General features: G+C 43.9%; 95 protein-coding genes (1 of these 95 only partly in view). 39 read left to right on the top strand and 56 right to left on the bottom strand.

The features are described 5' to 3' along the window. Positions 1–152: 152 nt before the first annotated feature. Genes ACYQ2C_RS05795 through ACYQ2C_RS05780 form a run of 4 tightly spaced genes read left to right on the top strand, consistent with a single transcriptional unit; the run spans position 153 to position 3,974 of the window. Positions 153–1,550: an ethanolamine ammonia-lyase subunit EutB gene (locus ACYQ2C_RS05795; RefSeq protein WP_460100391.1), complete on the top strand. Its 1,398-nt coding sequence runs from the start codon at positions 153–155 to the stop codon at positions 1,548–1,550. A 9-nt stretch (positions 1,551–1,559) separates the two neighbouring features. Then, positions 1,560–2,405: an ethanolamine ammonia-lyase subunit EutC gene (gene eutC, locus ACYQ2C_RS05790; protein WP_460100394.1), complete on the top strand. Its 846-nt coding sequence runs from the start codon at positions 1,560–1,562 to the stop codon at positions 2,403–2,405. Between the two features lie 31 nt (positions 2,406–2,436). Beyond that, positions 2,437–3,807: an ammonium transporter gene (locus ACYQ2C_RS05785; RefSeq protein WP_460100397.1), complete on the top strand. Its 1,371-nt coding sequence runs from the start codon at positions 2,437–2,439 to the stop codon at positions 3,805–3,807. Positions 3,808–3,809: 2 nt separating this feature from the next. Beyond that, positions 3,810–3,974 (top strand): hypothetical protein, encoded by a 165-nt coding sequence (locus ACYQ2C_RS05780; RefSeq protein WP_460047212.1) that lies wholly within the window; start codon positions 3,810–3,812, stop codon positions 3,972–3,974. Positions 3,975–4,282: 308 nt separating this feature from the next. Here ACYQ2C_RS05780 and ACYQ2C_RS05775 read toward each other — a convergent pair whose 3' ends face one another. Next, a complete protein-coding gene (locus tag ACYQ2C_RS05775) occupies positions 4,283–4,660 on the bottom strand; it encodes a hypothetical protein (RefSeq protein WP_460100401.1) in 378 nt (125 codons plus the stop codon). 596 nt (positions 4,661–5,256) lie between these two features. On the opposite strand from ACYQ2C_RS05775, the gene ACYQ2C_RS05770 reads away from it, so the two are divergent. Next, positions 5,257–5,805, top strand: coding sequence for a hypothetical protein (locus tag ACYQ2C_RS05770; RefSeq protein ID WP_460100403.1), 549 nt, complete (start codon positions 5,257–5,259; stop codon positions 5,803–5,805). Between the two features lie 88 nt (positions 5,806–5,893). Here ACYQ2C_RS05770 and ACYQ2C_RS05765 read toward each other — a convergent pair whose 3' ends face one another. The 15 genes from ACYQ2C_RS05765 to ACYQ2C_RS05695 form a co-directional block, all read right to left on the bottom strand. Next, a complete protein-coding gene (locus ACYQ2C_RS05765; protein ID WP_460100406.1) occupies positions 5,894–6,178 on the bottom strand; it encodes a hypothetical protein in 285 nt (94 codons plus the stop codon). Between the two features lie 18 nt (positions 6,179–6,196). Next, positions 6,197–6,853 carry a hypothetical protein gene (locus ACYQ2C_RS05760; RefSeq protein WP_460100409.1) on the bottom strand — a complete coding sequence of 219 codons (657 nt, stop codon included), beginning with the start codon at positions 6,851–6,853 and terminating at the stop codon, positions 6,197–6,199. A 312-nt stretch (positions 6,854–7,165) separates the two neighbouring features. After that, complete coding sequence (locus ACYQ2C_RS05755) at positions 7,166–7,591, bottom strand: cupin domain-containing protein (protein WP_460100412.1); 426 nt, start codon at positions 7,589–7,591, stop codon at positions 7,166–7,168. A gap of 249 nt (positions 7,592–7,840) precedes the next feature. Beyond that, positions 7,841–8,287 carry a thiol-disulfide oxidoreductase DCC family protein gene (locus tag ACYQ2C_RS05750; RefSeq protein WP_460047218.1) on the bottom strand — a complete coding sequence of 149 codons (447 nt, stop codon included), beginning with the start codon at positions 8,285–8,287 and terminating at the stop codon, positions 7,841–7,843. Beyond that, positions 8,271–8,933 (bottom strand): MOSC domain-containing protein, encoded by a 663-nt coding sequence (locus tag ACYQ2C_RS05745; protein ID WP_460100415.1) that lies wholly within the window; start codon positions 8,931–8,933, stop codon positions 8,271–8,273. The genes ACYQ2C_RS05750 and ACYQ2C_RS05745 overlap by 17 nt, the downstream gene beginning before the upstream one ends. A 27-nt stretch (positions 8,934–8,960) precedes the next feature. Continuing rightward, the gene (locus ACYQ2C_RS05740) at positions 8,961–9,848 is read right to left on the bottom strand and encodes a transglutaminase family protein (RefSeq protein WP_460047220.1); all 888 of its coding nucleotides are present in this window, start codon (positions 9,846–9,848) and stop codon (positions 8,961–8,963) included. Between the two features lie 6 nt (positions 9,849–9,854). After that, positions 9,855–12,425 (bottom strand): circularly permuted type 2 ATP-grasp protein, encoded by a 2,571-nt coding sequence (locus tag ACYQ2C_RS05735; protein ID WP_460100655.1) that lies wholly within the window; start codon positions 12,423–12,425, stop codon positions 9,855–9,857. Positions 12,426–12,786: 361 nt separating this feature from the next. Further along, entirely contained in the window at positions 12,787–16,215 is a 3,429-nt protein-coding gene (locus tag ACYQ2C_RS05730; protein WP_460047221.1) for a transglutaminase family protein, read from the bottom strand. 72 nt (positions 16,216–16,287) lie between these two features. Beyond that, positions 16,288–17,220, bottom strand: coding sequence for an alpha-E domain-containing protein (locus ACYQ2C_RS05725; protein WP_460047222.1), 933 nt, complete (start codon positions 17,218–17,220; stop codon positions 16,288–16,290). A gap of 1 nt (position 17,221) precedes the next feature. Next, positions 17,222–18,676, bottom strand: a complete 1,455-nt coding sequence (locus ACYQ2C_RS05720; RefSeq protein WP_460047223.1) for a circularly permuted type 2 ATP-grasp protein — start codon at positions 18,674–18,676, stop codon at positions 17,222–17,224. Between the two features lie 776 nt (positions 18,677–19,452). After that, positions 19,453–20,175 (bottom strand): peptidase, encoded by a 723-nt coding sequence (locus ACYQ2C_RS05715; protein ID WP_460100420.1) that lies wholly within the window; start codon positions 20,173–20,175, stop codon positions 19,453–19,455. Between the two features lie 300 nt (positions 20,176–20,475). Next, positions 20,476–21,327 carry a substrate-binding periplasmic protein gene (locus ACYQ2C_RS05710; RefSeq protein ID WP_460100423.1) on the bottom strand — a complete coding sequence of 284 codons (852 nt, stop codon included), beginning with the start codon at positions 21,325–21,327 and terminating at the stop codon, positions 20,476–20,478. A 34-nt stretch (positions 21,328–21,361) separates the two neighbouring features. Then, positions 21,362–21,823, bottom strand: a complete 462-nt coding sequence (locus ACYQ2C_RS05705) for a DUF6795 domain-containing protein (protein WP_460100426.1) — start codon at positions 21,821–21,823, stop codon at positions 21,362–21,364. A 609-nt stretch (positions 21,824–22,432) separates the two neighbouring features. Then, positions 22,433–24,520, bottom strand: coding sequence for a TonB-dependent receptor (locus tag ACYQ2C_RS05700; RefSeq protein ID WP_460100429.1), 2,088 nt, complete (start codon positions 24,518–24,520; stop codon positions 22,433–22,435). A 90-nt stretch (positions 24,521–24,610) separates the two neighbouring features. Next, complete coding sequence (locus tag ACYQ2C_RS05695) at positions 24,611–24,916, bottom strand: hypothetical protein (protein WP_460100432.1); 306 nt, start codon at positions 24,914–24,916, stop codon at positions 24,611–24,613. A 2,079-nt stretch (positions 24,917–26,995) separates the two neighbouring features. On the opposite strand from ACYQ2C_RS05695, the gene ACYQ2C_RS05690 reads away from it, so the two are divergent. From ACYQ2C_RS05690 to hisF, 7 genes are all read left to right on the top strand, one after another. Then, positions 26,996–28,609 carry a di-heme oxidoredictase family protein gene (locus ACYQ2C_RS05690; RefSeq protein ID WP_460100435.1) on the top strand — a complete coding sequence of 538 codons (1,614 nt, stop codon included), beginning with the start codon at positions 26,996–26,998 and terminating at the stop codon, positions 28,607–28,609. Positions 28,610–29,270: 661 nt separating this feature from the next. Then, positions 29,271–30,248, top strand: coding sequence for a glutathione S-transferase family protein (locus ACYQ2C_RS05685; RefSeq protein ID WP_460100438.1), 978 nt, complete (start codon positions 29,271–29,273; stop codon positions 30,246–30,248). Between the two features lie 225 nt (positions 30,249–30,473). Continuing rightward, entirely contained in the window at positions 30,474–31,310 is an 837-nt protein-coding gene (locus ACYQ2C_RS05680; protein WP_460100441.1) for a pirin family protein, read from the top strand. Between the two features lie 379 nt (positions 31,311–31,689). Continuing rightward, positions 31,690–32,283, top strand: a complete 594-nt coding sequence (gene hisB, locus ACYQ2C_RS05675; RefSeq protein WP_460047232.1) for an imidazoleglycerol-phosphate dehydratase HisB — start codon at positions 31,690–31,692, stop codon at positions 32,281–32,283. 82 nt (positions 32,284–32,365) lie between these two features. Beyond that, on the top strand, positions 32,366–33,013 hold the full coding sequence (hisH, locus tag ACYQ2C_RS05670; RefSeq protein ID WP_460100445.1) for an imidazole glycerol phosphate synthase subunit HisH: 648 nt from the start codon (positions 32,366–32,368) through the stop codon (positions 33,011–33,013). 726 nt (positions 33,014–33,739) lie between these two features. Then, complete coding sequence (locus tag ACYQ2C_RS05665) at positions 33,740–34,699, top strand: GGDEF domain-containing protein (RefSeq protein ID WP_460115644.1); 960 nt, start codon at positions 33,740–33,742, stop codon at positions 34,697–34,699. A 257-nt stretch (positions 34,700–34,956) separates the two neighbouring features. After that, the gene (gene hisF / locus ACYQ2C_RS05660) at positions 34,957–35,730 is read left to right on the top strand and encodes an imidazole glycerol phosphate synthase subunit HisF (protein ID WP_460100449.1); all 774 of its coding nucleotides are present in this window, start codon (positions 34,957–34,959) and stop codon (positions 35,728–35,730) included. A gap of 126 nt (positions 35,731–35,856) precedes the next feature. On the opposite strand, the gene ACYQ2C_RS05655 is transcribed toward hisF, so the two are convergent. The 4 genes from ACYQ2C_RS05655 to ACYQ2C_RS05640 form a co-directional block, all read right to left on the bottom strand. Continuing rightward, positions 35,857–36,081 (bottom strand): DUF6316 family protein, encoded by a 225-nt coding sequence (locus tag ACYQ2C_RS05655; protein WP_460047236.1) that lies wholly within the window; start codon positions 36,079–36,081, stop codon positions 35,857–35,859. Positions 36,082–36,408: 327 nt separating this feature from the next. Continuing rightward, positions 36,409–37,188: a divergent polysaccharide deacetylase family protein gene (locus ACYQ2C_RS05650; RefSeq protein ID WP_460100452.1), complete on the bottom strand. Its 780-nt coding sequence runs from the start codon at positions 37,186–37,188 to the stop codon at positions 36,409–36,411. Positions 37,189–37,441: 253 nt separating this feature from the next. Further along, entirely contained in the window at positions 37,442–38,770 is a 1,329-nt protein-coding gene (locus tag ACYQ2C_RS05645) for a S41 family peptidase (protein ID WP_460100454.1), read from the bottom strand. 255 nt (positions 38,771–39,025) lie between these two features. Continuing rightward, the gene (locus ACYQ2C_RS05640) at positions 39,026–40,183 is read right to left on the bottom strand and encodes a murein hydrolase activator EnvC family protein (protein WP_460100457.1); all 1,158 of its coding nucleotides are present in this window, start codon (positions 40,181–40,183) and stop codon (positions 39,026–39,028) included. 342 nt (positions 40,184–40,525) lie between these two features. Here ACYQ2C_RS05640 and ACYQ2C_RS05635 point away from each other — a divergent pair, with 342 nt between their 5' ends. From ACYQ2C_RS05635 to ACYQ2C_RS05620, 4 genes are all read left to right on the top strand, one after another. Then, positions 40,526–40,933 carry a rhodanese-like domain-containing protein gene (locus ACYQ2C_RS05635; RefSeq protein WP_460047240.1) on the top strand — a complete coding sequence of 136 codons (408 nt, stop codon included), beginning with the start codon at positions 40,526–40,528 and terminating at the stop codon, positions 40,931–40,933. A gap of 12 nt (positions 40,934–40,945) precedes the next feature. Further along, complete coding sequence (grxC, locus tag ACYQ2C_RS05630) at positions 40,946–41,206, top strand: glutaredoxin 3 (RefSeq protein WP_460047241.1); 261 nt, start codon at positions 40,946–40,948, stop codon at positions 41,204–41,206. Between the two features lie 144 nt (positions 41,207–41,350). Then, positions 41,351–41,869 (top strand): protein-export chaperone SecB, encoded by a 519-nt coding sequence (gene secB, locus ACYQ2C_RS05625; protein WP_460100461.1) that lies wholly within the window; start codon positions 41,351–41,353, stop codon positions 41,867–41,869. Positions 41,870–42,052: 183 nt separating this feature from the next. Continuing rightward, the gene (locus tag ACYQ2C_RS05620; RefSeq protein ID WP_460100464.1) at positions 42,053–42,307 is read left to right on the top strand and encodes a hypothetical protein; all 255 of its coding nucleotides are present in this window, start codon (positions 42,053–42,055) and stop codon (positions 42,305–42,307) included. Positions 42,308–42,379: 72 nt separating this feature from the next. Here the strand turns inward: ACYQ2C_RS05620 and glnG are convergent, their stop codons facing one another. The 4 genes from glnG to glnA all read right to left on the bottom strand — a co-directional run bounded on the left by glnG (position 42,380) and on the right by glnA (position 47,171). Beyond that, positions 42,380–43,822 (bottom strand): nitrogen regulation protein NR(I), encoded by a 1,443-nt coding sequence (gene glnG / locus ACYQ2C_RS05615; protein ID WP_460047244.1) that lies wholly within the window; start codon positions 43,820–43,822, stop codon positions 42,380–42,382. Beyond that, the gene (gene glnL / locus ACYQ2C_RS05610) at positions 43,806–44,882 is read right to left on the bottom strand and encodes a nitrogen regulation protein NR(II) (protein ID WP_460047245.1); all 1,077 of its coding nucleotides are present in this window, start codon (positions 44,880–44,882) and stop codon (positions 43,806–43,808) included. The genes glnG and glnL overlap by 17 nt, the downstream gene beginning before the upstream one ends. A gap of 145 nt (positions 44,883–45,027) precedes the next feature. Then, positions 45,028–45,558 (bottom strand): DUF4124 domain-containing protein, encoded by a 531-nt coding sequence (locus ACYQ2C_RS05605; protein WP_460100469.1) that lies wholly within the window; start codon positions 45,556–45,558, stop codon positions 45,028–45,030. Between the two features lie 206 nt (positions 45,559–45,764). Further along, positions 45,765–47,171 carry a glutamate--ammonia ligase gene (gene glnA / locus ACYQ2C_RS05600; RefSeq protein WP_460047247.1) on the bottom strand — a complete coding sequence of 469 codons (1,407 nt, stop codon included), beginning with the start codon at positions 47,169–47,171 and terminating at the stop codon, positions 45,765–45,767. Between the two features lie 411 nt (positions 47,172–47,582). Here glnA and thiI point away from each other — a divergent pair, with 411 nt between their 5' ends. Together thiI and ACYQ2C_RS05590 are read left to right on the top strand one after the other, a co-directional pair. Then, positions 47,583–49,037, top strand: coding sequence for a tRNA uracil 4-sulfurtransferase ThiI (gene thiI / locus ACYQ2C_RS05595; RefSeq protein ID WP_460100473.1), 1,455 nt, complete (start codon positions 47,583–47,585; stop codon positions 49,035–49,037). A gap of 165 nt (positions 49,038–49,202) precedes the next feature. After that, the gene (locus ACYQ2C_RS05590; protein ID WP_460100476.1) at positions 49,203–49,634 is read left to right on the top strand and encodes a hypothetical protein; all 432 of its coding nucleotides are present in this window, start codon (positions 49,203–49,205) and stop codon (positions 49,632–49,634) included. Between the two features lie 21 nt (positions 49,635–49,655). Here ACYQ2C_RS05590 and ACYQ2C_RS05585 read toward each other — a convergent pair whose 3' ends face one another. From ACYQ2C_RS05585 to ACYQ2C_RS05575, 3 genes are all read right to left on the bottom strand, one after another. Beyond that, positions 49,656–51,149, bottom strand: a complete 1,494-nt coding sequence (locus ACYQ2C_RS05585) for a YifB family Mg chelatase-like AAA ATPase (RefSeq protein ID WP_460100479.1) — start codon at positions 51,147–51,149, stop codon at positions 49,656–49,658. A gap of 214 nt (positions 51,150–51,363) precedes the next feature. Then, positions 51,364–52,449 carry a methyl-accepting chemotaxis protein gene (locus ACYQ2C_RS05580; RefSeq protein ID WP_460100481.1) on the bottom strand — a complete coding sequence of 362 codons (1,086 nt, stop codon included), beginning with the start codon at positions 52,447–52,449 and terminating at the stop codon, positions 51,364–51,366. Between the two features lie 282 nt (positions 52,450–52,731). After that, positions 52,732–52,950: an accessory factor UbiK family protein gene (locus tag ACYQ2C_RS05575; RefSeq protein ID WP_460047252.1), complete on the bottom strand. Its 219-nt coding sequence runs from the start codon at positions 52,948–52,950 to the stop codon at positions 52,732–52,734. 829 nt (positions 52,951–53,779) lie between these two features. Here ACYQ2C_RS05575 and ACYQ2C_RS05570 point away from each other — a divergent pair. The 5 genes from ACYQ2C_RS05570 (at position 53,780) to ACYQ2C_RS05550 (ending at position 57,820) form a co-directional block, all read left to right on the top strand. Then, complete coding sequence (locus ACYQ2C_RS05570) at positions 53,780–54,469, top strand: TorF family putative porin (RefSeq protein ID WP_460047253.1); 690 nt, start codon at positions 53,780–53,782, stop codon at positions 54,467–54,469. A gap of 256 nt (positions 54,470–54,725) precedes the next feature. Further along, on the top strand, positions 54,726–55,064 hold the full coding sequence (glnK, locus tag ACYQ2C_RS05565; protein ID WP_460047254.1) for a P-II family nitrogen regulator: 339 nt from the start codon (positions 54,726–54,728) through the stop codon (positions 55,062–55,064). Between the two features lie 63 nt (positions 55,065–55,127). Continuing rightward, a complete protein-coding gene (locus ACYQ2C_RS05560) occupies positions 55,128–56,405 on the top strand; it encodes an ammonium transporter (protein ID WP_460100485.1) in 1,278 nt (425 codons plus the stop codon). 459 nt (positions 56,406–56,864) lie between these two features. After that, positions 56,865–57,203 (top strand): P-II family nitrogen regulator, encoded by a 339-nt coding sequence (locus tag ACYQ2C_RS05555; protein WP_460047256.1) that lies wholly within the window; start codon positions 56,865–56,867, stop codon positions 57,201–57,203. A 332-nt stretch (positions 57,204–57,535) separates the two neighbouring features. Then, positions 57,536–57,820: a hypothetical protein gene (locus ACYQ2C_RS05550; protein WP_460100488.1), complete on the top strand. Its 285-nt coding sequence runs from the start codon at positions 57,536–57,538 to the stop codon at positions 57,818–57,820. A 43-nt stretch (positions 57,821–57,863) separates the two neighbouring features. Here ACYQ2C_RS05550 and ACYQ2C_RS05545 read toward each other — a convergent pair whose 3' ends face one another. The 6 genes from ACYQ2C_RS05545 to argH all read right to left on the bottom strand — a co-directional run bounded on the left by ACYQ2C_RS05545 (position 57,864) and on the right by argH (position 65,393). After that, positions 57,864–58,550 (bottom strand): DUF484 family protein, encoded by a 687-nt coding sequence (locus tag ACYQ2C_RS05545; RefSeq protein WP_460100490.1) that lies wholly within the window; start codon positions 58,548–58,550, stop codon positions 57,864–57,866. Further along, the gene (gene dapF, locus ACYQ2C_RS05540) at positions 58,547–59,377 is read right to left on the bottom strand and encodes a diaminopimelate epimerase (RefSeq protein ID WP_460100493.1); all 831 of its coding nucleotides are present in this window, start codon (positions 59,375–59,377) and stop codon (positions 58,547–58,549) included. The genes ACYQ2C_RS05545 and dapF overlap by 4 nt, the downstream gene beginning before the upstream one ends. Positions 59,378–59,379: 2 nt before the next feature. Beyond that, positions 59,380–60,627 carry a diaminopimelate decarboxylase gene (lysA, locus tag ACYQ2C_RS05535; protein WP_460100495.1) on the bottom strand — a complete coding sequence of 416 codons (1,248 nt, stop codon included), beginning with the start codon at positions 60,625–60,627 and terminating at the stop codon, positions 59,380–59,382. Between the two features lie 52 nt (positions 60,628–60,679). After that, the gene (gene lptM, locus ACYQ2C_RS05530) at positions 60,680–60,853 is read right to left on the bottom strand and encodes an LPS translocon maturation chaperone LptM (protein ID WP_460047261.1); all 174 of its coding nucleotides are present in this window, start codon (positions 60,851–60,853) and stop codon (positions 60,680–60,682) included. Between the two features lie 244 nt (positions 60,854–61,097). Beyond that, entirely contained in the window at positions 61,098–63,947 is a 2,850-nt protein-coding gene (locus tag ACYQ2C_RS05525) for a class I adenylate cyclase (protein ID WP_460100498.1), read from the bottom strand. 48 nt (positions 63,948–63,995) lie between these two features. Continuing rightward, positions 63,996–65,393, bottom strand: coding sequence for an argininosuccinate lyase (gene argH / locus ACYQ2C_RS05520; RefSeq protein WP_460100501.1), 1,398 nt, complete (start codon positions 65,391–65,393; stop codon positions 63,996–63,998). 544 nt (positions 65,394–65,937) lie between these two features. Between argH and ACYQ2C_RS05515 the strand changes: the two genes are divergently transcribed. The 6 genes from ACYQ2C_RS05515 (at position 65,938) to ACYQ2C_RS05490 (ending at position 72,656) form a co-directional block, all read left to right on the top strand. Next, positions 65,938–67,023 carry a sensor histidine kinase gene (locus ACYQ2C_RS05515; protein ID WP_460047264.1) on the top strand — a complete coding sequence of 362 codons (1,086 nt, stop codon included), beginning with the start codon at positions 65,938–65,940 and terminating at the stop codon, positions 67,021–67,023. Between the two features lie 67 nt (positions 67,024–67,090). Beyond that, positions 67,091–67,825, top strand: coding sequence for a LytR/AlgR family response regulator transcription factor (locus ACYQ2C_RS05510; RefSeq protein ID WP_460047265.1), 735 nt, complete (start codon positions 67,091–67,093; stop codon positions 67,823–67,825). Positions 67,826–67,960: 135 nt separating this feature from the next. Further along, positions 67,961–68,938: a hydroxymethylbilane synthase gene (gene hemC, locus ACYQ2C_RS05505; protein WP_460100658.1), complete on the top strand. Its 978-nt coding sequence runs from the start codon at positions 67,961–67,963 to the stop codon at positions 68,936–68,938. Between the two features lie 101 nt (positions 68,939–69,039). Then, on the top strand, positions 69,040–69,813 hold the full coding sequence (locus ACYQ2C_RS05500; RefSeq protein ID WP_460100505.1) for a uroporphyrinogen-III synthase: 774 nt from the start codon (positions 69,040–69,042) through the stop codon (positions 69,811–69,813). A gap of 228 nt (positions 69,814–70,041) precedes the next feature. After that, a complete protein-coding gene (locus tag ACYQ2C_RS05495) occupies positions 70,042–71,427 on the top strand; it encodes a uroporphyrinogen-III C-methyltransferase (protein WP_460100508.1) in 1,386 nt (461 codons plus the stop codon). Continuing rightward, complete coding sequence (locus tag ACYQ2C_RS05490; RefSeq protein WP_460047268.1) at positions 71,424–72,656, top strand: heme biosynthesis HemY N-terminal domain-containing protein; 1,233 nt, start codon at positions 71,424–71,426, stop codon at positions 72,654–72,656. The genes ACYQ2C_RS05495 and ACYQ2C_RS05490 overlap by 4 nt, the downstream gene beginning before the upstream one ends. A 567-nt stretch (positions 72,657–73,223) precedes the next feature. Here the strand turns inward: ACYQ2C_RS05490 and ACYQ2C_RS05485 are convergent. Continuing rightward, positions 73,224–73,859: a TetR/AcrR family transcriptional regulator gene (locus ACYQ2C_RS05485; RefSeq protein ID WP_460047269.1), complete on the bottom strand. Its 636-nt coding sequence runs from the start codon at positions 73,857–73,859 to the stop codon at positions 73,224–73,226. A gap of 2,288 nt (positions 73,860–76,147) precedes the next feature. Between ACYQ2C_RS05485 and ACYQ2C_RS05480 the strand changes: the two genes are divergently transcribed. The 6 genes from ACYQ2C_RS05480 (at position 76,148) to fabI (ending at position 84,706) form a co-directional block, all read left to right on the top strand. Beyond that, positions 76,148–76,855: a TetR/AcrR family transcriptional regulator gene (locus ACYQ2C_RS05480; protein WP_460047270.1), complete on the top strand. Its 708-nt coding sequence runs from the start codon at positions 76,148–76,150 to the stop codon at positions 76,853–76,855. A 575-nt stretch (positions 76,856–77,430) separates the two neighbouring features. After that, the gene (locus ACYQ2C_RS05475) at positions 77,431–78,579 is read left to right on the top strand and encodes a cation:proton antiporter (RefSeq protein WP_460047271.1); all 1,149 of its coding nucleotides are present in this window, start codon (positions 77,431–77,433) and stop codon (positions 78,577–78,579) included. Positions 78,580–79,257: 678 nt separating this feature from the next. Next, positions 79,258–81,183, top strand: coding sequence for a PHA/PHB synthase family protein (locus ACYQ2C_RS05470; RefSeq protein ID WP_460100514.1), 1,926 nt, complete (start codon positions 79,258–79,260; stop codon positions 81,181–81,183). 212 nt (positions 81,184–81,395) lie between these two features. After that, positions 81,396–82,802 carry a bifunctional enoyl-CoA hydratase/phosphate acetyltransferase gene (locus tag ACYQ2C_RS05465; protein WP_460100516.1) on the top strand — a complete coding sequence of 469 codons (1,407 nt, stop codon included), beginning with the start codon at positions 81,396–81,398 and terminating at the stop codon, positions 82,800–82,802. Positions 82,803–82,810: 8 nt separating this feature from the next. After that, positions 82,811–83,926, top strand: coding sequence for an acetate/propionate family kinase (locus tag ACYQ2C_RS05460; protein WP_460047274.1), 1,116 nt, complete (start codon positions 82,811–82,813; stop codon positions 83,924–83,926). A gap of 9 nt (positions 83,927–83,935) precedes the next feature. Further along, on the top strand, positions 83,936–84,706 hold the full coding sequence (fabI, locus tag ACYQ2C_RS05455; protein WP_460047275.1) for an enoyl-ACP reductase FabI: 771 nt from the start codon (positions 83,936–83,938) through the stop codon (positions 84,704–84,706). 153 nt (positions 84,707–84,859) lie between these two features. Here fabI and ACYQ2C_RS05450 read toward each other — a convergent pair whose 3' ends face one another. Together ACYQ2C_RS05450 and ACYQ2C_RS05445 are read right to left on the bottom strand one after the other, a co-directional pair. Beyond that, entirely contained in the window at positions 84,860–85,336 is a 477-nt protein-coding gene (locus tag ACYQ2C_RS05450) for a hypothetical protein (protein WP_460047276.1), read from the bottom strand. Between the two features lie 36 nt (positions 85,337–85,372). Then, positions 85,373–90,472 (bottom strand): tetratricopeptide repeat protein, encoded by a 5,100-nt coding sequence (locus tag ACYQ2C_RS05445; protein ID WP_460047277.1) that lies wholly within the window; start codon positions 90,470–90,472, stop codon positions 85,373–85,375. A 530-nt stretch (positions 90,473–91,002) separates the two neighbouring features. On the opposite strand from ACYQ2C_RS05445, the gene ACYQ2C_RS05440 reads away from it, so the two are divergent. Further along, complete coding sequence (locus ACYQ2C_RS05440; RefSeq protein WP_460047278.1) at positions 91,003–92,772, top strand: dipeptidase; 1,770 nt, start codon at positions 91,003–91,005, stop codon at positions 92,770–92,772. A gap of 223 nt (positions 92,773–92,995) precedes the next feature. On the opposite strand, the gene ACYQ2C_RS05435 is transcribed toward ACYQ2C_RS05440, so the two are convergent. Genes ACYQ2C_RS05435 through pspA form a run of 3 tightly spaced genes read right to left on the bottom strand, consistent with a single transcriptional unit; the run spans position 92,996 to position 94,398 of the window. Then, positions 92,996–93,454, bottom strand: coding sequence for a PspC domain-containing protein (locus tag ACYQ2C_RS05435; RefSeq protein ID WP_460047279.1), 459 nt, complete (start codon positions 93,452–93,454; stop codon positions 92,996–92,998). Further along, positions 93,451–93,705, bottom strand: a complete 255-nt coding sequence (gene pspB, locus ACYQ2C_RS05430; RefSeq protein WP_460047280.1) for an envelope stress response membrane protein PspB — start codon at positions 93,703–93,705, stop codon at positions 93,451–93,453. The genes ACYQ2C_RS05435 and pspB overlap by 4 nt, the downstream gene beginning before the upstream one ends. Positions 93,706–93,723: 18 nt before the next feature. Then, positions 93,724–94,398 carry a phage shock protein PspA gene (gene pspA, locus ACYQ2C_RS05425; RefSeq protein ID WP_460047281.1) on the bottom strand — a complete coding sequence of 225 codons (675 nt, stop codon included), beginning with the start codon at positions 94,396–94,398 and terminating at the stop codon, positions 93,724–93,726. A gap of 198 nt (positions 94,399–94,596) precedes the next feature. Between pspA and pspF the strand changes: the two genes are divergently transcribed. Next, on the top strand, positions 94,597–95,646 hold the full coding sequence (gene pspF, locus ACYQ2C_RS05420) for a phage shock protein operon transcriptional activator (protein ID WP_460100524.1): 1,050 nt from the start codon (positions 94,597–94,599) through the stop codon (positions 95,644–95,646). On the opposite strand, the gene ACYQ2C_RS05415 is transcribed toward pspF, so the two are convergent. From ACYQ2C_RS05415 to ACYQ2C_RS05385, 7 genes are all read right to left on the bottom strand, one after another. After that, positions 95,643–96,377, bottom strand: coding sequence for a hypothetical protein (locus ACYQ2C_RS05415; protein WP_460100527.1), 735 nt, complete (start codon positions 96,375–96,377; stop codon positions 95,643–95,645). The genes pspF and ACYQ2C_RS05415 overlap by 4 nt on opposite strands. A gap of 244 nt (positions 96,378–96,621) precedes the next feature. Then, the gene (locus ACYQ2C_RS05410) at positions 96,622–97,137 is read right to left on the bottom strand and encodes a TIGR00645 family protein (protein WP_460047284.1); all 516 of its coding nucleotides are present in this window, start codon (positions 97,135–97,137) and stop codon (positions 96,622–96,624) included. A gap of 323 nt (positions 97,138–97,460) precedes the next feature. Further along, complete coding sequence (gene sstT / locus ACYQ2C_RS05405) at positions 97,461–98,678, bottom strand: serine/threonine transporter SstT (RefSeq protein ID WP_460047285.1); 1,218 nt, start codon at positions 98,676–98,678, stop codon at positions 97,461–97,463. 42 nt (positions 98,679–98,720) lie between these two features. Next, a complete protein-coding gene (locus tag ACYQ2C_RS05400; protein ID WP_460100530.1) occupies positions 98,721–99,680 on the bottom strand; it encodes a hypothetical protein in 960 nt (319 codons plus the stop codon). Then, positions 99,677–100,552, bottom strand: a complete 876-nt coding sequence (locus ACYQ2C_RS05395; protein WP_460100533.1) for an ABC transporter ATP-binding protein — start codon at positions 100,550–100,552, stop codon at positions 99,677–99,679. The genes ACYQ2C_RS05400 and ACYQ2C_RS05395 overlap by 4 nt, the downstream gene beginning before the upstream one ends. Then, on the bottom strand, positions 100,549–100,911 hold the full coding sequence (locus ACYQ2C_RS05390; protein ID WP_460100536.1) for a GntR family transcriptional regulator: 363 nt from the start codon (positions 100,909–100,911) through the stop codon (positions 100,549–100,551). The genes ACYQ2C_RS05395 and ACYQ2C_RS05390 overlap by 4 nt, the downstream gene beginning before the upstream one ends. 15 nt (positions 100,912–100,926) lie before the next feature. Then, positions 100,927–101,805, bottom strand: coding sequence for a GIN domain-containing protein (locus ACYQ2C_RS05385; protein WP_460100539.1), 879 nt, complete (start codon positions 101,803–101,805; stop codon positions 100,927–100,929). 378 nt (positions 101,806–102,183) lie between these two features. Between ACYQ2C_RS05385 and ACYQ2C_RS05380 the strand changes: the two genes are divergently transcribed. Further along, complete coding sequence (locus ACYQ2C_RS05380; protein ID WP_460100542.1) at positions 102,184–102,438, top strand: type II toxin-antitoxin system Phd/YefM family antitoxin; 255 nt, start codon at positions 102,184–102,186, stop codon at positions 102,436–102,438. 79 nt (positions 102,439–102,517) lie between these two features. Continuing rightward, positions 102,518–102,694 carry a Txe/YoeB family addiction module toxin gene (locus tag ACYQ2C_RS05375; RefSeq protein WP_460115646.1) on the top strand — a complete coding sequence of 59 codons (177 nt, stop codon included), beginning with the start codon at positions 102,518–102,520 and terminating at the stop codon, positions 102,692–102,694. Between the two features lie 174 nt (positions 102,695–102,868). Here the strand turns inward: ACYQ2C_RS05375 and ubiD are convergent, their stop codons facing one another. From ubiD to metX, 10 genes are all read right to left on the bottom strand, one after another. Further along, positions 102,869–104,350, bottom strand: coding sequence for a 4-hydroxy-3-polyprenylbenzoate decarboxylase (gene ubiD, locus ACYQ2C_RS05370; protein ID WP_460100544.1), 1,482 nt, complete (start codon positions 104,348–104,350; stop codon positions 102,869–102,871). A 162-nt stretch (positions 104,351–104,512) separates the two neighbouring features. Beyond that, positions 104,513–105,772, bottom strand: a complete 1,260-nt coding sequence (gene rho / locus ACYQ2C_RS05365; protein WP_460047292.1) for a transcription termination factor Rho — start codon at positions 105,770–105,772, stop codon at positions 104,513–104,515. Positions 105,773–106,691: 919 nt separating this feature from the next. After that, a complete protein-coding gene (trxA, locus tag ACYQ2C_RS05360; protein WP_460047293.1) occupies positions 106,692–107,018 on the bottom strand; it encodes a thioredoxin TrxA in 327 nt (108 codons plus the stop codon). Between the two features lie 146 nt (positions 107,019–107,164). Continuing rightward, a complete protein-coding gene (gene ppk1 / locus ACYQ2C_RS05355) occupies positions 107,165–109,261 on the bottom strand; it encodes a polyphosphate kinase 1 (RefSeq protein WP_460100548.1) in 2,097 nt (698 codons plus the stop codon). Positions 109,262–109,634: 373 nt separating this feature from the next. Further along, positions 109,635–112,094, bottom strand: a complete 2,460-nt coding sequence (locus tag ACYQ2C_RS05350) for a hybrid sensor histidine kinase/response regulator (RefSeq protein WP_460100551.1) — start codon at positions 112,092–112,094, stop codon at positions 109,635–109,637. A gap of 137 nt (positions 112,095–112,231) precedes the next feature. Beyond that, the gene (gene hemW / locus ACYQ2C_RS05345) at positions 112,232–113,392 is read right to left on the bottom strand and encodes a radical SAM family heme chaperone HemW (RefSeq protein ID WP_460100554.1); all 1,161 of its coding nucleotides are present in this window, start codon (positions 113,390–113,392) and stop codon (positions 112,232–112,234) included. Between the two features lie 5 nt (positions 113,393–113,397). Next, a complete protein-coding gene (gene rdgB, locus ACYQ2C_RS05340; protein ID WP_460100556.1) occupies positions 113,398–113,991 on the bottom strand; it encodes an RdgB/HAM1 family non-canonical purine NTP pyrophosphatase in 594 nt (197 codons plus the stop codon). A gap of 5 nt (positions 113,992–113,996) precedes the next feature. Further along, entirely contained in the window at positions 113,997–114,476 is a 480-nt protein-coding gene (locus ACYQ2C_RS05335) for a DUF4426 domain-containing protein (RefSeq protein ID WP_460047298.1), read from the bottom strand. Between the two features lie 17 nt (positions 114,477–114,493). Beyond that, entirely contained in the window at positions 114,494–115,084 is a 591-nt protein-coding gene (metW, locus tag ACYQ2C_RS05330) for a methionine biosynthesis protein MetW (protein WP_460047299.1), read from the bottom strand. Between the two features lie 3 nt (positions 115,085–115,087). Then, positions 115,088–115,343 carry the 3' end of a homoserine O-succinyltransferase MetX gene (metX, locus tag ACYQ2C_RS05325; RefSeq protein ID WP_460100561.1) on the bottom strand. It continues 887 nt past the right edge of the window, so the window shows 256 of its 1,143 coding nt (coding positions 888–1,143); its start codon lies off the right edge, out of view; it ends in the stop codon at positions 115,088–115,090.

Here is a 115,343-nt window from a genome sequence, read left to right as displayed (position 1 = left end):
GCAATGTTAACGATTAGTCGTGTGCAATTTCTGCCCCAAAGTATGTGTTTGGTTGTTTAACCAAGTGTTGTGCGAATACTTCTGGGGGTAACGAGTTCACGGCGAACGCTATTATTTTTCGGGCATTTACGACACACATTTGGGTTTTTTGAATGACGTATCGATACACACTGGGATCAAAAACCTGGCAATTTAGAAATCTTGCCGAGCTTATGGCTAAGGCAACACCTGCGCGCTCCGGCGACCGCCTTGCTGGGGTTATTGCTGCCTGTGCAGAAGATCGAGTAATCGCACAGATGACGTTGGCAGATGTGCCATTGAAGCAATTTTTGAACGAAGCTTTGATTCCCTACGAGTTAGATGAGGTCACGCGATTAATTATTGATGAGCACGACGCTGAGGCTTTTAAAGAAATATCGCATTTAACCGTAGGCGATTTTAGAAATTGGCTACTTGCTGATGAAACCGATTCTGAAACGCTGGCGCGGGTTAGACAGGCTATTACACCGGAAATGGCGGCGGCGGTAAGCAAAATTATGCGCAACCAAGACCTGATTTTGGTTGCGCAAAAATGCCGAGTGGTGACGCGTTTTCGCAATACCGTAGGTTTGCCAAAAAGATTATCGACACGTTTGCAACCTAATCATCCCACCGATGATATGAATGGAATTGCGGCGAGCATTTTAGACGGTTTGTTGTACGGCAGTGGCGATGCGGTTATTGGCATTAATCCCGCCACCGATAACGTTGCCCAAGCAACACGTTTATTAAAGATGATGGCTGCGGTTATTGAGGAATACGAAATTCCTACGCAAAGCTGTGTGCTCACTCACGTAACTAACACGCTCGAATGTATCGAAAATAACGCACCCGTAGATTTGGTTTTTCAATCCATTGGCGGTACCGAGGCCACTAATTCCAGTTTTGGTTTTAATTTAGCAACGCTGCAAGAAGCACAGGACGCAGCGCTCAGTTTAAAACGTGGCACCGTCGGCAATAATGTTATGTATTTTGAAACCGGCCAAGGCAGTGCACTTTCTGCCGATGCTCATCACGGCTTGGATCAGCAAACCTGTGAAGCACGCGCCTATGCTGTGGCTCGAAAATTTAATCCGTTTCTGGTGAACACCGTTGTTGGCTTTATTGGTCCGGAATATTTGTTCGATGGCAAAGAAATTATCCGTGCGGGTTTAGAAGATCATTTTTGCGCGAAATTATTGGGTGTGCCCATGGGTTGTGATGTGTGTTACACCAATCACGCCGAAGCCGATCAAAATGATATGGATAATCTTTTAACGCTGTTAGCAACGGCTGGTTGCTCGTTTGTGATGGGAATTCCCGGTTCCGACGACATTATGTTGAATTACCAAACCACGTCTTTTCACGATGCCTTATACGCAAGACGTGTTTTGGGTTTAGGTGCCGCACCGGAATATGAGCAATGGTTAGAGAAAATGGCCATTATGAGTGACGCCCGAGGTGCACGTTTAAATAAACACTTACCCGCGGCGTTTTCGCAAACCTTAAAGTTAACCTCAACCGAACATTAAGAGCCTGCGATGACGAGTAATAAAAACAATTCTGTTATTGCTAATCCGTGGAAAACGCTGCGCCAATTTACCGATGCGCGTATCGGTTTAGGCAGAAGCGGCGTCAGTGTGCCAACCCAAGAATTATTGGAATTTCAGTTAGCCCATGCTCGTGCACGCGATGCTGTGCATTTACCGTTGAATTTCGATGCGCTAACCAACGAATTGGCAAAAACATCGGAACAGTTTTCGATATTAAATTCGGCTTCGCCCATTAAAGTTCACAGCCAAGCCATTGATCGCATGACCTATTTGCAACGGCCCGATTTAGGCAGAAAACTTGATGAAGAATCCAGGCTGGCTCTTCAAGGTAAGGAAGAAACCTTAAAACCCTACGATTTAGCACTGGTGGTTGCTGATGGATTATCGGCAACAGCAATCGAAAAAAACGCCAACGAATTTATTCAAGAATTAGCAGTATTGCTTTCAAGCACTAATGAGCCATGGCAACTTGCACCCATTGTTTTGGTGGAGCAAGGTCGCGTAGCCATCGCCGATGAAATTGGTGCTTTATTAAATGCGCGCGCAACGCTCATTATGATTGGCGAACGCCCCGGATTAAGTTCGCCCGACAGCTTAGGGTTGTATTTAACTTGGGCGCCGGAGCCGGGTTTAAAAGACGACCGCCGCAACTGTATTTCTAATGTACGTAAAGCCGGTCTCTCGCATCGAGACGCCGCGCAAAAAACTTTGTATCTACTCACTGAGGCAAAACGCTTGAATGTCTCGGGCGTGGCGATTAAAGACCGCAGTAATAATACCGATTCAATCATTGAAAAGTCCGAAGGCAGTTTTCTGCTGTTTTCTAAACAATAATTTTAAATATATGTAAATAAGAGGTAATTCTATGGCTGACGCTCCTACATTAGAATCCTTGCAAGCGGCATTGGATGCCCAGCAAGCGGTTTTTGAAATGCATCAATCGATGAATGTTGAAGTGTTCTACTGGTGGTGTACCGCCATTATGATCATGATTCACGCCGGATTTTTGGCCTATGAAATGGGTGCTTCGCGCAGTAAAAATGCTTTGGCCGCGGGTATCAAAAATATTTTGGCATTGGCCGTTATTATTCCGACCTTTTATTTGTTCGGTTGGTGGATCTATAACGCATTCCCAGGCGGTCTAATTCCCGCCGAAGCTTCAGCCGCTTTACCTTGGGCAAAAAGCATGGGGCCTGACGTTACCGATATGGGCACCGGTATTTTCTGGGCAGCATTTGCATTGTTTGGCGCTACAACCGGATCGATATTATCGGGCGCGGTTATTGAGCGGATTCGCGTTAGTGCGTTTTTAATTTTAACGGTTATTTTAGGCAGCGCCATTTGGATTTTGGCCGGCGCGTGGGGTTGGCATCCAGACGGTTGGCTGCTCACCGATTTAGGCTACCACGACGTTGGAGCTTCGGGTGTTGTGCACGCGGTTGCAGGCTCCTTTACCTTAGGCGTATTAATTAATTTAGGCGCTCGTAAAGGTAAATTTATTAACGGTGTTGCTCAAACCATCGCGCCACACAGCCTACCAATGACCCTAATTGGTTTGATGATGATTATTTTCGGCTTCTTCGGGTTCCTAGGTGGCTGCATTATTTTCAACGGCGGTGAAACCGGCTGGACAACCATCTACAACACGCCAACCAACCTATCAGCCTTTGCTTTTAACACGCTAATGGGTTTTGCTGGTGGTGTGATTGGTTGTTACATCGCAACCCGCGATCCATTCTGGACAATGTCTGGCGGTCTTGTCGGTATCATTTCGGTTGCCGCCGGTCTTGATTTATACGACCCAGGCTTGGCGTTTATTATCGCCACCGTAATGGGCGTTGTTGCTGTACAGTTTGCGAAATTCCTAGAAAACCTAGGTATTGATGACGCCGTAGGTGCGGTTGCCGTGCACGGTTTTACCGGTTTTGTGGCTGTGGTATTAGTCGGTGTATTTGCTGGTGGTATGCCAAACGTTGGTGAGGGCGTACCACCCATTACCTTCGTTGGCCAATTAATTGGTGCGGTTGTCATGGCAGTAGTAGGTTTTGTACCTGGCTATGTTATTTCTTACGCACTAAAAGCGGCGAACATGCTGCGTGTACCGGAAGAAGCCGAAGAAATTGGTATCGACGAAGTAGAAATTCTTGCCAAACCCTACCCAGAAGCGAGCGTACCTGCAATGACTCCTTCTGAAGTCCCTAATAAACTTGCTAACGTAGAACCACAAGGAGCTTAATAATGGGAACATCAATTACCAGCTGGGAAAACGTCAGTGCGTATTTCACCTTCGCAAACAACCCAGCCATGCTTGTACTATTTTCTGTTGGTGCCGCTGCAATTGTTGCTGGTTTAATTTACTCCATTAAAAAACACGAAGATAAAGCCTTTAAAAATATTAAATAATTGTTAGATGGAAAAAGAAAACCCGGCGTAAGCCGGGTTTTTTGTTTGCGCTCGATAAGTGCATAAGAAATACATAGAGTAATTAATCTAGAGTTTCTTTGTGACACAAGGATGTGTCAGTAATTTCAAGAACCATAAGTAATCAAACGTGTAAAGCAATTGAAAGTCATATTTTTAATTGCTTTTCTCTGGTTGAGTCATGAATGAGTTAATCAGAGGTTCCTATACAAATACCAAATTATCAAGAGACACCAATTAACCCGTCCCTGTGTTATTGATGGCTCTCGATTATTTAAATGTTCTAAAAATTAGTTGGCTTTTAAATAAACCATCCATTGTTCTGATTGCCAAGCATTTAAATTATTACCAATAGTTTGTACTTCTTCATTGTCGGCAATAATGGTTACCGAAACGCCGCCACCACCTTGGTAGTTGGCACCAACAACGGATAGAGGCACAGGTGCGTTGCCGATACTGCCTTGGATGGTGCGTGTAATTCCGGTAATGTCGATTATTGTATCTGAGCTGCCGCCGCCATAACCAACGCCATTTGCGATCATGTCGCAAACCTGAAAGAACTTACCGCCTTCTCCCACAGGGTTGTCAGCGTTTAATACCATGGTTAATCGGTTATCAACTTGATTGATTCTGATTTTTAAAGATTGTGTGTAATTAATCGTAGACATATTTTTCTCCAAAATACTTGCTTTGTGTTTGTGTGAAAAATAATACGAATAAATTTTTATTTTAAGAATTACAAAACATTACATATGTGGTTATGCGTTTTTATGTTTTCTGGAAAGCTGTTTTTCAGAAATTATTCGCTTGTCAAAAAATTCATTTATTAAGATTAGTTATTTTTAAAAGGTCGTAATTCTTCAATGTAATCACAATCATTTTTTTAATGCGTGTAATTACTCGGTTGTAAACTGCTGTTTAAAAGTCCATCGGGTTGAGATTTTTTTGATTCTTAGTGTGATTATCGTTACTGGTGTATAGGGTCACTATTCGTTGAGTCGATCGCAAATAAACTAAAGTGTTAGCTTTGCGTTGGTGTTTGACGAGTCTGGTTAAAATATCAAGTTAGAGGCGTTTTTGTACTTCAAGAGAACATGTTAAATGTGGTATATAAAATACCGTAAAGGAGCCTCTGATTAGGTCACAAAAGAGTTTATCAGAGGTTTCTAAAGTGTATTAAATGCGCTTTATGTTCTAAGTGAGTTTAGTCGCTGCTGGTAATAAAAAATAAAAATGTTTATTAATCTATCTAAGGAATGTGTCTGTGAAATTAGTTAAATTATTGGGTGTGGCGTTTCTTTGTACCTATTTGTGGGGTTGTGCAAGTGGTGCCAAGATGCAAAATATGGTTTACCAAGGCGATCAAAAAGAATATTCCGAAGAAATTCAAAATAACTTAAATTTGGGTGAGGTTGCCGGTGGTAAAAAAACCAATCCTGCCTGGACTTCTCAAATTGGTAATGAGTCTTTTGCCGGTGCTGTGAAAGAAAGTCTAAAATTACAGGGCTTATATTCTGAGACCGGTAAATACCGTTTGGAAGTACAAATGTTAAAAGTAGAGCAACCTTTTATTGGTATTGATTTTAAGGTGACAACTCACGTGCAATATAAATTAATCAATATTGCAACCGGTGATGTAGTTTTTGATGAAACCATTGTTGCGCCCTATACCGCAGGCTTTGGCGATGCCGTTATTGCTGCAACTAGACTACGTCTTGCCAATGAAGGTTCTGGTAAAGAAAATATTGCAGGATTGCTGAGTAAATTATCCGAATTAAATATTGGTTCTGAAGAAGTATCTCTGCACCAATAAATCGTCTTTGATAAAAAAGCCTCTGGTTAACAGATTTAATCAGAGGCTTTTTACGCGGGCTGAAGCTAATAAGTGTAAACTTTAAAGCTCAAGCCAATTTTTCCAATAGCGTTAGTACTATCCCGCCAAATTCCTCTGAATTATCAACAATTTTGTTGATTTTGGTATTCCGATCTTCTGCCGATTTAACAATCTCCAATAATTGCGTGAGTTTTTTAACATCTGCTGGTTCTGGAAAAAGCTCCTGAATTTCTTCATCGGTTAAGCGTGTAATTGAGGATATTTGCGAAGCCAGTTTTTTGTCGGTTGCATTGGCTGCGTTGATAATTGCGATGTCGAGTTCGTTGTTGAAGGTGTTCCAATCAATAGGCATTTCGGCTTCTCCAATGTGTTAAATAGAGTCGCGGATTTCGCGAACTTTTTCTAAGAAGTTTTCGGCTCTGGTAACTTTGTTTTTAACGTCGGTGGCTTTATCGAGTAGGTCGGTGACGGCGTCGTCGGTTTTGTCGATGAGTTGTCCTAGGCTGTCGTCGCTTACGCCAACTAATTCCAGATAGCGATTTCGGTTCTCTGCCACTTCTGACGCCGATAGCAGAAAGCTGGTGATGCTGTTGTTGAGCGCGCGCGCTTGGATGTATTCGTCGCGTATTTTCGTTTCTATGCGGCGTTCTAGATCATCCAGCGGTTGTATCAGTTCTAAGCGCTTTTCGTTGATTTTCTGTTGTAATTTTGGCCCGGTGCTGATCAAAAACATCAGTCGTTGTTGTGGATCGTCTTCTCTAACAATAATTTGCCAAGCGTTAGCGATCGCAGGGTTAGAGAAAACTTGGTTGGCAAATTCTGGTACCCACTCGTCTTCGATGAACTTATCCACTTCGCGGCGTTTTTGATCAAAAAAGCGCTTTAGCAACGTAATGTTAGCGTCCTCGATGGCCGATATTCTGCGGCCAAGTTCGGCCGATAGCTCGGGGGCTTCTGGCGGTATGGATGCGCATCCGCCAATCAGTACAAATATCGATAAAAGGGTTGTTTTTATGATTTTATGCATGATGCACCTCTGTTACAGACTTATGGAATCTCCGATTAACTCATCCATGATTTAATCAGAAGCCAAAATTGATTATGCGATTGTTAATTTCTTCACCATCATTGCGAGCATTTACAGCTCTTGAATTTGCTGTCCTATCTTTGCTTGGCCGACTTTGCGCGACTGAAAGCGCTTGGTGAATCTAAGTTGCCTTTAAGATGAGTCTGATTTTGCGCCCCAACGACCTATGTTTCTACCTGTTTATTGATGGCAAATTCATGCTGTTTTGATTTGGATCTTGCTCGCGTACCAGTAATCTGTAGAGGCTATTGGTTAGTCTTCGGCTAATTTTATGTGTACTGCGGTGAGTTGTTGTTCGCCAATAACCGCCGCGGTGTGGCCATGTAGCGTCGGATTAAACACTTCGTCGGCTTGTAATCGGTCTTTGGCGATAAACATGTCGCCCGCAGAGAAATCTCTGTAATCGCCGTTGCGCAGGCCAATTCGTAAGGTACCGCTGCGGATAATAATCAGCGTTGCATCACCGGCAACATGCCAATCGCTAAAATAATTCGGTTCACTTAAGCGATGGCGAAAATTAAGAGCATTGATTCTGGGTGTAATAAATAAGCCGTTGTAATCTTCAAGAGACAGAAACTGCTCTGTAAAAATCGATGCGCCGGTTTGACCGGTATTTGCGTCTGTTGGTGAAGACAAAATGCTAAGAGTTATTGTCTGTTCGTGCTTAGGAGTGCTCATGGTGTGCCTTTGGTCAAACGATAACGATGTAATCAAGAACGTTGCGGTATGTTGCGGTATATTGTACCAAAGGTTCTTTTAAGAGCCTCTGATTAAATCGTGGATGAGTTAATGGGCGATTCGAGTAATTCATGAGGACAGAAATTGACAATGCGATTTCCAATTTCTTCACAATTTCGATCACTTACCGTTCTTTAAATTGGCGACATATCCATGTGTCGCGAGAAACTCTAGGTTAATCAGAGTTTCCTATAAAAAACGGTGTTGATCTGCGGGATTTGGTAGCGCGCAGTAGTCTTTTTTGCCAAAGATTTTATAGCGATTTCGGGCGATTTTATCGTAACAATAATTTCTAAGACTGCGCGGGAATATTTGGAGACATTGCAATATTTTCCACGGATAAGGCAGTTTGCTCATCACATAAAAAAAGGCATCGCTTTTACTGTAGATGCGATATTCACCTATGACCAACATGGTTTCGAAATCGTTGGTGGGCATTTCTAGATATTTTAAAATCTCTTGGCCTTTTGCGGATTGAACACTGGCCAGTTTGAATGTTTGCTGTTTATCGAATTTTAAGAGGAATGCACACCAGTGATTGCACAGTGTGCATACCCCATCAAAAAGCACAAGATGGTCGTCGCGCTCAATGTGGGGTATAAAATTAACGCTGTTGTCGTTAGCCAAATTGCGCATCAATACCTGCAAGTCGTTTTACCAGTTTTTCCCGCCACTCGTTGGCGAGTTCGGGTACATCAACCGCTTGTTGATAAATAGCTTCGCGATTTTCAAAATGCTTGTCAAAAAAGGCTTTAAACAAGGTTCTAACCGAGACCTTGTGATCAACAGGTTTAACAAGTTTAATTTCATCACCGGTGGTTACATTGCCGCGTTCAACGACTCGAAAATAAACGCCGGTTGCAAAATTCTGAATAAATAATTTCGGTAATTTTTTATTATTTAAGGCCATGCCTAATTTAAAACAAGGCACTCTTGGCTGGCTTACTTCTAAAATGGCACTGCCTAATTGATAGTGTTCGCCAATATATATTTGGTCTTCGTGTAAATGGGTTACGGTAAAGTTTTCGCCAAAATCACCAAAGGTTAAATCGGGATTTTTTAATTGTGTTTTCCAGTATTCGTAATAAGAGTCGCAGAAAGCATACACTGCTTTATCGATACCGCCGTGATTTACGAGATCGGCTTGAGCGTCACCGTGAATATTTTCGGAATCGATATAGACTGTTTCGGTGGTGGGTTTTTTAAAAATACCGGTGGTAATTAGCTCGCCTTGGTATTCAACGGTTTTGATCTCTGAGATGTTAGTTGAGACTATTTTCATGGGCTTGCATCCAAGTAGGTCAGGTTATTATGCTTCTAACCGTTGTACATCTACAGAAACCAGTAAACTCTGTGAGCCGCCACCTTCAAAAATAACACCTTTTAAGGGCGAAACATCTGCGTAGTCTCGTCCCCATGCAGTGGTGATGTGCTGAGGGCCGGGAATATTGTCGTTGGTTGGATCGAATTCAAACCAGCCTTCGGTTGGCGAAAATACGGAAAACCACGCATGAGATGCATCGGCTCCAACCAGTTTTTCTTGTCCGGGAGGTGGAATGGTTTCGAGGTAACCACTGATATAACGCGCTGCAAAACCCATTGATCTGAGACAGCCAATGGCTAAATGCGCGAAATCTTGGCAGACGCCGCGGCGATGCTGTAGTACTTCGTCTAACGGTGTGCTTACGTTAGTGAAACCAGGATCATAGGTGAAGTCTGTAAAAATTCTGTGGGTGAGATCACGTACCGCCGATAATAACGGCCTGCCATTTGTAAAAGATGGCAGTGCGTATTCGCGCAATTCTTTGTGCGCTTTAATAAACGCAGAATCCAAAACAAATTCCCGCGCTCTTAGGGTTGCTTCGTCTTTACTCGATTGCATGAGCAATAGGCTGTCTTCCCAAGCGTTGCCAATTTCTAAATCTCTACCCACTAATCGAACGTCGGCGACGCGCACCGTTGATTGAATATCAACAATTAATTCGGTATGCGCGCGTTCTAAACTGAAGTTGTGGGTATTATTACCAAAGTAATCTTTGCGCTGCGCTAACGCCGTTGCTGTTGGCGTTATGTTTAGATGGTGATCTAGACAGGTTTGGTATTCGGTATTTCTCGGTAACAAACAGGCGAGATTGTAAGCAAGGCTCACCGGCGACGCATATTTATACTGTGTGATGTGGCGAATGCGATAAATCATTGATGACTAATCCATGTTCCAAGGGTTTTGCACCAATTGTTGTGGCCCGGCTGTATGGTCGAAATAAACATCGCTAATCGCCAGAGCCATGCTTTTCATCAGCTCTTGAACTCTCACCAACAGTTGATCAAGGTTGGCACGAATGGAGTTTTGTTCGTTAACCTCAAGCAGCTTGCTGATATCTGCCAACTGTATGCTCGATACAGCTTCTAAAAGCGCTCGGCTTTCGCGGCCAATTTCAGGTACGTTGGAGCTGTGATTGGGCAGTTCTTTTATCAATTCACCGATGTATTCCAATTGATACATCAACGAGCGTGGATTGGTGCGATCGAGCATCAAGGTAGCCAAGACGTTGTATAAGCTGGTGTCATTGCGGAACCGGCGACGGAAAGTGTTAAGGCCTTCGGTGGTGGTTAATATGACTTCGGTGCACACGATTTGTGTCTCTTCGTGCTGGGAGACCGGCACCAACAGTGAGCGCATCAAGGTGGTGAGCTGATACACCTTTTCTAAGGCACGACCTAACTCTAAAAAGTGCCAAGTCATGCCGCGATACATGCTTTCGTTGAACAATCCCGCTAAGGCAAGCAGCGCCGTAACCATTGGGTCGAGTGCTTCTTCTGGTGCCGAATTAATACTGGCACGGAGATTTTTGGCGAGATTGTAGAGTTCGTCGTCAATATCGTTTACCACGCGCTGAGTATCGCTGGAGAGCATTTCGCGCACTTCGCTGGCCGAACGCAACATGGCTTTTAGGCTTGCGGTTACACTGCCCATGCGGTTTTCATCCAAGATGACGCTCATCAGTTCGCCTTCTGGATTTTCAAACAGTGTTTGACTGGCCTCGTTAAAGCCGGGATAGGTCATGGTTAATTGTGTCACCGAATAGAGCAACAAGCGTTCGGCTTCTACCGGTAAGCGATGAGCGCCGTTCAATTGCATAAATACGGTACGTAACAGGCGTAAGGCCATGTCGGCGCGTTCGTTGTAGCGGCCGACCCAAAATAGATTCTCAACCACACGGCTTGGCAGGCTGACATCAATGTTGCGATAAGGCTGTAGGCTTGCTGACGGCGTTACTTGCGCCTCTTGATCGGATTCGAGACTCGGCACCCAGGTATCTTTACTGACTGCCCCCAATTGGTTGGTAATCAGCTGATCGTTAATGTTCGCCGCCGAGCGCGTTAAGCCGCCGGGCATAATCTGGTAGCTTTGCTCATTGGCAACGGCAAAGGCTCGTAAGGCAAAAGGTCTGGCCTCGATATTTTTGTTTCGCCAGCTTGGGCTTTGCGACGGTGGCACAAATTCTTGAGCGACGTAATTTTGTGGCGACTGGCGAATGCTGGTTGCTAACGCCGCCAGTTCGTTTTCGGACAAGCTGCCGCCGAAGGTCGAGTTGGAATCAAACTGGCGATGCGCGTGCTTTATGCGCAGTTTACGCAGATTATTAATAACATAGTTGAAGTCGTTACTGTCGCCACACCAGTAGGTGGGCGCGCTTGGTAAAGACAGTTCACGACCAAAAAAGTGACGACTGATATCTGGCAAGTAACGCATCAAGGCGCCGCTTTCTAAAATGCCGCTGCCCAGCGGATTGGCGACGGCGACACGACCGGCGCGCACGACTTCGAGTAACCCGGCAACACCGAGTTGTGAATCGCCCTTAAGCTCTACGGGGTCGCAATAGGTATCGTCAACACGTCGTAAAATCACATCGACTCGTGATAAACCATCGAGGGTTTTCATCCATACGTAGCCGCGACGCACGGTTAAATCTTTACCCTGAACCAGCGGGTAGCCTAGGTAGTTGGCTAAAAAGGCGTGTTCGAAGAAGGTCTCGCTGTAGGCGCCGGGTGTGAGAATAACCACACGAGGGCTTTCGCCACTTTTAAGATTGCGACCGGGTGCCAGACGCAGCAATTGTTCGCGTAAAGTATTGAAGAACCCGCGCAATCGACAGACGTTTTGTTCGCGGAAAATAACCGGAAAGACCCGCTGCATCACCAAGCGATTTTCTAAGGCGTAACCGCTGCCAGAAGGTGCTTGGGTACGATCACCAACCACCATTAATTGATTGTCTGGGCCGCGAACTAGGTCGGATGCGTAGAAAATAAGCTGGTGCGAACCGGGTAAATGGGTGCGATGGCAGGCGCGAATAAAGCCGGGATGGTTGTAGATAACTTCTGGCGGCACGATGCCGCGGCGAATAATTTCTTGATTGTTGTAGATGTCTTTGAGAACAAAATCGAGCAGTTGTGCACGCTCAACCAAACCGCGCTCGATGCTCTGCCATTCCGCCGGAGAGATAACCACAGGAATTGGGTCGAGTCCCCAAACCGAGGTGCCGCCGTTAACGTTGTAGATGGCGCCGTCGTCGCGAAGGATTCGCTGAATTTTAGTGGAGCGTTCCGTGAGCGCTTTTTTGGTCAAGGTTTCGAAATTACTGACCAGCTGTTGCCAATGACCTTGCCGCACTCCGCTGGCGTCAATGGATTCGTCCAGCTCCGTTGAGGTGTTGTAGAACCTGAGCGGCTCCGGCTCTTGCATGGAATTTGTTTGGGACTGCTTTTGTACCATGGCCAATTCATGCACCTTTATATTTAAAAATGTTCAGGCCTAGTTATTCGATCTGTTGGGCCGATGTTATTGTCAATTTGTGGTTGTTCTGCAAGATCGATGTGAGTAAACGTGGCAGACAAAAAAGGGCTCAAGTGAGCCCGTTTTTGATTGAAGTTCGATGTTCGTTAACTAATTTCTTGCCAACAATTTAAGTGACTTAGGCCAAGTTCTGGCGGCCATTATTCAGTAACTTCCAACGACATTCAATTCTCATATTTCATTAAGTGATTTCAGTAACCGAGTCTTATCAAAAAAAATGGATAGCTCTGAAAGTTTTTCTCACTAACCATTTTTGTCCTCAGTTTCAGTATAACAGGCCTCAATAAAATGATGGTTTTTTACGCAAGTCTAAGGTGTAAGGATACTCGTTGGTCGGCTCTTCCGGCGGTGGAGCCATAGGTCTTGGTGGCTCGTGGTTCGGGAAGAACTCGCGAATAGCATCGTACTCGGGGCGTGGTGTAAATGGCCCTTGGGTATGATTGAAATCCTCAAAGCGATTGGTGCGACGAGTCTCGGCAGCCATGGCATTGACCGGGTAATCGTCGTAGGAGCGTCCACCTTGGTGACTTACATGGTAAGTACAGCCGCCAATGGCGAGACCGTTCCAGGTATCAATCAGGTCGAATGTAAGTGGAGCATGAATACCAATGGTTGGGTGTAGTGCCGAAGGCGGCGCCCAAGCGCGATAACGCACCCCTGCAACGTATTCGCCGTGACGTCCGGTTGGTGTTAGCGGTACGCGTCGGCCATTACAAGCGACCACATAACGGCTATCTGTCAGGCCGCGAACCTTAACTTGTAAACGTTCAACAGAGCTGTCTACATAGCGAGCAGTACCAAAACTGGCGACTTCTTCGCCGAGAACATGCCAAGGCTCAATGGCCCAGCGCAGTTCTAGCTCGATATCATCGATTTGCACACGGCCGTAGTGTGGATAGCGGAATTCTTCAAACGGTGCTAGCCAATGCAGCTGGAATGGGTAGCCGTGACGGTTGAGATCGTCGACAACGTCTTTCATGTCGGCCCAGGCGTAATGTGGCAGCATGAATCGATCGTGCAGTTCTGTTCCCCAGCGTACTAATGATTTCTTGTAGGGGGCTTTCCAGAAGCGAGCCAACAGGGTCCGAATCAACAGTGCCTGTACCAGCGCCATGTGTTCGTGCGGCGGCATTTCGAAACCGCGGAACTCCAGAATACCTTGGCGACCACTGGCCGAACCGGGTGCGTAGAGTTTATCGATACAGAATTCGGCGCGGTGGGTGTTGCCGGTAATATCAACCAATAGGTTTCGCATTAAGCGATCCACCAACCAAGGTTGGGCAACTTCGCCGTCGGGCATTTGTTGGAAGGCAATTTCAAGTTCGTACAGCATTTCGTCGCGACCTTCATCAACCCTTGGGGATTGCGAGGTTGGGCCGATAAACATGCCTGAGAAAATGTACGAAAGCGCCGGATGGTGCTGCCAGTAGGTCACAAAGCTGCGCAGTACATCTGGGCGGCGCAATAATGGACTGTCGGCGGGTGTTAAACCACCCAAGGTGATGTGGTTACCACCGCCTGTGCCAGTATGGCGGCCATCTACCATGAAGGCATCGGTACCTAGGCGAGATTTAAAGGCTTCTTCGTAAAGAGCCGTGGTGTTATTAACCAATTCTTGCCACGAACGCGACGGATGGATATTCACTTCGATCACCCCCGGATCAGGTGTCACCAACAGCTTTTGCAAACGGAAATCTTTCGGCGGCTCGTAACCTTCAATCACAATCGGTAAGTTGAGGTCTTGCGCGGTGTTCTCGATGGCATTAATCAGCGCCACATAGTGCTCTAGGTACTGTAATGGCGGCAAGAATAGATACAGGCGGCCATCACGTGGCTCCACGCACAAGGCTGTGCGCAATGTGCTTACCCAGTAGCGAAGCAGCTCGTCGTCGTTACTCTGTTTTCCAAAACGTTCTTCGAGTGTCGCATCTGCGCTCTCGGTCATGAGATTGCGTGGCCCAGGGCTGATTTGACCGTATTCGTCGGTAATAACGTAAGGAGCAACAATTTGTTGCTCACGACTTTCAAACGGATCGCGCTCCGGCTCGCGGAACTTCGCCAGTATTTTTTCTTCCAGTGCTGGTAGAGATTCAAGCGGTAGACGGAATCCCATAGGTGAGTCACCCGGAATCAACGCCAAGTGGCCGCGACGGAATTCCCAGCGTGTGCTCATCCAACTGCTGTTGCCATAGTCCCATGCCAGTGGGATTACGTAACCGGTGGGGGTGTTGAGCCCGCGACGCAACAATTTGGCCAAACGCTTGCGTTCTAAGCTGTCGGTTAAGTCAACCGTGGTAGGGTCGATATTGATTGGCAGCTGCTCTTCCAGATCAACGTAGTGCAGTGCGTCTTCAAAGGCGGTATGTACAAAGTCTTCGGCAAGGCCGAGATTAACCGCTAACTGCTGAGCGAATTGTTCGGCTTCTGGGTAACCATAGCCGTAATCCTTATCAACGCGAGCCAGCAAATCGGTATTGCGCCACATGGGTTCGCCGTCGAGACGCCAAAAAACGCCCAGCGCCCAGCGCGGTACTTCTTCGCCGGGATACCATTTTCCTTGACCGTAATGCAGCAAACCGTTGGGTGCAAAGCGCTTGCGCAAGCGCAGCAATAGATCTTTTGCCAAACGCAGCTTGTCGTCGCCAAGGGCGTCGGTGTTCCATTGCGCAGATTCCATATCGTCAATGGATACGAAAGTAGGTTCGCCGCCCATCGTCAAGCGGACATCGCTCTGACCAAGCTCTTCGTCTACGGCTTTGCCAAGGGCCTGAATGGCCTGCCAATCTTCTTCTATATAAGGTTTGGTAACGCGAGGATCTTCGTGAATACGGAAGACTTCGTTGCTGAATTCAAACTCAACTTCACACTTACCGGTCGCACCGGTAACCGGTGCCGCAGAGACGGGGTGAGGCGTACAGGCCAAGGGAATATGACCTTCACTCGCGAACAGACCCGAGGTTGGATCTAACCCCACCCAACCTGCGCCGGGTAAATAGACCTCACACCAAGCGTGCAGGTCGGTGAAGTCTTCGGCAGGGCCCGATGGGCCATCAAGAGATTCTTTATCGGATTTAAGTTGTACCAAGTAGCCAGAGGCGAAACGCGCCGCAAAGCCAAGGTGGCGAAGTATCTGCACCAGTAACCATGCGCTGTCGCGGCAGGAGCCGTTTTTCTTTTCGAGCGTCTCTTGGCACTTTTGAACGCCCGGCTCCATGCGGATGTTGTATTCGATCTCTTGTTGTAAGCGCATGTTCAACTCAACCAAAAAGTCGATCGAGCGCATTTCAAGTCCATCTTTGGGCATTGCCGATTCGACCCATTTTTTCAGCAATGGGCTGTCGTGTTCTTCGGTCTCTAGGTACGGTAACAGTTCTTTTTTCAACTGTTCTTCGTACACAAAAGGAATATGTTCGGCGTATTCTTCAATAAAAAAATCGAATGGGTTAATCGCCGTCATGTCGGCGATGACTTCAACCTCAAAGGCGAGTTCTTTGGTTTTTTCGGGAAACACCAGGCGAGCTTGAAAGTTGCCAAATGGATCTTGTTGCCAGTTTAAGAAATGATCTTCGGGTAGAACTTTAAGCGAGTAGCCGTGAATTTTGGTCCGCGAATGCGGCGCCGGACGAAGCCGCAGAACGTGTGGGTAAATATTAACGGGGCGGTCAAACTTATAATGAGTCTTATGTAGTAACTTGACGCGAATGGCCATGAAGCTTTCCTGAAGGTTGAACGCGAATATGTTTGGCGTTGGCGTGACAACAGTGCCACGCCAGTAAAATATCTAGTCGTGAGGGAACCAAGTTTGGCAGATTTGCACGTGTATTGCGGCAATTGCTAGCTGAAGCTCATTCAGATAGCTGCGAAAATCCGCACCCAGATCACCCTCTTTTTCGATGATGTATTTGGGCAGTTTGTCGGTGTTAACTGGAGATTTTCTACCAGAGACTTGTGAAAGATTTGTGGCTGCCTGACAAATTTGCCGACTGCAATAGGCCACGGACCTAGGTAGAAGCTCTTCATCGAGTAAAAAGCGAGCAACATCGCTGCCACGTACGGTCGATTTTACCGCTCTTCGATAACTCATGTACGCATCGATTGAACGCAGTACGTTGCCCCAAATCACTTGAGCCGGATTGGATGTCTCAAATACTTTGGTATTTTCAAGTACCGCAGCTCCAGCGTCGAGAATACGCGTTGTCATATCGGCGCGTTCGATATTACGCCCGAGTTTTATAAATTGCCAAGCTTCATCGCGAATCAGCGAACCGTGCAACAGGCCATTTAGCGATTGCGAGCGCTCAATAATTTCGGTTAAAAACTCGTGACGGCGGGCACGTAATAAACCATCGCGGGAATGCTTATTGACGTAAATAAACAACTCGTTGACCTGTTCCCAGGCCGCCGGCGGAATCACATCGCGGGTGGTTCTTAGGTTTTCACGCACGGCCCTTACCGATGCTGCGATAGAACTTGGATTATCTGGATCGGAAACCAAAAACTTAACAATATTGCGTTCGCTTCGAACCTTGTAACGCCGGTTGAAAGTTTCTGCGCTGCTGTTGAGCTCAATAAGGTTAAACCAGCTGATATCCAGTAAATCTTTTGGCAGGTCGAACAGTAAATTATCGTACACACCAATTAATCGAGAGGTGTTTTCGGCGCGTTCTAAATAACGGGCTGCCCAATAAAGGCGTTCTGCAACTCTAGCCAGCATCTTACACGCCCTCCGATTCAACGATCCAAGTATCTTTACTGCCACCGCCTTGGGAAGAGTTCACCACCAGTGAGCCTTTCACCATAGCAACGCGGGTTAATCCGCCGGTGGTAACGTAGAGATCTTTGCTTTGCAAAATAAAGGGTCGCAAATCTAGGTGACGAGGTTCGGGGCGGCCGCCATCGGTAAGTGTTGGCGCGGTCGATAACATTAATGTTGGTTGAGCAATGTAGTTACGTGGGTTTTCTTTTATCAACTTAACAAATTTTTCTTGATCTTTTTTGGTGGAGTGAGGGCCAACTAACATGCCGTAGCCACCAGATTCATTGGCAGGCTTCACTACGAGCTCGTGAATATGCTCGATCACATATTCGCGTTCGTCTTCGTTGTCACATAAATAAGTTGGTACGTTGGGAATCAGCGCCTTTTCACCCAGATAGTATTCGATGATTTTTGGAACATATGCGTAGATGACTTTATCGTCGGCAACGCCCGCACCTGGTGCATTGGCCAACGCGACATTGCCCTTTTTCCACGCTCTCATGAGTCCGGGTACACCCAGCATGGAGTCTTTACTGAACACTTCTGGGTCAATGAACATATCGTCGATGCGTCGATAAATAACATCAACGCGCTCGCGTCCACGGATGGTTCGCATATAAACGCAGTCATCGGTATCCACTAACAAATCAGAGCCTTCAACCAGCTCTGCACCCATTTGTTGCGCCAAAAAGGCATGTTCGAAATACGCTGAGTTATAAATGCCCGGTGTGAGTACAACAATTTCAGGTTGTTTCACTTTACGCGGCGACAAAGCCGCGAGCATGTCGAATAATTTTGATGGGTAATCGTCGACCGGAAGCACGTTTTCGCGCCCAAATACCTCTGGCAACACGCGTTTGGTAACTGCACGATTTTCGAGCATGTAGGACACGCCAGACGGTACGCGCAGATTATCTTCTAAAACGTACATCTTGCCGTCGGCATCGCGCACCAAATCGGAGCCGCAAATGTGTGCCCACACACCAAAAGCGGGCTTTACGCCAACGCATTCTGGGCGAAAATTCTTCGAATTTTGAATTAGGTAAGCCGGAACGATACCATCTTTGATGATTTCCTGCTTATGATAAATATCGTTAATGAACAAATTGAGTGCTTTTAGGCGTTGCTTTAAACCTAATGCAATTTGATTCCATTCTTTGGCTGGAATAATTCGGGGAATAATGTCGAACGGCCAAGCTCTGTCGATATTACCTTCGTCGGTATAAACGGTAAAACTCACGCCCATATCCTGAACGGTTGCGTCTGCCAATTGGCGACGTTTTTGTAATTCTTCAACGCCTAACTTACTCACAAAATTAGCGAGTCTTCGGGCTGGCTGACGCGGGTTACCTCTATTATTGATTAATTCATCATAGAGATCGGCGCACTCATAATTTTTCCATTCGATACTCATTTAGAGCACAGCTCCTTTAGGTCGTTTATTTATAATATTCTGTTGCGGTTGCTGGAGCGATAAAGCGTTGTAGCCTTATAGGTGTTGTCGGTTTGCGCATCGATAATTGATTGTCGATAGCAAATATCTTGGAAGCTCGTTGCCTAACGCAAAAATCATAAATCATCTTAGGCAATCCAAAATTTCGGTAAGCATGCCATGTGTGCACGGTCATGTATTGACTTAGCTTTAGTTGCATAACGTTTGCGCATAAATTGAAAGGGCCAAACGTGGTTAAATTCGGTGAATATTGCATAATTCAGAGCAGCATTTATGCCATTTGATAATTTCGCGGCAAGTGCAGGATTATTTTTAAATTGCGCCATACACACCAATAAAGTTTTCTCTGATTTTTTCTAATAAAAAAACTATAGGAATCTCTGATTAACTCAGCCATGATTTAATCAGACGGCAGAAATTGAAAAAGGCGATGTCCAATTTCTTCACAATTTCAATCACATTCCGTTCTTGAAATTGGTGACACATCTTTGTGTCGCAGGAAACTCTAGGCTGGTCACAGCTTCCTCTAAGAACTACTTTACGATAGATCAACAGTGAAAGGCGACTGTTTTGAACTGTAAGGTTATCGAGGTGAGAGCGAATTTGCCGAAGATTTGAATGTTTATTTGCTGGGTCAATAGCGATATTTGGTAAGAATCCAACTGTGCACATGCAGCATCGCTAATGATTGATTGGGTTGTGGCTGCATGTGCGTAAAGATGCGAATGAAAACTCGGTTAAACTTTTAGTTCTGGAAATTCTTCAATCAAGCGACGTAAACCGTCTAACCAATATTTTCTTGCGGCCAAGAATTCTTGATCGTATTCATTAAAGCGACGATAGCGATCCAGATTAAAGCTGTCTTTTTCGTAAATCAGCACGTCCATGGGTAACCCCACCGACAAATTACTTTTAATGGTCGAGTCTAAAGACACAACCATAGAGCTAAGGGCGATATTTAATGGTGTTGTGTATTCGAGGGTTCGTTCCAAAATAGGCTTGCCGTATTTGTGTTCACCTATCTGAAAGTAAGGCGTCTCGCGGGTTGATTCGATAAAATTACCCTGCGGATAGACAAAGAATAAGCGCGGAGCTTCACCTTTAATTTGCCCGCCCAATAGCAAGCTGCCAGAGAAATCGACTTTCTTGTCGTAATCTTCTTCGCTATAACCGTGAATGATTTCCCGCAGGCGCTTACCCACGTGCTTGGCGCAGTCAAACAGCGACGTATGATTAAGCAGGTTGGATTCGTTGGCTCGAATTTCTTTACGTAATAACTCTATCAAGGCTTGGCTGGTGCCGAGGTTGCCTGAACACAAAATAACCAAGGCGTGAGTTTTATCGTTTGAGAAGGTATAGAGTTTTCTGAACGTGGAAATATGATCGACACCGGCATTGGTACGGGTATCGCCACCGAACAAGAGACCTTGTTCGAGATTCATTGCTACGCAATAGGTCATTGTCATTCTCGCTGAGCTTTTTGGAGCGGAGTATAGGAATTATAAGTTAATTCTTCCACCTGCTGTTATTTTGCCGCAGGTAAAATAATGGCGTAAGGCCTACTGCCTTGTTTCTCGGTGATTAAATCATGGCGGAGTTAAGCGGATGTTCCTAAATCATTTCAATTGGTTATCGCAATTGAGCAGGCAGTAGCTCAGTATTTGGTAGATCGCCTACGGTGGATTCTAGTCTTTTTTAAAGCGTGAATGTTATGGCCGGTTAATGTCGATTTGAGCTGCTATTAAAACTATTTTGGATGATTAATCTACAGCGTGTTCGCTTAATCGATAGCGTGCGAGTATTTCCTGATAGCGTCCCGATTGTTTTAACTGCTGCAATCCAGCATTGAACTGCTGCACGATGGTTTCGGTTGTTGTGACTCGACTAAAAACAAAGTGCAGATCGGTCTCGCCGATTAACAGCAGTGGAGTGATGTTTATTTGTTGTTTCATTACGCTGTTGTTAACTTCAAACAACGAGCTTTCTTGGATAAATCCGTCGATACGACCGCTAACCAGTTTTTTGTGGTTTTGCATGTCACTGGAAACTTCGATGATTTGATCGTGAAATGCTTGGGCTTTTTTTAAAGGTTCGAATAAAGCACCGTGAAATGTGCCGCGAGTTACTCCTACTCTAAAACCTCTGCTTAAAAGTTCCGTTATGGTTTGACCGCTGAACTGATCGTAAAATTTGTTATTGATATAGAGAATATATCGTTCGCGAAAATAGGGTTGCGAATAAAACAGATACCGTTTGCGTTTATCTGTTAAACCCATGGAGCCTACTAAGTCAATTTCTCCTGAATATAAGCTCGGCAAGCTTCGCCAGAATGGCAGCTGTTTGAAGGCTAGGGAGATATTTTGTTGATCGAGAATTTCTCGTGCAATATCAATATCCAAACCGACAATCTTACCGTTGCTGCTGTAATAAAAGGGCTGCCATTGCTCATAGCTCATCGTTAAAGAGGTAGTCTGTGCAAATGATTGCGCGCTGATGAACAGAGCAAGGAGCCAAAGACTGTGATAATGGAGTTTTAATTTTTTTATAATGACTTCGTCAATAATTCGCGCTTTTGTTGCCCTGTTTTGAGCGGTGATGAGATTTAAAAGCATCGAAATTTTCATGAAGTTTTAGGACGTTAAAAAGCTAGTTAATGGTTAAATTAAATGTATTTAAAGACGCTGACATGCTGTCGGTTACTACTGCCCAATCAAATAACGTTAGGAATACTTGCGAATTTATTGAATAGGATTTTTCCCGCTCGGTGAGTTCACCTCTTACCGAGATTATTTCGCCGCGAGACTCAGAAAATTCTTGTGGAAATAATTTTGACCCCAACCACAGGCGAATGTTTTTATTGCCAAAATCGGTAAATATATTTTGAGTTACCAAAAAAGTTGAGGTTTGAAATTTTTTACGGTTTTTGACGAACATTGACGGAAATTCAAAATAACCGTCAGCATCAGTAACGGTTGTATCGATTTCTATACCTTGCCATTGTGCAGTTCGAGTTAATGTTAAATGCGCTTGGGGCTGTTGATTGACGGTAATAATTCCACACATGGCAGAAAACAGGCACACGCTATCCCCGGTAGTTGAATTCATCATTGGCGCACCTTTGTCAATAACCGTATATAAGAAGTAAGCCTTAGGCTGTTGATGGCGAATTAGTAGATACATTTCAGTTTAGGAGATTTTTTATTTGATGGTGCCTTACCTGATAAAAATGTGTGCTCTGGCAAGATTGTGACAGCTTTTTTAAAAAGCTGTCACTAATGTTGATATTGATAAATTAGTAATTAGAAGGTTATTGAGTCTTTTAAATACTCACGTAGCATCGTTAACGAGTTTTTAAGGGACTTTTAGCGGATGTTAAAGAAGGGTGTCGAGCATAGCCTTATTGAATTCTAGTTTTGGAAAATTACAAACAAGTAGGCTCTAAATTATTTATTTTTCATAGAAAACTCTGATCAACCCAGAGTTTCTTGCGACACTAGAATGTGCCAATTTCGAGAACAGTAAGTGATTGAAATTGTGAAGAAATTGGAAATCGCGGCGTTAATTTCTGTCGTCTGGTTCAAGCATGGATGAGTTAACCCGAGATTCCTGTGATTTTATCATCTCAATTCCCTAGCGTAATAGAGATTGGCGACTCGTCCCTGAGTCGCTAGAAATTTTGGCTTTATCAGAGCCTAATTTGCTTTGAGTACCAGCTAATTAAAACGTAAATCGCAAACCCACTTCGGCACCAATACCCGCGGCTGGGGCCGAGTCTTTGGTGAATGAGGTGTGATCTCGAATGTCTTCGTCTAAAAGGTTTTTACCTTTGGAATAGATCGCAAGATTGCTGTCATTGATTGGTAAGTTGTACTCAATCAAGGCTTCAAGGCGATTATAGCCGTCCGTTTTGGTTTCATTGCTGCTGGTACGTGACTGATCAAACACTTGGACGCTTGAGAGTTGTGCAAACCAACGATTTCTGGCCCAGCTGAGTTCTGCGCCTAATCGAGCGGGTGCTAGTCTTGGTACATCTTCACCGTCATCAAGCTCGCCTTGCACATAGTCACCAAAAACGCGAAGGTCGAAATGTTGATTGCTATCGCGGAATAAATGCTGAGTAAATTCGGCTTCAATTCCATAGAAATCGGCGTCTTGCTGATTGTAGCGAATAACTTCTGGATCATCCGTGAAGCCTGCAAAAATGTAATCGCGAATATTGTTATAAAAGACGTTGATTTCACCCGTCCATTCGCCGCTGTGTTTGCGTAAACCAACTTCTATGTTTCGGCTGGTTTCGGTATCGAGATCGGGATTACCAATTTCAATGCGGCGCGTTGCGGCGTGTTCAATTAAATCTTGCTCAGCAAAGTTGGTACAGGTTGATTCGCTAACATTCGAGAACAATTCTTCTTCGGTGGCGGCGCGTTCAGACAGGCTCGCCGAAATCCAAACGTTTGCGCTGTCGCTAATATCACGCAGTGCCGACGCCGAGGCGCTGAAGGTTGTCTCGGACTGATCGCAACCACTAGAAAGCTCGGTATCGGTTCTTTCTATACGTGCGCCGAGTTCCAGTTGCAATTGTTTGTATTCAAAGCCTTCTAGCGCAAACACCGCAAAGGAACGAATGTCGGTTGGTAGGATATATCCTTCACCGCCTTCAGAGCCGAACTCTCGATCCTGAATTTGCACGCCAAGAACACCGTGTTGGCTGTTTGGGCTACCGTGTTTTAGGGTAAAACGAGAGTCAAAGCCTTCGTTAAAAAAGCGTGTGCCGATTTCCTCTTCGCCTTCGTCTTCGGCAAATTCTTCTTCAGGTTCAATTTCTATTTCGCGATGTTCATAATCGGTGAAGCCAATATGAGCGTTTAATTCGTTAAAAAAGCCATTTAAAAGCCAACCGGTTTCAATTTCGTAGCGAGTTTGATCAAGATCGATGCGAATATCGACACCTTCTTCATCGCTGACTCCTGGCGGAGCTGGCGGCAGTCCGTACTCTTGCTGTAAGTCGCTAACCGCAATACCAATATAACCGCTGTCGAAGAAATACGTTGCGCCTAGGCCACCACTTTTGCCATCAAAATTACTGTTGCGTAGCCTGCCGGTTGTATCTTCATCTTGAAACGGTGGTAAAAAATTGCCGTCCGGAATCTCCACATCGTTGCCGTTGAAAATGGTCCCGTCAGCGTGTACGGCGAAATTTCCGGCGGGAGCATCAAGGGTAAATGCCGTCGTGTTTTGGTCGTTATTGGTGTCGTGACTTTGCAGGATACGAGCGCTTGTTTCTTCAAGAGGTTGCGAGGCAATGCGTTTGTCCAAAACGTTGACGACACCACCGATTGCGCCGTTGCCATAAAGCAAGGTTGCCGGGCCGCGCAAGACCTCAATGCGCTCTGCGGCAAATGGGTTTACGCCGTTGGCGTGATCGGGACTCACCGACGAGGCATCTAGTGTGTTGATGCCGTTTTGAAGCACGCGTACTCGATTACCCGATTGGCCACGGATAATTGGGCGACCAACACCTGCGCCAAAACTGCTAGATTGCACGCCGGGTAAGCTGTCGATGGTATCGCCAAGCGTGTTTGCAAGATCGTTGTTGAGCTGTTCGCCACTGAGGACATTAATTGGCAATGCTGTGTCGGCAAGTTTTTTTTGCAGCTCGCCGGTTACAACAACTTCTTCGATTACTGTTAAATGTTGTTCATGTTCTGGCGCCGCGTAGCCGGTTGCAGCACACAATAAGAAAGGCAATCCCGAAATGGCTTGAGTTAATTTTTTTGGGGTAAATCGATGTAAAGGGCGGTTCATAAATTCCACTCAAATGAATACCTACGCTAAAAAAGCGCAAATTTTTATAATATTAAATCTGTGAGTTACTTTTAGATTGAGAAAAAACGCTTAACGCTGAGTGGAAGGTGGTGCGCGAATACTAAAGCGGTGATTAATCCGAGCGGATAAGATCGGATTGGAGTATTTGACGTTGGTTTGTTCGGTAGTGTCAGAGCAACTGTTTAGGGTTGTCAGTGTGTGAATGGCGCCTGCTGGTGAGTGCGCACAATCGCATAAACCTTGCTCTGCAAAAGGTTGATAACTGTGGCTGGCAAGATGATGTGCGTTAGCAAATTGCGTCCACAGCAAAAAGACCAGCAGCACGGCGACGTGGGCTGACGAGTGAGCTGTTAAAAAACGACGCAATTGTGACATCTGTGTTCAAGAATTTAGAAGATAAATTTAGAGTTTGGTAATTTACTTTAAAAAGGCAATAAATGTAACTGTAGTTCTGTAAATATTCGAGCAAGCCCTTATCAAATTGAGGTGAGCGAATAGCCGTTGTTTAGGATTCCCTAAAGCCTTTGAAAAAAACTATCGTGATGCAATGTCTATTTTAAGCTTCCTGTAATTGACGTTTTAATAGAGCTATTAGTTTACAGTATGCGTGCGGCAAAATGACGCAGGCTAACAGCGGAATAATCGACACCCGTTAAAACCGGCAGAAGCTGGTCGAGACGCCTGAATAATTTTTGCTGATTTAAATTTACTGCAAAATTTGAAAATACGATTTTCAAATAAATTGCAACCATAAACAATTCACCAGTAATTATTGTTGGTGAATTGGCGACGCATCTCCAACTCTAATTAGACAAGTCAAATCCAGCTAAAAAAGCCAATGCCAACTAAACAAGCCCTTCCGTTAGACGCTTAACTCTGTGAAGAGCCTCAATCGAATTATGCGTACAACCAGTGCGATCGAGTTTGGTGTTTTTACAGTAATCGAAACTAAAGGAACCTCTGATTAACTCATCCATGATTTAATCAGAGGACAGAAATTGAAAATGCGATTCTCAATTTCTTCACAATTTCAATCACTCACGGCTCTTGAAATTGGCGACACATCCTGTGTCGCGAGAAACTCTAGGTTAATCAGAGTTTCCTAAATTATTTATTGCATTCGGAGTTGGGCAGAAGGTGAGATGTATTTCTGGCGGCTAATGCTGCGTAATCGCTTGCATGTCCAGTTATTACCGAAAAATCAGATTAATGTTTTTGGCTATGTAGAACCGAATAAGCGTTGGTGACTAAAAAACATGCTTCCCTGCATAGACTCTTCGGTCTTGGTTAGATGCAAGGGATGGCGGATTTACTCACTTTGATTCATCCGAGCCGTCGTTATTTTTAAAGACGCACATAAAATATGATCACAGTGATAGCTTTTTCTGTTCGATTGATTATAATGTCGTCATTGGGTTGTTGAGACCCTGTCTTATTTTATTTCTTTTATAAATTCCCTTCTAAATAACAGAGCTGTAGTAATTATTTTAGTTATTAAAACCCTATAATTTTTATTGCCTAATCCAACAGTTTTTGCTTAACGCATTTTTAACCTACGTAAATATCGTTTCAATTTTTGATGTCACTTTCTTTGTTTTTTTAGAAATTTTTGCTCTTTTTAAAATTTAATCGCTAAAAATATTTTACTGCTCATTATTTTTTTTAATTTTTTCTATAATCGTTTAAATCGATTTTTGTAAAAACTATTTCTCAATCAATTAAATAAAAATTTAATGAAATTTTTTAAATAAGAAGATCGTTAATTTTAATTTCGAGAGAAAAATTAGGTCGCTTTGAGCGGCAATTTAATCGAATTAAAAATTCCACGCAGACATCTTTTGGTTTTTGTTTAAGAGCGTAATAATTTTTGATATAGGTTTTGATATACGCATTCTTACAGCGTGAATCTTAGCTAATATACGGAAGCCGTTATTAAGAAGCTGTGAAAATAGGGTGTTTTTGAATACTTGAGTTCAATACTGAGATAAGCTCAGCTGTTTTGGCGTAATTTTATAATTTAGGGTGAGGCGATATTTGTAGGGAATTTACAAGTTTAAGAAGACGTTAATGGAATATGTAAACAAAATATTTATCTCGATTAATGATTTTTTGAACATATAACATTAATAGCGATATTCCATATTGCAATGGTATTTCTTTGAAGATTATTCGTGGAAATGTGTAATTTGATGAGTTGTTATTTATTGAATAATTCGATTTTGTATCTTGATTTTAATCAAAAATATGAAATTGTTCAGGGTGGTTTAGTTAAGAAAAATTCTACGAAAATGACATTATTTTAATATTAAACAATTTTTAACATTAATTCAGACGCTTATTTACATTTATTAATCTACATAACGCCTGTCTATTTTTGATCCTCTGTTATGCTTTGCGTGGCTTAAAAATAAGAGCCAACTTGCAACGTAAAGGAATATTTTAAAGGATCATGCCATGTTAGCCTCTAAGAAATTAAAAATAAAAGCGCTGGCAGCTGTTGTGTCTATGACATCAACTTTTGCTTTCGCAGCTGAGCCTGTTGACCCAACCAACCCTTCTCTACTACCTGCTCCAGGGGAAGGTCCAAATAACACCGTTAGCATTACTCAAGAAGAAATTGCTTCTGGCGACTTCCCGCTAGACATCATTTCTCAGCAAGGTATGCAAATGTTCTCTACTCCGTTCAATACATACGACGGTTTAGGTGACGGTCCGTTAAACCAAGCAACTAAAGCTACCTTCGGTGGTCGTCCATCATACGTTCAACCAAACGATGATTTGCCTTTCCCATTCCCACGTCGTGCGAACGGTGGCGATTCACAGTCGTGTTTGGAATGTCACGCTGTTGGTAGTGCTGCGGTTATTCCAACTCGCTTCACCGTTGGTGGTGTGGGTGGTGTTTCTAACCACGTATTGGCAACCACTAACTTCGACATCGCTGACGAAGCTGGTAACGGTTTCGCTCGTGTTGACGGTCGTCCAATCAACCCACCTTTCGTATTCGGTTCTGGTGGTCTTGAGTTGGTTGCGATGGAAATGACCAAAGATCTTCAAAAGATCAAAAAGCGTGCGAAGAACAACCCAGGTGTTTTCTTTGACCTTAAAACTCACGGCGTAAGCTTTGGTAAAATTCGTTGGGAAGAGCACGCTGCTACTCCTGAAGCGGTAGCTATCGTTGAAGAACAACGCGATTTGCGTTACGCGCATGCTTGTAACCCAGAAGGTACTAGCCTTGCGATCGGCGATCCAATCTTCGGTGAGCCACACAACATTCCTGATCAGTGGGCAGACACTGAAGACGGTACCGTTCTTCACTTAGACGTTTCTCAAGTAGAAGGTGTTGGTCCAGACTTGATCATCCGTCCATTCGGTCGTAAAGCAACTCGTGTAACGACACGTGAATTCGACTGTGATGCGATGCATTTCCACCACGGTATCGAAGCTGAAGAAGTATTCGGCGAAGAAGACCACGATGGCGACGGTTACATCAACGAAATCACCATCGGCCAAATGTCTGCATTGGCTATCTTTAACACCACTACTCCACCTCCTTTCGAAATGGAGTTAAGCAAAGAAGCCAAACGCGGTAAGACTTTGTTCAAAGACATCGGCTGTGTTGATTGTCACAAGCCAAAACTACAGTCTAAAGACAAAATTCTTTCTTACCACTTCCCAGAATTTATGCCTGGTTTAGAAATCTTCACTCCAGAAACTAAGTTCTATGAAGTTGACATGACTACTCTAGGCTTTGTTGAGAACAACCGTGGTGGTATCACCGTTCCTGCGTTCTCTGACCTTAAAGTTCACTACATGGGTCCACGTCTAGAAGAGAAAGCGTCTGGTGCTTCTGATACTGCAAACGGTAGCTTCATCACTGCACGTCTTTGGGGTGTAGCGGATACTGCTCCTTACTTGCACGATGGTCGCGCTCCAACTTTGCATGAAGCGATTCTTCAGCACGACGGTGAAGCATTCACTCAACGTGAATCTTTCCGTGGCTTGACTAATGAAGACCAAGCTAAAGTGATTGCATTCTTGAAATCACTACGCACTCCAGAAGAAATCTAAGTTTAGATTTACTGATCGGATAGCGAAAAAAAACGGGCCTTTTAAGGCCCGTTTTTTTATGCGTTATTATTTAATTTCAATTAAATAATAAATGCCCGAAGTGACTCGGGCGTTGTTGTTTTCTTTTTTTAAATCTGAGTTATTCGCTTAATTCTTTATTGAATGATGGAGAAAGTTTGCGGTTTAAAGGAGATGCTAATTAACGAGGGTTTCTGTCTGTATAACTGTGTTATCAATCGAGAGCAGATATAGAGATAAAGGATTGAGGTTTTATCACATTGCACGAAGGCGTGTAATTTTTGAGTTCTGATTGAATCAACAGCCAGTTAATCGTAGGCACCTAAATATTCGTGGTGCGAAAGAATTGAATATTTATTTTGTTTTTGAATAAAAAAATGAAGCTTCATTTTGTGGGTTAATATCGAATTCTACGCAGAATAAAGACCAGTGGCCGACTGTAATAACAGTAGGTGATCAAAATCGTGAAAAGACGGAAATTGATATTTTCAATGTTCGCACTTTGATTAAATCATGGAGGAGTTAATCGTGGATTCCAATAGTGTCAAAATATTCGAACATCTCTCTTAAAACTGCTAGCTGTCTACCGCTTTTGACTGTAGTTAGGATCGTTTGCCATTAAAACTACAATATTGGAGCAGTTATGGGTCTTTTAGTTGAAGGTAAATGGCAAGACAAGTGGTATGACACCCAAAAAAGCGGTGGCGCATTTGTTCGCGAACGAGCCGGTTTTCGAAGCTGGATTACCCCCGATGGCGAGCCTGGGCCAACCGGTAGCGGTGGTTTTAAAGCCGAAGCTGGCCGCTATCATTTGTACGTTGCTCTGGCATGTCCTTGGGCAAACCGAGCGCTAATTTTCCGAAAACTAAAACAACTAGAAGATATTATTTCTGTTTCTACCGTTCATCCAGACATGTTAAATGACGGTTGGACTTTTGATCGCCTTGGCTCGGCCCAGGGTGACGACCTGTTTAACTACGATTTTATGCATCAAATATACACCCGTGCTGATCCAACCTACACAGGTCGAGTAACAGTGCCTGTATTGTGGGATAAAAAAACCAACACCATCGTTAATAATGAGTCGGCCGATATTATTCGAATTTTTAACTCGGCGTTTAATCACATTACCGGCAACGAATTGGATTTTTATCCAGCGCAATTGCAAGATTCCATTAATGAATTAAACGGCGTTATTTATGAGACGGTAAATAATGGCGTTTATCGTGCCGGATTTGCGACCACGCAAGAGGCGTACGAAGAAGCGTTTAATGCATTGTTTAAAACGTTAGACGATATTGAAAAACGTTTAGCGAAACACCGTTATTTAACCGGTAGTCAACTTACCGAAGCGGATTGGCGATTATTCACAACGCTGGTTCGTTTCGATTCGGTCTACGTTGGTCATTTTAAATGTAATTTACGTCGAATAGCGGATTATCCGAATATGTCGGGTTATTTGCGCGAGCTTTATCAGTATCCTGGTATTAGCGAGACGGTAGATATGGAACACATTAAACGTCACTATTATTTTAGCCATAAAACAATTAATCCTACAGGTATTGTTCCTGCTGGGCCCGAGCTTAATTTAAAGGCTGCTCATCAGCGCGACCATTTGTAGTTCATTAAAGCAGTTCCAGTTCTCGCTATTTTTGATCTCTGATTAATTGCTCAGCGATTTGAACAGAGGCTAGAAATTAGCGATACGAATTTCAGTGACGATACAATTTTAAATATCTAATGTTTTTTGAAGTTGACGGCAAAGATGTGTGTTTGGGAATTCTAATTTCAACGGGATTTTCAATTTAATTCTTGCTCACAAATTCTGGTTTAATTCGAGTGTAATATGCGAAAAGTCGCGAAAGTTGTACCTGCTCAACCCAGCCAAGATGGCGATGGTGTAAAGATTAATCGCAGCATTGGTTCTGGTTATTTACCGCAATTAGATCCCTTCTTGTTGCTCGATGAAATTCGTTCCGACGATGCTGCGGATTATATTGGCGGTTTCCCTCCACATCCCCATCGTGGCTTCGAGACGGTAACCTATATGCTGGAAGGTAAAATGCGTCACAGAGACAGCTGCGGCAACGAAGGTGTGATCGAAACCGGTGGTTTACAGTGGATGACCGCGGGCAAGGGCATTTTGCACTCAGAAATGCCCGAGCAAACCGAGGGTCGATTGTGGGGATTCCAAATTTGGGTAAATCTAAAATCTACCGAAAAAATGCGTGAGCCACGCTACCAGGAATTCACCTCCGCACAAATTCCCGAGCTTCAGTTATCTGAAAAAAGCGTTGTTCGTGTGCTAGCCGGTGAGGTTGGTGGTGTTATTGGTGTCGCTAAAGATATTGCAACCAATCCGTTTTTATTAGATTTACGGTTAAATGGTGACGATTTTCAGCTCGAATTGCCTGAGCTGCATTCGGCTCTTTTATACGTGTATAAAGGAGAATTTACTATAGAAGGTGTGACAATTAAGGCTGGCAATCTCGCGATATTATCGGTGGGCGACCTTATTAAGTGTACTGGGATTGATAACGCTTCAGGTAACGGTGCACTATTGTTAGCTGCTGCTAAGCTGGAAGAACCTATCGAACGTTACGGGCCTTTTGTGATGAATACTCGCGCCGAATTGCAACAAGCCTTCAACGATTTTCAGCAAGGCGCTTTCGGCAGAATGTAGGTCCCGCTGATTTAACACTCTTTGATCAATGCTCTTTGACCAAACTTCTGATGAATTACCGAGTTAATCAGAGGTTTGGCGAGCTGCCTTTCTTTGTTGTTAACTCATTTGAAACTTCCTATTTTATGGTTCCTCTTACAGCTGGTTATTCCCAATGGTATCGGCATTGGGTGAGTTAACGTCCTTAATGGCTGCCAGTCAATTGCGGTTCTTTTGAGCATGGCCGCTTCGATTGACTGCTGGCGCTTCTAATTAAAAACACCCTCTTAAAAACACCCTCAGAGATATGAGAAGTATCACCTATGGTTGTGGTTTTGCCTCGGGCTGGTGTGACTGCGCGCCGAGCCTTATAATCGCCAACTTGATTTGAGGAGTGACTATGTCAGACAGAATCGCTACGGTAGCCCGCGATACCCTAGAAACCAAGATTAAGGTCGAGGTAAACCTAGACGGCACAGGTAAAAGTACATTTGATACCGGTGTTCCGTTTTTAGAGCACATGATGGATCAGATAGCCCGTCATGGACTCATCGATTTGTCGGTAAGCTGCGAAGGCGATATTCATATCGATGATCACCACTCAGTGGAGGACATCGGTATTACAATTGGTCAAGCAATAGCGCAAGCGGTAGGCTCTAAAAAAGGTATTCGTCGCTACGGACATGCATATGTTCCTTTGGATGAAGCTCTGTCTAGAGTGGTTATCGATTTCTCTGGGCGGCCTGGTTTAATTCTCAACATTCCTTTTACTCAAAAGCGAGTCGGTAAGTTCGATACCGAGTTGTTTTCCGAGTTCTTCCACGGCTTTGTCAATCATGCCCAAGTCACCATGCACATTGATTGTTTGCGAGGTGACAATGCCCATCACCAGATCGAAACGGTTTTTAAGGCGTTTGGACGAGCATTAAGAATGGCTCTTGAGTTCGACGTTCGCATGGGTGACCGTATGCCATCCACCAAGGGCACTTTATAGTCGACGCGAGTTTATAGCGGTTGCTTCTTTCTTAAATGACAGAGCTCGAAAGGGCTCTGGTTACTGATCTATCGAGGTTTGTATGTCTAACACCATTGCAATTTGCGATTATGGAATGGGCAATTTACATTCAGTTGCAAGTGCCTTGGAACATGTTGATAAGAGCGCAATCGTGCGGATCACCAGTGATCCAGATGTGATCGAAAAAGCCGATCGTATTGTATTTCCGGGTGTTGGCGCGGTGCGTGATTGCATGCATGAGGTTTCTCGTCTGGGTTTTGATGGGTTAGTTGCACGTTGTATTGCCAGTGGCAAGCCAGTGCTGGGTATTTGCGTGGGCATGCAGTTGTTGTTTTCTAATAGCGAAGAGAATGGCGGAACCCGGTGCATGGATTTGATTTCTGGGTCGGTGCGTTACTTCGGTGAAGACTTGCTGGATGAGTCGGGCGATAAATTAAAAGTACCGCACATGGGCTGGAACAATGTTACACAGGCTATAAATCACCCTTTGTGGGAAAACATTGCTTCGGGCGCGCAATTTTATTTTGTACACAGTTATTTTTGTGAGCCTGCCGATACAAGCTTAACCGCTGGCGTCACTGAGTACGGAAAAAAATTTACTTCAGCAGTTGCGCGCAATAACTTGTTTGCTACGCAATTTCACCCCGAAAAAAGCCACGATAACGGGCTGCAATTACTGTCAAATTTTTGTCGCTGGAACGGTTTTTAATTGATAAACCATCTAACGGCTCTATCTCTTTATTCTTTTGTTGGATTTTCGAGTTTTTAAAAAATCAGATAGTATAAAACTCGAAAATCTATAACAGAATCGTCTTTAAATGCGTATTTTTGGCGGGATTTGTATTTCCTATTCAAATCATTTTTGTGCGAAACTTACTCACGAAATATTTTTTTGTGTGTTTAAAAATTCGTAAAGAGTCATTTTTTGTGTGGCCGAGCTTTTGAATAATCAATAATAAATTGTTTTTAGAATGTTCATTAAAGCGGTTTTTAATGATCAAAAAATACAAGCAGGGATTATTTCATTGCTAGTTGCACTAAATAAAAAGTCAAAATTGTAAAAAATTAACTATTTTGGCTTTATTCGGTAAAAAGTTTGCACAAGCGCAATTATTTAAAATGCTAATCGCATTATCCTTGCGCGTCCCTAATTGCATTCAGTCACGCTTATTAATAACTGAGATTCAAGTATCTTGAATAACCGAGCTGTTCCGGTTGATAAAAATGTTGCGTTGATGAAATGTAAAATGATTTTAGCCTAGGCTATTAGGGTGCATATTAAATCTTTGAATATTAGTAATACGAAAATACTTGTCTTGTAACAGTATGTAATGTTTTTAAATTAAGCATTTTGAGAACATATTGATACAAGGCCGATTTGCGGTGACATTACCGTTTTAAACGCAACAATGAACAGGCCTGTTTTGGGGGATTGATGACAAGCTTGCAAGGCTCATCCAACGTCGATTTATTGGTGTCTCACCTGCACCATAAATTTCAGGAGATGTTGTCCGTATTTGACGGTGATCCTCGCGACTATTTTGTGTTGCTGGATAGTGCCTCTGTATGCCTATCGGGTAATAAACTTTTTACCGATTTACTTATTCGTTGCAACCTTCCAAGAAACAATGTTGGTATTCATCTTCTTATTGAAGAGTTAGATTACGAAGATCATTTGCTTCCCGCAATCGATCAGTGTCTAGATGGTGCTACTGTAAAATCCAATCAATCCATTACTGTTAAAGAAGCGCGTAATAAATTCTTCGATTACAGCTGTTATCCCATTCGTATTGCTGGTGGTGAAGTCGCAGGTGTATTTTTAATATTGCACGATGTTTCTCGCTCTAAGGTAGCCGAGCGCAAACTTCGACAACTCGCTCATCTCGATCCATTAACTCAGTTTCCTAATTTACGATTTATCGATTTTCAGCTGCGTAAAATACAAGCGCAAAGCGCTCGTGATGGCACCGGTTTCAGTGTTGTATTCATCGATTTTGATCGCTTCAAGAAAGTGAATGATGAAAACGGCCATTCGGTCGGCGATCAGGTTCTCATTGAATTTGCCAGACGTCTCCGCTCTAAATTACGCGGTGGTGAATACATCAGCCGTATTGGCGGTGACGAGTTTTTAGTTGTGATTCGAGAGGCCTTGGACGAATCTCAAAAACAATCATTAACCCGTCGATTGCGTTTAGCGACTCGTGCGCCAATGACCGTTGCTGGCGGTAAAAAGGTTGATATCGATATCAGTATTGGTATTGCGGTTTGGCCAATTGATGGTCACACGTTAGAAGACCTAAAAACCGTCGCCGATATGAGAATGTATGCCGATAAATCCCAGGCTCCTAGCGGATTGAGTTGCCTCACACCAATTGATCCCGCCGACGAAGATTAATTTTTCTCTGTTCTAACTGTCTTTTGTTCCGGTTTTTCTTTTTTTGAGTTGGTTTTACTTTTTCGGTTTAAGTTATCTAAACTCATGGGCCAATTTCTTTGGTTGGCCTACTGAACCTTTCAATGAATCTCTTTTTTTAAAATCCTAAAATTACATCGCCCCGAATTACTCTTTGATATTCAAGGTCTTGGGGGTTCGTGCTGCAATTATTTTGAGTCGGTGTAAAATGCTCCCTTTTCTCAGTTGGAGTTAGTGTCATGGCTTTGGCAAAACGCATTATCCCGTGTTTGGATGTTGATAATGGCCGTGTGGTTAAAGGCGTTAAATTTGTGGATATCCGTGACGCTGGCGATCCGGTAGAAGTGGCTAAGCGCTACAACCGAGAAGGTGCTGACGAAATTACGTTTTTGGATATCACCGCATCTCACGAAGGTCGTGACACTACCTACGCGACCGTCGAAAAAATCGCGGCGGAAGTCTTCATTCCACTAACCGTTGGCGGTGGGGTGAGAACCGTCGCTGATATTCGAAACCTACTTAATTGCGGTGCCGATAAAGTTGGAATCAACTCCGCCGCAGTACAAAACCCCGATTTTGTTAAAGAAGCAGCCGATCGATTTGGCTCACAATGCATTGTGGTGGCCATTGATGCTAAGCGGGTAGACGATATTGATGGTCGCCCTCGCTGGGAAATCTTTACTCACGGTGGTCGTAAACCGACGGGTATCGATGCTCTTGAGTGGTCTGAAAGAATGGTTGCTAACGGCGCCGGAGAAATCCTGCTAACCAGTATGGATAGAGACGGCACTAAAAATGGGTTCGATTTAGAACTGACTCGCAATATGAGCGAGCGAGTTTCTGTACCTTTGATCGCGTCCGGCGGTGTTGGTAATTTGCAGCACTTGGCCGATGGTGTAACTGAAGGAAAAGCAGATGCAGTGTTGGCGGCAAGTATTTTCCATTTTGGTGAGTACACAATCGAAGAGGCCAAGCGGTTCATGGCCAATCAAGGCATTAATATGCGTATTTGAAGGGGTTAATGTATAACCGATTTGAAGTGGTTTGCTGATTTTTTTGATGGCGCGAGCCGGGGTGCTCGCGCTTGCTGCTAGCTAGGGCTTAAGCCGTTAGCTAAGACTTAAGCCGTTAGCTAAGACTTAGGCTACTTTTGAAGAGTATTGTTGGAGTGTTTCTGCTGAGTGCGGGTCGGCCTGCAAAAACTCCATAAAATCTTGAACGCCACGACAAGCGTCTTCGGCAGAATCAAAAGGGCCTATATCAATACCTTCACGAGTGCGGTAGTAAAAGTACTCGTTCTTTTGAAAAACGCGATCGCTGCGAGAAGGTGTGCCGCCTAGTTCTCCGGTGCGTTGGTTACTCATTGTTAATATCCTCAATTAACCTAATTATTTGAGCAGGTTTATGCGATACCCAAGTTTGGGTGGTATCTGAGCATTACCGTGCTGTTCATTCCATGAAGTCGTTTATTGTAGGGTTTCGCTGTGGCGGAACCCATCTGTCTACAAAATTTCTTTGCACGATGCTGTTAGATGTTACAGTAAAGTGTAGCATAGACATCAAAGTACAAAAAAGAACCATTTAGACTCAGATGTATACGTCTACTTGATGATTGACTTCTAACAACAGATCTATCTATCAAATTTGAGTCTAATAATTGTAATTCTTAATAACAGTTCAATCTATCGCTGTTAATCTCTTTCGAGCGTCGTTGCGACCACAGTTTGCGTCATTGTCAATTCGCTCGGTTTTATCAAGCTCAATTGTGTAGATTCCAACGAGCGAAAAAACTGAGTTAAAACCGCTAAGGTTTCGGGATACGGATGGCCAATACCAATTGCGAATCCTTTATCTTGAGATTTTTTGATCAATTTCTGTAATTGGTCAGTTATAGCTTTTTCATCGCGAGTATTATCTAAAAAGATATCGCGTTTCCAGCTAGGGACACGATAGTTATGTGCCATACGCCAGGCAATACTCTCAGCCGTTGTTCTACTATCCACAAAAAACAAATCTCTGAGCTTCAATTCTTGCATGACCCAATTCATTGCCAGCGCATCACGTGTTAGGGCACTGCCCATGTGGTTGTTTACACCTACAGCTTCTGGCAGCCAGTTTAATTGCGCTCGTAATTGAGTTTTAAGAGCGAGTTTATCCATTCCCAGATGCAATACTGATTTCTCGATCGGTTTGGGGCTATTTGGCGCCATTGGCGAGTGCAATAAAATATCATTGCCGTTGTTTGAGCCGTATCGAGAAATTTGCTGTCCGTGAGGGCTGAATGGCAGTATCGAGAGAGTAATGTTTGGGTTGAGGTCAGCAAACTGAATACCGGTATCTAGGTCGTAGCCTAGGTCGTCGATAATCAAAATTATTTTGGCTTTTTCGGCAAAACTGGAGTGACTTAAAAACAAAGAAACCAATGCAGCAAAATACAAAGCCCGTTTGATGGTTTGCATAAGTAGACTCATAGGCTTTATCACTTATGTTTGAGCATTGGCATTCATCATCTTAAATTTTTAGTGGTTTAAATCTTAACGATTTAGATAATGATGCTTTGGTACGTAACCACTTTTCCAAGAAGAAATCATTGTGTCCATTTCTTCAAGACATAAACACAATCATTGGCAGTGGTTGTTTTAGGCGCGTAGATCTAATTGCGGTGGCGCTTATATAAAACTTAGCTAAAAAAAGCCAGTTTGCAACTGGCTTTGCAGAGACGACTTAAATAGCTTCTTTGGTAGCGGTTTCTGGGGTTTCCGATTCCGGTTTGTTCTGCTTGTTGAAGATACTCAGGCCTTTCAAAAGGCTAATCGCTTCAAACAGTTGGTTGTCACTTTCGGCAAGACTTGGAGCAGATTTAGATTTTTCTTCCCGAGTCTTTGAATCGCTTACTTCACCACCATTGGCGTTGTCTAAATGACCTTGTAAATCAGCTTCAGTAAAGATTTGGCTGTTGAAAGCTTTAATCTCTGCGCGCTCAACGGTGATATCTGGAACAATGCCTTGCGCTTGAATGGAGCGGCCATTTGGCGTGAAGTACAAAGCCGTTGTCAGCTTAATGGCTCGATCATCGGTAATTGGTAAAACGGTCTGCACCGAGCCCTTACCAAAACTGTCGGTACCCATGATGATGGCGCGACCATGGTCTTGCAGCGCACCGGCAACAATTTCAGACGCAGAAGCCGAGCCCGAATTAATTAATACCACTAGTGGAATTCCTTTGATTTCATCACCAGGATTCGCTCGGTATTCAATATCGGCGTTTTCGATGCGGCCTTTGGTATAAACCACTAAGCCTTCTTCTAAAAAGGCATCGGCGACCTGAACCGAAGACTGCAATATGCCGCCGGGGTTATTGCGTAAATCAAGAACGAGTCCTTTTAGCTCTGTGTCTTGATCTTTGAGTTTTTTGATTTCTTTCAGAACCTCATCGCCAGTCTTGACTTGGAATTGGGCAATGCGCAGGTAGCCAAACCCTGGTTCTACAATGCTGGATCGAACACTGCGCACGGTCACTGTCGCGCGGGTAAGAGTTACATCGAAGGGTTTGTCCACGCCTTCGCGAACCACCGAAATAATCACATCTGTGCCAATAGGGCCGCGCATAAGCTCAATGGCTTCATCTAACGAAAGACCTTTTACGGATTTATCATCGATGGCGATAATTAAATCGCCGGATTGAATACCAGCTTTTGATGCCGGGGTGTCATCGATGGGTGCGATGACCTTTACGAAACCGCGCTCTGTTCCCACTTCAATCCCTAAGCCACCATACTCGCCGGTTGTATTAACCTGAAGGCTGTCGAATGAAGCGGCGTCTAGATAGTTCGAGTGAGGATCGAGCTCACTTAGCATGCCTTTAATGGCGTATTCGAGCAGTTCTTTATCGCTGATTTCTTCAACGTAAGCATTGCGAATATGGGTGTAGACCCGTGTGAAGGTGCGCAGATCGTCGAGGGGGAGTTGTGCTTCAGGAGAGTCACTTTCTTCTTGAGACCACCCTGAGGCCGCAAAGGCTAGTAAGGCGATGGGTAGAAAACGAAGATTCATGTAAAGCTCCTGAAAATAAAAAAATAAAAGTACTTCAAGTTGGACGAATTAACGATCATCACCAAAGACAGGTAAGACCCAGCTTCTGACGGTGTATTTTCAAATAACTTTCAAATACCTAGGTCGGATGAATTGTTCTGAAAGGTTCATTCTATTAATAAACTTTGCGTTCAAGCAATCTAGCATATCTTGACTGATTTTCAGTAGGGTCAAGGCGTTACTTAGTGTGTTCTAGCTCGCTAAAGTTGCGTGATTTTACCCACGGCACCACTTTGATGGGTTTTCGGGTTTGCCGTTATGACGAATTTCAAAATAAACACCGCTGGTTGTTTGTCCTCCCGAAGTACCGGCTAGAGCAATGACTTCGCCAGAGGAAATCCAGTCACCAACGTCTTTAAACAATGTTTGATTATGGCCGTACAGGCTCAAGTATCCCGACCCGTGATCAACGATCATCAACATTCCAAGGCCTTTAAACCAGTCAGAGAATACCACTCTTCCGCCATGAATAGACTTCACCTCACTGCCCTCGCTCGCAGCGATGAGTACTCCGTCCCAAGTCAACCTACCCTGAGCTTTTGAGCTACCAAAGCTGTTTTGAATTTTTCCTTTGACCGGCCAGCTTAATTTGCCAGTTTGCTTGGCAAATGGTGTGTGATCGTTGGGCGTAGGAATGGCAGCAATTAAGGTCGCAACTTCGTTTATGAGGCTTTCAAGTTGGTTTTTTTCTTTTAAAAGATTGTTCAGTCTCGTGTCTTGATCGACTAGCTGTTTTTGCAACATGGCTAAGGTTTGTTTGCGTTTCTGTGAGACAAGTTCTAGCGATCGTTTTTGTTCGTTAAGTCGTTGTTGTTGTTGCTCAAATTGTTGAGTTTTAACAGAAATTTCTCGATCAATTGCCTCAAGCGAATCGATAGTATTGCTCAGTTCGGCAATCTTTTCCGATCGTGAACTCACAATGTATTGATGATATTTAAGCATACGCGCACTCAGCGCACTGTCTTCTTGGTTCAGTAGCGTTTTTAACTGGCTCTGTTGGCCAAGTTTATAGGCTGTCGCAATCTCGTGCGATGCGCTGGTTTGTTGGTTGAGCTTCAAGCCTTGCAGTTTTTGGCGCTGCTCACGGAGCAGCGCTAGTTGCTTTTTTTCTTTGCTAAGCTCCGTTTCGATTTGTTTGGCTTTATCGTTCAGCTCACTGATTTCTTTCTCGTTGGCCTCAAGCTCGTTCTCCAGACTGTTTTTGGAGTTTTTTATGTCCTTCATTTGGGCTTTCAGCGCGTCAATATTGGCTTTCAGCTCTTTCAACTTGGCTTGGTATTCACGCTCGTCCGCAGTTTGGGCGTATGTCGAGCCACTGAAACTTGAGATTGAGAGAAATAGAATGCTAGTTACAATTAAGAGTGTTTTAATCATAGGTTTCCGGATATTTTCGGTTTTAAGCGACGGTCTGTGCAAAATTCAGGTGTTTATTCTAGGCAATTATAAGAGTCAATTCTGCGATCAAAACCTATTGGTGTATACTTGCCCGCCTTTGAATGGGCTAAATCGGGCAGATTGAGCCTCTAGGATTCTCAAATTAACTCGGCTTTGATTTAATTTGAGGGTAGAAATTGCATATGCGATTTCTAATTTCTCCTTAATTTCAATTACTTATCGTAATAGAAATCGACGACACTCGCTTGTGTCGCTAGAAACTCTAGGTTGATTAGAGTTTCCTCTAGACTGATTACTTGAAACTGAACGCAGGGTTTTTTTGTGGATATATTGACGTTTGCTACCGAACAGTGGCTACTTGTAAGTGTTTTGGCGGCTTTGATCGTGCTTTATTTTTGGAATGAAAAGCGCCGCAGTGGTCGAGGTGTCTCTACCCACGAGGTTACGCGAATGATTAACAACGATAGCGCTGTTTTGATCGATTTGCGTGAGCCAAAAGAATTCAAAGCTGGTCATATCGCCAACGCGATAAATATCCCCTATACAAAAGTGAAAGACAATTTATCTCAAATTGAAGCCCAATCGGATAAGATCGTTATCTTGGTAGATAAATTAGGCACCCACACAGGAAGTGTTGGTCGCGAATTAATGAAAGCAGGTCGTCAAGTTTGTCGGCTCGAAGGCGGAATGGCCGAGTGGCAAAATCAGAAATTACCCGTTGTTAAGTAATTGGGAGGTAGTATGCCGGAAGTAGTCATCTATACCACGCGCTTTTGTCCGTATTGCATTCGTGCAAAGCACCTTTTAAAGCACAAAGGTATCGAGTTCAAAGAGATCGCTGTCGATAACAATCGACACTTGCGTCAAGAAATGACCAAAAAAGCGGGTCGCACCAGTGTTCCTCAAATTTGGATCGGCAAACGTCATATTGGCGGCTGTGACGATCTATATCATTTGGAGTCTACAGGTGAGCTTGACGGTGTATTAGCTGAGGCGAGTTGATCGTTTAAAATACGCTTAGGGGGTTGAATTGATGCCTTAGGCCCCCAATGTCATCAAATGTATTTATAATCTAAACCGCTGGACACATGGATTAGATAATTCGCGTGTTCTTTTAATATTTTCACTCAAGACTAAGGCAGTACCATGGCAGAAGAACAAACCGCAGGGCAAGCGAATTCAGAAGGCTCTGAACAAAAAGTACAATTTGCAATCCAGCGAATTTATATTAAAGATCTTTCCTTTGAAGCTCCTCTTGGTGCTCATGCATTCCGTAAACAATGGAAACCATCAATTCATCAAGAATTGAATACTAAGTCGAGCAAAATCGACGAGAATCTTTACGAAGTGGTTCTTACTTTAACCATTACCGTTAAGATCGAAGAAGAAACTGCTTTTTTAGTTGAAGTTCAGCAAGGTGGTGCTTTCACTATTGCAGGCTTAGAAGGTCAGCATTTGGCACATGCACTAAACACCGCATGTCCTCAAATTCTTTTCCCTTATGCTCGCGAAGCAATCGACGGTGTGGTTACCAAAGGCAGTTTCCCTGCATTGATGTTGCCGCCAGTTAACTTCGATGCTTTGTTTGCTCAAGCATTACAACGTGCTCAAGAGCAGGCTCAGGGCAAAGCGGGTGCCGCTGAAGAAGCTCCAACCGTAAACTAATCTTTAAGAATGAGCTTGCGAGCTAGTCTCGTAAGCTTGTTTTCACTTCTTACTCCCGCCAAACCTATTTAAAGCCTTTCTTTTGAACGCTCTCATCTGAGATTCTGTACTCTACCTGATCACTTTTGGGTAAACGATATTGTATAAACGCACTTACGAATAGGAATATTCTCGGAGGGATGTATGCGTTTGTCAGTGGTAGTTGCGCTAATTACAACTGCGTTGAGCTGGTACAAAATCGATTTATTGTCTCCAAACCCCGTCGAACACGGCTATGCTCCGGTTATTTTTGGTATCTTGATAATTGTGTTGCTTGTCGCCCTTGTGGTGCGAGTACCGAGTTTAGGTTCTCGATCTAATGGATATTCTGGACGCTCAAGTGATTCTGAGTCGAGTTGGTCCATTGGTGGTGGAGATGGCGATGGTGGTGGCGACTAGGGCTTATTGGTAAGTGTATGAAGAGTCGCCCCCTCTGATTTAAATATTGCCAACCAGAGAGGGCGAGTTTTGTTAGTCGTCGCCGGAATCGTCGCCGCTGTCGACCATGCCGAGTTCTTTCAACTTTCGAGTTAGGGTGTTACGACCCCAGCCCAATAAATTGGCGGCGTCGCGCTTCCGACCAGCGGTGTGTTTTAAGGCGGTTTCAATCAGTGCACGTTCAAAAATAGGTACCGCTTCCGACAATATATCGCTTTGGCCGCGGGCCAAGGCTTGGTCTGCCCAGTGGCGTAAGGCCTTGTTCCAGTCGCCAGATGGTTCAACTTCGTGGGTTTGATCCATCAACTCCGGCGGCAAGTCTTGTACGTGTACTTCTCTGCCTGAGGCCATTACGGTGATCCAGCGACAGGTGTTTTCTAGCTGACGCACGTTGCCGGGCCAAGCAATGTTGCACAGATACTTCTCTGTTTCGGTAAGTAGCACTTTGGGTTCTACACCAAGTTCGGCAGCGGCTTTCTGGAAAAAATGTTTAGCCAGTTTTGGAATGTCTTCGCGACGATCAGAAAGCTTAGGTATGTGTATACGAATAACGTTAAGTCTGTGGAAAAGATCTTCGCGGAAACGATTTTCCGAGACCAGTTCTTCAAGATTTTGGTGGGTTGCGGCAATGATTCGTACATCTACCTTAACCGGTGTGTGACCGCCAACACGATAGAATTCGCCATCGGCCAATACGCGTAATAAACGTGTCTGAGTATCAGATGGCATGTCGCCGATTTCATCTAAAAATAAAGTGCCGCCGTTTGCTTGCTCAAAACGCCCTTGGCGTTGGCCGCCGGCACCGGTGAATGCGCCCTTTTCGTGGCCAAACAACTCCGATTCAATCAAGTCGCGAGGAATTGCCGCCATGTTCAAAGCAATAAATGGTTGGTGGCGGCGAGGGCTGTGCTCGTGCAGTGCCCGGGCAACCAGTTCTTTACCAGTACCTGATTCACCGTTGATAAGTACCGTGATGTTTGATTGCGACAGGCGACCAATGGCGCGAAACACTTCCTGCATAGCAGGAGCTTCACCGATGATATCGCCCTGGTTTTGAGTTTCTCGAGGTGACGCGGCTTCGTCGAAGTGCTGGGTTTGCTCTTCGGCATGAGCGAGTGCTCGGCGAGTTACCGCTAAGGCTTCATCAACATCGAATGGTTTTGGCAGATACTCAAAAGCTCCGCTTTGATAGGCTGCTACGGCGCTGTCTAGATCTGAGTGCGCCGTCATGATGATGATGGGTAGATTTGGGTGTTTGATATGGATATTTTCGAGCATGGCTAGGCCGTCGATGCCAGGCATTCTGATATCGCTCAAGATAGCGTCTGGCAGTTTACCGGCTGCAATGGCGCTCAAGGCGAGGTCACCAGATTCATAGCACGTAGTTTCGATTCCTGCTTGCTGCAAAGACTTCTCTAGCACCCAACGAATTGATTTGTCGTCGTCGATAATCCAGACGTTATTTGGTTTCTGCATGGTGCGCTTCCATTGGTAAGTAAATCGAAAATAGGGTGCGGCCCGGCTGGCTTTCACATTCTACCAAGCCGTTGTGTTGATTAATCAGTTGCTGCGATATAGCAAGTCCAAGCCCAGTGCCTTCGGGACGGCCCGAAATCATGGGATAGAAGATATCGCCGATAATTTCTGGTGGAATACCTGGGCCGTTGTCTTGAACATCAATCCGGCAAACCAGCGGATAGTTTTCTCGGCCGATGGTAAATTGCCGTTGAATTCGGGTGCGAAGGATAATTTCTGGCGCGCGAGTCTCTGACTCCGTAAGGGCTTGCAGTGCGTTACGAATGATGTTCAGCAAGGCCTGAATGAGCAGCTCGCGATCGGCCGGTAAATTGGGAATACTCGGATCGTAGTCTCGTTTTAAGTGCACTTTTCCGCGGCTTTCGGCGGAAATTAACGTTGCGACACGTTCAATGATTTCGTGCACATTTAAATCTTGGAGGTTGGGCAATTGCCGAGGGCCGAGCATTCTATCGACCAGATTTCGTAATCGATCTGCTTCATCGATGATAACGTCGGTGTACTCACTCAGTTCTTCGTTGGGCAGTTCCCGCGCAAGCAGTTGAGCAGCTCCTCTAATCCCTCCAAGAGGGTTTTTAATCTCATGAGCGAGGCCGCGAATTAAATTCTTAGTGGTTTCTTGGGCCGAAACAACGGCTTCTTCACGGCTAATTCTCAGTAAGCGATCCAGTGGTTGAATTTCAATGGTCGCCGCATGTTGATCGGTCAACGCGGTTACCGTGTAATCGATAGTAAGGTCTTGGCCGTTGTGTAAACGCCATTTAGCGCGCCTTTTGGTGTATTGGCTTTGCAGAGCAACGGCTTCTTTGAGCGCTGATAGTGCAGTTTCGGTTTCGGTAAAATAGTTTTGGATTTCTGTGCCCAATACTCGTGCACGAGAAATCTCCATCAAGGCTTCGGCGCTAGGGTTGAGATACAGGATCTTAAGTTCTGCGTCCACCACGGCTACCGCTGTGTTCAGGCTGTCTAGAAGCTGTTTGTAGTTGGTTTCGAGCGTCATGAATGGGAACTGAGTTCAATCAAATGGCAGTTTTAAAGCAAAAATAGAACCAGAAGAGTGCACGCCCTAGATGCAATATTCTCTTCTTTTCTAAGAGGTTATCAAGAGTCAGTGACTTTTAAGTCAATATAGATCTATTTTCGCCCTAATTTGCAACAGTTGGCCGAATCACGTGAATGGTGATGCTCTTTGAGGTTGCAATGACTTTCTTGTCTTGTTTAGCCTGAATTTGAATGTCGTGACTGCCGCGTAGAGGTTCCTTAATGAGAAAGCTAGGCAATTCGGCTGTGTCGGTAGCTGAGCCGTCGACCAGTAAGGTGTAGGTTATGTCGTCCTCTGTAGGAATTGGGTCTATTTCAGCGATAATCGCTACGTCGCGTTGGCCGGGCGGGATGGCCTGATCGTGGATTGGCTCATTGATCTTGAGTGCATACTTAATGGGTTTGGTTTTTTCGTCGGCTTTAAAAAAGCGTGGTGCTGTTTCGGGATTAGGTGATGGTTGAGAGTTTATCTCGGGTAGATCTAGTTTCTTGGAGTTCTCTTTGACCGGGCTGTCTGAATAGGTGACATTGCCGTTTTCATCGACGGTTTTGTAGATGTCCTGTGCAGACAGCGGTTGGGTAACAACTGCAAGAAGTGCAGTGAAGATTGCTGCGGATGTTTTTTGATGGCTCATGGTAATGGTTATCCAATAACTAACATCTCTCACCAATAGCAAATACACCAAGTTACTGTGTATTTGTATCGTTAGACTCGTAGATTAGTGTATTTGACACGCTAAGTTTGTGATCTGTTCGCGGCTTAATTTAAAAATCTTGCAAACAAAAAAGCCCCGGCGTATGCCAGGGCTTTTGAGCGTTTTCTCGAAAACTAAAGCAGTGATTACACGCTGTAGTACATAGAGAATTCGATCGGGTGAGTTGTCATGTTCAACATCTCAACTTCTTCTTTCTTAAGCGAAATGTATGCATCGATCATGTCGTCATCGAATACACCACCTGCTTTTAAGAACTCACGGTCAGCGTCAAGATTAGAAAGTGCTTCTTCTAATGAAGAGCATACGGTTGGGTATTCTGCCAACTCTTCTGGAGGAAGATCGTAAAGGTCTTTATCTGCTGAATCTCCAGGGTGAATCTTGTTGATAACACCGTCAAGACCGGCCATCAACAATGCTGCGAACGCCAAGTATGGGTTAGCGGTAGAGTCTGGGAAGCGAGTCTCGATACGACGACCTTTGGTGCTAGCAACGTAAGGAATACGAATAGAAGCAGAGCGGTTACGTGCAGAGTAAGCAAGGATCACTGGAGCTTCGTAGCCTGGAACCAAACGCTTGTAAGAGTTGGTAGAAGCGTTACAGAAAGCGTTCAATGCTTTAGCGTGCTTGATGATACCGCCGATGTAGAAAAGAGCAGTTTCAGAAAGGCCTGCGTAGGTATCGCCAGCGAATTGGTTCACGCCATCTTTAACGAAAGATTGGTGAACGTGCATGCCGCTACCGTTGTCGCCAACAAGTGGCTTAGGCATGAAGGTCGCAGTTTTGCCATAAGCAGCAGCAACGTTGTGTACGGCATACTTAAGGATTTGAACTTCGTCAGCTTTCTTGGTTAGGGTGTTGGCGCCAACGCCGATTTCACACTGACCAGCAGTACCTACTTCGTGGTGGTGAACTTCGATCACCAAGCCCATAGCTTCTGCAGCGTTACACATTGCACCACGGATGTCGTGTAGTGAATCTACTGGAGGAACTGGGAAGTAACCACCTTTAACGCCTGGACGGTGACCCATGTTACCATCGATCATTTCGCGACCAGATTCCCAAGCGGCTTCTTCAGAGCTGATTTTGTAGAAAGCGCCAGACATGTCTGCGCCCCACTTGATGTCATCAAAGATGAAGAATTCTGGTTCTGGACCAAAGAAAGCGGTGTCACCTAAACCAGTAGACTTCAAGTATTCTTCGGCGCGCATTGCAATAGAGCGTGGGTCACGGTTGTAACCTTCGCCAGTTGAAGGCTCAACGATGTTGCAGCGGATAACAACAGTTGCTTCGTCAGTGAACGGATCAAGGAAGCTAGTGCTATCGTCCGGCATCAAAATCATGTCAGACTCGTTAATGCCTTTCCAGCCGGCGATAGAAGAACCGTCGAACATTTTACCTTCGGTAAAGAAGTCGTCTTTAACTTCAAATGAAGGAATAGTTACGTGTTGTTCTTTACCTTTGGTGTCGGTGAAGCGTAGGTCAACCCACTTAACTTCGTTGTCTTTTATTAAGTTCAGAGTCTGCTCTGACATGTTTCCTCCAAAATGGCTGCGCCAGAATAGGTGTGAAGAGTTCATAGGCTGAATTAGCGCATTTAGCCCAATGCTCGTGGTTGATAAACTGCTCTTGGATGTGCACAAAATCAACCGGCTGGTTATTAGTGCATCATTATGAAGCAATCAATATGCCATAGATTTTATCAAAGCTGAACATTATTAAGATGCCGCAGCCATTGACTTGGCAGATAGAGATAGAAGTTATATCAAACAATATTATGCTTAATTTTGGTGCCGCGGCATCAATGTGGTGCGCTAGAGACTTAAGCATAGTTTCCGAGGCTGCCTATGCTACATGTCATTGGCTTCCGTTGGAATGTGTGTAAATCAATTCATTGCCTTATAATTGTCAAATTCTGATCTTTTTGCATTCGATGCGAGCGGTACATGCATTTCATAGTTAAATTATTCCCCGAAATAACCATAAAAAGCGCCCCGGTGCGCAAACGATTTACTCGCCAGTTGCAAAATAACTTGCGAACACTGATTCGTCGTCACGATGGCGGAGCACGTGTTACCCGAGATTGGGAGAAAATCGATGTCTATTGTGACTCCGACAACGAATCGCTGAATCTTGCTGTGAAGCAAATTTTAGCCTCAACACCCGGTGTTGCGTTTTTTTACGAGGTGTCTGCATTTACTTATCAAACGATGCACGATATTTACGAGCGTACCGCGGAGGTTTGGCTAGATACTTTGGCTGGCAAGACCTTCTGTGTGCGCGTAAAGCGCAGCGGTAAGCACGATTTCACCTCCATCGATGTGGAGCGATACGTCGGTGGTGGTCTGAATCAATATTCTGAAGCTGCGGGTGTGAGATTAAAAGATCCAGACATCACGGTTAATCTCGAAATTAAAAACGACACTGTGTATGTGGTGCGTGATCGAAAGTCTGGTCTTGGTGGTTTTCCTTTGGGCACGCAAGACCCTGTTTTGTCTTTGATATCCGGCGGTTTCGATTCCACCGTCGCCAGTTACCTAACGATCAAGCGCGGCCTAAAAACCCATTATTGTTTTTTCAATTTGGGTGGCCGTGATCACGAGCTAGGTTGCAAAGAGGTCGCATATTACCTTTGGAATCGTTTCGGAGCCTCGCATCGAGTTAGGTTTGTCACTGTGCCTTTTGAAGAAGTGGTTGGCGAGATTCTAGAAAACGTATCTCAGGGAAATATGGGCGTTATTCTGAAACGCATGATGTTGCGAGCAGCATCTGTTGTTGCCGAGCATCAAGGTATTGAAGCGCTTGTGACCGGAGAGAGTGTCGCGCAGGTTTCGTCTCAAACCTTGGCTAATTTGACCATGATTGATCGGGTCACAGACACCTTAGTGCTGCGTCCTTTAATTACCATGGATAAAGGCGACATTATTAATATTGCTCGTCAGATCGGCGCCGAAGGGTTTGCTGCGAGTATGCCGGAATACTGCGGAGTGATTTCTAAGCGGCCAACGACTCGTGCTCACGCCGACAAGATTAAGGCCGATGAAGAGAATTTTGACTTTGAGGTGCTGGAACGAGCAATAAACAAAGCTAAAGTTGAGTCAATTGACGAGGTTATGAATGTCAGTGATGAAGACTTGCTCGTCGATGAGTTTTCTTATTTACCGACCGATAGTGTGGTCATTGATATTCGTCATCCCGATGAGGTTGAAAAATCGCCGCTTGCGGTGGAGGCTGGGCGCAGTCTCGTGATTCCATTTTATGCGTTGGCCAAAGAGGTTGATCAGTTGCCCAAGGCTCAATATCTTCTGTATTGCGATCAGGGCGTTATGAGTCGCCTTCATGCCAGCCACTTGCTGAATTCTGGAGCCGGGAATTTCGGTGTATATCGTCCAAAATCATAAGTGTTAGGCGCGGGTCGCGGCGCTCTTTTGGCGGTGACCTCGCTTAAACAAATCGTATTTGTCGTTTTTATTTGTTTTCAGTTGTTCTTGAAGAAGGTCTTAATTTTCACTGGTTTGTGCCTGTTGGTCTAAACTTTAAACAGAGCCATTTTGTGGAAGTAGCCTTTGGAAAAGTCTGATACTCGTCATAATCACCTGCTTATTACCATACTCATCACTTTGTTGGTGTTTGCTTCGGTGGGTTTTACGACTTTGATTGTGATTGGCGGTCGGGAAAGCGCATCGGAAGGTTACGTCAATGTCACCATGACTGACGCCTATTTATCTTGCAGCCGTCGTTTGCGAGAAGAGGTAGGCGATCAGTTACAGTCCTACAGCATGGATAATCTTTCCACTCGATACGATTCCGAGAGAAAAAAACATCTCATTTTTATTAAAGCCAATTTCAATATGGATAATCGGCAAATTGAAAATGGCTACGTCAGTTGTGAAGTAGCGAGTTCTGGTCGGATTCGAGAGTTTGATATCCGGGTGGATGGCTCGAAGGGGTCAAAAACTCGCTCCGGAGGAAATGCGTTTGGCTTCGACTTTCCCTAGCTTTTTGAGTAAAGATACGATCTAGCTGCTTTTCTGGCGCTCCAGTTGCCGGTAGCTGAGCGCCTCCATGATGTGTTGATTTTCGATGTTGTCACTGTCGGCGAGGTCGGCAATGGTTCGGGCGACTTTCAGTGTTCGATGATATGCGCGAGCCGATAACTGCATTTTTTGAATAGCGTTTTCCAATCGTGTCATTTGTTCGCGCGAAAGAATGCATATGCGTTCCAGTTCTTTATTGCTGAGCTCGGCATTGGGTTTGCCTTGGCGATCAATTTGTCTTGCTCGGGCTTTCACTACACAGGCGCGGGCTTCTTTGCTGCCCATGCCAGAATCTTGCTGATGCAGTTCGCTGGGTTTTAGAGTGCTAACGGCAATCTGCAAATCAATGCGATCCAAAATTGGGCCTGAGATTTTCTGCCGATATTTCCGTACTTGATCTGGAGTGCAACGACATCTTTCACTGTGAAGATACCCACAAGGGCACGGATTCATTGCGGCAATGAGTTGGAAGTTAGCTGGATAGGTAACGCGATGATTGGCGCGAGCAATATTGATTTGGCCAGATTCAAGAGGTTCTCTCAGTACTTCAAGGACCTGGCGCGGGAACTCTGGGAACTCGTCGAGAAATAAAACGCCGAGATGAGCCAAAGAAATTTCGCCGGGCTTTGGATTTGATCCTCCACCAACCATCGCCGCCATTGATGAGCTGTTGTGTGGCGAGCGCAGTGGTGGCTGTTGCCAGAGGTGATGGTTCATTCCTGCAACCGAATACACCGCCGCGACCTTGAGAGCTTCACTACTGGTAAGCGAGGGCATTATTCCCGGTAATCTTTTCGCCAATAGGGTTTTACCCGTTCCGGGAGGACCGAAATACAGCAAGTTGTGCCTTCCGGCTGCTGCGACGAGCAAGGCTCTCTTGGCTTGATGCTGACCTTTCACCTCGGAGAGGTCCAGATGGCTTACTTCAGAGGCGTAACGTTCTGCCTTAGGTTTTGGCCATTGAATTTGCTGTTTTAATAAGGCGCATAAATTGAGGAGGTTATCTACTGCAAAGCAATTCAAGCCTTCAATTAATGCCAGTTCTTGCTCGTTTTTCTGTGATCCGTACAGTGATCGCCCAGCCTCCAGGCAGGTTATTGCGGCGGGGATAATCCCGCGAATCGGGCGTATTTCTCCTGAAAGCGCTAGCTCGCCGTAAAATTCTGCGTCTGCAATGCACTGTGCGGGCAGTTGATCTGAAGCGACTAATATGCCTAGCGCAATAGCAAGATCGTAGCGACCGCCTTCTTTGGGAAGATCTGCTGGGGCAAGATTTATGGTGACTCTTCTTGCCGGAAACTCGAAGTGGCTGTTGAGCAACGCGCTTCGTACGCGCTCTTTGGATTCTTTAACGGCCGTCTCTGGTAATCCAACGATATTCAGGCTGGGTAATCCACTCGAAAGATGAACCTCGACGGTTACCTGTGGTGCATTGACGCCATGTTGGGCGCGGGTCAGGACAACGGCCAGGGACATTTTGGCTTCACTCCATTGAGGCTATTTGTTGATAAATGAGCCCAAATTTAATGGAATTTCGCCGATCTGTCTAAATTAGATGGTGTTTTAAACTTTCGTCTGAATTTATAGAATAAGTAAGTAATATAAGCGCTCTACGAACGTTATTGATCGCTAAGACTGAAGACGTCTGTATGGATCAATAGACTTTATCGGCTTCTTTTACTTGTCTTTATCAAGTCTCGCTCAGTTCCTCCAGTAAGGACATCATTTTTTCGCTGGCGGATTCCATCAAGCTCAAATGTTCCACAACTTTTTTCTGATCGCCATTTCTGGAGGCTTCCAATGCCGCAACTCCGTGGTTGTGTATCTCTTGATGCGGAGTATGGAGTTTTTTGAAGGCGGGTTTTTGACCAACAGGCGTGTGATTTTGCTGGTCGCACCATTGACCCAATCGGCAACTGTGGTGGTTGGTAAATTCACTGATAGATTTCGACGATTCACCAGAAACGCAAGCATAGACGTCTCCCTTCCACACAATATGATCGAGTTTAACGGTCTGTATAAAAGACTTGTGTGCTGATTCGGTGATTGTGTTGGTGATCGACTTACAGTTATCAACGATCAAAGAATAGTGCTGGTTTAGGTTGGTAACCCCTGAAGAAAGCTCTTCGTTGTTGGATTTGATTTCATCAACAGAAACCACCGCAGACTTGGTCGAATTGATGATGTTTTTGACCAATTCTGAAACTTCACTCGCGGATTTATTGGTTTCGTTAGCAAGCGATCTCACCTCATCGGCCACTACACTAAAACCCCGTCCCGAATCACCGGCGCGTGCGGCCTCGATAGCTGCGTTTAAAGCGAGCAAGTTGGTTTGATCGGAAATGCTTGTGATAGTCGATACGAAATCATTGATGCTTCCCGCGGTATCTGAAAGCCCGGCAATACTGGTTGTCATGCCAGACATACGATGCCCCATTCCTTGCATTGAACGAATAATATCGTGGAGAGACGTTGAAGAAACGTCGAACAAGTTATTGATACTGGCTACCGTGGTTGTCTGCTTCTCTACGCGTTCAAAAGACTCGAGCACGGTTTGACGAATACCACTGATTTGGTAGAGCGATCTCAACAGGTTGTGAATGAGTTGATCTTTGAATAACGATTGTGGCGAGCTGCCTGAATCATCCGCTTGCGCGCTGAGAGCTTGGTTTTCCATCCGCAATGACGATAGCTCGTCTTCTAGTTCTCGGATCTTTCGGCTTAACTGCTCATTTTCGGATTGTTGTTTCGTGAGCGACGACGCTAGTACAAACATTCGTTGGCTACCTTGGCGCAAGAGAGATGAATAGTAAGCGTAGTCGTTAAAAGCTATTTATGCCTGTTTTTCGGTTTTCTAGGAGAAGAGGTGTAGATCAGTAATATCGCATTGAATCTAGGGGTGAGTTTAGATCGGAATCAGGCAGAAGGCGTTGGTCAGGCAGGACACTAAAACTGTATTTTGTTCACGTTTGAACAGATTGCGCGCTCTGTGCAGTTGCTCGCGATTATGTGATCTTCTAAAGCAGCGCCCTTTACATTGGGCGCCAAACGCATTGCCTTAACTTTGCTGGCTAGAAAGCTTTAGCTCAAGTGCTGTAACGAGCGCTTCTAATTCTTTGACTCGTGCTTCTGTTTGTTCCAGTACCTTGGTTTGAGCATCGAATTCAACTCGGCTTACTAATTTGTGTTCTTGGATGACTTTCTCAATGATGGAGTCGAATACAGGATTAGAGAGAGGATTCGGTATTTTATTAATTAGATCTTCAAATGGATTCATAAACTGAGGCCGAATGTCATCGTTAATAGGAAGTTGGCTATTATGTCATTATGCCTGCGGTTTTTAAAAACGTTCGCTACCAATGTTTTCGCAATACAGTAAGGTGTTAGCAACTCCAAGAGTCATAAGTAATTGAAGTTGAGAAGAAAATGGAAGGTGCGTTTTAACTTTTGTCCTTTGATTAAATCATGGCGGAGTTAATGAGAGCTCTTTTAGGTAAACAGTATTTGATTTAGGTAAACAGTTTTTGGGCGTATTTGCGGGCTTGGTTTTGGTGAGGTTTTTTTGGATATAGCTCAAGCTATCTAATTATTTTTCATGAGTGTTTAATTTTCTGATTTAGTTCATAAAGTATTACTGCCCTGAATTGGCTGATCAAATCATTGATTTGCATTATTTTGGTGCTTCCTATTTGCGGTTTCCCTTCAAGATATCTTTCTAAATTCTAAGAAAATTAAAGTTTTTTGAGTTTTTAGAAGAGGTTTGATCACAAAGTGACCTTTTTTGGTGATGTTTTGATTTGATGGATAGTTCCATTAATGAAAAATCTACTGGTGAAAATACCAAACTCTTTGTTTATAGTTCACACGCACTGTAAATGTACTTGTACGTGATATTTGTCGCAATTTAATGCATTTCGTTATAAGCATTACCAATATGGGCGCGCCCGCAGTGGTAAGAACATGGCGGTAAGTCTTTGTAATGCATGAAAAAAGTGCTTTTGGCATGTCAAGTGCTAAATCGGTGAGCGGGCTGATTATCTCACTTCTTTTAGAAATACTCGGTCAAAATTACAAGATCAAAGAGCACACTTTTGGAGACTCAACGAATGAAATTGGCAAAAAGTTTGATGGCTGGAGCTGTCGCTGCTGTTGTATTGGGTTCAACAACTGCCATGGCAGAAGTAAGTACCAATATCGGTTTATCAAGCGACTACGTTTGGCGTGGTGTCACTCAAACCGCAAATGGTGCTGCAATTTCTGGTGGTATCGATTACACAGACGAAAGTGGTTTCTTCGCAGGTACTTGGTTGTCAAATACCGACTTTGGCAGTAACGAAGTGGATTTGTACTTAGGTTACGCCGGTGAAGCCGGTGATTTAGGTTATAGCGTTACTTACAACTATTACCTATACCCAACTACTGATGATATTAACTTCGGTGAAGTCTTACTTGATTTTAGCTACAACATATTCAGCGCTGGCGTTGCTTACACCGTAAACAGCGAAGTTGATGAGCCTGAAAGATTTGTAGAAGGTGACGTGCACTACTACTTCGGTGCAGGTTTTGATCTAGGTAACGACTGGGGCTTGGGCCTTACTTACGGTTACTACGATTTCGACCACGACGGCGATGCTGTTTTAGATGAGCAAGGTGTAGGCAGTTACGGTTACTTCCAAGTTGACCTATCTAAGTCATACGGCGATTGGGGTGATATCACTATCTCTCTAAGCGACGCTGACGAAGAGTCTGGTGAAGAAGATCCATTAGCGTGGATTTCTTGGACCAAAACTTTCTAAGTTATTTGCCGCGCTTAGCGCGGCATTTTGACCCCTAGCGATTGCAACATTCAAAACTCTAATTTTTTAGAGAGAGATATAAGTTCGGATGTGGTGGTGCAGACTCAGGTCAACCGAACCTAACATCGATGAAATTGTTCGCGGGGCTAACAAGTTTTCGCAATGGGTGGTTGCTTCCAAATATTGCACCAACTGTCTGAGCAACAATCGAGCGTTTCACGCTGGCAAACTTAAAGCACATTTTTAGGGGATAAATATGAAATTAGTTACCGCGGTTATCAAGCCGTTCAAATTGGACGCTGTTAGAGAGGCTCTATCCGATATCGGTGTTCAGGGTATTACGGTTACTGAAGTGAAAGGCTTTGGTCGCCAAAAAGGTCACACCGAGTTGTACCGCGGCGCGGAGTATGTTGTTGACTTCCTGCCGAAGACCAAACTCGAAGTAGCGGTTTCCGATGATCAACTAGAAGCAGTTGTTGAGGCCGTTAGCAAAGCCGCTCACAGCGGCAAAATCGGAGATGGCAAAATCTTCGTTTCAAACCTAGAACAGGTCATTCGAATTCGTACTGGTGAGTCTGGCGAAGACGCGCTGTAAGCAGCTAGTTAATGCTGAATTTTGTTTTAAAAAATCGATAAATTGGAGCCTTGGGGATCTGCTATGGAAAACAATGTTTATGAACTCCAGTACGCTCTGGACACATTCTATTTTCTTGTGTGCGGAGCGTTAGTGATGTGGATGGCGGCGGGTTTTGCCATGCTGGAGTCAGGCTTGGTTCGCGCCAAAAACACCACTGAAATTCTTACCAAAAACGTCGCGTTATTCGCAATCGCTTGTACCATGTATTTAGTGTGTGGTTACGAATTTATGTACGGCGGCGGTTATTTCCTAACTGGAACTGATAGCGTCGCTTCTATGACAGAAGAAGCGATTGCCGGCGTTCTTTCATCTCAAGCAGATTTCCGCAATGGTGTTGAAGACTCTTCTCTACCTTATTCAGGTGCTTCAGATTTCTTCTTCCAAGTAGTATTCGTTGCTACCGCTATGTCGATTGTTTCTGGTGCAGTTGCTGAGCGTATGAAGCTTTGGGCGTTCTTGTTGTTCGCAGTTGTTATGACCGGCGTTATCTATCCAATGGAAGGTGGCTGGACTTGGGGCGGTAACTCTGTATTTGGTTTGTTCGAGCTAAGCTATAGCGACTATGCGGGTTCTGGTATCGTTCACTTGGCAGGTGCCGCAGCAGCGCTTGCGGGTGTGCTTGTACTTGGTCCACGTAAAGGTAAATACGGTCCTAACGGTGAAATCAACGCGATCCCAGGTGCAAACCTACCTTTGGCAGCTCTAGGTATGTTCATTCTTTGGATGGGTTGGTTCGGCTTCAACGGTGGTTCTACTTTACAGCTATCTGCCATTGGCTCTGCAAACGAAGTAGCAAGTGTATTCTTAAATACTAACGCAGCTGCTTCTGGTGGTTTAATTGCGGCTCTACTTGTTGCGCGCATCTTATTTGGTAAAGCAGACTTAACCATGGCTCTTAACGGTGCCTTAGCTGGTTTGGTGGCGATTACCGCAGAACCTGCTGATCCATCGCCTTTGCTAGCAACCATTATTGGTGTTATTGGTGGCGTATTGGTTGTGTTCAGCATTCTTGCTTTGGATAAATTGAAAATCGACGATCCTGTCGGCGCAATTTCCGTTCACGGTGTGGTTGGTATTTGGGGTGTGTTGGCAGTTCTATTGTCAGACTCAGATGCAACCTTCAGTGGCCAAATCGTAGGCCTACTAACCATCTTCGTTTGGGTATTCGTAACAAGCTTGGTTGTTTGGTACATCATCAAATTAATCATGGGTGTTCGCGTAAGCGAAGAAGAAGAGTTTGAAGGTGTTGATATCTCTGAATGTGGTATGGAAGCGTACCCTGAGTTCACTGGAAAATAATTTCCCATTCTGCAAAAAAAAGCCCGCTTAATGCGGGCTTTTTTGTTCTAACATCTCGGTGTTTTTAAACACAACTTTAATCTAGATCAGTTAAATTATTCATCAGTGCTATTAGATAGTAGTTGAATAGATAGTAGTTGAATAGATAGTAGTTGAATAGATAGTAGTTGAATAGATAGTAGTTGAATAGATAGTAGTTGAATCTGGCTTCTGATTTGAAGCTATTTAAAAGGTTGGATTTAGGAATTAACTGGTTGTGGGTCGGTCGTACAGGCAGTCCGTTGTTGCAAGACTGGAAATCGGAGATAATTCTGTAAGCGCACAATCCCCGGTTCTGGAAATCGCGTCATTGTATGTTAAGGTTTAACAAATAGGCGCATAATATTATTACCAACGCTTAAACTTCGGACAGTGCGTAAGGCCAAACAAGTAAGAAAAATTACTATAAAGGATACATAAATGAAGTTGATCACCGCTGTTATCAAGCCATTTAAACTCGATGATGTACGCAGTGCTTTGTCTGAAGTCGGTGTACAAGGTATGACCGTAACCGAAGTGAAAGGATTTGGTCGCCAAATGGGTCACACCGAACTCTATCGCGGTGCTGAGTATGTGGTTGATTTTCTGCCTAAGGTAAAAATTGAACTGGCCGTTGATGACTCTGTGGTCGAGCAAGCGGTGGACGCGATTACTAAAGCTGCGCAAACCGGTAAAATTGGTGATGGTAAAATCTTTATTACCTCACTTGATGAGATTGTACGTATCAGAACCGGTGAAACTGGCGCAGACGCGGTTTAACTTCGGTACCTACCTGCTGCTTCCCGTAACCTGCGGGAAGCTTTATCTACCTTTACGTCCTAAAAGACGGCCCTTCTTTTTGCGCATTAAATCGTCTGATATTCAGGATTTTTTCTACTCGCCGCTAATATTCGAAGACTGCTAATATCGCGTCCTTACTCAGGTTTTTAGATATACATTTTTTAGCTTTTTATTATGCTTTTTATAAATAAAAAAACTAAAAAATATCGATGAAAACTGAGTAAAAATTCCAAAAGTTGCGCTATAAATACTGTTCTTAATACCAAGCACTCATATTTGTAACCGCTGATTTGTATTTTAAAAGGTGATATATGGTCGACGAAGCTGTAGATGAATTCGAAGATGATTCTGCGGACATTGAAGCCGGCTCTGATGATGATCTATCTGAGTCTGCATCCGAATCTGAATCAGATAGCGACTCTCATGACATAGATGTTGATTATAGTTTGACGGCGAAAGAGAAAGAACGCCTAGAACTTCAACAGCAAATTGAAGAATTTCTTTCTCGTGGCGGAAAAATCAATCATATTGAGTCTAATGTGACTGGTGATCCTCCACAAAAACCTTCGAGTAATTACGGTAGCCGACCGATATAGTCACTCGTTGCCACAGATAGGCATTTTTGCTTATCTGTGGCGGTCAGTTCTCTAGTACTCTTGGCAAGCAACGATTCAGCACTTCGGCAATATAGCTTAAAAACAAAGTGCCCATGCTGGAGCGGTAATAATTGGGGTCTGAGTTGGCAATGGCGAGCACACCCAACGGGTATCCATTTGATAGCGGTGTTACTGCGCAGGATCCAATTTGAGCGTAGTTCTTTGGGAAGAGCTCCGCAAGGTCTTCCGGAGAGAATTGCCCACACAGGGTTTTGTTTAGGCGGACAAATCTGGGTAACATTCTTTGCGCACTTTTTAGCGACATTACACGCGCTGGACCGATCCGCTCATCTCCCGATTCTGAAAACACGATTAAGCTGGTGTATTGCACCCGAAAGTCACTATCGAAACTGTAGTGAAGTGCATCAACTAAATCGCCGAGATCTTCTGCTTCAAGTAAACCTAGAACCAAACGTCGAGTCTTATCAAACAAGATATCGTTATCGCGGGCATTTTCGACAAGATCATTCAGTCGGTGGCGCAGTTCAACGTTTTTATCTCGCAGTACACTGATTTGTTTTTCAATCAACGAAATTGCCGAACCGCTGTCATGGGGCAATCGTATGGACTGTAATAGCTGAGAGTGCTCAATAAAAAAATCGGGATTCTGTTTTAAAAACTCAGCAACCGTAGCCGGTTGCAACGTATTTGGGTCTAGATTCTCGCTCATATTCTTACCTGGCCATGGTATACGGTAACCGCAGGTCCGGTCATATAAAGAGGGTGGCCTACACCTTGCCACTGAATTTTTAGATCACCGCCTCTTAGGTGTACGGTCACATTGTTGTCGAGCTTGCCTTGCACAATGCCGCAAGCAACCGCGGCGCAAGCGCCTGTGCCACAGGCTAAAGTCTCGCCAACACCGCGTTCAAAGACGCGATATTTCACTTCGGTTCGTGACATTACTTGAGCAAAGCTAACGTTCACCTTTTCTGGAAAATCTGGATGGCACTCTATTTTAGCGCCAAGGGTTTGAACCGGAGCTGTTTCTGTATCATTAATAAATAATACCGCGTGTGGATTGCCCATTGATACCGAACCGATCTCGTATTGCTGATCATCTACGATGATTGGGTAGCTCGTTAACTGTTCGGGCGCGGCAAATGGGATCTTGTGAGGTGCCAAAATGGGTTCACCCATATTAACCCGCACGGTTTCATCTTTATTAACTTCCAAAATCATGACTCCGGCGCAAGTCTCTACCGAAATTCTCGATTTGCCGGTGAGTTTTCGCTCGCGAACAAATTTTGCGAAACAGCGAGCGCCGTTACCGCAATTTTGTACCTCACTGCCGTCAGAGTTGAAGATGCGATATTTAAAATCGATGTCAGGAGTGGTTGGGTGATCAACGACGAGCAGTTGATCGCAGCCAATACCAAAACGACGATCACACAGTTTTCTAACGTTCTCGGCGGTTAAATTGGGGCGCTGACTGATTGCATCGATCATGACAAAGTCATTACCCAAGCCATGCATTTTAGTAAATCGAATTCTCATGATTAGGCGTTACCAACCAATTCGCCACGAATAAGATCGTCGAAGCTTTCACGCTGGCGAATAACTCGCGATGTGTCACCGTCAACGAGCAGCTCGCAGGCTCTGGGCCGACTGTTGTAATTTGAACTCATGCTAAAGCAATAAGCGCCAGCACCAAACATTGCCAAATAATCTCCCGCAGAGATTGCTAGGGTTCTGCCTTTTGCTAAGAAGTCTCCGGTTTCGCAAACCGGGCCGACAATATCCCATGTGTCTGGTGCCGCGTCACTGGATCGTACTGGACGAATTTCTTGCCACGCTTGATAAAGCGATGGTCGGATGTTGTCGTTCATCGCAGCATCAACAATAGCGAAGTTCTTCTCGGTGGTAGGTTTTAAGTATTCTACTTTGGTAACCAAAATACCGGCGTTGGCGACAATAGCTCGACCCGGTTCAAGCATCAGACTTACCTTTAAATCTTTAAGCTTGGCAAGAATTGGCGACAGGTAATCTGCAACCGCAGGAGGAGTTTCGTCTTTGTAGGTAACACCCAAACCACCGCCTAAATCGACGTGTTTTAATACAATGCCATGATTTTTTAGCTGCTCAACCAGTACGAGAATTCGATCGGTCGCGTCTAAAAATGGAGTCGCTTGTGTTAGTTGCGAGCCAATGTGGCAGTCGATACCGACAATCTCAATTCCAGGAAGCGCCTTTGCTTTTAAATATACGTCGATGGCGCGATTGAACTCGATACCAAATTTATTTTCTTTAAGCCCCGTAGAAATGTAAGGGTGTGTTTTCGCATCTACGTCGGGATTTACACGCAAAGAGATTTTTGCGGTTTTACCTTCACCGACGGCAACATCACTCAAACGCTCAAGTTCGGCCTCAGATTCGACATTAAAGCACGCAACACCGACCTCTAAGGCGCGTTTCATTTCTTGTACCGACTTACCCACACCAGAGAACACGATCTTGGCCGGATCGCCGCCAGCTTTGAGAACTTTCTCCAGCTCACCCAATGAAACAATATCAAAGCCACTGCCGAGATCGGCCAGAACTTTCAAGATAGAAAGGTTGGAGTTAGCTTTAACGGCGTAACAAATCAGTGATGGAAAATCACCCAGTGCGTTTTTAAATTCGTTAAACGCTTGTGTGATAGCCGTTTGGCTGTAGATGTACAAAGGTGTTCCGTAGGCTTTGGCAAGTTCAGCGACAGATAGGTTGTCTACGAACAGCGCACCGTTATTCTCGGTGAATTGGGTCATGATTAATCCGGTAAAGCAAAAAGTTCAGGTCTAAATAAGTCTGGGCAAAACGTTATTTTGAGGTGGTTTTTGGTGTTTCTGGTTTGTCTTCGGGTAAATAAAGCGGGCCGGTTTGGCCACACCCAGACACTACAACGCAGTACACCAGCACGGTTGTCGCCAATGCGAGCCGTTTAGCGAACGTTAAACGCATATTTCGAATGCTGGAGAAGAAATTCTTAAACATGTTTTGATGACCACAAAAAATAGCCTCAAAGTATATCAAACGCGCGACAAATGCGCACAATTTGGATGCGGGTTAAGCAATCAGATCTTTGGATTATTTATGGTATGACCGAACTGAAAGGAAGAAAGAATTGCAGAAGTACTCACTTTCTCTGTAATTTCAGTAGCTTACGATAAGTTGTGTTAATAACACATTTCGGTATTGTGGCAACTCGGGACTGATCAGCGTTTTTGTGCAATGAAAGCTAGCGAACGAGAGTGGAGTTAAGTTTTTGCTCAATATCGTTTTTGACCATCAAATAATGACTTAACAGCAAATCGCCACCGTGATTAATTTGCTCGCGACACAGAGAAATATCCACGTCGGATAGGTAGCAAGGATAGTGTTTATCACCTTTACGCTGAGACAAAATAAATTGCCGAACCGCGGCCACTTGCTGTTGAAGACTGCCGGAAAACTCAAATTGATCGCAAAACAGGCGATAGTGCAATTGATCTGAACCCAGTGGTTCGACAATGGCTTTAACTTCGAACTCCGAAAACGTGGGCGCCCGATGGCTCAATTCCATAGGTTCACAACGATCCCATTGATGATTATTTTGCACGAGCTTATGGAAGCTAATTGGATAATCACAGGCGAAGGGAGTTGCGGCAATATCGGCTCTGCGGTCACTCAACAGAGGTTGTTTGTTCAAAACATTGGTGATGAAGTGTCTGATGGAATGCAGCAGGTTATCTAGGTGGCCAAAGGGAAACTGCAATTGCAGCATGCTCTTGTTGTTATCCACAAAGAATACGCGTGCGCGATGCAGCGCCAACGGCATCACAAAAACATGAATACCTTCGTTCTGACTGTTTTCGATGACCAATCTTAAAGGTGATGTTGGCAACGTGTGGCGATCAAGAGCCAATACCGAATTTTTACTTTGAGGTCTTTGCAGGCCAGCGTTAAGTTGGTCGAGACTGTTGAAGGTGTCTACGTGAGGTTTATTGGGGAAAGAGCGCAGTACATGGTACTTGCCACCGGTTTGAAAGACATAACGTAGGCCAACCTCTGGGCCGCGTTGACGCTGGCGGTGCAGTTGCTCCAGTAGGTCTTTTAAAAATACCTTAAGACGGTCGCAAATGGCGTAGTTAAACTCTCCATGCGGGCTTTGTACAAAAACCTCCGGAGCACTTTGTTCAACGGGCTGATTGTAGTGAATCTGCAAATAGCGTTTTGCCAGTTCTGACACGGCGTTTTGCGTGAAGCTTTGACAAACGACCTCGTTCCAACTGTTCACATACACAAGCTCAATGGTTTGAACGATATTAAGATGATCTTTGCCGTAGCTGAAAACATCTTTCGAATCGGCATTGCTGCGCTGATCTTTACTCAGCTCTACCGTATTCGATAGGTTCGCAAATACCAAAAATTGCGTAACCGTAGGAAATGTTAAAAATTGCGTGTGTTTTGGTTTTACCAATGGCAACGGAATACACGCTTTGAGCGCACTCATAAATTGTAGAATGTGGCTTTGTTGTAAGCTTTTATCGCGAACAATCACCTCAGATTCCGTTGTATAAACCCCGTTTAAATAACACCAGCAAAGCAGCTCGCTAAGGCTGTGAGTTTGCTTAAGCAAAAAGTTAATGGTGGGTGAGGTGGTCTTGGTTGGCAGACCAAACACTTGCCAAGAATCGACGGTGTCGGTGTGTTCTGTTCGCTTGAACAGTAAAAAGCGCTCGCTGATGTCAGCGGAAATATCTGGGTTAATTAATTCTATCTTGCCGGCGCGGCGATCAAAGGCAGCATTGAGCTTTCTACCCAGAATGCTCATCTCTTCTTGCGTAACAACACTTTCTAAGCCCAGGCGTGCGCTAAAATCGCAAATGTAGCGATAACTGCGGTTGAGCTCCTGCACCAGATTTTGCTTTTCAAGATTAGTCTGATTAGCCTTCCATTTGTTACGCGTATCTAAGCGTGCTAACTGTCGGTGTTGCCAACCCCAGCCGTGCACGAGTTCTTGCAGTAATCGCCATTGCCAACCAAGAGAGGAAGGTTTTTGCGTTAGCGGACAATGCGCTAAAAAATACAAACTACGGCGCACCAACTCTAAGCGTTTGCGTTCTTTTCTACCTTTTAGATAGTTATCAACACGCTGATAGAGTGCCAAATAAGGATCGAGTCGATTTAAATGCGTCTCGCCTTCGTAGACCTTTTCTTTAAATTCGATCCCCAAACTTTTAATTCGTGGAAATTCGCTCAAATAGACTTCTAACAACAACAGTTTTAGCACCGATTTGTAGGGTGCTTCTATGCCTTTAAAGAGCTGCCAAATTCCGGCGCCCACAAATTCTTCTACGGGAACGCTGGCAATCGATCCAAAATCGATAACATCGTTTTTATCTACAATACCGGTTCTTATCAGGCTTTGACTAAAGTGATCGTAGTGACCTTCAAATTGGGGTGGAACAAACCACCACATGGGCACGCGGCCACCGAGCCAAATGGCGGAACGATAAAACTCGTCGAGCAGTAAAAACTGCTGACAGCTACCGCTGGATTCATTATCTAAGTCGGCAAGATTGCCGGTTTTAAAGGCGTCGCTCGACATTACAAAGCAGTGCAGCTCAGCGCCGAAGGCCTCTGCCCAGCGGCTAATGCGATCACCTTTTTGTTGCAGCAGTTTTCTACCGTTGTCATCGAGTTGCGGAGAATGGCAAATCCACAAATCGATATCGCTGCGTCCACCATGAATGATGCTGCCTACACTACCCATCACAAACAAGGCTTGAATTTGCGCATCGTGGCTGGGTTCTTCGAACGAAAAATCGTTCGCTAAACGTTTAATAGCGAGCTTGTTACGATTGGTGATCGAAAAACCGTGCAGACCGGATGGCGTGTGAGAGCCCACATACCCAGGCAAAGCGGGATGATTGTAGTGAAACAGCGCCGCCAACGTGTCGAGAACCACCTGCTGGCGTTCGTTTAATTCCAGACGCGTGCGCGCCAACTTTTCTTCGCTGATGGAAAGAAAGCGGTTTTTTAGCTCGGTGATACGTTTTGCATCTAAACCGTGCTGAACCTGTGGGTTGGCGATGGGTTGATTCATAAGTGTGAATCTGTTTTGTGCACGCGTGCGATTTATGGAAAGCGCCTTTTACCAAGGGCTCATTTCGGTTCTAGCTCTGGCAATAGCTTGGCGAACCTGGTTGGGTGCGGTGCCGCCAAAATGATCGCGCGCGGCGACCGAGCCCTCTAAGGTCAGAACTTCGAATACATCTTCACCAATAATATCTGAGAATTGTTGTAGCTGTTCGAGCTCCAGTTCGTATAAATCTAAATTCTTTTCAAGCGCAAAGGCAACCGATCGGCCAACAACTTCATGCGCATCTCTAAATGGCAAACCTTTACGAACCAAATAATCGGCAAGGTCGGTAGCAGTGGCGTAGCCACGTTTGGCCGATTCGTACATAGAGTCTTTTTTCGCTTCAATGGCCGGAATCATATCGGCAAAGGCACGTAAACAGTCTTTCACCGTATCAACAGCGTCGAAAACTGGTTCTTTGTCTTCTTGGTTGTCTTTGTTGTAGGCCAAGGGTTGAGATTTCATCAACGTTAAAAGTGCAATCAAATGACCGTGAATACGACCGGTTTTGCCGCGAACAAGCTCGGGTACGTCGGGGTTTTTCTTCTGCGGCATAATGGATGAGCCGGTACAGAAGCGGTCGGGTAAATTGATAAAATTGAATTGTGCCGACGTCCAAAGAATCAATTCTTCAGAGGCGCGTGATAGGTGCGTGAACAAAATGCTCGCAAACGCGCAGAATTCGATGGCGAAATCGCGATCCGATACGGAATCTAACGAATTTTCGGTCGGTTTGCTAAAGCCTAACAGTTCAGCAGTATAAGCGCGATCAATGGGATAACTGGTTCCTGCTAAGGCCGCGGCACCAAGTGGCGATTGATTAAGTCGCTTACGGCAGTCTGTCAAACGGTCGGCGTCGCGTTTGAGCATTTCAAACCACGCCAATAGATGATGACCAAAGGTCACAGGCTGCGCGGTTTGCAGATGTGTAAAGCCTGGCATAATGGTCTCGGCTTCACGCTCGGCCAAGTCTAAAAGGCCGGTCTGTAGGCGCTTTAGTTCTTCGTTAATCAAATCAATTTCAGCGCGAAGGTATAAGCGAATATCGGTTGCGACCTGATCATTACGAGAGCGGCCCGTATGTAGCTTCTTACCCGTAATCCCAATCAACTGAGTTAAACGCGCTTCAATGTTCATGTGCACGTCTTCAAGCTCAACACTCCATTGGAAAGTGCCGTTGGTAATTTCCTCTTCTACCTGACGCAAGCCCGTAATAATTTGGTCGCGTTCCTCATTGGTGAGAACTCCAACCTTAGCGAGCATGGTCGCGTGGGCGATGGAACCTTCGATGTCTTGTTTGTACATGCGTTGGTCAAAATCCACAGAAGCGGTAAAGCGTTGTACAAAAGCGTCGGTAGGTTCGCTGAAGCGTCCGCCCCATTGTTGATTGGTCGATGAGTCTGAAGACATGGATACTGGCCTTGTATTAAGAAAAGCAGTGCAGGGATTTCTTCCCGTGATTCTTGCTCGGATAACGGTTTAAATTCGTTGGCAAACGGATCAGCTTGCGGTTAGTAAAATTCATCAATAGAAAGTAGCGTCAGTGTAGCCATTTAAGTCGAATCAACATAGACGCTAGAGTTTCCGGCGACACACGGATGTGTCGGCAATTTCAAAAACTGTAAGTGATTGAAATTGTGGAGAAATTGGAAATCGCATTGTCAATTTCTGTCCCCTGATTAAATCATGGATGAGTTAATCAGAGATTCTGTTAAGAGTTTAATCAAATTACGCGAATAATTGAATAAACGCCCGCGTAATGACGTAAAGTGAAATGAGTTTTCAAAAAATTACCCGTCGTCACTTTTTTAAAAGCGTTAAATCTTTAATATTAGAATGAATATTAAATTTGGATGATCATAGAGTAGGTTCAAACCTATAAAAATTGGCGCTTAAAATCCATAAATTACCGAATGATCATTTGGAAAAGATCAGCCTTATAAACGAGAAAAATTTGAACAATAAGCCTCGCACGAACAACAGCCATCTTGAGATTTCCTCTCGGAGAAAGCGGCCTTTTATTCCCGACATCTGTTCATTGCAGTCGGTATTATTTTTAGTAATGGGTGCCGAATTAATCGCGTTAGCTTTGGTGCTTGCGCGTTCGTCACTGAGTCATTTCGATTGGCCAATCTTGGGTCAACTGTCGATGCTGGTGCAGTGGATTACGCTTATCAGTGCTGCAATTTTGTGTCGGATTCGCTTTTGGTTGGGCTCAATCACCGAATTAGCGGCAGGTTGCATCAGTTATTTATTGGTTGTGGCGGTTTCGCTTGGGTTTACGGCGCTGTCGCAATGGATGATCTATACCGAAATTAATAGTGATACGCTGGCGAGAACCGGGCTAATCTCGGCCATTATTGGCGGCATTGTATTGCGTTATTTGTATTTGCAGCAGCAGTTGTATTTCCAGCAACAGGCCAGCGCCGAGGCGCAAATCTCAGCGTTGCAGGCGCGGATTCGTCCACACTTTCTATTTAACAGCATGAACTCCATCGTTAGCCTAATTACTCTTGAGCCAGAAAAGGCCGAGAGAGTTACTCTAGATTTGTGCGATCTGTTCCGTGCGAGTTTGGCTAAGCCTGCGCTGGTGAGTTTAACCACCGAGCTAGAACTGGTTGAGCAGTATCTATCGATTGAAAAGTTGCGACTTGATGGCCGGTTGACCATTCGTTGGCAAAAAAGTGGCGATTTCTCCGTTGTGCTCATTCCCAGCATGATTTTACAACCCTTGGTTGAAAATTCGGTCTACCACGGTATCGAGCCAATTCCAGAAGGTGGCGAAATTATCATTGAAGTCGATGCCAGCGCTACCCGTGTAGAAATACGCGTAACTAATCCTTTATTCACTTCACAACGCTCCGCTCGCAAAGGCAATGGTATCGCGTTGGCGAACATTCGCGCGCGTTTGTCGGCTTATTGTCCGGGAGCTTCTACTTTTGAGACAAACGTTAACGACGACACTTATCAAGTCTGTCTAAGCTACGATCCTTCAAAATTGCAAACAGATTTTGCAGAACCCGATTTATTGGGACGTTAATCACTATTAACACGAACTTAAAAACCATAAAAACACAACATCACCTAAGCACAAAAAAATAGAATGTATGGATATTCTGATAGTCGATGACGAACCTCTCGCGCGGGCACGTTTACAAAAAATGCTGGAAAACATCGAAGATTGTTCGGTTGTTGGTGAAGCCAGTAACGGCAATGACGCCTTGTCAGAAATTGAGCGTCTTGATCCCGATTTAATTCTCTTGGATATTCGCATGCCCGGCAAAGACGGCATGGCAGTGGCCAACCAAATTCAGCAGTTAGAAGACCCTCCCGCTATTATTTTCTGTTCAGCGTACGATCAATACGCCCTAGAAGCCTTTGATGTGAAAGCCGTTGGTTATCTGCTAAAACCGGTGCGTGCCGAGCAATTACGAGAAGCTTTAGATAATGCTAAGCGCTTAAATCGCCTTCAGCGCCAACGCCATAATCCAACCTCTGAAAAAGTACCGTCTCGTCAGCACATAGCTGCGAAAACCCATCGCGGTGTGGAATTGATCGAGATTGATACCATTCGATTTTTCAGCGCCGATCAAAAGTACGTCACCGTTGTGCATACCGGCGGTACCACGCTGATTGATGATACTCTTAAAGAATTAGAAACCATGTTCGCAGGATCATTCATTCGTATTCATCGCAATGCGCTGGTCTCCATAAAGCATATCGTTGCGTTAGAACGTAATCTTGATAAAAGTTATCAATTGCTACTGGCAGACTGCGACATCAAGCCAGTGGTTAGCCGCAGGCACTTGGCGGCAGTTAAAGAACTCATGCAACAGTTGTAGTCGTTTCACCAAAGCTTGTGACGCTGTATCATCCGACCTCTTGAGAACGTGTTTTGTCTAGATGCTAGGATTGCAAATGGGCAAAACTTCGAGCATTCAATGAATGAAAGCGATATCGAAAAAAGAGAAAACAGCATGTCACAAGTCTCCGAAACGCCCCATTCTGCGGGCAATGGTAATGGTAAAGTTCTAAGAATTGCCACCCGTGAAAGCGCCCTAGCGATGTGGCAAGCCGAATACGTAAAAGCACGTCTCGAAGAAAGTCATCCCGGTCTTACCGTCGAGCTTTTTCCAATGACCAGTCGCGGCGATAAAATTCTTGATGTTCCTTTAGCCAAGGTTGGCGGCAAGGGATTGTTTGTTAAAGAACTTGAGACTTCTTTGCTCGCTAAAGAAACCGATATCGCTGTGCATTCCATGAAAGATGTGCCCATGGACTTCCCAGAAGGTCTTGGTTTGGCCGTTATTTGTGAGCGCGAAGACCCTCGCGACGCGTTTGTTTCTAATAATTACGAAAGTTTTGAATCTCTTCCTCAAGGCGCCATCGTTGGCACTTCAAGTTTACGCCGACAATGTCAGATCGCATCGGTACGTCCCGATTTAAAAATTGAATTTTTGCGCGGCAATGTCAACACGCGTTTAGCGAAACTAGACAGCGGCATGTACGACGCCATTATTCTCGCGGCGGCGGGCCTGATTCGCCTAGAAATGCCCGAACGCATCCGTGAATTCTTATCCACAGAATTAAGTCTACCGGCAGGCGGTCAGGGCGCTGTGGGTATTGAATGTCGTACCGACGACGAAACAACACTAAAACTGCTTGAACCTCTGCATCACCAAGCAACCGCGCAGCGAGTTATTGCCGAGCGCGCCATGAATCGCCGTTTAGAAGGCGGTTGTCAGGTACCAATCGGTTGTTTTGCCGAACTTGACGGTGAATCATTACGGTTGCGCGGTCTTGTGGGTCGACCCGACGGTACCTTAATGCTGCACGATGAAATTACCGGAACCGCCAGCGAAGCAGAGCAATTGGGCGTGACTTTAGCTGAGCGTTTATTAGAAGCCGGAGCAGGGAAAATTCTGGCAGATGTTTATGGGCACAACGTAGAGTAAATAATCCATACCACACTCTAAAGAAGTATCCGCGGTTTTTCTGACTACCCGGATATTTTTGAATGACGTAGAACCATGACGGAAAAGGATGTAATCACACAATGACGGTTTGGTTAACACGTCCTGAAAAACAAGCGCAAAAAACACTGCAACTTCTGCACAAGGCCGGATTTGAAGTTTGGGTTTGCCCGGTGATGGAAATTGTTCCGATCGCCGATCCCTCCGCTCGTCAGCACGTACGAGATCAAGTAATGAATCTTGATCTCTACCACAAAGCCATTTTTGTCAGCCAAAATGCGGTAGATTATGCCGCTGAAGAAATCGAACAGTTTTGGCCGCAACTTCCTTTAAATACCGAGTTTTATGCGGTCGGTCGTGCAACAGCGAAAGCCGCGCACAAATACAACATTGAAATTGCCTGTGACGTTGGCGACACAATGGACAGCGAATCCTTACTGGCAATTGCCGCCATGCATAATGTACAAGGCCAAAAAGTGCTCATTTTTCGCGGCATTGGTGGGCGCACGACATTAGCAGATGTTTTAACCGCACGTGGTGCGCGCGTGGATTATTGTGAGTTATACGAACGCAGCCAACCGCGTCAAAGCCTACACGCGTTAATAGACCAAGGTTTTGGCCGCAACCGAGACGATATAATTTTGGCGTACAGTGGCGAGAGCTTGGAAAACGTGCATCGAGCCATCAAACATTGTGGATTGACCTCGTTAGTGCATCAGCCGGTGATTGTACCTGGCAAGCGTGTGGCGGAGCTTGCCAAACAATTGGGTTTTTCTCAGGTATTTATCGCAGAAAATGCTACCGACGAAATTATGCTAAAGACCTTATATCACGCCTATGCCATGGTCTCGGGTTAAAGTTTTAACCATAAAATAAGGGAAACTCTGATTAACCTAGAGTTTCTCGCGGCACAAGGATGTGTCCTCTGATTAAATCAAGTATGAGTTAATCAGAGGTTCCTAAGTTTTAAATTTTAAGAGAGTGATTGCGCTACAGCTCAAACGAGATTTGATAATCTTTCTCGAACGATTCAACAAAACCAGAATAAACTGCATTGATGTTTTCTGGGTGAGGACACCAAGTTCATGACCGATAAAAAAGATCTGCAAAATAATTCCGCTTCAACCGAGCCAGAAGCACTTGAAGCCTCAGCACAGGAAAAATCCTCAGCGGAAACATCAGCGCTAGACGCACGAGAATCGGAAAGCACATCAACAGAAACGCAAGAGCCGATTGCTCAAACCGAAACGACTGAAACAGAGGCCGAGACAGCTGCGAGCAGCCCAGAGGAAAATCCTAAAAAAGCCGCGCAGCAACACGACGCACAACAACACGACGCACAACACCACCACTCGAAACAACACCAGCAAAAAACGCGCTCCAGTGTTGTTGGTTTATTGGTGGGATTAAATCTTATCTTGATCCTTGGCGTGATTGCGGCGTTGGTTTTTGGCTATGTATCCATTTCGCCAAAATGGAATCAATTAGAAACCACGGTAGAACAAGCTTCTGAACAAGTACAATCGAGTGACCTCGCTTTAACGCAATTAAATCAAGCGGATACTCAGTTGAATCAAAAGCTGCAAGCTTTGACCGCGTCCGATAAAAATCAACAAGCTACGCTCGACAAACATTTCCAAGAATTACAGCTGCGATTAGATAGCCACAATCAACGTTTACTGGCGCTTTCAAATACCAGCAGAGAAGATTGGCAGTTGGCAGAAGCGCATTATTTAGTGCGTTTGGCAAATCAAAGATTATTGGTTGATCGCAGTGCACGTTCTGCCATTGGCTTAATGGAAGCGGCCGATCAAATATTGCGTGAATTAGCGCTGCCCGATTTATTTGCGGTGCGCGAAGCGCTGGCGCGTGATCTTGCTGCTCTTAAGCTTGCAAATGAAATTGATCGCGAAGGCATTTATTTGCGATTACAAGGTTTAGCCGAAGCGCTTGATCAGCTGCCTACCTTTCAAAAACCGGAATTACATGGCCAGGACATCGATTTATTAGCGGGTGAAGATGCAGCCGCAGAAGAAACGCAAACCTGGTGGCAAATGACCAAGGGTTGGTTTGTTTCCGCGGGTCGTTGGTTTGGTGAGGTGAGTCGCCCTTACCTTCAAATTCAGCATCACAACGAGCCCGTCGGACCTCTCTTGCCTCCTTCGTCGGTGGGTTATCTTCGACAAAACCTGCGTTTCTCACTGGAACAAGCGCAACTCGCTTTATTGCGTGAAGAAACCGCTATTTATCAAGCCGCGTTGAGCCAGGCCGAAAACATTGTGACCGAATATTTTCCCGAGTCCAGTCCGGCTAAATCTCTGTTAACCGAAATTGCCGAATTAAAATTACAAACCGTAGAGCAAAATCTACCGACAATTTTTACATCCCAACAACAACTTCAAGCTTATCTTGATCAATTTCATCGCTTAAATTCTGAGGAAGATCTTTCCAAAGACGGAGAGCAGCAATGAAAAGTCGGATCATAAAAATATTACTGATTATTTTAGCGGTTCTTGTCGGTGGGTATTTTCTCAATAAATTTATACTAGCAACGCCCGGATATGTCTTAATTTCGTTAGGAAAAACCACAGTAGAAGTGAATTTTTGGTTTGCTGTGGTTATGCTGATTGCGTTTTTAATTGCCTATAAATACCTCAAAAAAGCCGCTTTATTTATGGTGCGCGTTTTTAAGCGGGTCTTAGGAATTAAATCTCAACAAAAACTTATGCGTCAAACCTCCCAAGGTGTTATTGAATATCTGGTTGGCAATTACGAAATTTCTAGAAAACTGTTACTGCGTTCTGCCAATCGCTCGCCCATGCCTGAAATTAATTTAATGGTTGCCGCCTATGCAATGCAAAAGCTGGGTAATAGCGAAAAAGCACTGGAAATACTCGATGAATCTCAACAATACAATACCGGGGTATTGGCCATTCGCTTGGCTAAGTCGGAAATCTTAGAAGAACAAGGTCGTCACAGCGAAGCTATTGAATTATTAGAGTCTGACGACGAGCTCACTGGTAATGTATTAATTCAGGAGCGCCTTTGCAGTCTGTATGCCGAGGCTGGGCAGTGGCAAAACGTTAAGCAAATTTTACCGAAAATCAAAAAGCAACTCACCGAATCCAAATGGCATCAGCTGCAAGTTCATTTAACGGAATTTGAATTGGATAATTTAGTTGAACAGTACAGAAATGAAACGCCGGCAAAAATCGCCGAAAAACTGCAAATAAAATGGTTGGAATTACCCACATCCTTACAAACTCACCAGCCATTGTTAATTCATTATGTGAAGTTATTACAGCGACAAAAGGCGTTAAAACTGAGCGAAGATGCGGTGAAAAAATCCATAGAGGCGCGCTGGAACGCGGAGTTAGTTGTGGTTTACGGCCTTTTAGAAAGCGAGAAACCGGACAAACAACTTAAAACCGCAGAGAGTTGGCTTGGTGATCATTCAGACGATGCTGGGTTGTATTTATCGTTGGGAAGAATCTGTTTAAGAAATCACCTTTGGGGTCAAGCAGAGGACTATTTTAAGCAAAGCATTCATTTGGGGGCGCTAAAAGAGGCAGCCGCTGAATTGGCGAGACTCTATGAGAGCATGGGTAAATCTAAGGAAAGTCTAGAGGTTTTAAAGCAATCGTATTTGTCCTGTGAACCGCCGCTACCACAATTACCCATGCCAGGAGTCAAACATTAATTTCATTCGCTGTTTTTAAAAGACGTTATTCTGAAGGATGTAACTTACCGAAAACTCTTATTAATCCAGAGTTTCTGGCAGCACATGGATGTGTCACTAGGTTCAAGAATACTAGGTGACTGGCGTTGTGAAAAAATTGAAAATGCGATTTTCAATTTTTATTATTTGATTAAATCACAGATACGGTAATCCGCAGTCACATACGCTAGCAGTGAACGACGCCAAAGAGAAATCCCCATAAAAACTCTTCTATAAATCTAAGTGTTCTGCGCACTAAGATCCGCAATTAATAAAAATAGTGGCTATCTTTCCTGTAGTTTTTCAATTTTCGAGAATAGAGAATTTATTTAAATAAAATTAATACGGTTATTTAAATTTGAGGGTATTGCTGTGGCGGGGCACTAGATTTTTAGCTTACTGAAGGAGTGTTGGTGGTGATTGTGCGTATTTTTGAAAATACTTCCAAGCCAATCGCTTAGAAAAACACCTTTCACCGTTGAGCTCTCTAAAAATACAAAACCCCCGGGGTCGCCGGGGGTTTCTGGGTAGTGCTAGATTTTTCGAAGATTACTGCGTGGCAGAGCGACGATAGAATCCCATACTGTTTAAGAAGCCTTCACACACAGCGCGTAATTCTTGTTCGGTTGCTGGTGTTTTTGAAAAAGTGCTGAGGCCGCCTAAGAATGTTAAAAACATGTTGCTGGACAATCCGATATCGGTATGATTTGGCAGCTCGTTGTTTTTAACGGCAAGAGAAAATAAGTCGCGTACACGATGACGACGTTTTTCTAATACTTCCATCATTTGATGAGCCAGTGGACTGTCGGAGGTGATCAATTCATTGATGCAATTGAATACCATACAGCCACGGTGACGCTCATCGGCGGCACGTTCTTCACAAATTTTGTCCATTAAGGCGAAGAAAGTATCACCGACATGAACATTTTCCTCGACATTATCAAGTAACGCGTCAGGAGAATTTTTAATGTAAAGATTTAAGGCTTGCAAAAATAGTGATTCCTTAGAATCGAAACTGTGATACAAGCTCGCACGAGTAAGACCATTGTCTCGGGCGATTTCATTTAAAGAAACGTTATTGTAACCCTGTTCCCAAAACTTATGCATAACCGCGTGTACTAGCTGGCTTTTGTCGAAAGAAATTGGGCGACCACGTGAACTTCTTTTGATTTTTTCACTGTTCATAACTTTAGCTTCCTTGTAAATAAAAAAAGTGAATCGAAGTTTTATTGTTTGGTGTTTTAACACCTTTTAATTGTATTTTTAATATATCGATTTTATCGCTGAGCAAATTACAGTTGTTTGGGGTAGTAGTTCTGTAATGGCTAATACTTCCTTGAGTGGTTTTTAGGCCTCCTAAATTTTTGTGAATTTTTGTTTTATAGATTCTTAATGCGGCGGCGGACAGTATTAATATTTATTCCGCTCATTTTAACAATCAATTATCTGCGTCCTGTTTTGCTGCATATACTTAACGTTAAAAATGATAACTAAATAACGGGTTATGTTTTAGTTAAGTAATGTATGTTCAGCATTTTATATCATGTTTTGAACGCTTGTTTAATATGTTTTTGCTAGCTTCAGCTCTTGGCAACAATTATATTTTATATAGCAACATTTTTAGATATATAACGTCACATTCGACCTATTAAATATTGCGCTAAAAAATTAAGTTAACCGTTTAATTCAAGTTAGGCTTTTCGTTCAATTTTTTGTATTTATATCGAAAATATAAAAAGCAATACAATAAAAATCGATTTACTAAAAAGCTGTTCTCTATTTCGTTTGTTTTTGCAAAAAAGTACTCGCAAAAATCTCATTCTTTTAAAGCGCCGATAGTAAAGGCCAACTTCTTTCAATTTTATCTACTGACAAAACGAGACCAGATATTCATCCAGATAAACTTAGAAGGGTAAAGTCCTTCGAGACTTTTGTGTTTGTTATCCAAGTTCCAAGTTTTGATTTCTTTAAAGCCTTGCCTGTGAGTTGTATCCAGTAACTCGTAGACATCAGGTAAGGCGTTATCCATTTATACTAGTCCGATCTTTCCGGTAACTGCTTAAGGTTTTTACATTAAAAAATCAGTGAGCAATTACTTTTTTATGCTGAGTAAATTATTGTAACTTTACTGTATGAACCTATTTTCACAGATTTCACAGATTTCACAGATTCAGTATTTATCGGTATTTCCGATTCATAAGCAACAATAATCGATTTTAAAACTTATGCATCCTTTTAACATTTATTGTTATTGTTTTATTAAGATTACCTTTAAATGCCTCTTTAAGTTGTTACAAATTTCACACTTTGAACGTTTGGTAAACAACTTGGTTACTTTATTTATCGGTTGCGTGATAAAAAAGTAATTTACTTAAAATCGGTTTTATCTTAATTAAAAAGCTCCGAATTTATCTGCGATTTAATTTTTAAAAAAAACACCGCTTGTCTATTTAAGTAGAAATCTAGCGATTTTTAGGACCTGTTTGATACCTGTAAAAATAAACATTTAAAAAAGTATCAATTATTTAAAGGCCTTAAAAATACTTTCAAAAAAATAGTTGTATCGTAAATTAGTACGGGTGAGAGAAATTATTTTTTTAACAATTCTCTTCTTATATATGGGAAATCTGATTGGAGCCTCTAACAATCCCTTGTATATCTTGGTGATCTAGACACACTAATCATCTCAAGATATCAATTAATTCGTATCTAATTTTTCGACTCAACATGTCTAACCTGTCATAAATCGAAATTTCGTAAAAAATTAACCCATTACTATTCAATTTTATTATCGAGACCACATTTCAAAAGTTATTTTCGGCAAACAACGTCATCTTTGCGATGTGTCTTAACGTGCTATTCCGGCAATCTGCTTATAACTTTTAATTATGCTTGATTATGGCTACATCGGTGGCAAATAATCCATATGGTTATCGGTATGTCTTCGCCTTTTCTCAGCTGTAACTTATATCAGGTGTATAGAAGTTCTCGATAATCTACCAAGATGGAACTTGGCTTTGCATAACAGCGTTTCTAATACTTTGTTATGGTTTTTTAATACGTTAGTGAATTTGGATCTTTAATTCAAGATTTTTATGGAATAAAAATTCCGATTCGGAGGAAAACAGTTTTTATTGGAGTTTTTGGAATTTGTGTTGGACTAAATTCTTTGTGGACTGCTTTGATTCGATTTCGGGGTGTTTGGGGTCATGGACGCGGGTGGCAAAAATATGATTTTTTGATTCGTTTTCAGCCTATTGACTTCATCATAATTGTGGATAGGTTTAATTACGTTAGATGCTAACATTCACTTATTTATACATATTCGTGGACGATGAGCGCGGCAGGATTGCTAGAGTTGATCGACCGCATGAAATACTAGGTCTTTTGTAAAGAGAAGACCCATCGAATAACTAAAAACTATTAAATATATCGATGTGATAAAGATTAAAAAATTAAGGGGTTTGTAATCAATGTTCCAGAAAGAAGAAGATGAAGGAGTTCGTAAGCAAAGTCGTGGAAGACCTCGCTTAGCGCTTGAAGATAATGAAACGCGTGAGCGTATTCTTAACACCGCACAGCGTCTGTTTGCTCAAAAAGGTTTCGATAAGGTTAATCTGAGAGAGCTTACTAAAGAGGCTAACACTCATTTAGCAGCGGTCAATTATTATTTCGGCACCAAAGATCAACTGCTGGTCGCTTTGGTGAAAAGAGCCAGCGACACCATTGGCGCCGAGCGAGATCAATTGTTACAGGAAGCCTTGTCTCAGGATCTTTCTGTTCGAGCCCGTGTTGAAGCTATTCTCAAGGCGCTATTGCGACCTTCTGTTGCTGCGGTTGACGGCAATTGCTCCGTGGCGAACGGTACGCTCCTAGCGCGCGCCTCTGATTTAGAGCTGGGCGAAGAACTGCTTGAAGCTCTGCGTGAGCACAATGCTCAGTTGCAGCTGTTTGTTGATGCCTTGGCAAATACGCTTCCCAATGCCGATAGATCCGATGTGTCGTGGCAATTGTATTTTTTGCTGAACATCGAGAAAGCTGTTCACACCCAATTGGAGCGCATCGAGCACTTTGGTGAAGACATTTCCCCTGAAGTTGATGAAGAAGCGCTCTTGGATCGCATCATTGCATTTGCGGTACCCGGTTTGCTGTCGTTAGCGGATTCGGCTGGGGTGCATTGATAACCGAGAGGATTGAATTGCCAATAAAGCATTTGAACTTGGTCGTCACTTCGATTCTCTCTTAACTGAAATTGTTAATCGATTTAAGCCAACTTCACATCGCGGTTACTGCGTGTAGCGGCGATGTGATATCTCTTCCGATTTTCGCAAAGCGATAATCGCTCCCAAATGTCTTCATTCAAATAACCCTCCCAAAAATGATTTCCCAGTCTGCTCGGTCGCTATTATTCTTTGTTTTTGATGAAAGTGAATGGTTACAAACAAAATGCTTTCTAATTTTTCTCGTACGCAAAGACGATCTTTCTGCGTAAATTTGCGTTGTTGCTTGGATGTGTCCACCTTGCTTGTTGTGTTGCTTGACGCAGCGGTTCTGCTTTTTTCACCGACAAATATAGGCGGATTAGAAGAGTGTTGATCTGAGTGTTTGTACGGGACTGGAGAGACAAGCACCGCTTAGGCGTTTGCGAAATAGTTTGTTTTTTTTAAATGATCGAATCTTTGAGTTTGTTTGCTTTTTAAAAAATCGGTTGCCCAACAAATGTAGTACTCTTCGCGCATTACAGAGGCGAAGCGCAATGAATCAAGACTCTATTGTTCTTATCGCTATCGGCAGCTTCCTGCTGATAGGTTTAATTACCGATGTCATCGCAAAAAAAACCGCCATACCAAGGGTTACGATCCTAGTGTGTGTGGGGGTTGTCCTCGGGCCGCAGGTATTAAACGTTATTCCTTCCATTGTCGAAGAGCAATTCGATTGGTTAACCAGCATAGCTTTGGTCATGGTCGGTTTTTTACTGGGTGGCAAATTAACGTCAGATACCTTTTTGCGGTTGGGTGCGCCATTATTTTGGATTTCGCTGGCGGAGGCGCTAACGACAGCAGTGCTAGTAACGCTTGCCCTAACCCTAGCAGGGTTGGATTGGAAATTATCGCTAGTGCTTGGTTGTATTGGTGCAGCAACCGCCGCTGAGGTGGCTTTTCAAAGTGTGATTGACGTTGGCGCTAATAATCGGTTCTCGAATCTTTTACTGGGTATTGTGGCACTCGATGACGTATGGAGCTTGATCATATTCTCGGTTGGCATTGCCTTAGCCGCAGCCGGTACCGGATTTGAATCTTTTATTCATGCGGGCAAAGAGCTGGTCGGTGGCGTCGCATTAGGCGTTGGCCTTGGTGTTCCGGCGGCTTATATCACTGGTCGTTTAAAGCCGGGCGAGCCTGTGTTAGTAGAGGCTCTGGCTGTTGTATTTATTTGCAGTGGTCTAGCTCAATGGTTAGAAGTGTCATTTTTATTAGCGGCAATTTCTATGGGTGCGGTGATTGCTAATATCGCCAAGCATCACGATCAACCTTTTCACGCCATCGAAAACGTCGAGTGGCCGTTTTTGCTGTTATTTTTTATTTTGGCGGGCGCCCTACTTGAGTTGGATTCCATTGGCGTGATTGCGCTGGCAACTGGAGTGTACACGCTTGCGCGAATCGCTGGTAAATGGAGTGGTGCTTTTGCCGGTGCGAGCATATCGGGTGTGGATGCCAAAACTAAAAAATGGGTTGGTGTGGCATTAATGCCTCAGGCAGGTGCCGCTATTGGCATGGCATTAGTTGCAGGACAATTTCTTCCAGACTACGAGCAAATTTTGCTGCAAATTGTTATTGCAAGTACACTCATTTTCGAGTTAATTGGTCCAATACTGACGTCGGTTGCACTGAAGAAAAATTCATAAATATCATTAAGAAATACTCCGGCATATACGTTTATAACGTTATTTTGTTGGCAGCAAAAAATGCGCGTTTTGTAGATTTAGGCAATTGTTGAACTGCTAAAAAATATCGTTAAAAATAACTGTGCACCACGATTTTTGTAGCAAACTCTTGCAGTAAACTCTACGTTCATCAGAGCTTCTATAGAGTCTCCTTGAGTTAATCAAGCGGTTATTTTGTAAAAGGCATATACAAAACATATTTATATGACATATTTGTAATGCACATTTGTAGATGCATATCGGTTTTCGGTCTGCTCTTTATGCGAGAACCTCTGATTAACGCCTCTCTGATTTTATCAGAGGGAATAAATTGAAAATGCGATTTCCAATTTATTCACAATTTCAATCACTTACCCCTCTGGGTGTTGATGACACAAGTCATAGCATTAGCAGCTCTGGTTTAATCAGAGTTTCCTATGCAATACCGTCATAGTAATCTGGTGAAATCGCTGTAGCGCAGTTTTGATGTATAGATTGTACGATTTATTGATATTCAACAAAAACTAGAGCAGTTTTCGGCATATCTTTTTAATTGGTCTTGAATTAAGTTGTGGGTATAGCAGTCCAACCGACAGTCCATAAATCGTATCTATTTTAAGTTTAGACCCTGCGGTGTGAGGGTAAGTTGAGCATATACTCATGAATGAATCCGTAACATTTGGTCAGTTTCCCATAGATTCTAAAAGCGCCAACGCGCTTCGTGATTTTCAAACCCAAAACTTGCAATTGTTAGAAAGTGTTTGGCCCTACTATCGGCTGTTAGAAGAGTACTCAACCGTTATGGAGTCGCCGTCGAAGGCAGTGGGTGATTCCCTCGATAAAAGTGTACATGCAGCGATCGCCAAGATGACCATGGGAATATCGCCCGGCTCCGTTGTCGAGGCATTTTCAGATTGGTATACACATCTTGCTATATCACCCGGTAAGCAATGGCGATTAGCCGAGAAATATCTCAACAAAAATATTCGCCTTTTTAATTATGCCGCCAGTTCTGCGGTGTGGTGTACCGACGGCTCCTGCGTAAAACCCTTGGCTAACGATAATCGATTTTCTCATGAGAGTTGGCAGAAATGGCCATACAACGTTATTCATCAGGGATTTTTATTAACGCAACAATGGTGGGACAAGGCAACCACCGATGTCACCGGCGTCTCAAAACATCATGAAAAAATGGTGCAATTTGGCGCTCGGCAATTATTGGATACTCTATCGCCCAGTAATAATTTAATGACTAATCCTGAGGTTTTGCAAAAAACTTTAAACGAAGGCGGCGCCAATTTAATTCGCGGTTATGTAAATTTTATTAATGATCTACAACGACAAATTAATGGCGAAAAACCACAGGGTTCTGAGGCATTTGAGGTAGGTAAAAATCTAGCTGTAACACCCGGGAAGGTGGTTTATCGCAACGAATTAATTGAGCTGATTCAATACGCGCCCACAACCAAACATGTGAAAAAAGAACCCTTGCTGATCGTTCCTGCGTGGATCATGAAATATTATATTTTGGATTTATCGCAAACCAATTCGTTGGTGAAATATTTGGTTGATCAAGGTTTTACCGTGTTTTCGATTTCTTGGAAAAATCCAACCAGCGAAGATCGAGAATTGTCTATGGAAGATTATCGCATTAAAGGTATTGAGCGCGCGCTTGATGCCGTGGAAGCGATAACCGGCAGCGATAAAATTCATACCATGGGTTATTGTTTAGGTGGCACGTTGTTGAGTATTTCGGCGGCAACCCAAGCCCGTGATTGCAAAGAGTTTGAGCGTGATACGCTCGGCGAAACTACCGATCAGGTTTGTGTTAAAAACCGTATTCAATCGATGTGTTTATTAGCTGCGCAAACCGATTTTGTTGAAGCGGGTGAGTTAACCTTATTTATTGACCAAAGCCAAGTCAGTTTCTTAGAAGACATGATGTGGCACCAAGGTGTATTAGAAAACTCGCAAATGGCCGGTGCTTTTCAGTTATTGCGTTCTAACGATCTTATTTGGTCGCGGCTTGTGCACGAATATTTAATGGGTGAGCGTGCACCACTAAACGATTTAATGGCGTGGAATGCCGACGCTACTCGTATGCCTTATCGTATGCACAGTGAATACTTACGTAAATTATTTTTAGAAAATCAATTGTCCCAGGGCCATTACACTGTTGGTGGTCGACCCATTTCTATTACCGATATTAGAGCGCCTATTTTTGCGGTTGGCACCGAAAAAGATCATGTGGCACCTTGGCATTCTGTTTATAAAATTCATATTTTGAGTGATACCGAAGTTAGTTTTGTGTTAACCAGTGGCGGACATAACGCAGGTATCGTCTCTGAACCCGGACATCCGCGACGTCATTATCGAATCAGCAAACGCAGTGCCGATGCTACCTATCTTGATCCAGACCATTGGTTGGCAGAAACGCCTGCGAAAGAAGGCTCTTGGTGGGTTGAATATGTGAGCTGGTTGAATCAAAACAGCGGTGAGGCTGTTGATCCGCCATCTATGGGAAATGCAAAGGCCGGTTTTGCGGTCATTACCGACGCACCCGGAACCTATGTATTTGGTACCTAATGAATCCTCTGATTAATTCACCTACGATTTAGTCAGAGAGCACAAATTGTTAATGGGGTTTCCAATTTTTGGGATAATTTCAATCACTTGCAGTTTTTGAAATGAGCGACTCATTTATGTATCGCTGGAAACTCTAGGTAACCAGAGTTTCCTAATAACTTATATTACCGGCCTAACACACATTAAAGAATTCAAAATGAGTGGTATTAATTGTGTCTGATTGTATTGAAAATAAAATTTTTTCTGAGATTGAAGTTGGTGACAGTGCCAGCGTATCGCATATTTTAACGATAAAAGATATTCAGCTTTTTGCGATTATGTCTGGCGATGTAAACCCCGCTCACCTTGATGAAGAATACGCGAAGAGTGATATGTTCCACGAAATTATCGGCCACGGAATGTGGAGTGGTGCATTGATTTCTACCGTGTTAGGTACGCAATTACCGGGGCCAGGAACCATTTATCTTGAGCAAACCCTTAAATTTACGCGGCCGGTAAAAGTGGGTGACAAGGTTACTGCTACGGTTTCGGTGCGAGAAAAAATAGTCGAAAAAAATCAATTAATTTTAGATTGCGTTTGTGCGAATCAAGATGGCAAGCAAGTTGTGGTTGGCCAAGCCACCGTTATTGCACCCACTGAAAAAGTAAAACGCAAAAAAATCGCCTTACCATCGGTAGAATTTAAAAATGACGAAGGACGTTTTTATCAAGAACTGATGACCAAGTGCAAATCATTAGAAGCGGTTGCAACGGCAATTGTGCATCCTGTTGATGGTGCGTCTTTGGGTGGTGCCGTTGAGGCGGCAGAGGCAGGAATTATTGCTCCCGTATTGGTTGGTCCTGAACATAAAATTCGTGCCATTGCCGAAGCGGAAAACCTTGATATCTCGCAATTTAAATTAATATCAACCAAACACAGCCACGAAGCCGCTGAGGTTTCTGTGGCTCTTGCTAAGCGCGGCGAAGTACAGGCATTGATGAAAGGTAAGTTGCATACCGATGAATTAATGACGGCGGTGATTGATAAGGCGAATGGATTAAGAACCGAGCGTCGCATGAGTCACGTATTCGCGCTCGATGTGCCGAGTTACGAAAAACCCCTGTTTTTAACCGATGCTGCTATTAATATTTCACCCAATTTAGCCGTAAAAAAAGACATTGTTCAAAACGCCATTGATCTCTTCTTAGCGCTAGACAGGGGCACACCCAAGGTTGCGATTGTTTCGGCGGTAGAAACTGTCAATGAATCTATACCATCAACGCTGGATGCAACTGCACTGTGTAAAATGGCGGAACGCGGCCAGATCATCGGTGGTATTTTGGATGGCCCGCTTGGGTTAGATAATGCAATTTCGGAGGCCGCGGCTCAAGCAAAGGGTATTGTTTCGCAAGTGGCTGGTCATGCCGACATCATCGTTGTGCCCGATCTTGAAGCGGGAAATATGCTTTACAAACAATTCGGTTATTTGTTTGGAATTGAAGGTGCTGGAATTGTCTTGGGTGCCAGTGTGCCAATCATTCTGACCAGTCGAGCAGCTGGTCGCGGCGCAACACGTATTTCTTCTTGTGCGCTTGGCTTAATTTACGCAAATTATCTTCGTAATAAATCACTCTCGTAAATATATTTATGTCGAACGTATTATTAACACTCAATGCGGGTTCATCGAATTTAAAGTTTTCGGTTTACGAATTGCCGGATTTAATTCCGGCTGAGCACGGTAAAATTGAATTCGATCGTGAGCATCATAACCCTCTTGAAAAATCCCTTGAGGATTTAATAACACATATAGAAGAAAATCACGGCCACAGAACTATAAAAATGATTGGTCATCGATTGGTTCATGGTGGCGAAGAGTTTGTTCAACCCATTCGATTAGATGAAGCTATTACCGATAAATTGCATGAGTTGATACCCCTAGCACCGCTGCACCTACCCGCGGAGCTCTCGGCGGTGGAGTTTATTGCTGGGCACTATTCAGATATTCCACAAGTCGCGTGTTTTGATACGGCCTTTCATGCCACTCAGTCGCCGTTATATAAACTGTTCGCGCTACCACGCTCGCTGGCCCGAGAAGGCGTTTTGCGCTACGGTTTTCACGGTTTGTCCTATCATTACATCAGTACCGTCATTGAACAGCATGTGCTGGCCGAGCATCGAGAAAAATTGGTAGTAGCGCATTTAGGCAATGGTGCCAGCATGTGTGCCATGAAGGGCGGTAAAAGTGTTACCACAACCATGGGCTTTACCGCTCTTGATGGCTTGATGATGGGCACGCGCTGTGGCGAGTTGGACGCTGGAGTGGTTCTGTATCTTGCCCAGGCAAAGCAGCTCGATATTTCACAAATTGAAACACTGCTTTATAAACAATCTGGTCTTTTAGGTGTGTCAGAAATCAGCAGTGATGTGAGGGAATTAGAAGCTTCAAACGACGAGCGCGCGAAAGAAGCGTTGGATTTATTTTGTTTTCGTGCCGCCCAAAAACTGGCTGGATTAATTCCGGCACTTAATGGCATTGACGGCATTATTTTTACTGGTGGTATTGGCGAAAACAGCGCCTTAGTGCGCGCGAAAATTATCGAAAGCCTACAATGGTTAGGTGCTACTATCGATACCGATAAAAACCAGCTGAACCAAACGCAAATACATGCAGCCAGCAGTCAGTTAGGTATTTATGTAATTCCAACCAACGAAGAGTGGATGCTGGCTAAGCAGACCTTAACAACCATTGGCGAACAATTCTAAGAGGGCGATATGAGCATCATAGATTTAAACGGTAAAAAAGGTTTAGTGGTTGGCATTGCTAACCAAGAGTCCATTGCGTGGGGATGTTCGCAGGCTTTTCACGGCGCCGGTGCCGATTTGGCTGTTACCTATTTAAATGAAAAAGCCGAAAAATACGTAAGACCCTTGGCCGAGCAATTAAATGCGGCGTCAATACTGCCATTGAATGTTACCGACGAATCACAAATGGATGCCGTATTTGCAGATATTGAAAAGCGCTGGGGTGAACTCGATTTTATGCTACACGCCATCGCCTTCGCGCCCAAAGACGATTTGCAAGGGCGCGTGGTTGACAGCAGTTGTGCGGGCTTTTTGCAGGCTATGGACATTTCTTGCCATTCCTTTATTCGCATGGCTAAACGTGCAGAACCCTTAATGAAAGACGGTGGAAGTTTATTGACGGTAACCTATTACGGTTCTGAGAAGGTGGTAAATCACTACAATTTAATGGGCCCCGTTAAAGCCGCTTTAGAATCAACGGTGCGCTATTTGGCCGCTGAATTGGGTAAAAATAACATTCGGGTTAATGCAATTTCTCCGGGGCCTATTCATACTCGCGCCGCGTCGGGTATTGAAAAGTTCGACAGTTTATTAACCGAGTTTGTCAATAAATCGCCTTTGCATAAACCTCTTAATTTAGACGATATCGGCTCATTCGCGGCGTTCTTAGTAAGCGATGGCGCTAAGGCTGTGACCGGCGGCATACATTATATTGATGGTGGTTACGAGATCGTCGATTAAATAGAAAGATCCCCGATTGATTGATGGAAAATTTAATCAGGGATGCGTTGCCAACTTCTAGGCCTGTAAGAGCTTGGAATTGTTAAAAATTTGGAACTCGCGTTTTTAATCTCTGCACTCTGATTACGTCATGGATGAGTTAATCAGAGATTCCTACTGTTGGATTTCGGTTTTTCCACTCAAATCTGTAATGAGTACGGCGCCGTTAAATAATCCAAATTTCACTTGTTCGAATGATTTGGATTTAATTTTAAATTGTCCAGGTATCTCTATAGATTCGTAGACGATATCGGTTGCGGTAGCGGTTTTTTGATCCTTACTAATTTCAATTTGAATATCTTTGACATCATATTTAAATTCGGCGGGTAAACTCCAGCCATCACGCAATAAAGCACTGTATTCTGAAACGCTCAAAACCTGCGTACCGCCAAGTTCGGCTGGAAAATTCAGAGTGATTTTAGCGTCTGTACTAAAATGCTTAACAATGGCCTCGACGTTGTGTGATTTTGCCGCCGCTTCAACTTCATGAATTATTTTCAGAATGTCTTTTTTGGTAATATTCTCACTTGCGTGTAGATGCAGAGAAATTAGTGCGCAAAAAACAAAGGTTATATATTGCATAGCTCTCATGTTTTTATCCTCTATGTAACGGTCTTTTAACGTTAATTAAAAATGATTGCCCAGCCGCCATCGCCAATACCACGATATTGGTGCGGTACTGGTGATTTTCGACTCTAGATAGCGGCGGGCGTGTTCTTTAATCATTACAGCAGCGCTGGCGCCCGTTATATTTTGGTAGCTGGCTTGAGCATTTCTAAGTAAATGGCTGATACTGCTAAATGTAGATTCTAGATTGCCGTTGTCTACCTTTTCAATTGCGTGCAACAATGTGTAAATGTATTGGCTGTAGCTGCTTAAATAAGAATAATCGACATTATCCAATTGCGAATAATCAACAGTTTTACCTTCCAAAACGTCAAACAATAATATCCAACACAGAATATCCTCGTAGAAGTCATCTCGCTCCAATTGTGCCGACTCGCGAATAATGGCTTTGCCGGTTTGCCATTGGTTGGTGTGTAATTCTGATAATCCGTAAATATAAAGTGTTCGCGCGCTTATTTCTGAAAACTTCTTATAACCCCTCATCCATTGTTTGCACGAATACCATTGATCCATTCGCGCATACAGCTCACCGAGAAGGCTCCAATTTGTAGCGTCGTCGGCAAAAGCTTGATTAAATTGAGTTAGGATTTTTTCGGGCACTGAAGACAAGTTTGATATTTTGTATCTAAGATAGCCTTCCAGCACTCTGTGATCAAAGTCCGACAGTATTGGTCTTTTAGGGAGATTTTTCTCGAAAGCCGAAAGTCCTTTAGACTTTATTGTACCATCGGCCCAGAGTACACCCGCATCGGCGGCAATATCCAAGTTGTTATGAACTCGATTCTCTATGACCGTAATCGCTGCATCTTGAAGTTTTAAGGAGTTAAGATCATTCCATGTGTTACTCAGATAATAATAACTGCAACGTGTATTACCGAGTAATTTGTCCCAGCAGCTTAATGCATCAAATTCAGTTGGTTCATAGGTTGCCAATCTGATAGTGGCCCATAAAAAGCAGGGTTGTTCTGTCATATTCACAGCGTTGGCAAGCATATCTCTCAGTACCGCTATCCAATGCTTTTTATTAGATTCTAATTCTTCTTTTGGCTGCGTGTTGTTCTCAGATGTTAGAGCGTTTAATTGATCAAAACAGAACGAACTGTAGTTTTCAAAAATATAGCCGCTGGTGCGATTTAGCTCCAACGCATGTTGGTAATATTTTTCAACGGTTTGTGCTTGCGCCGAAGTTCGATTTAATAAAACCCCAATGTAGGCGATGTTCTCGGCTTCTGTTCTGATCAAATCAGAATATTTATCGGCACAAAAGACGGCCTTTTGAGTATTTTTTTCGTTACTGTAGAACGTAAGTAATACTTCCCAAGCGCGTCTGTGGCTGGGATTTTTTGATAATAGATCTTCTAAAATCGCAAAAGCTAAATCGGGTTGTTTGGTTTGGTAGTTTAATTGTGCGCGTATTATTTGAATGTCGGCCAGCTGGTTTTCTCGCCAATATTCTTGTTCTATAAATTGCTGTGCTTGTTCTATGTAATCTTTATTAATTAATTCTTCGCAATAGCGTATGGCGACGTCTGCGTTGTGAGGATAGCGTTGAAGAAAATCACGTAATATATCCAGCTTAGCGTCGATATTTTTTTCAATATTCGCTTGTGATAACGCCAATTGTGTGGAGCCGGGCCGACTTTTTCTGACCTCGGTGAGTTTGTTTTGAATTTTCACCAATTCGGCATTATTTTCGGCAAGCAAGGCCAGTTTTTGCCAGGCCCACGCGTATTCTGGTTCTATTTCAAGTGCTTGATGCAGTTTTTCGCAGGCAATTTGCTTTTGTTGATTTTGCAAATAAATATCAGCAAGGTATGCATAACTGGGGTAATCGTGCGGTTGGCGTTTTAAGTGATTTTCTAACAGATCAATGGCCTTACTGATACGATCTGTGGCCAGCAAAACATCGGATAATAAATTAATAGCAGATGCATACAATGGATTGACAATGAGAGCTTGGTTTAAATAGGCTTCAGCTTCTGTGAGATTGTTAATTTCAACACAGGATTCTGCGGCTAAATAAAACACGGTGCTGTTTAGTGGAAAGCGTTCAGTTGCCGAATTTAAGAGCTCAAGCGCTAATGATTGTTCTCCGGTTTTTACGCGAAAGCGTGCATTCGCAATCCAAACTTGCCACAGATCTGGTCTTTCGTTTAGGGCTTGTTTTAAAAATAACGCAATTTCTTTGTAATCTAGGTAATTTAAGGCTAATTCTAAATAACGAAGTACACCGTAACCTTCTGTAGTTTGCGTCATCAATTGAGTCAAAATAAACGTGAAGGATTCTTTTTCTTCCGTTTGAGTTCGGCACGTAGCTAAGAGTAAATCAAAGGCCTCGGTTTCGTCTGCGGACAGCTCAATGGCTTTTTTAAGGGCATGTTGCGCTTGTTCGTAAGCGAGTTGTTGTAAATACGCTCTGCCCAGTTGCACATAGTTATAGGCCCTTTGCGGTGCAACCTTAACGGCTTCTTGGGCGTATAATAGCGCTTGGTTTAAATCGTTATTGTCAACATAAAGCTGCGATAATTCGATATACGCCCAAGGGTCTTCTGGGTGTTTTTGAGTAATGGTGCTGAGTATTTCGCGTCTCTGTTCATGGTCCATTTTATCGGTTATTTGATAACCGGTAGCCAAGACTCCTAGATTGTCGGGGAATGACTTTAGCAGTTCATTCACGAATATTTTTACATCCGCGCTTTTACCTTGGTTTTTTAGCAATGTTATTTTATTGAGATAGGCTTTGCGATTTAATGGCTCGTAAACGAGAAGTTCATCGATGGCTTTTAAGGCGCCGTCATAGTCGTGAATAAATGTGTAGTAGGCCCCAAGGGTTTGCAAATATTCTAAACGGTTTGCAACAGGTTCGGCTTTTTTAAGAAGTTCAAGGCATTCTTTGTGCTGACCAACTTGCAGGTGCTTTTCTGCCGCTTGAATTAGTAAATACCCATCACCGGGTCGCGCTACAACGGCTTTGTTCAGTATTTCCAAACCATCTTGTTCGCGGTTTATGGCCGCGAGTGCAGAATATAAAGACAAGGCCGGGCCGGACGATTTATGCTGAAATTGATCGAATCTGGACTGCAAAAAATCCAATGCGGTTTGAGTCTTTTTTAGTTTTTGCGCGGTCACAAAATAATTGTGAGCGTATTGTTCTTGCTTATCTTCAAGGCAGGTCGCTAATCGAAAGGCTTCACAGGCGAGCTCTTTTTGGTCGCTCTCCCAAAATAAACTGGCGCAGGTGGTAAGTATATTCGCTTGAGCGCCGTAGTATTTTAATAATTTTTGCGCGGATTTTTCGGCGTCTTTTCGGTAGCGTGCGTCGCGGCGGAAATATTCCAAATACTGATTTAATATCAAATAATGACAGTTTGCTTGTTGAGTGTAAGGCTCTAGGAATTTTAAAAGCTCCTGGGTGCCTTTTAAATAAGCGATATTTCCTGCTTTTGCTAAAATTAAATTAACATCGTTTGGATATCGCTCAAGCAATTGATCGTTGATGATGCTTAACTTTTTATCGTCAAAATCGTAACTCGCTAAAGCTCTTTTGGCAAATAAAGTGAGTCGATGCTCGGCATCAATGGTCAGCATTTTTCGATAGGCTTGGTAGGCATTCGCGCGTTGGTGATTATCTAACGCCAATTTTAATTCAAAATAATGGTCGTATAACTCCGAAGCTGGCAGCGTTATATTTTCGATTCGCGAATATAGTTCCGGTGGAATCATTACCATGCAGCGCGGCCCGCTTGATGCATAATAATCCTCAGTTATACCAATAAGCGTTTCTCGTAAACGTGGATAATTTGGGTCGCGAATAATATAGGTTTCGGTGGCTTCATCGTAACCAACCAATACTTGAAGGTGTCCCATTCCAGGTTCAACGGTGCAAAATAAAAAGGGTATTTGGGCATCAATCAGTTTTACTGCGGTTTCGCGATTTAATTCGAATTCTTTAACCAGCCAACCCTGATCTCTTGCCCAGCGGCGCTCGTCAATATCGGGTGTGCCTGCGTAGCAAATTTCATCAATGACATCTTGTTGTTTGACGTTTGCGCCAAAATAATTGGCAACTGTTGTTAAGCTTGCCGGGGCACAGGTTAAATAGTTCTGGCGCTCGTAAGGGGTTTCTAAAACGGTGCGGTTGCCCGCTTGACGCTGTTGCGTGTTTTGTGAATTCGCTTTAATTCTTTCAGAAATGGTTTGGGTAAATAAATGTACGGGGCTGAGATATTTAATAGCGTCTTCGTATTTTTGTTGAGCACATAATAAATCAGCCTCGATTTGATCGACGAAATTTTGCCAATATTGTGGCGGATTCAAAACAAATGTTTTTAATAGGGTTAAGGCGTGTTCCGCTTTTGAATATTTTTTTTGTTCGATGTACAAATAAATGAGTTGTGAAAACGTGGAGAACGATTGCATGCGCACCTGCATATCACTGGTTATTACCGCGTTTTCAAGCAAGCTAATGGCGGAATTACTGTCACCTAGTTGATGATAAATGTGCGCGGCGAACTGAATAGCAGGTCGATAGTTGGGTTCTACGGCGAGCAGGTTTTTGCAAATAGCGAGAGCTTCGCTGGGTAAATCGGCGTCGAGTTTAAGGTACGCACGACTCACCTTCGACCACCGACTGATGTCGAATTTTTCGGCGGTATCTAGCGCCTCTTCGGCGCCGGTGAAATCGCGATAGGTTGCCAATAGCTCGGCTTGGGTTATCCACAGGTCGCTGCGGATTTTATTGGGTAACTCGGCGTTGTGCAGGTGCTCTTTCACTTCTAAAAGTGCTTGCCAATGACTGCCTCTACGACGTAGATGGTGGTAATAGAAATCCGCCAGTACGTCGGGTTTATTCAAGCGTCGCCAACTACGCCAAAACAGGGCGGAGGCATCTCGGGTTAAACCTAGGTTCGATAACGCTTTAATGGCGAGTGCTAGGTTTTCTGGGTCATGACACTGGTTTATGTGGCCGTAGAGTTGGAGCAGGTTGGCCAGCAGTAATTGCATTGAACCCTGTTCAAATAGCCGCTTTTGGCTGATGTAGAAATCATGGTTATCGCCGTGATTACTGTGAGTCGCTCGTGTTGGGTCAGAAGGGTTCATAGTACATCTAATACTTAATGTTTGATCGTATTTGACTGAGTTAGCCAGTTAAGGTTATTTCAATATTAAAAGCTTAGGAAACTCTGATTAACCGAGAGCTTCCAGTGTTGCAAGGATGTCTCGCCAATTTCAAGAACGGTAAGTGATTGAAATTGTCAGGAAATCGGAAATCGCATTGTCAATTTCTGTCGTCTGATTAATTCATAGAGGAGTTAATCAGAAGTTTCTTTAGTCTGCTTTGTTATTAAAATCGTTTGGTTGCGTCTATTGTGCTTGCAGACCGTGTTTTCGTCTCATCTGCAACGTGTATCCATACTCATTAGTGACACTGTTTTAACAGCCGTGGTTATGCCCCGCATTTACCATACTCAATATGCGGTTTAAAACGCATAAAAAATTGTGAAACAACTCATTCAGAAGTTGTCACAAATCCGATGGTTGAGGGTTAATTCGTCGGGTTATATTCGAGTAGCATACACATGTTATGGCTCTAGGAGCTTTTAGTTTAAACGTGAGATTTTGAGAGTTTTATGAAGAGATTATTAAGTCGTCAGTTTATGCGTAAACCGTTGATATTATCCGGTATATTGGTGTCGGCCTTTTGTCAGCCAATTGCCCAAGCAAGTGCAGAAACCTTGTTACCAAGCCAAACTGTTCAGGAACTTATTGTTGCGCAGCATGAGAAATCCTTTGATTCGTTTAATAAGTTTTTAAAATCGGTTCAAAAATCAGAATTGGCCAAATCAAATCCTGAGCTAAAAAAAACACTCAGTTTATATCGTCGTGGCAAAGCGCTCTCCGAAGAGCAAAGTCATGAAATTCAGCGCCTTTTAGGCGTATACACACGTATTAAATACGGCAAGCAAGCGGTTGAAACATTGGCCGAATTGGTTGCTATTCCAACATTCCGTGACAGCCGGTACGAGCAGCACGACAACCCCAATTTTCATGAACTTGCTAAGCGCATTGAAGAGCTTGCTACCGACTTTGGTTTAGCGTTTAAGAACGTTGATAATCGTGTTTACGAGATTACCCTGCCGGGCACGAGCGAAGAGTTGGTGGGTATTCACGCTCACGGCGACGTGGTTCCGGTTAATCCAGATAACTGGGTTTTAGAAGATGGTACTAAGCTTGATCCGTTTAAATTAACCAAAATTGGCGATCGTATGTACGGCCGTGGCGCCGAAGACGATAAAAACGGCATCGTTGTAACTTTATACGCGATGAAAGTCATCCAAGAAGAAGGCATTAAGCTTAATAGAACCTTCCGGTTATTGGTTGATACCACAGAAGAAACTTCTTCTACCGCTATTCCTTATTATTTTGAAAGACACCCAACACCAGACTATAACTTGGCTCTAGATGGCGGTTATCCCGTTGTTATTGCTGAAAAAGGCTATGGCACCGTAATGGCGAGTTTTCCCGCGCGAACCGCTACCGGTAAAGGTATGGAAGTCATCAAGGTTACCGGTGGCTTAGCAACCAATCAAATTCCCCGTGAGTCTATTGCCACAATTCTTGCCGATGACTTGGTTGCCACTCGCGAAGTGTTAAATCAGCAGGCCCAGGTTTTCGTTAAAGAATACGGCAGTAATTTCTCGATTGATGTTGATATTGTCAACGATCAAATTCTGTTGAAAGTAAAAGGCGTTTCGGCGCATTCATCAGATCCTGGCTCTGGCGTAAACCCTGTTTCTCGAATGATGCTGTTGTTAAATCGACTTAACGGCCAGCTTCCTGTAAAGCAAAATCATATTATTGATGCTGCCGAATATGCGGCTTCAAACTGGGGATTAAATTATTTGGGCGGCAAATTAAATATTGGTTTTTCTGATGAATTTATGGGCCCACTTACCACATCGCTCACTTATGTTAGTGTTGATGATGCTGAAATGAAAATCGCCACTAATCTTCGTGTGCCGGTTGGTAAAAAGCCTGATTATTTAAAAGCAGAGATTCTTGAGAAGGTTGGTCAGTGGCAAGAAACGACCAAGACGCCAATGAATTTAGATATTTCTATCGCTGAACCCATGTACCGTAATCCGCAGGGTCGTTGGGTAAATGCATTGTTGGACGTTGCGACCGAAAACCTAAATTTACCGAGAGAGTTTTCTTCTTCTGCCGGTGCTACCTCTGTTCATTATTTGCCAAACGGAGTGCAATTTGGTTTGGCTGAGCCCGGTACAAAATATACCGGTCACAACGCCAATGAATTTAAAACGGATTACCAATTTTTGTTGGATTTGCAGGTGGTAACAGAAATGATGATGCGAGTTGGTCAGCTTGAACAGCTAAACTAATCGTATCTTGCGCTGGTGAGTGAAATTGATTCGAAACCTCAATGGTGACGTCCATCAATGTCACTTGCCAGCGAAAATTGGTATTTTCAATTAAATAAAAAAGGCTTGATGACAATACCATTACTGCAATAACAACACCTTCGAAGTATCGCATGGCCCACCCCTAAATTTATTGTCCCTAAAATGCCGAATTTATAGTGATACTTTTATTGGCAGAGAGGTATTACTTACCTCTCTCCATGTCGGCAAACTGTTTGTCTAGGTCGTATCGCGATGAAGTTACATAGCGCTCGATCTTTTCGATTCTTTTTAACGCCATATCCATTTTCTCTCTTGCAACCCTCAATCTTTGTGGCGCTGGTTTCGAGTGTTTAAAAATGGTTTTTTCTCGAAAATGCCCGCGTTCTTCATCGTATTCGGTTTCCGGGGTCCACTGCTCGGGACGCTTTGACAAGACAATGGCGCCGGTGATGTATGCCCAAAATGTCAGTGGGCCAAGAATAAAAAACGAACCTAAAACCAATACTCGCATTACCCAGTGATCCATATTTAAATGGTCGGCAATGCCGGCACACACCCCGAATATTTTTCCGTCGCGTTTGTTGCGATATAGATTGCGGTTATAGCCGTGTGCTTTCTTTTCTTTCCAACATTGGAATTTATTATCAGAACACCTGCTCATGAGTGGTATCTCTCCTTGTCCGATTTTGACCGCCAGCTACCATGACGATCATCTAATATTTCTTCTAACGTTTTAATTCTGTCTGACATCTTGTCGAGTTTGACTAAAAGCTCTTCGAGTTGTAGTCGTTCGTGTTCGGAAAGCCCGGTTTCCTCTTTTCGCTTACTCTTGTAATGAAAAATTATCCAAAGTGGTGCCACAAAAATCATAAATAAGATTGTTGGCACGAATAAAAATGACGTGAATGACATGGGTACCGGGCTCCCTAATTAAATGTTGTTATTGTTAACTTCTTTTTTAAGACGATTAATTTCTTCCGTTAACTTGTCGTCATTCTCTAAATTAGCAAATTGCTGATGTAAATTACCTGATTTATCTTTACCTAAATCCATGGCTTCTAATTCACTTTCGTATTTATCGAGTTTTTTCTCAAAACGTTCGAATTTAGAAAATGCATCTTCAATATCGGAGCGCTCGTTTTGGCGTTTGGTTTTGTAGCGAGCGCTGGTGGCTTCTTGGCGCATTTTTAAGGTTTTTTCTTTAGCTTTCGCATCATCAAGTTTTGACTGCAATTGTGAAATCTCAACATCCAGTTTGGTGAGATGCTCTTCCAAATTTTGCAAATCTTTTTCAATTAGCGCAATTTCATCTTTGATGATTTGTTTCTCAGACAACGCTGCTCGCGCTAAGTCTTCTCGATCTTTACTTAGTGCAAGTTTAGCGCGACGTTCCCACTCTTCAGAGTCGTCGTTCATGTTATCTAAGCGACGTTGAGCCGCTTTCTTGTCGGCAATAATGCGCGCACTTGAGCTTCTGACCTCAATTAAGGTTTCTTCCATCTCTGAGATCATCAAGCGGATCATTTTTTCTGGATCTTCCGCGCGATCGAGCATGCTGTTGATGTTGGCTTGTACTATGTCACTGAAGCGTGAAAAGATGCCCATGTGTTCTATCTCCTGAAAATTATGAGTAATTTCTGTCTTTCCTATTTTTGTATTCGATATATAGCTGACTTTGTGCCAATTTTGTTAACTGATTGATTTAAAAGGATTTGTTGGGTTTTTTTCAACTTGCTTTGATTTTCTCTCTAATTATTTGGTTAAATAAACCCAGTTCAAAACCAATATTTGGTGTTATTAGCCATGCAAGAAGATCGAAAACAACAATCCATTGGTCAAAGTCGTTATTATCTGGATGCCCTAGACCAAGCCTCTCGTTTGGCTACTCTTGATCGGCCTGTGTTGATACTGGGTGAGCGCGGATCTGGTAAAGAACTAATGGCTCACAGAACGCACTTCTTATCGCCTCGCTGGGAAGAACCCTTCATCAAAGTCAACTGTGCTGCGCTATCTGAAACACTGGTCGAATCCACCTTGTTTGGCCATGAAGCGGGATCATTTACCGGAGCGATTCGTTCGCAACCCGGATACTTCGAGCGAGTTGGTGAGGGCACGTTATTTTTAGACGAAATCGCAACTCTATCTTTGCGAATACAAGAAAAGCTTTTACGAGTCTTAGAATACGGAGAGTTCGAGCGATTGGGTGGCCAAAAAACCTTGGTAACCCGAGGTAGAATCATTGGTGCTACTCACGGTAATTTACATTCCATGGCAGAAAAGGGCGAGTTTCGAAACGACCTGTTGGATCGTATCGCTTTTGATGTAATTCATACGCCGCCATTGCGAGTGCGTGAGGACGATATTTTACTGTTGGCAGAACACTTTGCCGTAAGCTTTGTTCGTCAGCTGGACTGGGATTTTTTCCCGGGTTTTAGCGAAGCCGTGCAACAGCAATTATTACAGTATTCCTGGCCCGGAAATATTCGTGAACTTAAAAATGTTGTTGAGCGATCTTTATTTCGCTGTAAAAACCCTGAAGAACCAATATCTGAAATTAATCTTGATCCATTCCAATCGCCTTGGAAAAACACCAAAATCAATGCAGCAAATGATGTCGATTTAGCAAAAAGAAAAATTCAAGAATCTGAAAAGTCACAGAAAATAATTCAAGAAACAATACCTGAAAAAATTTCCGAAGAAAGCCTCAGAGATTTTAAAGGCAGAAGGGAAAATTGGGAAAAACAACAAATACTCGCAGCAATGGAATTGGCACAACATCACCAAGGCCGAGCCGCAAGTATTTTGGGGTTAAGCTACGATCAATTTCGCGTGCTTTGGAGAAGGTTTAACTAGAGTATTGGGACGACTATTGGGATTAATTTTTCTATGACGAGGATGCTTCCATCTGGATTTTCTAATCCATATGTTAAATCTAATTCGCAAGATCTTGTTCGGGTTCTGAAATCCTCAAAATCCACGTCACCAACTACAGAATTGAGGTATTCACATACTTCATTGCCACCACTGTTCGTATAGCAGTAGAGATCAAAATTACAACCAACTTCTTGCCTAAAACTCTCGCCTGTGAATGCTAGGCATTCGTCATCTTGCTTGAAGATAACGTCCCCCAAACTAGAAGTTTCTATTTGCCATACTTGATTTGAATTTTGTGTACAACTATTGAAATTAACTGTCCATCGGTAAGATGTTCGTTTGCGGATTAATGTTCTAGTGTCTGTACAAAATGATGTGCGCTCTGTTCTTTGTTCTTGATCTAAATTAGTTAAACATTGATCGAAAGAGTTTTTTAATCTTCCCTGCTCATATCTGAAGTGTTGGGTTAGATCTCCTGCGTCACAGGTTTTATAAATAAATCTATTTTCATCTGAGTTGACTGCGAGACAAGTGTTATCTACATCTATGCTGTGATAATTTTCATTCCTGTTGGATTGATCCAGATTTTGAGTAAAGTTTTCTGGGTTTATTTTCATCATAAATTCATTGGGTATTCGAACATTATTAGCAAGTGCGAGATTAGTTATCACCAGTGACGATAATATGATGATTTGAGAGCGTGTTTTCATTTTTCTATCCTGAATTCGAGGGTAATAACCTCCGCAATACTAGCGTTAGAGATAAGTTCTACAATCGCATTTAAGTTGTTTGTAGACACACTCAAGACTGAGATCTAAAGTCTTTTAAATGTTTTGGCGGGAAGTTGCTTTAAGACAGGAAATTTGGGGCGGCAAGCGCCTCGACATTATTTGAGGCGCTTTAGAGAAGGATTTATTTTAAAATAAATTTGAAGGTTTTTAAAAGTACGGCGGTTTAGTGTTTGTCATCTTTGTTTTTTCTGGCAGAGATATAGTCGGTGATGGCGAACAGTACGCCTGAGACCACAAAGGTCATATGGATGGCAATTTTCCAAGCAATTTCCTGATTAGTCGCAGATCCATCTACAAAGGCCTTTAGCAGTTCGATGGCAGAAATGGCCACAATGGCGCCAATGAGTTTCAGTTTTAGTTCTGAAAATCCGACTTTGCCCATCCAAGAAGGGCGATCTTCGTGATCGTAAAAATCAATTTTAGATACGAAGCTTTCGTAGCCGCTTAATATTATGATGAACAGTAGGCTTGCAATGAGTGTGGTATCAACCAAGGTTAGAATTGAAATAATAACATCGGCCGAGGTTAGACTTAGAAGTTGCGATGCAAGGACGTACAGCTCCTTCATAAATTTAACGAGCAAAGCAATGGTAGCGAGAATGAGACCGAGAAAAAATGGCGCCAATAACCAGCGGCTTCTAAATATGATGGCTTCAATAAACAGTTCAACAGCTTTCATTACTTAATTCCTAGTGCTTAGTTTTTAGCAACACAAAGATGTGCTGCCAATTTCAAAAACGGTGCGTGATTGAAATTCTGAATAAGTTGAAAATCGTCTTTTCAACTTTTCCTCTGATTAAATCATGGATGAGTTAGTCAGAGCTTCCAATGGTGTCATTTGTTAAGCACAAATGATTCCCATATCTTAGCTTTGTGCTGGTGATAAAGACTAATAAATCTTTATTCTATTCTCATGACGGTTTTGTTGGGATTTGTGCAAAATCGAGGCAAAAACAGCAGTTACTTTCGTGCAACTGCCGTTTGTTTTATTGGTAGATTTTTTTAAGATGGGATTTCGTTGCTTTTGGAGCAGGCTGCGGTAAACACAACGTCGGTAGAGCTGTTAAGTGCAGTTTCGGCGGAATCTTGAATAACGCTAATGACAAAGCCAATGGCGATGACTTGGCTCGCTACATCGCCACTGATACCGAAAAGATTACACGCTAAGGGAATCAACAATAGAGATCCACCTGCCACACCACTGGCGCCACAGGCTGATACCGCGGCGATTACACTCAGTAAAAGTGCTGAAATAAAGCTTACTTCAATGCCTAGAGTATTAACGGCGGCTAACGTCATTACGGTGATGGTGATTGCGGCACCGGCCATATTGACGTTAGCACCGAGCGGAATCGATACGGAATACAGTTCTTCGTCGAGTTTTAATCGGCGACACAATTCTAGGTTAACTGGAATATTGGCCGCAGAACTGCGGGTAAAAAACGCGGTAATTCCGCTTTCTTTTAAGCAGGTAAAAATCAATGGATAGGGATTGCGTTTCAGTTTTACAAAGACGATAAGTGGATTCACGATGAGTGCGACTATTAACATCGCTGCCAATAAAACGAACAGCAGATGGATAAAGTTAGTCATGGCTCCCAAGCCCGTTTGCGCCACGGTTTTACACACAAGGCCGAAAACGCCCAAGGGCGCGAAGCGAATAACCCAGCGGGTTAAGGTTGCGATGGCTTGTGCGCAGTCGCTAATGACTCTTTTGGTACTGTCTGCTGCCCCTTGAAGGGCAAAGCCAAGTGCTACTGCCCAAGCAACTAGGGCGATGTAGTTCCCTGTCACCAAGGCGTTATTGGGGTTGTCGACAATGCGAAACAGAAGGTTTCTAAGTACCTGTTGAACGTCACTGGGTGGATTGATATCACCGGCGGAGTTGTTTAGAACCAGTTCTGAAGGAAAGAGTAGGCTGAGAACTACGGCGATAAAGGCCGCGCTCAGGGTACCTATAATGTAGAGCGTTAGTATTGGTCCGAATTTAAGGCTGCTGTCTTTTGAGCGCGTGGCAATCGCCGTTAGTAATAGGGTGAATACCAGAATGGGGGCGACGGCACGCAGAGCACCAACAAACAATTCGCCCAATAACCCAAGGGCAATGCCGACGCTCGGCGCCAGACTGCCTATTACTGCTCCGAGCACGATGCCCGTTGCAATTAAAGCAATTAAATATCTGCTGAAAAATTCGCCTTTAGATGTCGCTTGGTGTTCCATGTTGTTCCTCGGTGTTGCACTGGGAACAACTAGGTCCCACCGCTAAATTTCAAATCGATTTTTGCGCAGCCATATGCACAAGGCGATTATTATGACACTTAAAACCGTATCACGAACAAGTACTGCTGCACCGTAAAAATAATATCGATCCATAAATCCGACAGGGTCGGAGGAAATTTCACTAAAGGCTTCGGTTTCGAACACGGGTAGGTGTGATAAAAACCAATCCAGAAGATTGTTTGAATGCAAAAATATGCGTTCGATAATTGAGATGATAAACAGCGGAAAGATCAACCATAAAAAGGGCGATCTTTTCGATACCGCCGATACCAACATGGCTATGGCTACCAAAGGAAAAAATTTTAGCGCTGTTAATCCCCACAAAACAAAGGGTGCAACAATAAAATCTACAAACACGTTTCTGTTGGGTTCAAGTTCTTCAATTAGGTTAAATCCTGAGCTCTCGATGAGGGTGTTATCAATAACTACGAGTACCACCATCAGTATCCAACCAATGGCCATAGAGACCATCGGAAACGAAACCATTCCAAAGGTAAACTTGGATAGAACCTGTTGGGTGTCGCTAACGGGTAGCGATTTCCAGAACAAAATGCTCGAATCTTTACGGTCGGAATATAAACAGCTTAGAAAGTAGAAGAATGCATTAAACCAACCCACGGCCATCAGCAGTTGTAGCACCGAGTCAATGCGAGCACCGCCGTTGGCTTCTACGTTAATTTCTACATTGAAGTCATCGTTTTCGTCGTCGGTATCTGACGTAGATGAGTTTTCATCGATGCTAAAATCGAGAATTTGCGGTTGCTGTGAGCTTTCAAACGGAATCGACGGTGTGGTTTCGATTTGAGCAAATTCACCTACTTGTGAAACTAAAATAATCAACAATGTGATGAGTACGGCGGGAATCGTGGGTAATAGAATTAACCAGGCTTTCGATTCCCAATACTCACGTTTTAGTTGCGCAATAAAGCTGGAAGTGTTCATGACTGTACTCCCTTGGCTGAATCTTGGGCGCATTTAGCGATGAACAAATTTGACAGGCTTGGTGTGTTCATTCTGCCTAAATTTGTGAGTAATTGTGGATCTGTGTCTTCAAAGGTAAAGATGGTATTGCCAAGATTTGAGCGCTCACGAATGGGGTTAAGCGCTTTTGCTTGTTGATAGTTATCGGAAGAAACCGTTAATTCAACGAATCGAGAGGCAATATCGTCCATCGCGACGTTTAACACCACTGAACCTTGGTTGATAAAAATAAGATCGGTAAGAATGGTTTCGATTTCTTCGACCTGGTGGGTAGTAATAATAATGGTGCGATCTTCTTCGAAAAAATCGTTTAATAATTGCTCGTAAAATTGCTGGCGATAAATAATATCCAAGCCAAGCGTTGGTTCATCCAATAACAGGAGCTTTGCTTCAACGGCAATAACCAAGGCTAAGTGCAATTGCGTCATCATGCCTTTAGATAAGGTTTTAACCTTTGCCGTTGGGCGAATATTGGTTTGAGATAAAAAGCGTTTGGCTTTTTCAATATTAAAATTCGGATGTACCTTGGCCATGTAATCGAGCAGCTGCTGAGTATTAATCCATTTCGGTAAAACAGCGGTATCGGCGATAAAGGCAACGTCTTTTAATAATTTAGATCGATCTGTATAGGGATTTAATCCCAAAACTTCGAGTTGACCTTTAAATTGAGAAAGACCCAGTAAACAGCGAATGGTTGAGGTTTTGCCGGCACCGTTTGGGCCAATTAAGCCAACAATGCGTCCGGGTTCAATATCAAGCTGCGGGATGTCGACTACTTGTGTGCGACCGTAATGCTTCTCCAGATTACGAATTTTTACGACCGGACTTGTCATTGTATTTCCTTAATCAGTTCGATCAATTCTTGCGGGGTAATATTCAACTGCTGCATCTTTTTGGCGAATTCGGGCAGTTGTTCTTGAATAAATCTGCTGCGTTCAAGCTTTTGCAATTGTTCCTGGGCGCCTGTCATCACACACATGCCACGGCCGCGTTTCATCTCTAAGACGCCTTCATCAACCTGTTCTTGATAGGCTTTACTCACGGTTAAATGATTGACTTGCGATTCGGTGGCTACTTGGCGAACTGAAGGAACAAATTCCCCTTCTTTGATTTGTCCGCTCATTACTAAAGCCGCAACACGATCCCTAAGTTGTCTATAAATAGGCTGTTGATCGTTCCAGTTTTCCTGCATTAATCTGCTCCAGCCTTAAAACGCGCGACGCACTAAGCCGGTACCGAAAATGCCCGAATCAATGTTGGGATTACCATAGTAGGTAACGGTGCCTGAACCGGAAGTGCTGACGTCTAAGTTTTCTAATACGTTAACCAAAGCGTTCGCAGAACCTGCGATGGCGATTTCTGCTTGATGCATGATGAGGTTGGCTGCATCAAACAAGCCCGACCCGGAAAGCGATATGGCAGAGGTCTCTACCTCGCCGACGTGATCGATATGAACTCCGGCGCTGCCAGAAATGTTGGTGCGCAGATGGTTGGCCTTCAGCTCAAATATGTTGACGTTGCCTGAGCCTGATACGGTGAGATTGACGTCGGTGCTGGTGAGTAATTCGCCCCAGATTTCGCCGGTACCATGACTGGTAATTTTGAGTTTTTGCGCAGATATTTTGCCCAACGATAATAATCCGGTACCCACAGACGCTAGGCTCAGTTTGTCGGCATTTAGAGACTCAATTTTGGTTTCTAATACATTTTCGAGGACGAGTTTTTCTAGATTTTTGATACCAATTTCTAGAGAGATCGGCAGGAGTGCATCGGTCTTGCTACCCAATGAAAGCACGTTGCCTTGAAATTGGCCGTCAATATTGGCAAGTGCCTGTGAAGGACCGGTGGCGGTTACGTATTCTTTGTCCCCCTGAATTAGCGTCACTTGGTAGAAGTCAGACACATCAATCTGATGAACCTCTGACAAGTTAAACGTTTTTTTGCCTTGATTGGCATCTTCAGCGTGTGCGGCGTTTGCGAACATAATTATCCACATCGTGAATGCAGCAAAACTCCACAACCAAATCAGCGAGCGGATGTGTTGGTGTTGTCGGTGAATCATTGGAAGCGATGTTGCGCTTAACATGTCATTGGCCCGAGTTAGTTGTAATGGTGTTATATATAACTATATCACCATTACGCAGAAGCTCAATAGCTTTTTTGTGTAAATCTTAGTCGCACAGAATTGAATTTTTGGTGTGAGTATTTACTATCGATAAAGTCTTTTATATGCAATGCTTTGAGGGTTTTAAACGGAGCTATTAATCGTTAAGGTGGGTGGTTTCTCAGGAGTTATTCACAAAAGTACTGGATAAAATACTCTCTTGTGAACAGCTAAGAGTAAGATCGAGTATTCGTTTCTACAGTCTGGTATTTGTCGCCAACGAAAGTCTTGCGCGAATTCGGTACTTGTTTTTATTTCTTGGTTAGACTTATACCAAATGTTCTACAAGTTGGGCGTTCTATGAAAATCGTTTCTTTTACTGATGCCAGAAATAGGCTTAAAGCAGTTTTAGATAGTGTTGTGGATGACGCAGATATCGTTGTAATTACTCGTCGTGACTCTGAAGATGCCGTAGTAATGTCGCTGGATTATTACAATAGCCTTATGGAAACGGTGCATTTGCTTCGTTCGCCTGCTAATGCTGAGCACTTAAATCGTTCAATTGCACAATTTAAAAATCGAAAAACAACTCATAGAGCGCTGATTGATGAGTAGTAGGCTTTCATCGTGAACTGATGAAATTTGGAACAGTTACATCTATTGGCAGACACAAGATAAGAAAACGTGAGAGGGCATCAACAAATTAATCGCTGATGCTCAACGCTCTTCGTTCGAAGGTAATGGCAAGCCAGAAGCGTTAAAAGAAAACCTCTCTGGCTTCTGGTCGCGTAGAATCGATGATACCAATCGTTTGGTTTATGCTGTGGACGATATCGCAATCACGATTATCTCGTGTAGGTACCACTACTGACGACTATAGGAACCTCTGGTTAACTCATCCCTGATTTAATCAAAGGACAGAAATTGAAAATGCGATTTCCAATTTCTTCACAATTTCAATCACTTACCGTTCTAGAAATTGGCGACACATTCTTGTGTCGCTGGAAACTCTGGGTTAATCAGAGCTTCCTATAAAAATTGAATATCAGAAAATATTCAATTCATCCCAAATACCATCGATTTTGTCTTTCACTGTTTGATCCATAGCGATTGCGGTGCCCCATTCGCGATTGGTTTCCCCTGGCCATTTATGAGTAGCATCCATTCCCATTTTTGAACCGAGACCCGAAACCGGAGAGGCAAAATCCAAATAATCGATTGGGGTGTTTTCAACAAGAGTGGTGTCGCGCGCTGGGTCCATTCGCGTGGTAATAGCCCAGATCACATCATTCCAATCCCGAGCATTGACGTCGTCATCGGTGACGATAACAAACTTCGTGTACATAAATTGGCGCAAAAACGACCAAACCCCCATCATCACACGCTTGGCATGGCCGGGATATTGTTTTTTCATGGTCACAACGGCGAGTCGGTAAGAGCAGCCTTCTGGCGGCAAATAAAAATCGACAATCTCGGGGAATTGCTTTTGCAAAATCGGAATAAACACTTCGTTAAGTGCCACGCCTAGCACCGCAGGTTCATCCGGTGGTCGACCGGTGTAGGTGCTGTGATAAATCGGATTTTTGCGATGGGTAATTCTGTCTACGGTAAACACCGGAAAAGAATCGACTTCGTTGTAGTAACCGGTATGGTCACCAAACGGGCCTTCGTCGGCCATTTCGCCGGGGGCAATATGGCCTTCCAGAATAAATTCCGCAGAAGCCGGTACTTGTAGATCATTACCGATACATTTCACCACTTCGGTTTTATCGCCACGTAATAAACCTGCAAACGCGTATTCGCTGAGCGTATCGGGAGCGGGCGTCACTGCGCCTAAAATAGTCGCTGGGTCGGCGCCGAGTGCGACTGACACCGGGAATGGCTGACCCGGATGTTCTATTTGCCAATCACGAAAATCGAGTGCGCCACCGCGATGGCTTAACCAGCGCATGATCAGCTTGTTTTTGCCAATCAATTGCATGCGATAAATACCCAGATTTTGTCGTTCCCTTTGAGTGCCACGAGTCACAACCAAAGGCCAAGTTACCAAGGGAGCCGCGTCACCCGGCCAGCAGGTTTGGATGGGCAGCTTGGTTAAATCGACCTGATCGCCTTCGAGTTTGATTTCTTGGCAAGGCGCCCGCGAGACTTCTTTTGGGCCCATATTCAACACTTGCTTGAAGATCGGCATCTTGCTCCAGGCGTCTTTCAAACCTTTTGGCGGTTCAGGTTCTTTCAAAAACGCCAGCAACTTACCCACTTCGCGCAAAGCTTCGACATCTTTTGCTCCCATTCCTAGAGCAACACGTTCGGGTGTACCAAACAAGTTGGCCAATACTGGAATATCACTGCCGACGGGATTTTCGAATAACAACGCCGGGCCACCGGCTCGCAGCGTGCGATCGGCGATTTCGGTCATTTCTAAATTGGGATCAATGGCGTGAGTGATGCGTTTGAGTAGGCCGCGTTTTTCGAGCAGGTCTAAGAAGTCTCGTAAGTCTTTGTATTTCAGGGCTTTATCGGTCATGAATACTTATCGTGCAATGAATGGCTGGGAAGTCAGGTACGTAACAAAACGAGTTTTGTATTGCTATTGTATCAGCGAGCGCTGTTAGACGTTCAGTAAGATTTGCAGATGAGAAGTGGTGAAAACCGGCCGAGAGCCGACCGGTTTAGTCTGATGCTTCGATTACTTACGTTTCATCGATAAGAAGAATTCATCGTTGGTTTTGAAGTTTTTCAACTTATCCACAAGGAATTCGGTTGCGGCAACATCTTCCATGTCGTGAAGAAGTTTGCGCAAAATCCATACGCGTTGTAGCTCGTCTTCTTTCATCAACAAGTCTTCGCGACGGGTGCCTGAGCGGCGTACATTGATCGCTGGGTAAACGCGCTTTTCGGCGATTTTACGATCAAGGTGTAATTCTTGGTTACCGGTACCTTTAAATTCTTCGAAGATAACTTCGTCCATTTTTGAGCCGGTATCGATCAACGCAGTAGCAACAATCGATAAGCTGCCGCCTTCTTCGATATTACGTGCAGCACCGAAGAAACGCTTAGGACGTTCAAGGGCGTGGGCATCAACACCACCGGTCAATACTTTACCGGATGAAGGCACAACGGTGTTGTAGGCACGTGCTAAACGGGTTACCGAGTCTAGAAGAATGACAACGTCTTTTTTGTGTTCGGTTAAGCGCTTGGCTTTTTCGATCACCATTTCGGCAACTTGTACGTGGCGTGAAGGTGGTTCGTCGAAGGTTGAGGCAACCACTTCGCCGCGCACCGAGCGCTGCATTTCGGTTACTTCTTCAGGACGTTCATCGATAAGAAGAACGATTAGATGGCATTCTGGGTTGTTACGGGTAATAGCCTGAGCGATGTTCTGCATCATGATGGTTTTACCGGCTTTCGGTGGCGCTACAATCAAGCCACGTTGACCTTTACCAATCGGCGCAATCAAGTCGATGATTCGACCCGTTAAATCTTCAGTTGAGCCATTACCGGCTTCTAAAACTAAACGTTGATCTGGGAATAAGGGTGTTAGGTTTTCAAACAATACTTTGTTGCGCAGTTTTTCCGGTTTGTCGAAGTTAATCTCATTAACTTTTAACAGAGCAAAGTAGCGCTCGCCGTCTTTAGGAGGACGAATCTTTCCTGCAATGGTGTCACCTGTGCGCAGGTTAAAGCGTCGGATTTGACTAGGAGAAACGTAGATATCGTCGGGACCGGCAAGGTAGGAGCTGTCTGCGGAGCGTAAAAAGCCGAAACCATCTTGAAGGATTTCAAGTACACCGTCGCCATAAATATCTTCTCCGCCTTTTGCGTGGCGCTTAAGAATGTTGAAGATGATGTCTTGTTTTCGCGACCGAGCCATGTTTTCGAGGCCCATCTCTGTTGCGATATTAATAAGTTCCTCGATGGGTTTCGTTTTTAGGTCTGTTAAATTCATAGGTAATTGAAGTCTTAGGGGTGGGCGCCGTACGAGCAAGTTCTCGATACGGATTGATTAACGATTGGTTTGTATAAACCGGTTAGTGAAAATTGTTCTGATAAAAAATTGTTTCAAAATTTGCGAATCGCATAAAAGGTATTTTAATTTTCGGCATTCATAGAAATTAACTTAGGAAATTCGACAAAACGAAGCAATTTGAGTTGCTCTTTCATAAACGTTAGGTCGTTAAGATTATCAATTGAGTCAATTAAATCCTTGACGCGAATGGCTTCGATAAAACACCAGTATTTTTGCGAGGTATAATTTTTTATGCCTAACGCTACGTGGTTTTCAGCGTTTATTTGAGTGTTTTACTGGCGTTACCGAGCGACTAAAACACGGCTAATTGTTCTTATTTACGCAATTGATTTTGATATAAAAAAATCAATTGAAATTTTCAAATGTTATAGCGTATTAATGTCTTTGACCTTAATACAAGGAACAACTGATTAACGGATAAATTAATCGGTCGTTCCAATAAATGTTTCGTAATCCAAAAGGGTTTATTGCATGTGATTTTATTGTTATGCAATAAACATAATTGGTCTTTATGTCGTTAATTTTAAATTGTATACCCGGTGCTCATTCAGTATGGCAAACATCTCGGAAAAGTTTGGAGGACATCAATAATCAGAGTCGATAGAAAGTATTCAAATGGAAATTAAGGCTTTCTAGGACGAAGGCATCACTCGGAATTTATGGGGAGTGTGCAGACCTGCAAACTTGAGGCAAGAGTATGACTGGGCAGAAACAAAACAAGTATAGCGATAAGTTCGGGCGAGTGCAAAACGGTGTTTTAAATTTCTTCAAAATTTTGATCACATTTTTGGTAATCAAAAGAATTTTCGGCCGGTTTGCACTGCTTCGCCCTTACGTATTACAGCGCGCTGTCGATAAAATCGATAAGCTGTTGCTTAGACAATGCACCCACTTTGGTAGCTTCTAAATTTCCGTTTTTGAAAATCATCAGCGTTGGAATGCCACGGATATTAAATTTAGAGGCGGTTTCTTTGTGCGCATCTACGTCCATTTTGCAGATGGTCACTTTACCGTCGTATACACCCACCAATTCTTCAAGAATGGGTGCAATCATTTTACAGGGACCACACCAGGTCGCCCAGAAGTCCACCAAAACAGGACCTTCTGCACCTAGGACTTGCTCTTCAAAAGTGTCGTCAGTGATCTGTAGGATCGCTTCACTCATGTTCTTGTCTCCGTTTAATTCTGTTTGCCCGTTGGCTAGATAGGGTAATAGGGCAGGGATGATAAGGACTGTAAGGCTCAAGGACAAGCGCTTAATCGTTCTTGTGCTAGGAGTTTTTTAAGTCACAGTCCATATTTTATGTTTGTTTAATTCTTCAGTGACTGTAAAAGGCGATTCTGCACGCCATCGTCTAAATCCCTCTTCGTTTGAGGGGTGTATTCACCATCACTACCTAACACCCAACTTTGGGATTTGTCTTCCAAATAGGCTTCCAAATCGTATAGCACACGGTTTGCCAAGCTGGATGATTGGATCGGAAAACAAACTTCAACACGTCGGTTGAGGTTGCGTTCCATCAAATCCGCCGAGCCACAATAAATGGAAGGTTGTGCATTTGCAAAGTAGTAGGTGCGAGTATGCTCTAAAAAGCGTCCGACAATGGATTTTACGCGAATGTTTTCCGACACGCCTGGAATACCTGGGCGTAAACAACACATGCCGCGAATGATCAAATCAATAGAAACGCCGTGTTGGCTGGCGCGGTACAGGGCATGAATGATGTCAGGCTCTGTTAGACCGTTCGCTTTCATAATAATTCGGGCTTTATTACCCGCATTAGCAGCCGTGATTTCTTGTTCGATCAGCTCAATTAATCCTGCTTTTAACGTAAATGGCGCATTTAGTACACGCTTTATACGCTCTATTTTGCCCATACCGGTTAATTGTTGGAAAACTTTGTGAACGTCCGCACAAATATCTTCGTCGGCCGTTAAAAGTGAATAATCGGTGTAAAGACGAGAAGTGCCAACGTGGTAGTTACCGGTACCCAAGTGCACATAACGGCGCAATTTTTTACCTTCGCGACGTACGATTAAAATCATTTTTGAGTGGGTTTTGTAGCCAACCACGCCATAAACCACAACAACGCCCGCAGCTTGTAATTCAGCGGCAAGGGCAAGGTTCTCTTCTTCATCGAAGCGTGCTCGCAATTCAACGACAGCGGTTACTTCCTTTCCATTTCGTGCTGCCTCTAGCAACGCATGTACGATCGGAGAATTGTCGCCGGTTCGATAGAGCGTTTGTTTAATCGCTAACACATCAGGGTCGACGGCCGCCTGACGAATGAGATCAATCACCGGTGTGAACGATTCAAACGGATGCATGAGCAGATAATCTTTTTTGGCAATAGAAGTAAACATGCTTTTTCGGTCGCGCAGACCTTTGGGGATACCCGGTGTAAACGACGGATAACTCAGGTCGGGGCGATTGACTAAGCTTGGAATGCGCATCAGTCTTTTTAGATTTACTGGGCCGTTCACTTGATAAAGATTGCTGCGATCGAGCTTGGTTTTTTCTAACAAAATATCAATCAGCGCGTCGGGGCAATCGTCGGCCACTTCAAGGCGAATGGCGCGACCAAATCGACGTGACGCCAATTCGCCTCTTAACGCCAAGGCTAGGTCGGCAACACCCTCCATATCCACATCCAAATCGGCGTTGCGTGTAATACGAAATTGATAGCAGCCTTTAACCGTCATGCCCGGAAATAACGAATCAACATGGGCGTGAATCATTGACGATAAAAACACGAAGTTGTCGCCACCTTCGCACAGCTCATCCGGTATGCGAATAACGCGATCGAGAGATCTCGGCGCGGGCACAATTGCTAAACCGGTTTCGCGACCAAAGGCGTCTTTGCCTTCAAGAGAGACAATGAAGTTCAAACTCTTGTTAACCAGCAACGGAAACGGGTGTGCGGGATCGAGTCCAATGGGACTGCTAACGGGGATGATGTTTTCTTTGAAGAAGGTTTTTACCCAGTCTTTTTGAGCATCAGACCAATCACCTCGGCGAACAAAATGAATGTTTTCTTTTTGCATCTCCGGGATAAGTTGTTCATTCAAAATTTTGTACTGCTGTTCAACCAGTGGGTGACACATTTCGCTAATTTTGTGCAACACCTCTTCTGGCGGTAAACCGTCAAGGCCAGCACGTTCTTGTTCTAAATCGATACGCGAGAATAGTCCCGATACTCGGATTTCGAAAAATTCATCCAAGTTGGAGCTGAAAATAAGCAAAAATTTGAGTCGCTCCAACAGAGGATGACCATAATCGAGAGCCTGTAATAAAACCCGCTGGTTAAATTTCAGATGACTGATTTCTCGATTGATGTAGAAATCTGGATTATTTAAAGATATTGGCTGAGTGTCTGGATCTTTTTTACTAGCTTGGTCTTGTGACATGGGTTGACTATCTTCTAAGAGCCGTTAGCCACTAATGCAATTGGCTAAACAATTTGCTGGAATTCGTTTTCATAGGTATTTGGCTGATTCAAGTTAACCACATCGGTAATCGAGCTGTTACGCCAAATTTGATAACACTAATTTATTGAAGTTTTCGAAAAATTGAAACTCGCAGAATCAATTTCTTCATATTCATTGAATGATTAAAGAACATTAAAAGTTTAGCCAATGCGTATGACATATTAAGGTCAGAATAAACGGTTATTGATATTGTCGCGAGCAATAAATCGTGTTGAGAAATTTTCCCGATGAACTATGAGGCTTGTCTAAAATAGTTGGCGAACACGGCCATATTCGCTAACTGCAAATCAACTCAGGCTTTTGATTCTGAAGTTTCAATCTCTAATTCATGTATGGCCGTCAACAAACTTTGCATCGACATAGGTTTGGTCAGATAGTAGTTCATGCCCGAGGCAAACACGGCTGTTTGGTGTTCGGCCAAAACGTGGGCCGTCAATGCAATGATGGTAATTGGGACCCGTTGATTTTCGCGTTCAAATTCGCGAATCAAACGCGCCGCTTGAAAGCCGTCCATTTCAGGCATTTCACAATCCATTAAGATCATGTCAAAAGGTACTGGCGCATTTATTACCGCGTCAACGGCAAGTCGACCATTTTCCACAACGGTAGGAATCGCCTTTAGCTTTTTCAACATACCTTTTATAACCATTTGATTCACCGAATTATCTTCGGCGACCAAGACTTTTAAACCGGAAATAAATTCTGACGTTTTGGTGACGGGCTTTGGCGTATTCTTGGATTTAAATGAGCTTTGTTTGCCAGAAAGAATATCAAATAACGAATGCTCAAGCTGATTCAGCATCAAGGGCTTGGGTAGCTGCGCTTCTAGCGACAAAAAAGTACTTTGTTCAATTTGCGAAAAGATTTCGTTTACCCATTGGTTCTTCTGCGGCTGACTAATACTCACCGAAGAAATGGTAATGATCGGTATTGGCTTTGGCGCTCGCGAAAATTGTTTGAGCGAATTTAACAATTTTTGAAAATGTTCTTGAGTGGTTAGCTCAGTGAACGGTTTGGCTAAACTATTTTCTAAATAGCGATTAATATCGATAATAATAACGTCTACATTATTTGTAGCATTTAAATCATTTAGGCTGAAGTAGTTGCGGTTACTTTTCCAGTAATCAAATTTTCGAGTAATAATTTCTTGATAAAAATCGGTAATGCCTAAAAACAAGATGGAGTTTTGAGTTTTCCATTTTGATAAATCATCGGGATTAAAGACTTGGTTTTTGAGGAGTAAGGGGTTGACGTCTAATTGGATGTGAAATTTTATTTGTGTGCCTCTGGGGTGATTTATACAGGCGGCAATGTCGCCATTCATCATCTCGACCAGATGTTTGCAAATGGCTAAACCTAAGCCGGTGCCGCCGTATTTTCGGGTCGTACTATTGTCACCCTGCTGGAAGGGTTCAAACAATAATTTGGCTTGATCTAGGTTAATACCAGTACCCGAGTCTTCTACCGAAAAGTGAATGTCATATTCATGTTGTTGTTTTGATTTCAGCGATACATCCAAAAATACGTAGCCACGTTCGGTAAACTTTAAGGCATTGCTGATTAAATTATTCAGAATTTGTCGTATCCGTGTAGGATCGCCCAAATAATGGCTGGGAATATCCGGGGCAATTCGCGATATTAATTCAATATTTTTATGACTGGCTTGGCGAGCGAAGAGTTGTAAGCAGTCGTTAATAACTTCTTCTAATGAAAATTCAATATGCTCTAAGTGAAGTTTATTGGCTTCGATTTTAGAGTAGTCAAGAATGTCATTGATGATGGTTAATAAACTGTTGCCTGATCGATAAATAACATCGAGTTGCTTTTTTTGTTCGCGATCTAATGGGGAGTCTTTTAACAGCTCAATCATGCCGAGCACGCCGTTCATTGGGGTGCGTATTTCGTGGCTCATGGTTGCTAAAAAATGGCTTTTTGCGCGGTTTTCGGCTTCGGCGATGGTTTTTTGTTTGCGCGATTCGATTTTCTCTAAGGTTTCTAGACGCAGTTTTTCTTCCATGATTTGTCGGCGTTCAATGTCTTGCAGCAGTGTTTCGCGCATAGTGTTGAAGGCTTCGACGATGTTATCGAGTTCATCGGTATGTTTGTGGTGAACTCGATTGAGTTTCAGCGGTGATTCTAAGTTATTTAAATTAACGCGCTTTGCAAACTCGGCGATAGACTCCATGTGCCGGGTTAGCAGCTTACGAATGAGCAGTAACAACAGCAGCGCAATAACAAAGGTTTGAATCCCCTGGAATAATGCGGTCACGCCCGTGCGTTGAATAAGGTTGTGTTTTAACCGAGCTAAGCTTGCGGTGACTTGCAGCTGACCCAGACTTTGTTCGGTGAGATTTTTCTCTCGATACACCAAATCGTAGGTTTTTATCAGCAAATCGGAATCATTAAATTGCTGTAGGCTGATTCCCGAGACGATCTCGCGCTGTTGTTTATTCCAATCCGTCCACACTACTTTCGCCTGAATAACATCTTCGACATCCAGTAGGCTATTAACTTGGATGATCAGCTGTTCTTCATCGAAGGACCAAAGACTACTGGTGATGCTTGGCAACAGGCTGATTTTGACTTGGTCAATACGTTTGTTAAGAAGTGAGAGGTCGTTTTGGTAGCCGATGTAGACGCTAATTAAGGTGGCCGCAAGAGCGATAGCCGTAGTGATGAGAATGACCAACGACAGCAATCGATAGGCAATCGAGTTTTTGAATTTATGAACAAATTTCTGCCGATCGATCATGACATCACAGTTTCTCGGTTTTCCGTGCAATCCATTTCATCGATTATCTTAGCAGCTTTGCTGGCGAATTTGGGCTTGGTTTTTTTGTACTGATTTGATCCAAATTATTGTGCGTGGTGTTCTGGTGGAGCTGCGGCCTACAAGAAGTAATCCAACGTGTTGTTCAAATATTTAAGCCCCAGATCCGTAGGTTTTATGGTCTCGGCACCCGAACGATCGACAATTTCGATCAATCCCTTGTTAATAGGCGCGGTTAGATTCAGTTTGTTGAGGTCGAGTCCCGTTCTGTCTTGGTATAAGGAGACATCCACACCCTCGACCAGACGTAAACTATTCATAAAAAACTCTAAGGGCAATTCGTCTTTCGACACAATTTTTTGGTTAGCGGTAAACCCGAGCAAAGAATCTTTTTTGAGATAGTCTGCCGGAAGACGCGTTTTCCAGTAGCGCTCAATAGTATTTTGTTCAGTATGGGTGATCTTGCCGTGAGCGCCTGCGCCAATAGCAAGGTAATCGCCAAACTGCCAATAATTTAGATTGTGCTTTGATCGGCTCGACGGGCTTTTCGCGTAGGCAGAGATCTCGTATTGCTGGTAGCCGTGTTCTTGCAAGCGAGCCAAGCCGAATTCTTGAATATCCGCGAGGCAATCTTCTTCGGGTAGTTGTGGTGGGCGGGAATAAAACTCGGTGTTGGCTTCGATGGTTAATTGGTACCAAGACAGATGATCCGGCTCAAAGCTTGCTGCCATATCGATATCACGAAGTGCCTGCTCGACGGTTTGACCCGATAAACCATGCATTAAATCGAGATTAAGACGCGTAAAACCCGCCTGTTTTGCCATCTCGATGGCTCGCTGAGCGTCGGTATCGTTATGAATGCGACCGAGTTTGATGAGATGCTCAGGTTGAAATGATTGAATGCCAATCGAGAGGCGATTCACGCCCGCGCGAAAAAAATCCGCGAATTTGGCCTGCTCTGCGGTTCCCGGATTAGCCTCAAGGGTAATCTCAATAGAGTCGTCGAAGCCAATCATACGCTCGGCTTGCTCAATAATTGTGCCGATGGTTTTGGCAGTGAATAAACTCGGTGTGCCACCGCCAAAAAAGATACTCGAAATCTTTCGGCCGTAAGCATATTGCCGCTCCAGAGTTAAATCGTCCAAAAGCTTAGTAAGATATTCTTGCTCGGGAATCTCATTGCCACCGGCGTGGGAGTTAAAGTCGCAGTAAGGGCATTTGCGTACACACCAAGGAATGTGAACGTACAGGGCCAACGGAGGCAGGGCAAGTTTAGTCACAGTACTTATTGCGCCTTAAGTTCAGCCAGTAATTTTTGCAAAGCGATGGCTCTATGGCTTATGGCACTTTTTTGTTCTTTGCTGAGCTGCGCGGCTGCGCAACCGTGCGTTGGCACCCAAAATACCGGGTCGTAACCAAAACCAAAATCACCTTGTGGCGCACGTAAAATTTCACCATGCCATTGGCCGCAAACGACCGTTGGTGTTGGGTCTTGCCAGTGCGTCACCAAGGCCAAGGCGCAAACAAAGTGAGCGCTGCGATCAGTTTCATCGCTCAATTCTGCAAGCAGTTTTTGATTATTCTCAGAGTCGCCACCGCCGCTGTATCTGGCCGATCGAATTCCGGGAGCGCCGTTTAATGCAGCTACACACAGGCCCGAATCGTCGGCCAGTGCGGCCAAGCCAGAAATTTTAGATGCATGACGGGCTTTGATGAGAGCGTTTTCGATAAAGCTCAGACCGGTTTCGTCAGCGTCGGCAATGTTAAATTCCGACTGTGCTAACACGTTTACATTGAACGGGGACAGCAGTAGAGATAACTCTTTCAACTTGCCAGCATTGGTGCTGGCAAGGACGAGCTTTTCAGGCAGTTTAAGCATATTCACTATTGAGATTTATAGAGTTTTTTATTGAATTGAACGCGAATTGCCTTGTCGTGGCCTTCGGGTGTGACCTTCAAATAAAAATTGTAGATTTCTTCGTCGAGGTGTCGAACCGGCGCTATGTAGTAGACCGTGTTGCCTTCGTTGATGGTTTTAAATTCAAGAGTTTGCGACTGCTGAAGCAGGTTGGATGCTTCACCCTCGATCGAAGCGGGAATACCCAGCGATTCGGTTTCTTTGCCATCAACGGTGACGACTACGTTGAGCAGTGCTCGATCGGCGCCACGAATTAATCCGTATTGCTCGGCGATATCGGGTTTGATGAACTCACTGGGAAACACACTGTAGACGATCTTGTAACCGTCTTCTGTCACAGAGCGTTCGTCGGCCGCTTGGCTCGATGCCGATGCCATAAGCAAGCTGAGCAGTGCAGTGCCAAGCCCTGCAATCCAGAATGTACGATGTGTGTGACGGTTTAACATGATGAATGTCCTCGTGACTAACTCAAATGATAGATCGCGGTTTCGCCAAACAGATTGGGCAGAACCTGCGAGCCAAATTGGTCGATGCTGTTATCGGTTACCACTTGGCGATGAAGCACTTTGATGTTCTTTTGGCGGCAGAGTATTTCAAAGTCTTTGAAGGTACAAAAGTGGATGTTGGGTGTGTTGTACCATTCATAGGGCAAAAAGTCGGAAACCGGCATCTTGCCTTGCAATGCCAAATATAAGCGCGCGCGCCAATGACCAAAGTTTGGAAATGTCACTATGCATTCTTTACCAATGCGTAACATTTCGTTGAGCAATAGATCTGGATAGCGCATGGTTTGCAGTGCTTGGGTCATGATGACCGTATCAAAACTGGCGTCGGCAAAATTTTGCAGGCTGCGCTCATCAAGATCGTGTTCGATAACGTTTACGTCTTTATCGATACATTGGTTGATATGATCTTCGTCGATTTCCAAGCCATATCCAAAGATGGATTTGTCTTGGGTCAGTTGCGCGAGCAGCGTACCGTCGCCGCATCCTAGATCGAGCACACGACTGTTGGGAGAGACCCAGTTGGCAATAATGTCTAAATCAATTCTCATCGCTTAGACCTCAATTCGTTTTAAATAGCGTGAAAATACCTGCTGATAGCGCTCGTTCGGTACCAAAAAGGCGTCATGACCATGGCTGGATTCGATTTCGGCGTACACCACGGGTTTTTGTGCCGCGATTAGTGCATCGGCGATTTCTCGGGAGCGTTCGGGCGAGAAGCGCCAATCGCTGGAAAAAGAGATGACTAGATACTTACAGCGAGCTTCGGCAAACGCCTTTGCTGGATCGTTTTCATATTCACGACTCAAG

Source organism: Sessilibacter sp. MAH3, from assembly GCF_054658275.1.
Note: the sequence above shows the minus strand (reverse complement) of the source record. Positions and strands in the feature narration are given on the sequence as shown.

What these genes read in the sequence shown, in the direction of transcription:
- ACYQ2C_RS05795 (WP_460100391.1), top strand. Translation starts at nt 153, where the DNA reads ATGACGTATCGATACACACTGGGATCAAAAACCTGGCAATTTAGAAAT.
- eutC (WP_460100394.1), top strand. Translation starts at nt 1,560, where the DNA reads ATGACGAGTAATAAAAACAATTCTGTTATTGCTAATCCGTGGAAAACG.
- ACYQ2C_RS05785 (WP_460100397.1), top strand. Translation starts at nt 2,437, where the DNA reads ATGGCTGACGCTCCTACATTAGAATCCTTGCAAGCGGCATTGGATGCC.
- ACYQ2C_RS05780 (WP_460047212.1), top strand. Translation starts at nt 3,810, where the DNA reads ATGGGAACATCAATTACCAGCTGGGAAAACGTCAGTGCGTATTTCACC.
- ACYQ2C_RS05775 (WP_460100401.1), bottom strand. Translation starts at nt 4,660, where the DNA reads ATGTCTACGATTAATTACACACAATCTTTAAAAATCAGAATCAATCAA.
- ACYQ2C_RS05765 (WP_460100406.1), bottom strand. Translation starts at nt 6,178, where the DNA reads ATGCCTATTGATTGGAACACCTTCAACAACGAACTCGACATCGCAATT.
- ACYQ2C_RS05760 (WP_460100409.1), bottom strand. Translation starts at nt 6,853, where the DNA reads ATGCATAAAATCATAAAAACAACCCTTTTATCGATATTTGTACTGATT.
- ACYQ2C_RS05755 (WP_460100412.1), bottom strand. Translation starts at nt 7,591, where the DNA reads ATGAGCACTCCTAAGCACGAACAGACAATAACTCTTAGCATTTTGTCT.
- ACYQ2C_RS05750 (WP_460047218.1), bottom strand. Translation starts at nt 8,287, where the DNA reads ATGCGCAATTTGGCTAACGACAACAGCGTTAATTTTATACCCCACATT.
- ACYQ2C_RS05745 (WP_460100415.1), bottom strand. Translation starts at nt 8,933, where the DNA reads ATGAAAATAGTCTCAACTAACATCTCAGAGATCAAAACCGTTGAATAC.
- ACYQ2C_RS05740 (WP_460047220.1), bottom strand. Translation starts at nt 9,848, where the DNA reads ATGATTTATCGCATTCGCCACATCACACAGTATAAATATGCGTCGCCG.
- ACYQ2C_RS05735 (WP_460100655.1), bottom strand. Translation starts at nt 12,425, where the DNA reads ATGGTACAAAAGCAGTCCCAAACAAATTCCATGCAAGAGCCGGAGCCG.
- ACYQ2C_RS05730 (WP_460047221.1), bottom strand. Translation starts at nt 16,215, where the DNA reads ATGGCCATTCGCGTCAAGTTACTACATAAGACTCATTATAAGTTTGAC.
- ACYQ2C_RS05725 (WP_460047222.1), bottom strand. Translation starts at nt 17,220, where the DNA reads ATGCTGGCTAGAGTTGCAGAACGCCTTTATTGGGCAGCCCGTTATTTA.
- ACYQ2C_RS05720 (WP_460047223.1), bottom strand. Translation starts at nt 18,676, where the DNA reads ATGAGTATCGAATGGAAAAATTATGAGTGCGCCGATCTCTATGATGAA.
- ACYQ2C_RS05715 (WP_460100420.1), bottom strand. Translation starts at nt 20,175, where the DNA reads ATGACCTATTGCGTAGCAATGAATCTCGAACAAGGTCTCTTGTTCGGT.
- ACYQ2C_RS05710 (WP_460100423.1), bottom strand. Translation starts at nt 21,327, where the DNA reads ATGCTTTTAAATCTCATCACCGCTCAAAACAGGGCAACAAAAGCGCGA.
- ACYQ2C_RS05705 (WP_460100426.1), bottom strand. Translation starts at nt 21,823, where the DNA reads ATGATGAATTCAACTACCGGGGATAGCGTGTGCCTGTTTTCTGCCATG.
- ACYQ2C_RS05700 (WP_460100429.1), bottom strand. Translation starts at nt 24,520, where the DNA reads ATGAACCGCCCTTTACATCGATTTACCCCAAAAAAATTAACTCAAGCC.
- ACYQ2C_RS05695 (WP_460100432.1), bottom strand. Translation starts at nt 24,916, where the DNA reads ATGTCACAATTGCGTCGTTTTTTAACAGCTCACTCGTCAGCCCACGTC.
- ACYQ2C_RS05690 (WP_460100435.1), top strand. Translation starts at nt 26,996, where the DNA reads ATGTTAGCCTCTAAGAAATTAAAAATAAAAGCGCTGGCAGCTGTTGTG.
- ACYQ2C_RS05685 (WP_460100438.1), top strand. Translation starts at nt 29,271, where the DNA reads ATGGGTCTTTTAGTTGAAGGTAAATGGCAAGACAAGTGGTATGACACC.
- ACYQ2C_RS05680 (WP_460100441.1), top strand. Translation starts at nt 30,474, where the DNA reads ATGCGAAAAGTCGCGAAAGTTGTACCTGCTCAACCCAGCCAAGATGGC.
- hisB (WP_460047232.1), top strand. Translation starts at nt 31,690, where the DNA reads ATGTCAGACAGAATCGCTACGGTAGCCCGCGATACCCTAGAAACCAAG.
- hisH (WP_460100445.1), top strand. Translation starts at nt 32,366, where the DNA reads ATGTCTAACACCATTGCAATTTGCGATTATGGAATGGGCAATTTACAT.
- ACYQ2C_RS05665 (WP_460115644.1), top strand. Translation starts at nt 33,740, where the DNA reads ATGACAAGCTTGCAAGGCTCATCCAACGTCGATTTATTGGTGTCTCAC.
- hisF (WP_460100449.1), top strand. Translation starts at nt 34,957, where the DNA reads ATGGCTTTGGCAAAACGCATTATCCCGTGTTTGGATGTTGATAATGGC.
- ACYQ2C_RS05655 (WP_460047236.1), bottom strand. Translation starts at nt 36,081, where the DNA reads ATGAGTAACCAACGCACCGGAGAACTAGGCGGCACACCTTCTCGCAGC.
- ACYQ2C_RS05650 (WP_460100452.1), bottom strand. Translation starts at nt 37,188, where the DNA reads ATGAGTCTACTTATGCAAACCATCAAACGGGCTTTGTATTTTGCTGCA.
- ACYQ2C_RS05645 (WP_460100454.1), bottom strand. Translation starts at nt 38,770, where the DNA reads ATGAATCTTCGTTTTCTACCCATCGCCTTACTAGCCTTTGCGGCCTCA.
- ACYQ2C_RS05640 (WP_460100457.1), bottom strand. Translation starts at nt 40,183, where the DNA reads ATGATTAAAACACTCTTAATTGTAACTAGCATTCTATTTCTCTCAATC.
- grxC (WP_460047241.1), top strand. Translation starts at nt 40,946, where the DNA reads ATGCCGGAAGTAGTCATCTATACCACGCGCTTTTGTCCGTATTGCATT.
- secB (WP_460100461.1), top strand. Translation starts at nt 41,351, where the DNA reads ATGGCAGAAGAACAAACCGCAGGGCAAGCGAATTCAGAAGGCTCTGAA.
- ACYQ2C_RS05620 (WP_460100464.1), top strand. Translation starts at nt 42,053, where the DNA reads ATGCGTTTGTCAGTGGTAGTTGCGCTAATTACAACTGCGTTGAGCTGG.
- glnG (WP_460047244.1), bottom strand. Translation starts at nt 43,822, where the DNA reads ATGCAGAAACCAAATAACGTCTGGATTATCGACGACGACAAATCAATT.
- glnL (WP_460047245.1), bottom strand. Translation starts at nt 44,882, where the DNA reads ATGACGCTCGAAACCAACTACAAACAGCTTCTAGACAGCCTGAACACA.
- ACYQ2C_RS05605 (WP_460100469.1), bottom strand. Translation starts at nt 45,558, where the DNA reads ATGAGCCATCAAAAAACATCCGCAGCAATCTTCACTGCACTTCTTGCA.
- glnA (WP_460047247.1), bottom strand. Translation starts at nt 47,171, where the DNA reads ATGTCAGAGCAGACTCTGAACTTAATAAAAGACAACGAAGTTAAGTGG.
- thiI (WP_460100473.1), top strand. Translation starts at nt 47,583, where the DNA reads ATGCATTTCATAGTTAAATTATTCCCCGAAATAACCATAAAAAGCGCC.
- ACYQ2C_RS05585 (WP_460100479.1), bottom strand. Translation starts at nt 51,149, where the DNA reads ATGTCCCTGGCCGTTGTCCTGACCCGCGCCCAACATGGCGTCAATGCA.
- ACYQ2C_RS05580 (WP_460100481.1), bottom strand. Translation starts at nt 52,449, where the DNA reads ATGTTTGTACTAGCGTCGTCGCTCACGAAACAACAATCCGAAAATGAG.
- ACYQ2C_RS05575 (WP_460047252.1), bottom strand. Translation starts at nt 52,950, where the DNA reads ATGAATCCATTTGAAGATCTAATTAATAAAATACCGAATCCTCTCTCT.
- ACYQ2C_RS05570 (WP_460047253.1), top strand. Translation starts at nt 53,780, where the DNA reads ATGAAATTGGCAAAAAGTTTGATGGCTGGAGCTGTCGCTGCTGTTGTA.
- glnK (WP_460047254.1), top strand. Translation starts at nt 54,726, where the DNA reads ATGAAATTAGTTACCGCGGTTATCAAGCCGTTCAAATTGGACGCTGTT.
- ACYQ2C_RS05560 (WP_460100485.1), top strand. Translation starts at nt 55,128, where the DNA reads ATGGAAAACAATGTTTATGAACTCCAGTACGCTCTGGACACATTCTAT.
- ACYQ2C_RS05555 (WP_460047256.1), top strand. Translation starts at nt 56,865, where the DNA reads ATGAAGTTGATCACCGCTGTTATCAAGCCATTTAAACTCGATGATGTA.
- ACYQ2C_RS05550 (WP_460100488.1), top strand. Translation starts at nt 57,536, where the DNA reads ATGGTCGACGAAGCTGTAGATGAATTCGAAGATGATTCTGCGGACATT.
- ACYQ2C_RS05545 (WP_460100490.1), bottom strand. Translation starts at nt 58,550, where the DNA reads ATGAGCGAGAATCTAGACCCAAATACGTTGCAACCGGCTACGGTTGCT.
- dapF (WP_460100493.1), bottom strand. Translation starts at nt 59,377, where the DNA reads ATGAGAATTCGATTTACTAAAATGCATGGCTTGGGTAATGACTTTGTC.
- lysA (WP_460100495.1), bottom strand. Translation starts at nt 60,627, where the DNA reads ATGACCCAATTCACCGAGAATAACGGTGCGCTGTTCGTAGACAACCTA.
- lptM (WP_460047261.1), bottom strand. Translation starts at nt 60,853, where the DNA reads ATGTTTAAGAATTTCTTCTCCAGCATTCGAAATATGCGTTTAACGTTC.
- ACYQ2C_RS05525 (WP_460100498.1), bottom strand. Translation starts at nt 63,947, where the DNA reads ATGAATCAACCCATCGCCAACCCACAGGTTCAGCACGGTTTAGATGCA.
- argH (WP_460100501.1), bottom strand. Translation starts at nt 65,393, where the DNA reads ATGTCTTCAGACTCATCGACCAATCAACAATGGGGCGGACGCTTCAGC.
- ACYQ2C_RS05510 (WP_460047265.1), top strand. Translation starts at nt 67,091, where the DNA reads ATGGATATTCTGATAGTCGATGACGAACCTCTCGCGCGGGCACGTTTA.
- hemC (WP_460100658.1), top strand. Translation starts at nt 67,961, where the DNA reads ATGTCACAAGTCTCCGAAACGCCCCATTCTGCGGGCAATGGTAATGGT.
- ACYQ2C_RS05500 (WP_460100505.1), top strand. Translation starts at nt 69,040, where the DNA reads ATGACGGTTTGGTTAACACGTCCTGAAAAACAAGCGCAAAAAACACTG.
- ACYQ2C_RS05495 (WP_460100508.1), top strand. Translation starts at nt 70,042, where the DNA reads ATGACCGATAAAAAAGATCTGCAAAATAATTCCGCTTCAACCGAGCCA.
- ACYQ2C_RS05490 (WP_460047268.1), top strand. Translation starts at nt 71,424, where the DNA reads ATGAAAAGTCGGATCATAAAAATATTACTGATTATTTTAGCGGTTCTT.
- ACYQ2C_RS05485 (WP_460047269.1), bottom strand. Translation starts at nt 73,859, where the DNA reads ATGAACAGTGAAAAAATCAAAAGAAGTTCACGTGGTCGCCCAATTTCT.
- ACYQ2C_RS05480 (WP_460047270.1), top strand. Translation starts at nt 76,148, where the DNA reads ATGTTCCAGAAAGAAGAAGATGAAGGAGTTCGTAAGCAAAGTCGTGGA.
- ACYQ2C_RS05475 (WP_460047271.1), top strand. Translation starts at nt 77,431, where the DNA reads ATGAATCAAGACTCTATTGTTCTTATCGCTATCGGCAGCTTCCTGCTG.
- ACYQ2C_RS05470 (WP_460100514.1), top strand. Translation starts at nt 79,258, where the DNA reads ATGAATGAATCCGTAACATTTGGTCAGTTTCCCATAGATTCTAAAAGC.
- ACYQ2C_RS05460 (WP_460047274.1), top strand. Translation starts at nt 82,811, where the DNA reads ATGTCGAACGTATTATTAACACTCAATGCGGGTTCATCGAATTTAAAG.
- fabI (WP_460047275.1), top strand. Translation starts at nt 83,936, where the DNA reads ATGAGCATCATAGATTTAAACGGTAAAAAAGGTTTAGTGGTTGGCATT.
- ACYQ2C_RS05450 (WP_460047276.1), bottom strand. Translation starts at nt 85,336, where the DNA reads ATGAGAGCTATGCAATATATAACCTTTGTTTTTTGCGCACTAATTTCT.
- ACYQ2C_RS05445 (WP_460047277.1), bottom strand. Translation starts at nt 90,472, where the DNA reads ATGAACCCTTCTGACCCAACACGAGCGACTCACAGTAATCACGGCGAT.
- ACYQ2C_RS05440 (WP_460047278.1), top strand. Translation starts at nt 91,003, where the DNA reads ATGAAGAGATTATTAAGTCGTCAGTTTATGCGTAAACCGTTGATATTA.
- ACYQ2C_RS05435 (WP_460047279.1), bottom strand. Translation starts at nt 93,454, where the DNA reads ATGAGCAGGTGTTCTGATAATAAATTCCAATGTTGGAAAGAAAAGAAA.
- pspB (WP_460047280.1), bottom strand. Translation starts at nt 93,705, where the DNA reads ATGTCATTCACGTCATTTTTATTCGTGCCAACAATCTTATTTATGATT.
- pspA (WP_460047281.1), bottom strand. Translation starts at nt 94,398, where the DNA reads ATGGGCATCTTTTCACGCTTCAGTGACATAGTACAAGCCAACATCAAC.
- pspF (WP_460100524.1), top strand. Translation starts at nt 94,597, where the DNA reads ATGCAAGAAGATCGAAAACAACAATCCATTGGTCAAAGTCGTTATTAT.
- ACYQ2C_RS05415 (WP_460100527.1), bottom strand. Translation starts at nt 96,377, where the DNA reads ATGAAAACACGCTCTCAAATCATCATATTATCGTCACTGGTGATAACT.
- ACYQ2C_RS05410 (WP_460047284.1), bottom strand. Translation starts at nt 97,137, where the DNA reads ATGAAAGCTGTTGAACTGTTTATTGAAGCCATCATATTTAGAAGCCGC.
- sstT (WP_460047285.1), bottom strand. Translation starts at nt 98,678, where the DNA reads ATGGAACACCAAGCGACATCTAAAGGCGAATTTTTCAGCAGATATTTA.
- ACYQ2C_RS05400 (WP_460100530.1), bottom strand. Translation starts at nt 99,680, where the DNA reads ATGAACACTTCCAGCTTTATTGCGCAACTAAAACGTGAGTATTGGGAA.
- ACYQ2C_RS05395 (WP_460100533.1), bottom strand. Translation starts at nt 100,552, where the DNA reads ATGACAAGTCCGGTCGTAAAAATTCGTAATCTGGAGAAGCATTACGGT.
- ACYQ2C_RS05390 (WP_460100536.1), bottom strand. Translation starts at nt 100,911, where the DNA reads ATGCAGGAAAACTGGAACGATCAACAGCCTATTTATAGACAACTTAGG.
- ACYQ2C_RS05385 (WP_460100539.1), bottom strand. Translation starts at nt 101,805, where the DNA reads ATGTTAAGCGCAACATCGCTTCCAATGATTCACCGACAACACCAACAC.
- ACYQ2C_RS05380 (WP_460100542.1), top strand. Translation starts at nt 102,184, where the DNA reads ATGAAAATCGTTTCTTTTACTGATGCCAGAAATAGGCTTAAAGCAGTT.
- ubiD (WP_460100544.1), bottom strand. Translation starts at nt 104,350, where the DNA reads ATGACCGATAAAGCCCTGAAATACAAAGACTTACGAGACTTCTTAGAC.
- rho (WP_460047292.1), bottom strand. Translation starts at nt 105,772, where the DNA reads ATGAATTTAACAGACCTAAAAACGAAACCCATCGAGGAACTTATTAAT.
- trxA (WP_460047293.1), bottom strand. Translation starts at nt 107,018, where the DNA reads ATGAGTGAAGCGATCCTACAGATCACTGACGACACTTTTGAAGAGCAA.
- ppk1 (WP_460100548.1), bottom strand. Translation starts at nt 109,261, where the DNA reads ATGTCACAAGACCAAGCTAGTAAAAAAGATCCAGACACTCAGCCAATA.
- ACYQ2C_RS05350 (WP_460100551.1), bottom strand. Translation starts at nt 112,094, where the DNA reads ATGATCGATCGGCAGAAATTTGTTCATAAATTCAAAAACTCGATTGCC.
- rdgB (WP_460100556.1), bottom strand. Translation starts at nt 113,991, where the DNA reads ATGCTTAAACTGCCTGAAAAGCTCGTCCTTGCCAGCACCAATGCTGGC.
- ACYQ2C_RS05335 (WP_460047298.1), bottom strand. Translation starts at nt 114,476, where the DNA reads ATGTTAAACCGTCACACACATCGTACATTCTGGATTGCAGGGCTTGGC.
- metW (WP_460047299.1), bottom strand. Translation starts at nt 115,084, where the DNA reads ATGAGAATTGATTTAGACATTATTGCCAACTGGGTCTCTCCCAACAGT.